Below are 115,343 nucleotides of genomic sequence, written 5' to 3' on the forward strand. Positions count from 1 at the left end.
TAACCTTAATCCTCTCTTTTGTTCTTTCTGATTAATGACTTAAAGTTATGTAATTATTAAAAATCAAACTTAAGACGCATATAAGCAATTCGGGAGTTGTCGCTTAATTAAAGGTTAAGGTATATTTGGAAGTCGCCGAATTTTAACAAATCCGACTTTTGATACAAACAAAAAATAAAAAGCGGACTTTGTGAAAATCGGCTCGTGCTCAACCTAATGGCTACAGCCATTCTCCCTCGCACTGTTCGTATTCAAGAACTTAGCAAATATTTAGAAAAAAAATAATGAGGATAATTACAATTCTGACTTTAACCATTTTTTGTGTTGGTCAAATCATTTCGCAAAATACTGATGCGGAATTATTTTTTAATGACGGAAACTCGATTGAAGGTTACGGAGAATTATACAAAGCTGATAAAATCAAATTTCGCATTTCTCGCGATGTTGAACCTGACGTTTGGACAGATTTAATGGTAAAAAAAATAATTTTTTATGGTTTCTAAATGAGTGCGGAATTTGAATATGTGAATTTAAAACCAAATGAACCAGCAACACTTTTGGAAGTGCTCGTGAATGAAAAAACAAAATTATACTCTGATGTAACTACATTTTCTTTTTACTCTAATAATGGAATGAATAATGGTTTTCCAACTGGTGTATCAAAACAACAATTTTCTACAACTAAAATATATGTTCAAAAATCAACTGATGAATTTCCAATAGCATTGACGGGAAATTTTAGAAGAAAAGCAAAAGCATATTTTTCTGATTGTGAAATTTTGGTAAAGAAAATAAGTAGCGGAGAGTTTCGTAAGTCAACTGCAAAAGATATGGTTTATTACTATAATGATTACTGTGGAGAATAAACATTTGCTAACAAGGGATATAACTCATAAATTCCCGCAGAAAAAACAATACGCCACCAATCCAACATCCAAAATTTAATTAACAAAACTTTCAAATTTCACTTTCCCGTATCACAGAAATATTTTCTACCTTAGGTTTACTAAAAAATATTAAAATGAAAGGAATCGTCATAGGTATCGTTGTAGCAATTATTTTCTTTGTTGTATTGTTTTACGTCTTTAAATTTGTATTGGTGACCTCACTGATTATTTCGGCAGCGGTGATTATCATTCCCATTTTATATCTTACATTCAAAGCAAAAAGCGATTAAACCCATTCAGTAATATTTGTATCTCCATCTAAGTAGAACATCGCTTACTTTTATTGAATTCTTAAATTATTGGTATTTAATAAATTGTAGTTATTCTCGTGTTTTTTTCTTCAGAAATTTAACTGGTATATTATTTCATTTTTCTCCCCAAAAATATCCCTTGCATACATCCCATAGTAAATGCATCTTTGCAACTTGATGATAATTTAAAATTTCTCGCGTTTGCGGGCAGTTGACATGGCAAAAGTTGTAGTAATTACAGGAGGTTCTTCGGGAATTGGGAAGGCGATAGGAGAGTATCTTTCCACAAAAGGATATACTGTTTATGGCACGAGCCGAAATCCGCAGCGCTTTGATGCTACATTTCCATTTAAATTAGTAGCGCTCGATGTAACAGATTCAGAAAGCATTAAAAATTGCATTTCAGAAGTGATTGCCGCCGAAGGAAAAATTGACGTCTTGGTCAATAATGCAGGCGTGGGAATTACGGGCCCCATGGAAGAAACCCCAACACCCGAAATTAAAAAAGCTTTCAGCACCAATCTTTTTGGCCCAATCGAAATGATAAACGCCGCGCTCCCGCACATGCGCAAACAGGGGAGTGGCCACATCATTAATATTACTTCGATTGCCGGATATATGGGATTGCCCTATCGCGGTGTTTATAGCGCAACAAAAGGTGCACTGGAATTAATTACAGAGGCTTATAGAATGGAGGTGCAACAGTTTGGCATACAAATGACAAATATCGCTCCCGGTGATTTTGCAACCAATATTGCCGCCGGAAGATATCATGCCCCAGTGCTAGATAATTCGCCTTATAAGCAAGCTTATGGCGATACGCTAAAAATGATGGACGAGCATGTTGACGGAGGTAATGACCCTAAAGAAATGGCAAAAGTAGTATTGTCAATTATCCAAACACCAAAACCAAAAGTACACTATAGAGTAGGGGCCGCAATGCAAAAACTTTCTATCGGACTCAAAAAAGTATTGCCTTCAAGAATGTATGAGAAAATGTTAATGAAGCACTATAAATTGTAATACTAAATTCTTTCACTTCTATTTTCAATTTGATGCCATTGATAACTTGTTGTCACTTTATAAAAGTGTCACAAATTTCTTCCTTATTTTTATCCTGAAATTTTAATCAAACAAAACCTATGAAATTTTTTATTGATACTGCAAACCTCGACCAAATTAAAGAAGCACAAGCGCTAGGCGTACTTGACGGAGTGACTACAAATCCTTCCTTAATGGCAAAAGAAGGCATTACTGGTCACGACAATATTTTAAAGCATTATGTAAAGATTTGCAATATTGTTGACGGCGATGTTTCGGCAGAGGTGATTTCAACAGATTTAAAGGGGATGATTAAGGAGGGCGAAGCACTTGCTGAGTTGCATCCTCAAATCGTAGTGAAAGTCCCAATGATAAAAGAGGGAATCAAAGCAATAAAATATTTTAGCGATAATGGAATTCGTACGAATTGTACGTTGGTATTTTCGGCAGGACAGGCATTGCTTGCTGCAAAAGCTGGTGCAACGTATGTTTCACCATTTATAGGGCGACTGGATGATATTTCAACAGACGGACTTGGGCTTATTGCTGAAATTAGACTTATTTATGACAATTATGCTTTTGAAACACAAATTTTAGCGGCATCAGTTCGTCACACAATGCACGTTCTTGAATGTGCAAAATTAGGAGCAGATGTAATGACAGGACCACTATCTTCTATTGAAGGGTTGCTGAAACATCCATTAACAGATATTGGACTTGCTAAATTTTTAGAAGATTATAAAAAAGGAAACTAGACAGAAAGTTGTTTGTTTCAATGGTTACTGAAACAAGATAAATTTAATGTAATATATTTCCGAAGAGAAAAAAAGAAGAAGGGTTTTCAAATATTTGAAGGCCCTTTTTTAATTGATATAACCTAGCAGTTTTGTTTCAAACCTTTGATTAAAAATATTTGAATAGGTATCTATGATTGCACTATTGGTATCAAGGATAATTACCTTGTTTACTGAATTGATCAACAATTCATTTTCAGATTTTGTGTCATTCTCAAATTGAAATTCTCGCTCTGTATTGAAGCCAGATGCAAGTACCGTTTTTTGCCATTTTTTGAAATGATCATCAATATTTATACCTAGGTAATCATATTCAGGAAATTTATCTTTAAGCTCTGCTATTCGTGCATGGATTTCTCTAAAATGACCAATAGAATTGCCAGACCAAAAGAAGACGACAGTCTTTCTCTCAAGTAAATCTGCCAGCATAACAGATTCATTTCTCACGTTCACAAGTAAAATTTCAGGAATTATTTTTCCCTTCCCCATTCGTGAAGTGATTTCGGCATATTTTTGAATTTCTTTTTGATGCCGTTCAATAGTGTCAAGATTATTGAATAATGCAATCAAATCGGCATCTTTACTGTTATCATGAGTGTCTATTAAATACCTACGTAAGTTAGAGCGTAATAGCGTGTTTTTTAAATTTTGATTATCGATTAGACTGTCGATAAGTTTTAGCTTATATTTTTGTTGTTTGAAATCTGCATCGGCTGTACCGTCGTTAATTTTGTTCATTGTCAGATTTTCAAAATGTCTATTTAAAAATCTATTGTAGGCATAATGATTTTGCAGGGCTGAATCGTTATAAGCTATTTTATTTCTGAAATCATAAAAACTCGCGGGAATTTCATTTGGATACCCTTCTCGATTGTCTGAAAACTTTGCACCTATATAGCGCTCTTTTTGAGAATAGCTGTTGTAGTCGATAGTACCTTTTGCAATTTTTATAAAATCTTCGCTCAAAGAAATATTCTTACCAAGTTCGTCAAGAGATTTCATTTGGCGCTTTGAAATAGAATCTATTTTCGCGTTATACTTTTTAGGCGATAATCTGTAAAAGCTTGGTAACTTTTCTGCTACTGCTTCATTTTTAAGAAAGAGACCTGCTAAAAAATTATTTTTTTCCGCACCTCTTCCAGAAAAAGCTAAAGACTCGTCAAAGTCAACGGTATTTACTCTAAACAATAAACTATCTCCTTTTTCCAAATAGAAAAATTGAATTTCCCCATGTCTAAATGTATAAAGTCCAGTTTCTAAAGATTCACAAGAAAAACTGAAAGATCCATTATCATCTAATTTTATGGTATCGTTTTTAGAATCGAAGTGGCTCAAAACAACATAATTGGAAACAGGATTAATTATCTGGCCTCCTAAATAGGTCATATCCTTTTTCTTACCATTGTTTTGACAAGATAAAAAAGGCAATAATAAAAGTGCGACCAGTAATTTTTTAATCAAAGAATGGGGGTTTTATAAAGACAAATATAAACCTCTCTCGGTAAGCCTTTTGTTAATGCCACGTTAAAATGATTTTAAGACTTTTAAAGTTTTAAAGATGTGCCTTTATTGACTACTTTTGCGCAACATTTTAAACAAGAAATTATTTTATGCTTTCAGTTTCAAATTTATCAGTACAATTTGGTAAACGTATCCTTTTTGACGAGGTAAATACGCAATTTGTTTCAGGCAATTGTTATGGTATTATTGGTGCCAATGGTGCCGGTAAATCTACTTTTTTGAAAATCATTTCAGGCAAGCAAGACCCAACTTCGGGGAGTGTTCATTTAGAGCATGGTAAACGCATGTCTGTCCTTGAGCAAAATCACAATGCGTATGATGACTATCCAGTTTTAGAAACTGTAGTAAGAGGAAATAAAGAATTGTTTGAAATCAAAGCTCAAATTGATGCGCTTTATGCAGATTACACAGACGAAAATGCTGAAAAAATAGGCGAGCTTCAAGTAATTTTTGAAGAGATGAATGGCTGGAATGCAGATAGTGACGCAGCTGCATTATTGTCAAATTTAGGTATAGATGAGAGCTTGCATTACATGATGATGAGTGATGTTGACGGAAAACAGAAAGTACGTATTCTTCTTGCACAGGCGCTTTTTGGAAATCCAGATGTGTTAATAATGGATGAGCCAACAAACGACCTGGATTACGAAACCATAGGTTGGTTGGAAAACTTCTTGGCAAATTATGATGCTTGTGTGATTGTAGTATCGCACGATAGACACTTTTTGGATGCGGTTTGTACACACATAAGTGATATTGACTTCGGAAAAATTAATCACTTTAGCGGGAATTACACATTTTGGTACGAGAGTAGCCAATTAGCTTCTCGTCAAAGAGCACAACAGAACAAAAAAGCAGAAGAAAAAAAGAAAGAGTTAGAAGAATTTATCCGAAGATTTTCTGCAAACGTTGCAAAATCAAAGCAGGCAACGAGTAGAAAGAAGATGATTGAAAAACTTGATGTAAGTAGCATTAAACCGTCAAGCCGAAGATACCCAGCAATTATTTTTGAAAGAGAACGCGAAGCTGGTGACCAAATTTTAAATATTGAAAACCTCTCTGCATCTTTAGAAGATGATGTTTTATTCAAAAATGTAAATATTAACCTCGCAAAAGGAGATAAGGTGGTTGTCTATTCAAGAGATTCAAGAGCAACGACAGCATTTTATCAAATAATTTCAGGAAATGAAAAGGCTGATGAAGGCGAATATAATTGGGGCGTAACAACAAACCAGAGTTATTTGCCATTGGACAACCACCACTTTTTTGAAAGTGAAGATACACTTGTAGATTGGTTGCGCCAATGGGCAAAAACTGAAGAGGAAAGAGAGGAAGTACACATTCGTGGTTTCCTTGGAAAAATGATTTTTAGTGGGGAAGAGGCATTGAAAAAATGTAGCGTGCTTTCAGGTGGAGAAAAAGTGCGTTGTATGCTTAGCAGAATGATGATGATGCGTGCCAATGTGTTAATGCTTGACGAGCCTACAAATCACTTAGACTTAGAATCTATTACAGCGTTCAACAACTCTCTAAAAAACTTTAAAGGGACGGTTATGTTTACAACCCATGACCACGAGTTTGCCCAAACAGTTGGTAACAGAGTGATTGAGCTAACACCTAACGGAGTTATTGATAGATATATGACGTTTGACGATTATATGAACGACCCAAAAATCAAAGAACAGCGCGATAAAATGTATGCTGTAACCGCATAATATAAGAAGCAACACAAGAAAGCCGCTTAATCAATTTGATTAGCGGCTTTTTTTTTAAATTTCAGCAATTAATTCTCGCCGACTTCTTTTAAATACGCATCAATAATTTTTTTTGATTTTGATAGTTCTTCTTGCCTTATAAACAATCTTACTTGATTTGGAATACCTGCGGCAAACCCACCGGTTATGCCACTTTGATGGTCGTCCTTTACTATTGGCGATATACCAAGTTCATTTAATCTTGCAATTAAACCTTGACCAATCATTGCTGGGTCGGTAAATATTCTAACTGTTTCTTTTTCAGATTCCATTTTTGGATTTTTTAAGCATTATAATATTTGCTGTTCCAGATAGCTCCGTTAAAGTTTTTTCCTTTGGCAAAACCGTAAAAAAGCACGATACCAGCCACTCCTTTAAACATAAACAGGAACATTAAAACGTATTCTTGATTTATATTTCCTCTGGAAAATAAACCCATGGGCACGAGCATTGTGAGTACAATACTGAGGCATAAAATAGCTACAATAAGATTTTCAAAACTCTTGTAAGGCCACATGAGTAATTTTCTAAAAGGATGTAAATCTCTACCCCATTTATGAATCAAATAAAAATAATCATTTCCCATAGGAGCTAGTAAAAGCGGGTCATCTGCATTTTCAAGTTTCATTAATTTTGCGGGTGCGACAATCTTAAAGCCTTTTAAAGTGGTGTCATGTTCTTTTTCTAAACCCCTTATTTTTGAAATTGCTTCATCGGGGAAAGGACCTTTAAAATATCTTGAATCTAAAAACCGCAATCTGTAATCCACACAAAGTTTTTTAATGTCATCAATGTGATAGATGTTTTCTGAAAAGAGCAAATCAAAATCAAACTGGTTTTCATTTGAAATAGATTTATTTTCTAACCTATCCCTTATCAAATTTCTTTCAAGTTCATTCTTGTTGAATATAGCTTCAACTTCATTTAAAATAGAAGATTCGCCAATTCTTTTTGCCCTTGTCTTCTCTAATTGTGTTTTAATATTGGTTCGTGAAATCATTGCAAATTATTTTTATCTAAATTTACGAGCAACGCAATTAAAAAACAAGACGATTAGATATTTTAACGCTTTTAATCAACTATTTAATAAAACCTAACGTTATGGTACATAGTTTGTACCTTTGCTTTTAACAAGTTTAATTTCTGAAATTTTAAAAATATGAAACATATAGTATTTGCATTATTGGTCGTAACCTCGTTTTCAATGACAGCTCAGAAGTACAAAAACAAAGTAGCAAATAACGTTACAAAAGATTATAATGGAGCTACATTTTCAGGCGCAAACACACTTGCCGAAAATCTAGCCGAAAGCACGTCGTTTATGTATGTAAGCCAAATTTTAGCGAACGAAACATTGGCAAAAGAGCTCGCTCAAGTTGAAATGGTAACCGTTTTCGTAATGACAGACAAAGTGTTCAACGATATGGAAAAAGAACAGCGAGAAGCCTTTATGGCAAATACAGAGACATTGAAAAATATGTTTAAATCTCATAGCGTTCCGGGAAGGCTAGATGCTACTTCCGTTAAAAAAGCAATTCAAACAAATAATGGTTCGGCAAGTTTCTTGACACTACAAAATACAAAGCTTACGGCAACGATGAAAGGAGACACAATTATCTTAAAAGATTCCGAAGGAAATCAAGCAACACTCATTGACACAAATTTTTACCATAAAAATGGTTTCTTTCATATTATAGATGGAATGGCGTTTTCAGCAGTTGTAGAGTAATATAATAAAGTAGAGAAACGAATTTAAAAATCCCCAAAACAACTAATGTTTTGGGGATTTTTAAATTTTAAGCTACCAACTACCAACTACCAACTACCGAAGGCTCGCCCCATAATAACTTTCAAATCGCTGTTGCAATTTGCCCATGATTTTATCGATTTGTTTGTCGGTCAATGTTTTGTTTTCGTCTTGTAACGTAAAACTCAATGCATACGATTTCTTTCCCTTCGGAAGATTTTTGCCTGTGTAAACATCAAAAAGATGTACCTCTTTGAGTAATCCGCGCTCCGTTTGAAAAGCGGTATTTTTTAACTCTGAAAATGAAACGTTCTCGTCCAGTAACAAAGAGAAATCCTTTTTTACTTTCGGGAATTTAGAAATGGGTTGAACCGTAAAGTTTTTAATAGAAATTTTAGAAAGAATGTTGTTCCATTGAAAATCTGCGTAGATTACTTCAGCGTCAATACCAAAATATTTTGTGACTTTTTTTGAGATCACTCCAAATTCAACCAGCGCTTTCTTCTTTTTCGATATCAAGATACCTTCAGAAAATAATGAGTTTTTCAATTCTTTTTCAGTAGTTTCTGTAATTCCCAATCGCTCAAGAAGCGCCATTGCCACTCCTTTTCCGAAGAAAAAGTCACTTTTTTTCGGTGGGTTTTCATTCCAGCTATCTTCAGTTATATTGCCAGAAATCAATAATGACAAATGACTCAATTCTTCTCTTTTTCCACTATAATTGTGGTAAGTTTTTCCAAACTCAAAAAGCTTGATGTTTGTTGTTTTTCGGTTTAAATTATAAGCGAGAGATTCGAGACCGCCAAATAACATAGACTGTCGCAAAACCGATAATTCTTGGCTCAAAGGATTGAGCATCGCTACATTGTTCTCGCTGTTCAAACTAGGGCTCAGCTCCAAATACTTGGGGGAGGTAAGCGAGTTGTTGAGCATCTCGTTAAAACCTATTCCCGTCAAAAGTGCTGCTGCCTTATTTTGAATTTTATAGTCTTGAACGCCCTGTGTAGTTGCTATGGAAGCGTTTAGCTTTTGTGTTGTCTTAATATTGTTATAGCCATAAATACGGAGAACTTCTTCAATTACATCGGCCTCTCTCGTAACATCGTTGCGATACGCGGGAATAGTCATTCCAATGCCCGTTTCGGTCACATTATTCACTTTAATCTCGAGTGAACTTAGGATTCTCTTTATGGTTTCTTTTGAAATTTCTTCCCCAATCAATCTATTGGCTTTACCATAATTCAAGAATACTTGGTGGTCTTCAATCTTTTTTGGATAAATATCGACCAAATCGCTACTTATTTTTCCGCCTGCAATTTCACAGATCATGATTGCCGCACGTTTTAAAGCATATTCTGTAATGTTTGGATCAATTCCTCTTTCAAAACGAAAAGAAGCATCTGTATTTAAACCATGTCTTTTTGCAGTTTTGCGAATACTCACAGGATTAAAATAGGCGCTTTCCAAGAAAATGCTCGAAGTATTATTTTTAACACCGCTATCCATCCCACCAAAAACTCCTGCGATACACATGGGGCCAGTTTCGTTACAGATCATTAAATCCTCTTCGTGCAAAGTGCGCTCAACACCATCCAATGTTGTAAATTTTGTGCCAGCCGGAAGCGTTTTCACCGAAACTATATTTCCATCAATCTTTGCCCCGTCAAAAGCGTGCAAAGGTTGTCCAAGCTCGTGCAACACATAATTTGTAATATCAACAATGTTATTGATGGGCGCGAGTCCAATAGATTTCAATCTATTTTTTAGCCATGCGGGCGACTCTTGTACGACTACTTCTGAAATATTAACACCGCAATATCGTGGAGCAAGTTCAGTGTTTTCTACTTTAATTTCAACTTTTCTAGTACGCTCCACAACCCTAAAATTTGAGGTGGATGGCGTTATCAATTCCATTGAAATATCTTTTTGCATCAATCCTGCTCTCAAATCTCGTGCAACACCCCAATGACTCATAGCATCAGCACGGTTGGGAGTCAGTCCTATTTCAAAAACCAAATCATTTTCAACCTTTAATATTTCCGAAGCCAGTGTTCCAGGAATACAATTTTTATCTAATACCATGATTCCTCCATGGTCTTTTCCTAGTCCTAGTTCATCTTCGGCGCAAATCATTCCTTCGCTTACTTCGCCTCTAATTTTTCCTTTATTTATCTGCCAAGGTTTTCCCTCAGCTTCGTACAAAGTAGTTCCCACGGTTGCTACGGGTACTTTTTGACCAGCGGCAACATTGGGCGCGCCACAAACAATCTGTACTATGTTACCGTCACCAATGTCAACTTTGGTCACTTTTAAACGGTCTGCATTGGTGTGTTGTTCGCATGAAAGTACATGTCCAACAACAATGCCTTTTAGTCCACCTTTAACCGATGAGAAATGTTCTATTCCTTCAATTTCGAGTCCGAGGTCTGTTAGGAGTTCGCCGGTCTTTTCGGCATCCCAGTCTATTTTGATAAATTGTTTTAGCCAGTTGTATGAGATCTTCATTATAAAGTTTTCTTAAAGAACGGCAAAGATAACATTTACAACATTTAATGTAAGTACTTTTATCACTTTCGGTTTAAAGATTTTAAAACATCCTATATGAAAAACGTTTTATTGCTACTTACCGTGTTAATGATTTTTGCATGCCAAAAGGCAGAGCAGAAATTCCCAAAAGATGGAACTTGGAGGGCTGCATTAACACTTGATGAGGGGAGAGAGATTCCATTTAACCTTGAGTGGGAAAAAGGTTCAAAAATTAGTATTCAAAATGCCGAAGAGCGAATCGATGTTGATAATATTACGTTTTTTGGCGATAGCGTTTATATCGAGCATCCTGTCTTTGAAGGAATTTTTAAAGGGATTTATTCAACAGATACGATTACGGGAAACTTTATTAGTCCAAGTCTGGATAGGGTTGTGCCTTTTTATATGTACGCTGGAAAAGCAAAAAGATTTAAAATCAAAGGAGCACCTACGGTAATAATTACGGGTGCTTGGGAAACGGTTTTTAGTCCTGATAATCCAACTGATAGATACATTGCAAAGGGTATTTTTGAACAAACGGGTAATAAGGTTCAAGGAACTTTTAGAACAACCACAGGTGACTATCGCTATCTTGATGGAATGATTGAGGGAGACTCTTTAAAACTTTCTACTTTTGACGGAGCGCATGCATTTTTGTTTGAAGCAAAGGTGAGTGATAGCACAATGAATGGTATTTTTTATAGCGGCAACCATTGGAAAGAACCTTTTACGGCAAAGCTTAATAATGAATACCAATTGCCCAATTCAGATTCTCTAACTTATTTAAAAGAAGGATTTGATAAAATTGAATTCACTTTTAAAGATACCAGCGGAAAAGAGGTTTCATTGGTAGATGATAGATTTAAAGATAAAGTGGTACTTGTTCAAATCATGGGAACGTGGTGCCCCAATTGTCTTGACGAAACAAAATACTTTACCGAATATTATAATGATAATAAAAGCGAGAATCTAGAAATGGTAGCATTAGCTTTCGAGTACGCAAAAACCGAAGAAAGTGCTATGAAGTCTATTACCAAGTTTAAGGAGTCTGTTGGTGTTCCCTATCCCATTTTACTGGCACAATATGGAACGAGCAGCAAGCAAAAAGCAAATGAAAAATTACCCATGCTCAATCATATTTTAAGTTATCCTACAACTATATTCATCGATAAAAAAGGCGAGGTTCGTAGAATTCACACAGGCTTTAATGGACCCGCTACAGGTGATGAGTATACTAAGTTTACTGAGGATTTTGAAGAGTTTGTTAGTGGTTTGGTAAAGGAGTAATTACGTTTTTTCTACCACCCAAATATCCTGAGGCACCCAACTTTTAGTATCTGATTTTAAAACAATATGTTCTGCAATTTTAGCATTGTTGAAGAGTTTTTTAGCAAAAGGGGTAGGGTGGAAAGCGGAAAAAGTTCTATGCCCTTCTTTTACTTTGCCTCGAACTACAATATCTCCACGACTATATATTTTTAGTTCATTTTCTGTGAGTTTCTCTTTAAAATTATCACCTTGGAGAGAAATAAACATAAAACCACCAGGTTTTAAAACACGGTGCAGTTCTTTGTACCATTCGTAGTGCATTTTTTCTGAAAGGTGCGTAAATATGGACAGACCGTAAATAATGTCAAATGTATTGTCATCGTAAATTAAGGATGCCTCAAGTGTGTTATTGTTAAAATGTATTCCTTCTAAATTATTTTTACACCAATATATGGATTTTGAATTGTAATCGGTTCCATAGAATTTACAATCATTGCCAATAACCTCGGGAAGGTGACGTATAACTCTCCCTGGACCACAACCCCAATCTAAAATTTTAAGGTTCTTTAATTCAATGTACTTTTCAAAATGTGCTTTAAGTAGTTCGGCAGTTTTTTTACCACTAGCATAATAGCTTTCATAATCCATTTTAAAAGATTCGTATATTAAATAATCTGGAGGAAGTACAACTTCTGGATGGTTTTCCTTAAAAGCGTCATTCTTTTTTTTCATTCGGCGCTTCTCTAATTCAAATCGAATTTTATCACTAGTATAAATTAGATTTATACTTCTCAACAAACTAGAAATTTGAGACTTTTTAATCATTGATAATGCATTAGCTATTTCAGCAAATATAATTTTTAAGTGCTTATATAACGATATTATCTTTGATAAATCATGAAATATAATTCCAAATATTCTTATACTTCACTAATTGCGCATAGCTGTTTTTAATAGACTCGTTTTCTGGTTTTAAAAAATTGGGGTCTTCTCTCAATAGTTTTTGGGCATAACTTCGTGCAATTTTTAAAATTTCGGTGTCTTTGATGATATCTGCGATTTTTAAGTTAAGTACGCCACTTTGTTGTGTTCCCATAATATCGCCCGGGCCACGGAGTTTTAAATCTACTTCGGCAATTTCAAAGCCGTCACTGGTGCTGGTCATTGTTTTGATTCTCGTTTTTGCATCTTCACTCAATTTATGGCTCGTCATCAAAATACAATAACTCTGCTCTGCACCGCGACCTACGCGCCCGCGCAATTGGTGCAATTGTGAAAGACCAAAACGTTCCGCACTCTCAATGACCATTACTGATGCATTTGGCACATTAACCCCAACTTCAATAACGGTTGTCGCAACCATTATTTGGGTTTCACCTTTTATAAAACGGTTCATTTCAAACTCCTTGTCGGCTGCTTTCATTTGTCCATGCACAATGGATATCTGATATTTTGGCTGCTGAAATTCCCTAGAAATACTTTCATAGCCATCCATTAAATCCTTGTAATCTAAAGCCTCACTTTCTTGTATTAATGGATACACAATATATACCTGTCTTCCCAAAGAAATTTCATCTCTAATAAACCCAAAAACCTTCAACCTATTGGCATCAAACCGATGCACTGTTTTTATGTCTTTTCTTCCGGGTGGAAGTTCGTCAATAACGCTAATGTCAAGGTCGCCATAAACGCTCATTGCAAGAGTTCGAGGAATAGGTGTTGCGGTCATCACTAATATGTGTGGCGGGTACTCGTTTTTATGCCACAATTTACTTCTTTGTGCTACGCCAAAACGATGTTGCTCATCAATAATAGCGAGCCCTAAATTTTTAAATTTCACTTTGTCTTCGAGCAACGCATGTGTACCTACAAGGATGTTTAATTCGCCATTTTCAAGAGATTCGTGTATCACTCGTCTTTCTGAAGTTTTACTTGAACCAGTTAGTATTGAAATACTGATATTCAATTTATTACACAACTCTTTTAATCCGTTGTAGTGCTGGACTGACAAAATTTCAGTAGGCGCCATTAAACAGGCTTGAAAACCGTTGTCAAGTGCCATTAACATTGATAAGAAGGCAACAATGGTCTTTCCGCTTCCCACATCCCCTTGGAGTAGGCGATTCATTTGTGCATTACTCCCCAAATCAAACCGAATTTCTTTAACAACTCGCTTCTGCGCATCGGTCAATTCAAAGGGTAATTGTTCGCTGTAAAAGGTGTTGAAATAGTTTCCGATTTCAGTAAAGGGATAGCCTTTTATTTTGTTTTTGTGAATGAGGTTTTTTAGTAATAATTGGAGTTGGATATAGAACAACTCTTCAAACTTTAATCGGTATTGTGCTCTCGCTAATTTTTCCTGACTTTCGGGAAAATGTATGTTACGAATGGCTTCTCCTTTTGGGAGTAATTTCAGCTCATTTAAAATGGGTTTTGAAAGTGTCTCTTTTTGATTGGTTTTAATTTCAGAAAAGAGCGTTGCCAACAAACCTAAAATTACTCTATTTGTTATGTTGCTATTGGCCAATTTTTCGGTGGACGGGTAAACGGGTTGCATGGTTGCTTTGAGCCCTTTTTCGTATTCCGAAAGTAATTCCATTTCGGGGTGTGGCATGGAATAACTGTGGTTGAAATGATTTGCTTTTCCGAAGACAACATATGGCACATTCAACTTTAAATTTTCTTTAATCCATTTGTGACCTCTAAACCAGACCAATTCCATCGAGCCGGTTTCATCCCTAAACGTGGCAACCAACCGTTTCCCTCTTTTTTGCTCCACGGTTTTAATGTGGGTTATTTTCCCAATGATTTGAATATCTGCACTCGTGGGCTGAATTTGCGCAATTTTATAGAATTGCGTGCGGTCAATATACCGGTTGGGAAATAAATGGATGAGGTCTTGAAATGTATGAATTCCAAGCTCTGTCTTTAGCAATGACGCCCTGTTGGGGCCAACGCCTTTGAGATACTCGATGGGGGTTTGCAAAAAATTGGAATTCATAAAACGAAAATAATGAATTCAGAATTTAGAATTCAGGAATGAGAATTATTATCTTTCGGTTTTATTTAAATCTTTCACTTTTGTATAAATATTTGTTCCTTTTAATTCCTTTTTTCTGTATTTCTCAACAAATTGACGTTGTTGATTTCAAGAAAATCTCGGCAACCATAATTCCCAATGCTTCGGAAATGTCTGTTAGTGGAGATGTGTTTGTTTCATTCACCATTTTGAAGGACACAGATAGAGTTTATTTGGATGCTATTGGCATGGAGCGTCCAGACGCAAAAGATGGTAACACCGAAATTTATTACACCGAAGATAAAATTGTATTCCACAATAATTTTGAATCGGGCTACACCTACGAAGTACATTTTCAATATGAAGCAAAACCGAAAAAAGCACTCTATTTCACGGGTGACCAAATTTGGACGCAAGGACAAGGAAAGAACACTTCACATTGGTTACCGAGTATTGATGACATGAATGATAAGATTGAGTTTGATTTAAAATACATCACTCCCTCACCAATTACTGTAATTGGTAACGGTGCTGCAGTAGATTTGAAATCTGACGAAGATAGAGCAAAATATGATTACAATTTGTTTAACTACGACATGAAAAATCCCATGTCGAGCTATCTCGTGGCTTTTATAATGGGCGATTTTGATAAAACAACACAGGTTTCAGCAAGCGGAATTCCTATAGAAATGTATTACAAGCCCGAAGATTCTGCAATTGTAAATACCACATATAAACACACAAAAGAAATTTTCGACTTTCTAGAAAATGAAATCGGAGTTCCCTATCCATGGCAGAATTACAAACAAGTTCCCGTGCGTGATTTTCTATATGCGGGAATGGAAAACACAAGCTGCACCATTTTTTCTGAATCGTTTGTCGTGGACGAAATTGGCTTTAATGACAGAGATTACACGAGTGTCAATGCACATGAAATGGCACATCAATGGTTTGGAAATTTAGTCACCGAAACTTCGGGGACACACCATTGGTTACAGGAAGGTTTTGCCACGTATTACGCTTTGCTAGCCGAACGTAAAATTTATGGCGATGATTACTACTATTGGAAATTACTGCAATCTGCAAACAACTTAAAAGAAGTGAGCGACCAGGGGAAAGGGCAATCCCTTTTAGACCCAAAAGCATCTTCGCTTACATTTTATGAAAAAGGCTCGTGGGCATTGCACGGGTTGCGGGAGCGAATTGGGGATGAAGCTTTTAAAAGCACCATCAAACAATACCTCGAGGAATACGCATTCAAAAATGTGGAAACAGAAGATTTTTTAAACATGGTAAAACGCAATACGACCGTGACGATTGATGCTTGGGAGAAGGACTGGTTGCAACAAACTGCCTTTCAAGCCAACCAAGCGTATCAATCCTTGTTGGAGTCAGAATTCATTAAACAGTATTTTGAGCTTTCGTCATTGCGCGCGGTTGATATAGCCGAAAAGAAAATACCATTGACCACTGCGTTGACTTTTAACAACGAGTATTTGGGGCAAGAAGCGGTTTTTCAATTAACGGCCGAACCTGTTGAAAAGGTACTGCCATATTTGAAGAAGGCTTTTGAAAGTGACAATTTGATGACACGGCAAGCGATTGCCATTTCGTATGAAGGTGCAATTCCAGAGGTTCTAAAATCAGATTTTGAATCGCTGCTCGATGATAAAAGCTACATAACGATTGAAGCAGCATTGCTTTTGTTGCGAAATGCATTTCCCAATGAGATGCCGAAATACTTGGACAAAACCAAACATGTTATTGGGTTTCAAGATAAAAACGTTCGGCAAATTTGGTTAGTCCTCGCATTGTTGACCGAAGGCTATCAAAAACAGGACGCAGCAAATTTCGGAAGTGAGTTGAATGGATACACATCAAATAAATACTCATTTGAAATACGAGAAAAGGCGTTTGAATATGTAAATTATTTAGAAATCTTTGATAACGAATCTTTAGCGGCATTAGTAAATGCTAGCACTCACCATTACTGGCGCTTTAGAGACAGCGCTCGCACGTTACTCACCGAAGTTTTAAAAGAGGAAAAATACCGGTCTAAAATTAAAAAGTTATATCTAGAATTTTCAGAAGCAGAAAAGGAATATTTAACTCGCGTGGGTTTTAAGGTTTCTGAAAAGTAACAAGGAATTAAAATTTCCGAAGCATATTTAAGTAATCAAAAATCCCTTTTAAATAAAGTTTAAAAGGGATTTTGAATTGTAGTTAAAGCGTTTAAAACAGCTCTGAAATTTCTGCTTTTAAAAATGCCAATGCTTTTTGTGATGGCGAAACTCCTGCCATGGCGTTGTTTAACAATGTTTCTCTTAGTTTGTCTGCGGAGTCTGTCTTTTCATTCATCGAAGTTTGTCTCACAGTTTGTATGGTTGCATTTTTTGCCGTACGAATAATGTTCCAAGCCTCTGCCGAAACATAAATTTGTTGCGTTAAGTTATGCTCGTATTCTTGCTCAATACCATTTACTAAGTCGTTTTCATAATTTTCAACACTCGTATTTCGTGGTTTGATTCTAACAACAGATTTGTTTAAATCCATTCGTTCTAAAAACAAGGTAATGCGCTCGTATGCCTGTAATCGTAGCGGTAATAATTTTCCTTGCGCCTCTTTATGCAATAAAAATCTTCGACGCCCTTCTTCATTTTCTGTATGCTTTTTAAAGAATAAATAAGCTACAGCGCCAACGATGAGGGCAGTAAGGATTAAAGCGAAATAGGGGAATAATTGTTCGAGTTGTTCCATAGATGTTTTGGTAAAGATTTTGGAGTGTATCAATTTAGAAAATAACGGTAAATAGTTTCGAGTATTGTTTGTTAATAGCGCACTTCTTCATTTTTAATGGCTTTTTTCATAACCTGCTTTTCCTCTTTTACTTTATAACCACCTCCTAGATGTTCGCAACTTTGTAGCGTTTTTGTATCGTCAAATTGAACTTTCACTTTATTGTATTTAAATACTTGAGAGAGGTCGTTTATCATATTTTTATCACCTGTAGCCATTTCAACATCGTCCATGGTAAATTGACAAGGGTGCTCATAACCTGCAGCGTGGGTCATCTCTAATAATTCTTTTCTGAAATTTTTAAAATAATAATGCGCTCTTACCGATTTAACATCCACATTGATACCCATTTGTTTCCATTTGTTCTGAGTGGCAACACCACTTGGGCATTCGTTAGTGTGGCAAAGTTTGGCTTGAATACAGCCAATGGATAACATAGCCTCACGAGCTACATTGATACAGTCAACGCCCATAGCGAATGCCATTACAGCTTTTGCCGGGAATCCTAATTTACCACTACCTATAAAAACAATTTTATCTGAAAGGTTATGCTTTTTAAAGATTTGATAAATAGCACTAAAACCATAAATCCAAGGCAGTGCAACATGGTCTGCAAAACTGGGTGGTGCTGCACCGGTTCCTCCTTCACCACCGTCCACGGTAATAAAGTCTGGACCTTTTCCGGTTTCAGCCATTTTTGAAGCTAGTTTTTCCCAATCGTCTAATTTACCAATGGCAGCTTTGATGCCTACGGGTAAACCAGTACTTTCTGCAATACTTTCAACAAAATCTATTAGCCCATCTGTTCCTTTAAATGCAGAGTGTGATGGAGGAGATAGTACATCTTTACCTACTTCTACGTGTCTAATATCTGCAATTTCTTGAGTTATTTTTTTTCCTGGAAGTACGCCTCCCTTTCCTGGTTTTGCTCCTTGTGATAATTTTACTTCAATGGCGCGTACTTGGGGATTATCTTCCGTAAGTTTTTTAATTTTTTCAAGTGAAAAGTTACCTTCATTATCTCTCACTCCAAAGTAGCCTGTACCAAAATGAAAAATGACATCCCCCCCCTTTTTATGATACGGAGACAAACCACCTTCGCCTGTATTGTGATACGCATGCGATAATTTACAGCCTATGTTCAATGACTCAACCGCTCGGGCCGAAAGCGAACCAAAACTCATCGCAGATACATTAATGACCGATGCAGGTCTAAAAGGTCTGCGTCTTCCGTGAGCGATTCCCATTACTTTTGCACAGGCTAAGAAATACGGGTCTTTTGCATTGGGATGTTTATCTTCTACTTTGAAAGGCATCATTGCGTTCTTGACAAAAATATAGTTAGGTTCATAAATATCTCTATCGGTACCAAAGCCTTCGTAATTGTTTTCATTTTTTGCAGAGGCATAAATCCAACCTCTCTCAATACGATTAAAGGGTAATTCCTCTCTGTTGTTAGCGACTATGTATTGCCGCAACTCAGGCCCTATACTTTCCAACATATACCTAAAGTGCCCTACCACTGGAAAATTATGTAGAATGGTGTGTTTTTTCTGAAATATATCATACAATGCAACAACGATTACAATAGCAATAATCCAACCCCACCAAGGGATATTTCCAATAAAATTTAAAATCTCGTTCATGTTTCTGTTTGCTTATTTATCTTTTACTAAATTCTATTTTTCATTTAAAAAATCAATTGCCAATTGTGATAGAGCTTTAACACCAAGTAGCATTCCCGCATCGTCAATTTGAAAATCTGCCGTGTGGTGAGGATACGGATTTGTATTCCCCGGCGTCATTCCGCCAAGGAAAAAATACACTCCCGGAATTTGCTCTTGAAAATAGCTAAAATCCTCGCCTCCGGTAATCGCTTTCATATCTTTCACATTTTCTGCTCCGGCAACTTCTTTTAAAGTTTCGATTGCTTTTACTGTGAGCGCTGGGTCATTGTAGGTTACAATAGTATTGTTTTGCCATTCAATAGTAGCTTTTCCGCCGTATGCTTTTGCGATGTCGGCTGCCATTTCGGTCATGCGTTTGATGATCAGGTCTCGCATCTCTGGGTCGAGTGTGCGCACCGTACCAATCAATTCGGCACTTTCGGGGATGACATTAAAACGTGTTCCGCTCGTAATTTTTCCAACAGTAATAACCGCAGGAGCATTGATTAAATTGGATTCTCGGGAAATAATGGTTTGAAAACCATCAATAATTTTTGCCGAAATCAAAATAGGATCCACACCACTCCAAGGAGCCGAACCGTGCGAACCTTTACCTTCAACATTGACCACAAAACGTTCCACAGCTGCCATGATTCCTTCGGGTTTCAGCTTGATGGTGCCTACGGGAGTTCCGCTATTAATGTGCAATCCGTAAATTGCGTCAACATCTGGATTTTTAAGAACGCCTTCTTTTACCATTAATTTTGCACCGCCTTCTTCTCCCGGTGGTGGACCTTCTTCAGCAGGTTGGAATATGAATTTTATAGTACCATTAATTTTGTCTTTGTGTTTGCTCATTACTTCGGCAACGCCCATTAATATTGCAATGTGAGTGTCGTGACCGCAGGCGTGCATTACGCCGGTTTCGGTGCCGAGGAAGGTTTCTCTTACGTTACTTTTAAATGATAAATCGTTTCTTTCAGTAACGGGTAATCCATCGATATCTGCTCTAAGGGCAACGACTTTACCGGGTTTGTTACCTTTCAGCAATCCCACTACGCCCGTTTTTGCAATGCCTGTTTGGACTTCCATTCCCAGGGATTTTAAATGCTCTTCGATTTTCTTTGCGGTTTTGAATTCGCGGTTGGAGAGTTCTGGATTTTCGTGAAAATAGTGCCGCCAATCTATGACTTGCGATTCTATATTTTCAATGTCTTTTAAAATGGATTTGTCTAGTTGGGCATTAGCGGTAAAGACTATCAATGCAACTAATAAGAAAGTATATATTTTTTTCATAGTTTCAATTTAACTCATTTTGGATATTATTAAGCATTACTTCGGAAATATAACGCATTGTAAATTAGAGAAATGAATGAATAATTTTGCTGGATTGTCTCCGTTTTAATACAAAACATAAGTTCAATCAAGGCTAAAGATATTCAAATATTATCATTTCAGAAGTGAAAAAAGTTTGTTTATAATTTCTGAAAATAGCTTCGGAAATTTTAATCGAATTTGAGTATTTTCGAAGTAGTAAAAATCTGCTATATTTCGAAACTCCTTTAAATTTCCGAAGTATTAAAAATCAAACATTTGCAAGAATATTTAGACCAACTCAATGAGGCACAATTAGCGCCTACAATTCAAAAGGACGGTGCTATGATTGTCATAGCTGGCGCGGGCTCGGGCAAAACCAGAGTGCTCACGTATCGCATTGCTTTTTTAATGTCCAAGGGCGTCGACCCGTTTAGCATTCTCGCACTTACGTTTACGAACAAAGCGGCACGCGAAATGAAAAAACGTATTGTCGAAATCGTAGGAGCAAGTGAGGCGAAAAATCTTTGGATGGGGACCTTCCACAGTATTTTTGCGAAGATTTTACGTTTTGAAGGACACCAATTGGGATACCCTTCAAACTTCACTATTTATGATACGCAGGATTCGCAAAGTGTGATTCGCGCGGTGATAAAAGAAATGAATCTTGATAAAGACGTGTACAAATACAAACAGGTGTATTCGCGTATTTCGAGTTATAAAAATAGTTTGATTACGGTAAAGGCGTATTTCAATAATCCCGAATTAATGGAAGCAGATGCTATGGCAAAAATGCCGCGTTTGGGAGAAATCTATAAAAGCTATTGCGACAAATGCTTTAAGGCAGGAGCGATGGATTTTGATGATTTATTGCTGAAAACAAACGAACTTTTAACGCGATTTCCAGCAACACTTGCTAAGTACCAAAACAGGTTTAGGTACATCCTCGTGGATGAGTACCAAGATACAAATCACAGTCAATATTTGATTGTAAAAGCGTTGAGTGACAAGTTTCAAAATATATGTGTGGTTGGTGATGACGCCCAGAGTATATATGCTTTTAGAGGCGCGAATATTAACAACATTCTCAATTTTCAAAAGGACTACGACGATGTAAAAACCTATCGTCTAGAACAGAATTACCGCTCTACAAAAAACATTGTAAACGCTGCAAACAGCATTATTGAAAAAAACAAAACAAGATTGGATAAAGTAGTCTGGACTGCGAATGATGAAGGCGCGCCTATCATGATCAATCGCACGATGACGGATGGTGACGAAGGCCGATTTGTAGCGAGCAATATTTTTGAAACGCAAATGAACGAGCAGCGCAAAAATGGCGACTTTGCTATTTTGTACCGCACCAACGCGCAATCAAGGGCGATGGAAGATGCGCTTCGGAAACGTGACATCCCTTATAGAATCTATGGCGGATTGAGTTTCTACCAACGGAAAGAAATAAAGGATGTGCTTTCATATTTACGATTGATTTTAAATCCGAAAGACGAAGAAGCACTCAAACGTGTTATCAATTATCCCGCTCGTGGAATAGGCCAAACAACAATTGAACGGTTGACCGTCGCGGCAAATCATTACAAACGCTCTATGTTTGAAGTGATGAAAGTGCTGGATAAACTTGAGTTAAACATCAATAGCGGAACAAAGAATAAACTAAAGAACTTTGTTACGATGATTGAGAGTTTTCAAGTGGTCAATCAAACTATGAATGCGTTTGAAATCGCTGAACACGTTGCCAAAAAAACAGGCTTGTTGACCGAACTTAAAAAAGACGGAACGCCTGAAGGTATTGCTCGTATTGAAAACATCGAGGAATTATTAAACGGTATGCGCGATTTTACCGAAGAACAAAAAGAACTCGCCGACGCAACGGGAAGCCTCGCCGAATTTATGGAAGATGTAGCGCTTGCAACAGACCTTGATAATGATAAAGGAGATGATGACAGGGTTGCTTTGATGACGGTACATTTGGCAAAAGGATTAGAATTTCCATACGTGTATATTGTAGGAATGGAGGAGGAGTTATTCCCAAGTGGAATGAGCATGAACACCAGAGCCGAACTAGAAGAAGAACGCCGGCTGTTTTATGTGGCATTAACGCGAGCAGAAAAGCAAGCCTATTTAACGTACACACAATCAAGATATCGTTGGGGTAAATTAATCGATGCAGAACCCAGTCGTTTTATTGATGAAATTTCAGAAGAATACAAACAATATTTAACACCCATTACCGAACATCGCTACAAGCCACTTTTAGATGCCGATATTTTTGATGAGGTGGATAAAAGTAAATTGCGATTGAGTAAACCCGTTACTGGAAAGGCTCCTTCGGGACCGTCGCAAGATCAATTGCGTAAATTGCGAAGATTAAAACCTGTAACGAGTAATGCCGATAAAAACTTTGATCCTGCTGCCGCAAATTTAAAAGAGGGAACGTTTGTAGAACATGTGCGTTTTGGTAAAGGCCGTATCAATAAAATTGAAGGCGTAGGCGCAGACACAAAAGCTGAAATCAATTTTGAAAACGGCGGACTCAAAAAATTACTACTTCGTTTTGCGAAACTGAATGTTTTGGATTAGCGTTTATTGAATGGCTAAATGAGCATGAATAAAAGCCGTTAATTTTGCTTCAACATCTTCAAATTGAGTGGGATTCCAATTACCGTGACCGCCATCATAAACGGTATATTGATGTGTAATTTCATTTGTTTCCAAAGCTGTATTTAGCGTTTCACCGTTAGTGAGAGGTACCAATTCATCTTGATTTCCGTAGAACATTATTGTAGGACTCGTATTCGCACTTACTTGCAAGGCTGGACTCAATGCTACAGCAAAATCAGTATTTGGGGGGTATTGAGATTCGTCCACAAAAATCCCGAGAGCCAAGTTGAAATTAGGGTCATTTGCATAAAATGGGTCTGTAAAGTCACAAGGTCCCACGATGTCCGCCACAAATTTAACTTGGTCATCGGTGTCATAAACAGAGTCATATTGCAATGAAATATGTGCTCCGGCGCTCAAACCAATCAAGCCGAATTCTGGTAAAATCTGTAACGTTTCTCTTTCATTTGTCAATTTATTAATCACGGCATCAACATCTAAAAATTGATTAGGGAATGCTGGAGTTGAAGGAATCACGGCAAGGCGATAATTCATGTTTACGATGGCGTGATTGGGGTTATTCTGTTGGATGAGAGAGATAAATTCATTAATATCTGCTTTATCACCTTCAACCCAACCTCCTCCGTGTACAAGGATAATTACTTTGGTTTTATCGATGGATCTATTGGCGGGAAGGTACACGTCGTAGACTTGTTGGCCATCATTTCCGTAGGAAACATTTTGCTGAATAGAAGCTTCAAGTGGACCAGTTTCTTCAACGATTTGAGGAGTTTCATCGTCGTTACAACTTATAAATGTTGTGAGAATAAATAAAGGCAGAAAATATAAAATGCTTTTCATTGTCAAAGTTTTTAGGATAACGTAAAAAAACAGATTTTATGTTAATGATTTGCAATAGTGTTGGGTGGCATTAAAAGTATATTTATTTTAGTAGTGCGGAGTGTTAAGATTTTTAATGACTTCGGAAATTTTAAAAAGATTACAAAATGATAAAAGAAGGCACAAAGGTAACTTGGAAATGGGGTAATGGCACTGCCAGCGGAAAAGTAAAAAGTACCTTTACAAAAACGGTAACAAGAACAATAGACGGCACCGAAGTAACCCGAAATGGTGAAGAAGGAAATAAAGCATTATACATTGAAGTGGAAGATGGCAACAACGTCTTAAAGTTGGAATCTGAAGTGGAACGTGCTTAACCAATTAATACTATCAATTATGGCAGAACTCATTAAAATATATGAAGATAACCCTAATCCTAAAGAGATAAAAAGGGTAGTGAAGGTACTTCGCAATGGCGGATTGATAATCTATCCTAGTGATACAGTCTATGCTTTGGGATGCGATATCACTAACAAAAGCGCAATGGAAAAGATTGCGCGGATAAAGGGGGTTAAATTGGAAAAAGCCAATTTTGCATTCGTCTGTGAAGATTTGAGCAATCTAAGTGATTATGTAAAGCAAATTGATGGGGCAACTTTTAAGTTGTTAAAACGAGCATTGCCAGGGCCCTATACGTTTATACTAGAAGCAAATAATAATTTACCATCTACTTTTAAGAAAAAGAAAGAAGTAGGAATCCGAGTGCCAGATCATAATACCGTCCGTGCTATATTGAGCGAGTTGGGTAATCCTATCCTCACAACATCTATCAAAGATGAGGATGAAGTACTCGAATACACAACAGACCCCGAATTAATTTTTGAAAAATGGGAAAAGATTGTCGATATAGTTATCGATGGCGGTTATGGGGGTAATATTGCTTCTACAGTAATCGACTTGACAAGTGGAGAGCCGGTACTTATTAGAGAGGGTAAAGGTAGTTTGGAGGTATAATTATATTGTTTTTCTGAAATTTCAATCAAAGAAAATTTCCGTAGTCAAATCATTGGTTACGATTTCAGACTTGTATTTATTATCCAAAACTCCATATGTGCTAATAAAAGTGAGATGTACAGCTTTTTTAGTATTTGTAACGGTTTTCAATCCCTGCAATTTTGTACGTAGTTTTTTTGCATAATCTATATTGATGGTAAATTCATCTGCGTAGAATTTCATTTCGCAAATATTGATAATATCATCTTTTCTGTCTATCAAAAGGTCAATTTGAAATCCTTTTCCGAAGCGATCATCCTTTACGTGCAAAAAGCTATTCACATTAGTTTCGACTGCTGAAATTCCCAAGGCATTTTTAATATTTTCCACATGTTTCATGCATAGAGATTCAAAGGCATAACCCACCCAAATTTTATATGCTTGACTTTCACTAATTCGCATCCAGCTATTTTGCCCACTCACACTTTTGCCGTCCATAAATTTTAAATAGAACAGCGAATATTCATCTGTTAATCTAAATAGTGTTTGCTTCTTTTTATTTTCTAATGGCTCATAAGTAGTAATAAAACCAGAGCTTTCCAATTCTTTTAAAACTTTTGAGAACCAACCGCCGTCAGTCATGTTTGTAGCACTTAAAATTTCTTGTCTGTCAAGACCTTTTGCTTTGCTGGCGAGTGCTTTTATAATTTGAATGTGCTTGCTGGAATTATCAAAAAGTGCCGCATACAGTTGGTCAAACTCATTACGAAGTACGCCATCTTTTGAAAAGCACAATTCTTGAATATTCTGTGCTGTGCTTTTTCCTTTTTCCACATTGTTGAGGTAATGAGGAATCCCGCCAATGGCGAGATAAAGTTGTATAATTTGATAATCTGTTAGTGTTATTTTCTTCGCCGTTAAAAACTGTTTTGTTTCTTGAAGTGTAAATGGCATTAGTGTAATGAGCTTGGTAATTCTATTGTGTAAACCTCCTTTGGCGTTGACTACATTATCGAGCATCCACGATGCGGCAGAACCGCAGACAACCACTACAATATTTTGTTGCGACGCCCAATTATTCCACCAATGTGCGAGCGCCTCTGTAAATCCCGAACGTCTTGTGGCTATCCACGGTAACTCATCAAAAAAGACAACGGGTTTCTTTTTAAATTTTGAATTTTTTATCGCCTGACTCAAAGAATGAAATGCTGCCAACCAACCGTCAGGCTTTTGTAATGGTGGTTCGGTTTCAAAATATTGATTCATTTGAAACGTGAAATTTAAAAGTTGGGTGTTGAGGTCGGCATCTTTAATTCCGGTCATCTCAAAAATCTTCGCATCCTTATAAATTTCCCTAATTAAAAAAGTTTTCCCCACACGTCTTCTGCCAATCATTGCTAAAAAATGTGCCTCATTATCTTTCAATAATGCTTGCATATTGCGGGTTTCGGGAATTCTACCAATTATCTTCATTGTTCTTATATCTCGCGGAATAGGGTAAATATAATAACTTTCCGCGAATTATAAATTTATATCTCGCGGAAAGTGTATTTTAAAAATAGATTCCGCAGCATATAAAAGATTAATTATAGAAGAATGTGCAAAATATTACTCAAACTTATTTACTCCCGAAGCCAGCTTTGCTTTTTTGACTTTTATCTTTTTCAATATCCAGTCAGGGTATTCGCTAGGGTCTTCAGCGTTATAGGTATGCAATTTTTGTTCTGGATTGGGGAGTAGGAGTTCGTTCTGTTTTTTACCTAAAATCAATCCCGCAGTCTGGACGCCACTATAACTAGCGCCAGCTACGCCATGTGCGGCGATACTTGCTCCACAGAGGTATAAATTTTCTATCTCACTTTTTGGTTTAAAAGCAAATGGCCCGATGTGCTTGAGTGTTTTTTCAGTTCCGTAAACGCTACCTTTTGTTGAATTTACATAATATTCATTGGTAATGGGTGTGCCCAGATCTTTATGAACAATATGTTCACGCACATTCGGGATTGCCTTTTCCAAAGTTTTTATCATTTTCTCGGTGATGCGCGCTTTAAAATCTAAATATTCGTCAGAACGGTCGAGGTCCTCATTTTCATACTTTTTAAACGACTCATAATTTATAAATGTAATCGCTTCAATCGTGTGGTAACGCCCATCAAAACTAGGTGGATCCTTTAACGTTGTGCAGCTAATAAACATGCCGGTAAACGTTTCATCGCTCAAAATATCTGCCTCTTGATTTCTTCGGAAATTTGCATTCATGTCACCTTCTTCAAGCATCCAAATATTTCCAGAATCTAAACCTGCAGCGCGAACATCCATATCAACCGTTAAAAAAAGCATTAATGATGTACAGGAATATTTCGCTTTGCCTAATTTTTTAGTAAGCTTTTTACTCAAATTTTCTTTACCTATCAATTGATTATACGTAATCCCAGGATCGGCATTAGAGATAATATTTTTTGCAAATAGTTGAGTTCCGTCTTCAAGTTCTACTCCTGTAGCGTGTTTTTGTTTATCTCCTTTAATAAGAATTCGTTTTACGCCTGTGCTTGTTTTTACAGTACTTCCATAACCTTTTATAGCTTTTGTCATTGCTTTGATAATAGCGCCACCGCCACCCATGGGGTAGTAGCCGCCTTTCAAATAATGATTCATTAAAGCTGCGTGTAGTACAAAACTAGCGCGGTCAGGTTCTACACCATGATCTCCATATTGAATATTCAAAAAATCTTTGAGCAAAGGGTCTTTAATGTGCCAGTCGATTACACGTTGTAATGTAAATAGCCCGTATTTCCCCATGTCTTTGGTTCGAAATGGAATTGTAACTTTATCCCAAAAAGTCTTTACTTCAGGAATTAGGCTCAATTGATAGCTTACTCTTTTTACTAAATCTAAGTATTTTTTAATCCCTTTTTTCTCGTGAGGAAAGCGTTCTTGTAATCGCTCGATAAGTTCTTCATGCGTTGACGGATAATCAAAACGCTCATCACCAATCCAGCAATGTTCGTAAGCATTTGGATTCATTTGGAAAAATGTGAGTTCACCGCCAATGCCCAATCCCTCGTATAATTCACTGGTGGAATTTCCTTCTCCTTCATTTCCGCAGAGACCTACATAATGCACCCCTGGAGTAAAACGGTGACCATTGAGATAAAAACTATGGCACCATCCACCTGGTACATCGTGTTGTTCTAAAACCAAAACTTTTTGCCCCTCTCTAGCTAAGCAAATCGCTGCTGCAAGTCCCCCAGCGCCCGAACCTATAATGATAGTATCGTATTTTTCGGTTTTGAAATCGTCTTTCATTCAGCAGTGTTTTAGTCAGTTGTCTTATTATATGAGGATTATCAAAGTTACTTTTATTTTATTGAAAAAAAAGTTTCAATTATTTCAAATTTCCGAAGTGGGAAATAAAAAAATCCCATCAACCAAGGCTGATGGGATTTTTACTATTATTTAAAAATGATTATTCTTCTGAAAGATTTTTCATTTCATCTTCAATCATTTCATAGAATTGGTCGATTTTAGGTAAAATTAAAATCTTAGTTCTACGGTTTGTTGAACGATTTTCTGGAGTAGTGTTAGGCACTAATGGAATGTATTCACTACGTCCTGCTGCGATTAACTGCGAAGGTTTAACACCTAAAGTTTGTAGTTCGCGTACAATTGCTGTAGCGCGTTTTACACTTAAATCCCAGTTGTCTAGAAGTGTACCGTTACCGCTATAAGGCACGTTGTCTGTATGACCTTCTACCATTGCTTCAAAATTAGGTTTACCGTTGATTACTTTAGCAACTTTACCTAAAATTTCGCTAGCACGAGCAGAGATTTGATAGCTTCCGCTTTTGAAAAGTACTTTATCGCTTAAAGATATAAATACAACGCTCTTTTCAACATTGATTTCAATATCCTCATCATTCATACCAACTTCTTTCTTCAAGCTAGTTACAAGCGCTAAAGTCATACTATCTTTTTTAGTAAGTGCATCTTGTAAACGTGAAATTTTAAGGTCTTTTTCTTTTAAACTTTCTAAAGACTTTTCAAGATTTTTAGCTCCTTGAGTAGTCAAAGCAGTCATGTCACCAGACGTCTGGATTAAATCTTGATTTGTTTTACGAAGTTCGGCAAGACGCTCTTCAAGAGATTTTACTCTAGCATTTGCAGCAGCTCTATCACTCTCGCAAGAGTTTAATTTTACAGTCGCAGTATTTAATAGATCTTGCGTGCTTTTTTGTTTTGCCTCAAGCTCCTTATATTTTTTTGAAGATACACACGATCCTAATACGAGTGTGCTACAAAGCATTAATAACATTATTTTTTTCATAAGTCGTAGTTGTTTGATTTGTTAAAATTCGATACCAAATGTATACAAAGGACGACAGATATGATGAAGTTTAACAAAAGATTAGAAATTTATTTTAACATTTTAAATTTCTTTCTGTTTTTAAGGTAGTATTGACCTACAATATGTTTGTTATTAGGATATTGCATTTTTGATTTCCATTTTTTTCGCTTCGGAAGAAATGCTGAAATGTGACTATAAAATGAAATATGAGCTTTGAAAATAGCACTAAAATGAGCCAATTTTCCCTCAAGTAAAAATTTGATTGCCGCGATACCATCCAACACCATTCTACTCAATAAAATACGATACACTTTTGCGCCTTCCACATTTTTGAACAACACTAATAAAGAATTCCTGAAATTATAAAAAGTCTTTTTAGGATTGCTCGAAGAAAGCGTTGCACCCCCCAAATGAAACACTGTGGAATTCCCGAAAAATTTGATAACTCCTCCTTGACTTTGCAAACGCCAGCAAAGATCAATTTCTTCTTGATGCGCAAACAAGTCTTCGTCAAAACCTTCAGCTTTAATGAAAGCTTCTCTTTTTATAAACAAACACGCGCCGGTTGCCCAAAATATTTTAGTGGTGTCGTTGTATTGACCCTCATCTTTTTCGACGGTTTCAAAAATACGCCCACGACAATAGGGATAGCCCAAATTGTCAATAAATCCACCAGCCGCGCCGGCATATTCAAAATACGCTTTGTTTTTGTAATCTAATATTTTAGGTTGCGCCGCAACTAGAATTTCATCATTTTCAAATGCCGAAATTATAGGTGATAACCAATTCGCTGTCACTTCAACATCACTATTTAGAAGTACAAAAATATCTTCGGTTAAGGTTGCGAGTGCATCATTATAGCCTTTTGCATATCCACCATTTTCATGGTTTCTAATAATTTGTACGCTAGGGAACATTTCCGAAGTAAACGCAATACTAGTATCCGTCGAGGCATTATCTGCTACATAAATTGTGGCTTCTTTTGAAAAACGAATCACCGACGGCAAAAACTGTTCGAGGAGCTTTTGCCCATTCCAATTCAATATGACGACGGCGGTTTTCACAGTTGCAAAGTACTAAGATTGATTGGAATTATAGGGCGGCAATGCTTCCAAAAACGAGTAGCGCTCATTTTCAAAATCCATATTGCAATAGTAATGTTCCAGCCCGTTTGTGACCATTAAATATTGCGCTTTCAAAACATGATTATACCGAGCAATCTGGTCAAAAGTTTCTTGAGAGATTTTAATTTTTGGAGCCTTACATTCCACGATTAAATGAATACTCCCATCGCTGTTGAAGATAACAATATCGTAGCGTTTGGTGGTGTCGTGCAATTTAATTTGCTTCTCAACATTGATTAGGGATAATGGATAATTTAATTCATTAATGAGAAAATGCACACAATGTTGACGTACCCATTCTTCAGGCGTAAGCACCATGAATTTTTTTCGGACCGAATCAAAAATCAAGGTTTTCGCTTCTTGCTTTTTAAACCGAAATGAATACTGTTTAAAGTGTAATTGTTGCATTGACGTAAAAGTAGGGAAAATCGAGAATTCATTAATTGTTTTTGATATTTGTCTTGTGTTCTTTTTCTGAAATTTGCAAAAAGATACACCTTTAAGTTTTGAAGCTATCCTCGATTATTTTAATATTTTTACAACTTCATATTTCCGAAGTCACTTCAACCCGTTTTAAATTTTATGTCACTCCAAATTGCAAAAGAAATAGTCACTAACATTAAAAATGGTGATATTAAGCCCATTTATTTTTTGATGGGGGAAGAGGCTTATTATATAGATGCAATTAGTGATTATATTGAAAAAACTGTCCTTTCTGAAGAAGAAAAAGGCTTCAATCAAATGGTTTTGTATGGAAGAGATGTCACCATCGATGATATTGTGGGAAATGCAAAACGTTATCCAATGATGGCGGAACTTCAAGTGGTCATTGTCAAAGAAGCACAAGATTTATCACGCACGATTGAAAATTTGGTGAGTTATGTTGAAAATCCACAGCCTACCACTGTACTGGTGCTTTGCTACAAATATAAAAAGCTGGATGCCCGAAAGAAACTGTCAAAAGCTGTGAAAAAATCGGGTGTATTATTTGAAAGTAAAAAACTATACGATAATCAGATTCCAGATTGGATAAAGCGAACTTTAGCGAGTAAGGGATACACGATTTCTCCAAAAGCAGCCCAAATGCTCACAGAGTTTTTAGGAACAGATTTGGGGAAAATAAATAACGAACTCGAAAAACTTCAACTCATATTAAAACCAGGTGAGCAAATTACCCCTCAAGTAATTGAAGAGAATATAGGGATAAGTAAAGATTTCAATAATTTTGAATTGCAAAATGCAATAGGGGAGCGCGATATCAAAAAAGCATTTTCTATCATTCAATATTTTGCTCAAAATCCAAAAAACAATCCCATTGTAATGACTGTTTCATTACTATATGGATTTTTTGTAAAGGTTTTAAAATATCATTCTTTAACTAATAAAGCGAGTGCTGCTAAGGAGTTGGGTGTAAATCCATACTTTTTAAAAGACTACGAAAAAGCAGCACGAAATTATCCTATGAAAAAAGTGAGTGGTATTATCGCAACTATTAGAGAAGTTGATATGAAAAGTAAAGGCGTGGGCGCCGCAAATATGTCGCAAGGCGATTTGCTGAAAGAATTGCTTGTTAAGATTTTTGAGTAGCAATAGAAATAAACTGTAATAGAATAGAATGGAAAATATTAAAATTTACATCGATTATATTGCTAAAATAACCGAAGCAATTGGAGTTCTTACCATTTTTTTAGGGTCTATCTATTCAATAATAAAGTTTGCTATTTTCCTCAAAAGTAAAAACCCCGTCACTTATATTGAGCTTCGCCAAGCTGTAGGAAAATCGATTCTTTTAGGATTGGAAATATTAATAGCAGCTGATATTATGGCAACGGTCGTTACTGAGCCAACTTTAAAATCTGTAGCTATTTTAGGCTTGATAGTTATTATTAGAACCTTTTTAAGTTTATCACTGCAGGTAGAACTTGAAGGAAAATTTCCTTGGCAAAGAAAAAATGAAATCGGAGAATAGCTAAACATAAAATGTCCTCTTGGTATTGATTTTATGAATCAAAGCAAGAGGACATTTTTTCTATTAAATCTACTTCTTGTCTACACTGTGTCTTCCTGGTCCTAAAAGTGCGATAGAAACAAACGCAAATAAATACAATAATGCTTTTTCTTTTGTGGCAAGGGCATCAGCGCCATGTACTATAAACGCTGCCACTCCCATCGCAATAATTACTGGAATGGATGCAATTCTAGTTCTATATCCAATAATGACTAACAGCGGGCAAATTACCTCTGCAATGACGATTAGAATAAAGGATGGCGTACTTCCAATGCCTATAGGGTCGCCAAATTCCATATTTCCTTGTACGAGTTTCATTAATTTGGGGATGCCGTGGGTAAGCATCATCGCGCTAAAAGAAAGTCTTAAAAATAGTAATCCAATGTGGTAGGTTGATGTCATGGGGAATTTTTTTTATAATTATATTGATTTTAGTTACTTCGGAAATTTCAGCTCTTGAAAATTTCTCCTATGTTTTAAAAGTAGGGAAACAAATCAAAAATATAATTATCATAACAATTAATTTACGTTTTCTTAAAATTTCCGAAGAAAATAGACCTCTTTTTCTTGAAATTCTTCACGATTCGATAAAGTTAAGGTAAACAAATCTACAGTACCTATTTATAGTTTTGTGCCTTAATCAAATTAAAAAAAATGAAGAGAATTACTTTGTTAGCATTCGTTCTTTTGGGTGCTATTTCACAAGCGCAAGTTACCACGGTAGCCGCAACAAGTTTTGAAGAACCGGCCGTAAATGCGGGCATGTATACAGATACTGGCGATGCATCGGTTTCACATCCATTGGTAAATAACACGAACGAACCACTAGTTAATTTTGTGGGCACAACCGAAATAGGTTTTAATGCCAACTATGTACCTTATGATACACCAGACGTGGGATTGACAGAAGGTGATTTTGTGGGTGTTACAGATTTTACTTCAAATGTAGGTGCATACACAGATGGTGCAAACGGCTATCAATTATCTGACACTGACGGAACAATGGTTCTTGAATTTGACGCAGTGGATTTTTCTGGTTTTATAAATACGACCGTAAAAATTGATTACCACATTAACGATACAGGATATGAAGGTGATGGTACAGTAAACGAAAGTGGAAGTGACCGAGTAAGAATATATGTGCGTGATTTGACAAACGCCACCGAAATCGATATCCTCAACACAACAGGAAGTGATATCAACGATTTAATGATTGAAAACTCTTGGATTACCGGATTGGCTGCCGTACCTGCTAATACAATGGCGCAACTGGTTGTCGAGGTGAGATTTAACTCGGCTGCTGAAACGTTAACAATAGACAATATTTTATTTGAAGGAGAAGCATCAGTTGTGCTCCCACAATTAGAAATTACCGAAATATTTTCAGGTCAAGAAGGAGCAGATTTAACTGCAGATTGGTTTGAAATCAAGAACATAGGAACTACTGCTTATGTTGCAGCAACCGATGGAGATTTATTTTATGATGATGAGTCTGCTGATCCAACAACAGCAGATGTTATCCAAGGAATAACTGAAATCCAACCGGGAGAAACTGCAATCGTTTTAGTAACAGGAGACACAGCAGAAATTACCACATTTACAAACGTTTGGAGCCAAGTGATAGACTTTACTGGAGTTCAAGTAGGAAATACAGACGGTGCAGGACTTGGCGGTGGTGGAGATACGGTTGTTTTGTGGATGGGAGACCCAACAGCTACAATGCCTATTGCAACAGGAACCTATCCAGATACAGCAGCAAACGATGGACAGTCGTACGATGTTGAATTAGCCGCTTTTAGTGTAGTAGGAAATGCAAATGGAGCGGTTCAGACCGTAGATTTTGGTGGAGACAACGGAGATGTGCCAAATATAGGTTCTCCGGGGAACGGTTTGCCGATTGCACAAACTCCACAATTGGAAATTACCGAGATATTTTCAGGACAAGCAGGAGCAGATTTAACTGCAGATTGGTTTGAAATCAAAAACACAGGAACTATTGCTTATGTTGCAGCAACCGATGGAGATTTATTTTATGATGATGAGTCTGCTGATCCAACAACAGCAGATGTTATCCAAGGAATAACCGAAATCCAACCGGGAGCAACAGCAATCGTTTTAGTAACAGCAGATACTGCGGACATTACTACATTTACAAATGTTTGGAGTCAAGTGATAGACTTAACAGGAGTTCAAGTAGGAAATACAGATGGAGCAGGACTTGGCGGTGGCGGAGATACCGTTGTTTTATGGTTGGGTGACCCGGCTACAACAATGCCTATTGCTACTAGGGCATATCCAGATACAACTGCAAATGATGGACAATCGTACGATGTTGAATTAGCTGCTTTTAGTGTGGTAGGAAATGCAAATGGAGCGGTTCAAACCGTGGATTTTGGTGGGGCAAACGGAGATGTGCCAAATATAGGTTCTCCGGGGAACGGTTTGCCAGCAACTGCTTCAGCAATTATTAATTTTGATCAATCATTTATTTCAGTTTCTGAAGATGCAACTCAAGCCACGGTAACCTTAACTATAACTGAAGCTCCAACAGCAAATGCAATTGTTGATGTAGCACTTGTTCCTGGCGGAACCGCTGTTTCAGGGACAGATTTTACATTCACAACAATACAATCAATTACATTTCCGGCAGGTAGTGCAGCAGATCAATCATTCACAATTCCATTAATAAATAACACAAATGATAATGCAGATGTGTTTTTTGTTTTAGGTTTAGGAAACGCAACAAATGCAACGACTGGAAATACAGATTTATTTTCAGTATATATTCTTGACGATGATACCATTGTTCCAGCTGGAGACAACACACCGCTTGACGCAAACTTTTTAACAAGCTACACAGTTGATGAAAACGGTATAGCAGAAATTGTTGCTTATGACCCAATCAATCAACAACTTTTTGTCGTGAATAATACAGTTATTAATATTTTGGACTTTAACGACCCATCAAACATTACAGAACTTGATATTGCTGATATTACACCAGTTGGAGCTTCAGCACAAAGTGTTGCTGTTAATGGTAATTTAGTCGCTATCGCAATTGCAAATAATGATGAAACAGGAAATGGGTTTGTAGCATTTAGCGATACTTTAGGTAATGAAACACCTGTTATTGTTGAAGTAGGAGTGTTGCCAGATATGTTGACTTTCACTCCAGACGGAACAAAATTACTGGTTGCAAACGAAGGACAGCCTAATGGCGATTATACCATCGACCCAGAAGGAACAATATCGATAATCGATGTTACGGGTGGTCTTAGCGCTATTGACCAAAGTGATGTAACTAGTATAAACTTCAACGCTTATGATGGTCAAGAAGCGACATTGAACGCTAACGGAATTAGAGTGTACGGCCCCAATGCAAATGCTTCACAGGATTTTGAGCCAGAGTATATTGCAATTTCAGATGACTCTGCAACAGCTTACGTATCGCTTCAAGAAAATAATGCCTATGCAATTATAGATATTGCAACGGCTACGGTGACAGATGTGAAAAGCTTTGGTTTAAAAGACCATTCGCTTCCGCAGAATTCATTGGATACAAGTGACGAAACCGATTTTATCTTCAACGCTTCATGGCCAATAAAAGGAATGTACATGCCAGATGCCATTGCATTTTATAGCGTGGGTGGTGTGGATTATATCGTAACAGCAAACGAAGGTGATGCTAGAGAATACAGCACGTTTGAAGAAGAAGTTAATATTTCAGATTTAAATTTAGACCCATCTGTTTTCAGTGCTACGGAAATTTTATCCCTCGACAGCAATTTAGGCGCAATAAACTTTACATCTGCATCTGGGGATAGTGATGGAGATGGTCTATACGAAGAGCTACATGTATTCGGTGGACGTTCATTTTCAATTTTTGAAGCTGCAACAGGTACATTGGTCTATGATAGCGGAAATGATTTTGAAGTTATAACAGCGGCAGACCCAGTAATTGGAGCAATCTTTAACGCAAGCAACTCAAACAATAACCCAAAAAACCGAAGCGACAATAAAGGTCCAGAGCCTGAAGGAGTTTTGGTAAAGGAAATTGATGGCGAATTTTATGCGTTCATATTATTGGAAAGAGTCGGTGGCGTTATGATTTACAATGTAACAAATCCAGCTGCACCTCAATATTTACAGTATATAAATAACAGAGAAGCAACTCCTGGTGGAGATGCAATGGGAGATTTAGGTCCAGAAGGTTTGGCCTATGTAAGTGCTGAAGAAAGTGCAACGGGAACAGCATATTTAGTGATTGCAAACGAAGTGAGCGCAACATTAAGCATCATCTCATTGGACAACGTTATTTTGGGAACAGAAGACTTTACAGTTACAAACAACGGATTTAAAATCTATCCAAACCCATCAAACGGAACTGTATTTTTCAACGTACCAGATACGTATTCGGTTTATGATATGTTGGGACGAGAAATTTTAGTCTTAGAAAATGCTGCATCTATGAACACAACAGCTATGAATGCTGGAACTTATATTGTAAAGAACAGTAATGGTGCTACCCAAAAGTTACTAGTGAAGTAATAGTATTTGAATTTTAGCCAATTTAGGAAGACCCGCATCGTCATTGTAAAATGATTGTGCGGGTTCTTTTTTCATTTAAAGGTTTATAGTTTCTTAAAACTCAAAAATGTACTTTTGCCAAAAAGATTCAAAATGACCAAATTGCGCGCTTGGATTTCAGCAGCTAGACTTCGCACATTACCGCTTTCCATTTCGGGAATTTTAGTGGCAGGTGCTGCGGCACTTTTGGTGGATTCTTTTTCTACTTCCGTATTTGTTTTGGCTTTGTTAACCACTTTGGGATTTCAAATTCTTTCAAACTTTGCAAACGATTATGGCGACGGCGTTAAAGGAACAGATAATGCAGATAGAGTAGGACCCATGCGTGCATTGCAAAGTGGTTTGATTTCTAGAAAAGAAATGAAACGAGGAATGATTATCACATCGATAATCACATTGTTCCTAGCGAGTATGCTCATTTTTAAAGCATTCGGCAATAAAAGCTTTTTACTTTCCTTTGTGTTTTTCAATCTTGGAATCGCAGCCATCATCGCCGCCATAAAATACACCGTTGGTAAAAGTGCGTATGGATATCGCGCCATGGGCGATGTATTTGTGTTTCTCTTTTTTGGATTGGTCGGAGTCATGGGTTGCTATTTTTTGTTTACCCAATCGTTGGGCAACTTTATAATACTACCAGCAATTTCAATAGGATTGATGAGTACAGCCGTTTTAAATCTCAATAACATGAGAGATAGGGAGGCAGATGCGCGCGTCAATAAAAATACATTGGCTGTGGTTTTGGGTGAAAATAGAGTTAAAACCTATCATACGCTTTTAGTCATTTTTGCCTTCGTAAGTGCAATTGCATATTTCGGTTTAAAGGCGAAGCAGCCGCTAGATTATATCCCGTTGATTGCTTTTATTCCTTTGTTCTTAAATGTGATTAAAGTGTACAAAACTAAATCGGCTATGTTATTGGACCCCGAACTCAAAAAAGTAGCATTGAGCACATTTCTATTCGCGCTCTTGTTCTTTTTGACAGCCTATTTATGAAATTTTTATGACTCACTTTTCTTTATAATCTGTATTTTCAAGTTTTATAATTTCTGAAATTAAACACACATGAAAATTACATTCTATGGGCAAAATAGTCTTGCCATTCAAATTAAAGACACACATATTATAGTAGATCCATTTATTACGGGCAACGATTTTTCAAAAGATAAAGTTGACATTATGGACCTCAAAGCCGATTATATTTTGTTGACCCACGCCCACCAAGACCATATTCTTGATGCCGAAGCAATCGCAAAAAATACGGGTGCAACAATCGTGAGTAATTATGAAATTTCAAACCATTATGAGGATAAAGGTTTTAAAGTTCACCCAATGAATCATGGCGGAAATTGGAATTTTAATTTCGGCTCTGTAAAATACGTCAACGCTATTCACACAAGCTCATTTCCAGATGGTAGTTACGGTGGGCAACCCGGCGGATTTATCATCACAGCGGGCGATAAAACAATCTACATTGCGGGAGACACCGCTTTGACGATGGACATGAAATTGATTCCGTTACAGTACAAGCTCGATTTGGCCATTTTACCTATTGGCGACAATTTTACCATGGGTATAGACGATGCGATTTTAGCAAGTGATTTTGTGGAATGTAACAATGTGCTTGGCGTTCATTATGATACATTTGGCTACATAAAAATAGACCACGACCAAGCCAAAAAGAAGTTTGAAAAAGCAGGCAAGAAGTTACATTTATTAGAAATTTCAGAAAGCATTACCATATAATTTGTTTTAGAGATGCATAATTTCGCATAGCGGAAACGTAACTTTCATTGTACATTTGTGTAAAACAAACTCCCTTTTGAAAGCATATTTTAAAAAACACGTTCTCCAATTTAAACGTCCCAGCGGAACTTCGCGTGGGGTTTTAAAAACAAAAGAAACCTATTTTTTAATACTTGAAAAGGAAGGGAAAATGGGCATAGGCGAGTGCGGACTTTTAAAAGGGCTGAGCATTGATGACCGTCCAGATTATGAGGATAAATTACAATGGGTTTGCGATTCAATTGATCTGGGAGCCGAAAAATTATACAATGAATGTATTGAATTTCCTTCCCTCCAAATAGGTATTGAAACAGCGTTTAAATCTTTATATTCCGAAGATCCTTTTCAAATTTTTCCTTCAGAGTTTTCCCGTGGAAATGAATCCATTGAAATAAATGGTCTCGTTTGGATGGGGGATAAACAATTCATGAAATCCCAAATTGCCGAAAAATTGGAGCAAGGCTTTGGTTGTGTAAAAATGAAAATCGGAGCCATCGATTTTGATACCGAAATAGAATTATTAAAATCCATCAGGAAAAACTTTGGGCCTAACGAAATTGAATTACGGGTAGATGCAAACGGTGCGTTTCATATTTCAGAAGCATTAGAAAAATTAAATAAACTTTCAGACTTACAGTTGCATAGCATTGAACAACCAATTAAGCAAGGGCAATGGGAAGAAATGGCACAATTGTGCGAAACGACACCCTTGCCAATCGCCTTGGACGAGGAGTTGATTGGTATCTTTTCCGAAGAAAAAAAATTACAATTACTGCAAACTATCAATCCGCAATACATCATTTTAAAACCTTCTTTTATTGGTGGTTTTAAGGGAACCGATTCGTGGATTTCAAAGGCTGAGCATTTGGGGATTGGCTGGTGGATAACCTCTGCACTGGAAAGTAATGTAGGTTTAAACGCAATTTCGCAATATACATTCACAAAAAATAGTACATTGCCACAAGGATTGGGCACGGGGAGTTTATATACAAATAATGTACCTTCGCCCTTGGAAGTAAACAACGGTAAAATAAAGTATAACCCAGCGCTAGCTTGGGATTTCAACGTTTAATTTATGGATTATATTCAACAAGTTTATAAAGGAAAAAATAGCCCTTGGATGTTTTGGCTCACCTTTATTCTCACTGCAGGATTGTTTATCGGAAATCTTATTTTCTTTTTATTTTTCGGTGATGGTATCGACATCGCAGAGGAACAGCGTAAATTGATGGAGTTAGTTCCTAGTAAAAATTTTTGGTTAGCAGTTAATTTATTGCCGTTTGTGTTTTTATTGGGGTTGTTATTTTTATTAGTGAGATATCTTCATGAGCGTAGTTTACTATCATTAACAACATCCCGTTCAAAAGTAGATTTCAAACGATTCTTCTTCGCATTTTTCTTAATTGTGATTATTACTATCGCATCCTTTGCATTGTCTTATTTTGCAGACCCATCGCAAGTAGTCTTACAATTTGACCCTATTAAATTTACTATTTTATTAGTAATTAGTTTACTCTTGTTTCCATTGCAAATAGGATTGGAAGAGTACCTTTTTAGAGGTTATATGATGCAACATGTGGGTGCTTTTGTAAAGAATAGATGGTTTCCTTTGATATTGACTTCAGTGCTTTTTGGAGTCTTCCACGGAGCAAATCCTGAGGTTGCTGAAATGGGCGGGATTGTTATGATTTTCTATATCGGCACTGGATTACTTTTGGGAATAATGACCTTAATGGACGAAGGGCTAGAGTTAGCATTGGGATTCCATTTTGGGAACAATTTGATGGCGGCGGTTTTGGTGACTTCCGAATGGAGCGCCCTGCAAACAGATGCGCTTTTCAAATATACAGGAGAAGATGTGGGAACATCTGTGCTAGAGATTATTCTTCCTGTATTTATTGTTTACCCAATTATTTTATTGATAATGTCGAAAAAATATAAATGGAAAAATTGGGGTGAGAAGCTCTGCGGAAAAGTAACTCCACCTATTATTGAGTCTCCGTCAAAACCACCATTTGATGATACATTGATTGAGCATAATTGAAACCAAACAATTAATCTACTCTAACCAACAAGAACAAAAAAAGCGTGCCAACCTCACAACTCCACCCAGCTTTTAAATTCAACGGTCTGCATTTTGACGATGTTGAAGATTTGCTTGCATTTGCACGCAGGTTGAAAGAAGATGGAGCAAAATATGAAAAACAGGTTGCAAAGTTTATTATAAAATGGTTCAACAATGAAAGTTTTATAAGGGTTAAAACGAGTGGCTCCACTGGAAAATCCAAAAAGATAAAACTTCAAAAATTGCACATGATAAATAGTGCAAAAGCCACAGGTATTTTCTTTAAAATAGGCGAAGGCAATACCGCAATTTTATGTTTGTCATCAAAATTTATTGCAGGAAAAATGATGCTCGTGAGAGCATTGACAATGGGCTGGGATTTGCACGTAGTGGCTCCGGAGAAGGATGCCATTACTCAGTACGACAACAATTACGATTTTGCCGCCATGGTACCTTACCAAGTGTATCACTCCATGAAATCACTAAATAAAGTAAAAAAACTAATCATTGGCGGAGGCGAAGTTTCAGCGGAGCTCGAGGAGTTGTTACAAGCAAAAGAAACACAGGCATTTGCAACATATGGAATGACCGAAACCATCACGCACGTTGCCGTACGAAGAATTAATGGAGCGGGCAGAACCCAAGAATACGCTGCGCTTCCCAATGTTAAATTTTCAATTGACGATAGAGGGTGCCTAGTTATAAATGCACCCACAATTTCTGAGGAGATAATCATCACTAATGATTTGGTTAAGTTATTGTCTCCCACTTCCTTTATTTGGTTGGGTCGCGTTGATAATATCATAAATACAGGCGGCATCAAAGTATTTCCAGAACAATTGGAGAGAAAATTGACTTCGGAAATAAAACTTCCTTTTATAATTTCTTCGGAAAAGGATTCTGAATTAGGGGAAAGAGTAATCTTAGTAGTTCAAACAGACGGAATAGATAAGACCCCCAATTATTCTGAAGCTTTTCAGAAATTATCACCTTACGAGCGACCCAAAAAAATGTACACACTCTCAAAATTCCCACTTACCGAAAACGGAAAAATAAGAAGGAGTGAAATCAAAAACATTATTGCTGGTTACAAAACTTTGAGATAAATTTTTGAGTCTTTTAAATTTTATAGTTTCAAACAACACAAACATCTTCCCAATAATTAATATTTCCGCAGTTAAACAGTACCTTTGTGTGTTAAATAAAAACCATTGCAATAAATACTATGATTAATTTAGGTGTCTATAATACATTAGAAATTTTAAGGGAAACAGAGCCGGGATTGTACCTTGGCGATGATGAGGAAAATGTGGTTTTGTTACCGCATAAGTATAAGCCAGAGCATTTTGAAATAGGAGATATGCTAGAGGTTTTCGTGTATCTTGATTATGAGGAGCGCCCCGTGGCTACTACGTTGACTCCGTATGTGACTTTGAATAATTTTGGATATTTACATTGTAGCGACGTAAACCAATACGGTGCTTTTATGGATTGGGGCGTTCAAAAACAACTCTTCGTACCCTTTAAAGAGCAAGCACGCCCAATGAAAGTGGGCAATTGGTACATCGTCTATCTCTATCTTGATGAGCAAACGGATAGACTTGTGGGTTCAAGCAAAACCAATAAATTTTTGAATAACGATAATGTAACTCTTGAGAAATTTGATGAAGTTAACATTCTTGTAACTCATTTGACAGACCTTGGTGCAAATGTTATCGTCAACGGAGTCCACAAAGGATTGATTTTTATCGATGAAATTTTTGAAGACATACGTACGGGCGATAGAATGAAAGCTTTTATCAAAAGAGTTCGCGATGATAAAAAAATAGATGTTGTTTTGCAAGCACCTGGATATCGTAGTATTGAGCCCAATGCAAACTTTATTCTAGAAGAGCTAAAAGCTGCAGGTGGTTTTTTACCACTACACGATAAAAGTGATCCTGATGCTATTAAAAATGAATTGGGGATGAGTAAAAAGAGTTTTAAAAAAGCAATCGGGACATTATACAAAGACAAACAAATTAACATCAAAGAAGATGGGATTTCATTGTTGGCCGATGAGTGATTGAGTTTTAAAAGTTCTAATTTCTTATGGGAGTGGTATCTTGAAAGAAATACGGATTGCGGTAATAACGAGGTTGATCGGACTGAAAAATATAGAAAGGACGTTGTTCTCTATACACACTATTACGCACAGTAGTTTGTCCGTCTGAAAATTCGAAACTACTGTTGCCGCCATTTCCGGTTATCGTAAAACCGAATTGTTTTTCCTGTAATTTTTTAAGCCGAAGTGATGGATCACTATAATTTACGGTAGAACCACCTAATGCAACAGTCATGTCTACGGGTTGCCAATAGTTTTCCGAACTAATTTTGTAAGCATCTAAAACACTATTAAAAGTTGGTGTTTTCTCTAAAGTCATTGTGCCTTTAGTCTCGGTATTTTGAGTTTTAGGAATGAATGTAACCTCTGGAACATCTGGTAGAGACTCTGCATCAATAGTAAAATAGCGGGTTTCAAAATCATTTTGAGACCATGCCATCAATGGAAATAATAAAAAAAGGAATAACTTTTTCATCAAAGCAAAGGTATCAAATTTTAAGCCAATTATTTACTGTCAATATTTTTTGTGAGATCCATCACATGCAGGCATTTTTTTAGACAGACCACAAACACAGTCATGAAATCCTTTTCCGTTTAAAATGCGTTGTTCGTATTTTTTAATTCTAGCGCTGCGTGTTTTTGATTGTTTTGCACTTTCAAAATATAATATATATCCTCTTTGGCGGCCAGGTGTTAAATTTTCGAAAGCAGTTTTTAAAAGAGGTTTTTCTTTGAAAACCAATTGTAATTCTTCTGGATATTGAATTTCTCTTTCCTTTTGTAAATTTACTTTGAGTCCTAACCTTTCTATTTCAATAGCTTCAAAAATATAATTTCTGAGCGTGTTTTTTAATGTATGAATCTTGTCAACGTTCGTAAACGAAATTATCTTAGCAGAACGAGAGTTGGGTCCCGCGGGTTTTAGAATACCTTTACTGTCCGTTAAAAGCACACCTTTTAGAAAACTAAGTATGCAGGATTCTTTTAATCTTCCAAGGATTATGATGTTTTTATCATTGAACGTATAGCAAGGATTTCTCCATTTAAAATCTTCGGTTAAACCACATTCAAGCATAATGCTTTGCAAGGCTTTTAACTCAGCTTGAAGTTTGTCGCTTTTTTCAATATAGCTGTCAACTTTTAAATTCATCACTTTGGCTTATAGCGCTAACTTTGTAGCAGTAGTTTTAGGCACCGCATCTTTGTGTAGCGTAATACTTATGGCTTTCAATTTCATATAGGATTCACTAAAATATACATATCCACCGTTCGCATTTCTTGACTCGTCAGTTCCCCAACTGTTTTTTACTTTGTAATATTTAGTTCCATTTTGGTCACGCAACAATCCTGTAATATGCATCAAATGGTCATCGGTTGTGGCAAAATTTTCAAATTCGTCTTGACGGTATTCTTGTGTCACATTTCGCTCTGGATAAATGCCTTGAAGAGCTGCGACGTTATTCGTTTCTTGAGCTGGAATAACAGCAACACCATCTTTTGAGGAGAACGTTTTTTCGCTTACATCACAGTCTAATTCTACAGTAAAACCTTTTGACAATGCGTTATCAATCGTGGCAATCATTTCATCGATTGGCACGTTGTACATGCCGCCGTAACTCCAGTTATCAGGTATATTTAAAATAAATGGACTGTAAAATGCCGCATGCGAAAAAGAAGTAATTGTCACGTAATCTATAGGCTCAATTTTCATCGCTTTTGCAAAACTTTGCGGCGTGTATTGTTTTCCTTCAAAGCTGAAATTTGACACATTTTCACCTAAGTAAATATCCAAAACTGCTTCGGTCGCAGGTCTCCACTTTTTGCTAAGTTTTCTACCAGGGTTGTCAACATACGTTTCTGCCATTGCTTGTAAAACAGCAACGAGTTCTGCGTGGTTGTGTGATGTTTCCGAAGCAGATAATCCTCTATACGCCTCCACGGGAACGAGTCCATAATTTGTAACGCTATTCATCACATCATGTGCAAGACCACCCTCGCTAAACTGAGATTTTCCTTGTCGCATTACAAAATTTTCTAGCTTTTTTGGATAGGTATTTCGTACGGTGTACATTTCAGAAAGGTCCACTTCCTTTCCCGTAAGTCTAATGATTTCAGACTCTAAGAAAGATGTACTCGAAAAACTCCAACACGTTCCTGTGCGTCCTTGACTGATAACCGGTGTGGTTTCAAGGTCGATAACGGTTTCAAATTTGTAAGCTTCTTGCGAAATACTCACTGCGGAAATGAGCAGTACTGAAAGTAATAAAAGTTGTTTCATAATTTTGATAGAATTTGTCTTGTTTTGTTGCAATCGAAATATTTATAAAATGTAATATTTCGGTTAGAAAACACCACGACTGCCGTAAGAGTGACCACGTGAATTATTATCTTTGAAGTAAAAATAACCATTATGTTGAAACCCGACTGGAAAACTGCGAAAGAATACGAAGACATCACCTACAAAAAATCTCATAATGTAGCGAGGATTGCATTTAATAGACCCGATGTGCGTAATGCTTTCAGACCTAAAACTACGGCTGAATTGCTTGATGCTCTGCACGATGCACAGGAGGACACGAGTATTGGAGTGGTTTTATTATCGGCCGAAGGCCCTTCAAGCAAAGATGGTGTGTACAGTTTTTGCAGTGGTGGTGACCAAAAGGCAAGAGGGCACCAAGGATATGTGGGCGATGATGGATATCACAGATTGAATATTCTGGATGCTCAGCGCATGATTCGGTTTATGCCAAAGGCGGTGATTTGCGTTGTGCCGGGTTGGGCTGTGGGTGGTGGACATTCGTTACACGTGGTTTGTGATATGACTTTGGCGAGTAAAGAACATGCTATTTTTAAGCAAACCGATGCAGATGTAACCAGTTTTGATGGAGGCTACGGAAGCGCGTATCTCGCAAAAATGGTGGGTCAAAAAAGAGCGCGTGAAATCTTTTTCCTCGGAAGAAATTACTCCGCACAAGAAGCATACGAAATGGGAATGGTTAATGCCGTTGTTCCTCACGAAGAACTAGAGCAGACGGCTTTTGATTGGGCACAAGAAGTTTTAGGGAAAAGCCCCACAAGTATTAAAATGCTGAAATTCGCCATGAATTTAACCGATGACGGAATGGTGGGACAACAAGTATTTGCTGGTGAAGCTACTCGTTTAGCCTACATGACCGATGAAGCAAAAGAAGGAAGGGATGCCTTTTTGGAAAAGAGAGCACCTAATTTTGATAAAAAGTGGTTGCCATAAAATAAATAATTGATATTCCTAAGAGTTTTATTCCATTAAAAAAAGCATGATTTCAGAATTACAATTTATTAGAGATTATATTGATGGGATTTCGCATATTTCAGATTCAGATTGGGAGAATTTCTCATCTCGCTTGGTTCGAAAAGAATACAAAAAGAAAACAATATTTTTGAAAGAGGGAGATGTAGAAAATAAGATTTCGTTTGTGATTGAAGGAGTTGTTAGATTATATATCCCAAATGAAATAAAGGAAAAAGAGGTTACGTTCGGTTTCTGTTTTAAAAATCAGTTTGTGAGTGCTTATGATTCATTTTTAACACAAAATGCGTCAAATTATGAATTAGAAACACTAGCAGATACGATACTTTTCAGTATCACTTATAAAGATCTTCAAGAAGTATACAAAACCACGACGATTGGTAATTTGATAGGTCGTCTAGCGGCGGAGCGTTTGTTTTATAATAAGTCGAGAAGGGAGCAATCTCTTTTAAACGAAACGCCAGAACAACGGTATTTAAATTTATTTAAAGAGCGTCCAGCATTGGTTTCAATCATTCCGTTGAAATATGTGAGTTCGTATATTGGAGTTACGCCACAAGGACTTAGCCGTATTAGAAAACGAATTACTTGATTTAGGTTCATTGTTTGGCTCTGTATTTGCTAATATCTTTGTAAAAAATTAGCAATGACAATTTTAATATTTATAGTAGTGTTGTGGTACGGAGGTTTGTTTTTCCAAACTTTTTTCTTACACAGGTATGCTGCCCACCAGACATTCACGATGTCAAAGGGTATAGAAAAGCTTACATTTATTCTTACGTGGTTTTTTCAAGGTTCTAATTATTTGAGTGCTTATGGATATGGAGTTATGCACAGAATGCACCATGCATATGCAGATACTGAAAAAGACCCACATTCGCCTAAATATGATGTGAATGTTTTCGCTATGATGTGGCGAACAAAGAATATCTATGCAGATATCAATCAGAAAAAGATTGAGGTTGATGAAAAATTTACAAAAAATGTTCCTCAGTGGGAGCGATTTGATGCCTTTGCAAGTTCTTGGGTTTCAAGGTTGTTATGGGCTTTGGCTTATTTTGGATTTTTCTTAGCATTTGCTACTGCTTGGTGGCAATGGTTATTTCTTCCAGTAGCATTATTTATGGCGCCCATTCACGGAGTAATCATCAATTGGTATGGTCACATTTATGGCTACGTAAATTTTAAATCTAAAGACACTTCAAAGAATTTATTTAAATTCGATTTTTTAATGATGGGCGAGGGGTATCACAATAACCATCATAAATTTGCAAGTAGAGCAAACTTTGGTGGTGTGCGTTGGCATGAGATTGATGTCACTTACCAAATTATGCGAGTATTGAATTATTTGGGTGTAATCAAAATCAAAAAATTACAACCGATTAACATAGAGAGATAGATATAAATTTTATAAGATATTTAAAACCGATAGGCATCCTATCGGTTTTTTGTTTCTAATTGAAAATATAAGTAATCCAATTATTCTAATTTTGAGATTAAACCATATCATCGTTTATTTGTCAAAATAAAAAAAACGCCATGAAAATTAATTTAGCATTTGTTCTTACACTGTTTTTTTATGTTTCATTTTATTCTCAAAACAGTAATATTTCAGAAGGAAATGTTTTTGAAGGAGAACCTTATATTGTCATCGATCCTGCGGATGAAAACCACATTATTATTGCTTGGATGGGCTGGGGAGGAATTTCAAATAGAGTTGTTATTAAAACAAAAACAAGTTTTGATGGTGGCTTAACATGGAGCGATACAAATCAATTAATGCACGCGGATAGTGGTTATAATTCAGCTGATTGTTCGATTGATTTCGATTCAGATGGAAATATTTATATATCATTTATTGATTCTGACGGTACAGGCACCGCCCAACTTGATGGAGGCATTTATCTTTGCAAGTCTACAGATGGTGGTCTTACATTTGAAGCTCCAATAGAAGTTTTGAATAATAATGCTGACCCAGAAAGATTACCAATTGATAGGCCATGGATAACCATAGACCGTTCAACCTCGAGTTCACAAGGAACTATATATATTACATCAATGAATGCAAGTAATGCGATGCCTGAGTATCATCCTTATGTTTCTGTATCGGTTGATGGTGGTGCTACTTTTGAGTTTAAAGAAATAGATGGTCCAGGTTGGCTTTCTGGAGAGGTAGCCCAGCCTATGCCAACACCAAGTATTTCATCTAACGGAATATTTAATGCTATCTATCCCTCGTTTTTGCAAAGCCAGAGTGTTTTGTCACAATATATAATAGCTAGTTCAGCAAATGGCGGAAATAATTTTACGTACAGTCAAGTTTTTCAGGGATTGCCACTAAGCTCTGAACCTTTGGCAAAGAAAGGTTATATTTTACGTACAAACCCGGCAAATCAAAATGACATGGTGTTTGTGTACTTATCAAGTACAAACGGTGATTTTGATGTAATGGCTCGACAAACTTTTGACGCGGGAGCTACCTGGACTTCAGAAATTAGAGTGAACGACGATCCCATTTCAAATGATCGAATGCAAGACTTGGTTTGGGCAGATTATGCTTCTAGTGGTGATTTAATCATTAGTTGGAGAGATAGACGCAATGCAGATGACTCGGGCTATGAAACCCAGAGCGAAATTTGGGCTGCTTATAAACCCCAAGGTTCAGCTAATTTTGAACAAAATTTTCAGATTACAGACCAGCTTGTTGTATATGATGATGTTCTTGCTGCTGCCGGAAATGATTTTATGAGTATTCAATTAGAGGGTGAAATAGTCCATACCGTGTGGGGAGACCCTAGAAATGGGACATTAAATATTTGGTACGCAAAACTACAAACCGATGGAACCATTCTGGGAATTCAAGAGATTGTAAAAGAAGAAATTCCTGAAATCATAATGTATCCTAATCCTGCAGAAGATTTTGTTTCGGTTGACTTCGGAAATCTTACTTACATTCAAATTTTTGATTCAAAAAGTACCATTATTTATGAGGCAGAAGTTTCCGAAGAAAGTAAAACTATGAAACTTGCGATTGATGAGCTAGCCACTGGAACTTATTTTTTAGTTTGCAAAACCATTTCTGGGTCAATAACTAAAAAATTGATTAAACAATAATTGATATTCTAGAGTAAATAAAAAAGGGAGCATATTTTAAGATATACTCCCTTTTAATTATAAAATTTTCTTAACTCAAAACCTGGAAATTTTCAACAGCCTCTTCAACCTTCGTTTCTCCTTTCAAAATTTCAAAAGATTGGTTTTTAGCAACCTCTGTATCCAATGATTTTACTAAGGTTCTAGCAACATCCCATCTAGGGATTTCGCCTTGTTCATTAAGCTTATGGCTTAATTTTATTTTTCCGATGCCCTCTTCGTTATTTAACGTTCCCGGTCTTACTATAGTAAAGGTCAATCCGCTAATATCAAGATATTGATCTGCATTTTGCTTTGCTTGTAAATATTCTTTTAACTCTCCTTGAGGATTATCTGCCCCCATTGAACTTAACATTACAAATTTTTTGATGTGCTCTTTTTTCGAAGCATCAATCAGTCTTTTTGCTCCTTCTTGGTCTACATCATGAACATTTTTTCCTCCTGAACCTGCGGCAAAAATAACGCGGTCAATTCCTTTGGTTGTATGAGAAACATCTTTTGTCAAATCTCCCATCACAGCACTAATATTATTTTTTTCGAATTCCTTTTTTTGAGATTCGTTACGTACCATTGCAACTGGTGTAAAATTTTGAGATTGGTTTAATAAATCAACTACTTTTCTTCCGGTGGTGCCTGTCGCACCTGCTACTAATATCTTTTCCATATTTCAATTTAAAAAATATTAGTAGCATTCTGCTTACTATTAACGGTCTTTAACTTTCAAAATGCGAATTTTTGTGAGGGTTTAACAGAATATAATTTACCATTGTTATTTATAAGCTTCATCATGCACATTTGCAACCGCTCTTCCGCTTGGATCGTTCATGTTTTTAAAGCTTTCGTCCCAGTCTAATGCAACTTGACTACTGCACGCCACACTTGGCACTGAAGGCACTGTTAGTGCTGCAGCATCACTTGGAAAATGCTCTTCAAAAATAGTACGATAATAAAATTCCTCTTTACTTTTAGGGGTTTGAATAGGGTAGCGGTATGCCGCGTTTTTTAATTGCTCGTCACTCACTTGATTGTTTACCATTTCTTTTAAAGTATCAATCCAACTATAACCTACACCATCACTAAATTGTTCTTTTTGCCTCCAAGCAACTTCTGGTGGGAGCATGTTTCCGAAGGCTTCCCGCAACACCCATTTTTCCATAGCCTGTTTATCTCTTGGGCTAGATTGTCCAGCGATAATCATTTTATCTTTTGGGTTAAGTCGCATGGCAACGTCCATAAATTCTTTATCTAGAAATGGGACACGACCTTCAATTCCCCAAGAAGCCAAAGATTTATTTGCACGCAGACAGTCATACATGTGCAGTTTGTCTAATTTGCGGACGTTTTCTTCATGAAATTCTTTTGCGTTTGGTGCTTTATGGAAATAAAGATATCCGCCAAAAATTTCATCTGCACCCTCACCGCTCAATACCATTTTGATTCCCATGGCTTTGATGGCACGTGCTAATAGGAACATAGGTGTCGAAGCTCTAATCGTAGTAATATCGTACGTTTCAACATGGTAAATAACTTCACGCAAAGCATCAATACCTTCTTGGATGGTGAAATGTATTTCGTGATGTACTGTATCTAAATATTCCGCCACTTTCTTTGCTGCCTTTAAATCTGGCGACCCTTCTAGCCCTATTGCAAAAGAATGCAAACGAGGATACCAAGCATTTTCGGTATCACCACTTTCAATACGTTTGTCCGCATATTTTTTAGCGAGCGCAGAGGTAATTGAAGAATCTAAACCGCCAGAGAGAAGCACACCGTAAGGCACATCACTCATAAGTTGTCTATGAACAGCGGCGTCAAGCGCGTCTCTTAATTCTGAAATATTTGTTTCATTATCCTTTACATTATCAAATTCCATCCAATCTCGCGTCCACCATCTTACTAATTTTCCATCTCGGCTATCCATAAAATGTCCAGGTGGGAATAATTCAATTTTTGTGCACACTCCTTCGAGAGCTTTCAATTCGCTAGCTACGTAAAAAGTACCATCTTTGTCCCAACCCATATATAATGGGATAATTCCCATGTGGTCACGGGCTATTAAATAAGAATTGTTTTCAACATCATAAAGCGCAAATCCAAAAATACCATTGAGCTCATCTAGAAATGAAGTTCCTTTTTCTTTGTACAATGCGAGGATTACTTCGCAATCACTTTTAGTTTGAAATTCGTAGTTGTCTTTAAACTGTTCTCTTAATTCAAGATGATTGTAGATTTCGCCATTGGCAGCCAATACAAGATTTTTATCTGCTGAAAACAATGGTTGTTTTCCAGAGGTAGGATCAATAATAGCAAGACGTTCATGAGCAAGAATGGCATTTTCATTATTGAAAATCCCACTCCAATCTGGTCCTCTATGCCTTAGGCATTTTGACATTTCCAATAATTGAGGGCGCAACTCCTCTGCAGATTTTTTAAGTTCGAAAGCGCATACAATTCCACACATACTTCTTTATTTTGATTGTTAGTTTCTATTTTAACTTTTATTATTCAATAAAAACCCAAAAAAAACCGCCAAGTTTAGAAAAAACTTGGCGGTTAAATATAAGGTGCAAGTTTTTGTTACGTCTTGGCGTTATTATTATTAAAATTTATAACTGATTGTAACATCTACTTGTAATTTTTTATAAACCAAAGATGATTGATTTATTTCTATTTACCAAATAAATTAATTTAAAAACTTTTTAGAGTCTCAAAAGTATGAGTTCTTCTGGTAGAGAATTTTCTGGAATTTCCATTCCGTTAATCGTAAAGTATGCATATCTCAATCTTGCATTGTCAAGCATATTTACTCTATAAATTGTTTGTTTTGGAGTTTGTAATTCGATGAGATACCCATACTGGATTTCAAATTTATTATAGAGGTTTCTCACTTTTATGATAACGGTTTCTGGAAGTAAATCTTCGCTTAAGTATTTCATATTAAATAGAAAAAGTCCGTCTTTACTATAGGTAGCACTTAATCCATCTTTTCCTCTTTCGCGATAATGCGCTGTATAGAGGTCTGGTGAAAATTCGTCTTCTCCAGAACTGCTCCAATTTTCAATATAGTTTTCTGGATACAATTTTTCTTGTTGGTCCACAACAATAGCTGGGACATTTGAAGTTGGAATATAAGAGTCTTCGAGCATTTGAGCATTGACAAAAGCGCAACAAAAGATGAGGTAGATAAAGAGTAATTTTGTTTTCATGGTATAAAATTTTTAATTAATATACCGAGAATTTGAATCACCACTCATCTGTTTAGGAGTATCTTAACTTTAAAAGTTTGTTAATATGTCCCTCTGATTAAGATATTGAATGAAAAAAATAACGATTCAGTATTTAAAAAAATTATCTCAACTTAGGGAAATCACTTGGGGTCGCCTCGTGCATTATTTCATATACTTTCTCAAATATATCTTCTGCGCTTGGTTTGCTAAAATAATCCCCATCGGTTCCATAAGCTGGTCTGTGGGCTTTTGCCGTTAAGGTTTGTGGTTTACTGTCTAAATGTTTATAACCGTTTTGATTGTCTAAAATTTCAGAAAGGATATAAGAACTCGCTCCTCCGGGAACATCTTCATCAATAACTAAAAGACGGTTTGTTTTGGCAACACTCTTTACCATGTCTTGATTTAAATCCAATGGTAATAAAGATTGCACGTCGATTACCTCTGCATCAATACCCACTTGTTGCAATTCCTTGGCCGCTTCTTCAACAATGCGGAGTGTACTTCCGTAGGAAACTAAAGTGATATCTTTTCCTTCTTTAATTGTTTCAACAACACCAATGGGGGTTCTAAACTCTCCCAAATTGGTTGGCATCTTTTCCTTTAAACGGTAACCATTAAGGCATTCAACAATTAAAGCCGGCTCATCGCTCGCCATTAATGTGTTGTAGAATCCGGCTGCTTTGGTCATGTTTCTGGGTACTAAAATATACATTCCGCGGAGTAAGTGTACGAGTCCACCCATTTGCGAACCACTGTGCCAAACTCCTTCTAATCTGTGCCCTCTAGTGCGCACAATCAGCGGTGCTTTTTGTTTTCCGTTTGTTCTATAACGAAGGGTTACAAGGTCATCACTCATAATTTGCAATGCGTATAAAATATAATCGAGATATTGAATTTCGGCAATAGGGCGGAGGCCTCTCATCGCCATCCCGATTCCTTGACCGAGAATGGTTGCTTCTCTAATCCCGGCATCACTCACTCTAAGTTCGCCATATTTTTCTTGCATGCCTTCCAGTCCTTGATTTACATCGCCAATTTCACCGGCATCTTCTCCAAAAATAAGCGCCTCAGGATATTTACTGAAAATAGCATCAAAGTTGTCACGTAAAATCAAACGTGCGTCAACATCTTCTGCTTTGTTATCGTATGTTGGTTTTACTTCGGAAATCGTCTTCGCATTTTCCTTTTGTTCGGAATACAAATGGGAAGAAAATTTGGGTTGTATCGTTTCAATATAATTATTTATCCAATCTTGAAGCTGTCTCTTTTCGGCGGAAGCCTCATTGGTAACATACCGCAATGCTTTCCTTGCCGAAGATGCAATCGTACGGCGCAAAGGCTCGTTATCGCTGGACAAATCGTTTTTAATCTTCTCGATAAAATTTTTGTTTGCTGACGTTTCAGCAAGATTGCCCAATAAAGTAACAGCTTCTTTTTGCTCTTGTTTTTGAGGTGTTAAAAAGGCTTCCCAAGCTGCTTTTTTACCTTCGCGAACTTGTTTTTTGATGTCCTTTTCAATCGCTGTTAATTCCTCTTCGGTTGCCATGTTGTTTTCCAACATCCACAAACGCATTTGGTTGTTACAGTCATATTCTGCTTCCCAAGCCAAGCGGTCTTTACTTTTGTATCGTTCATGCGAACCGCTCGTTGAATGTCCTTGCGGCTGCGTCAATTCGCGTACGTGAATGAGAACGGGCACGTGCTCTTCGCGGGCAATTTTTGAAGCTTTTTGATAGGCTTCAATCAATGCGGGATAGTCCCACCCATTAACCCGAATAATCTCATATCCCTTTCCAGCCTCGTCGCGTTGAAAACCTTTTAAAATTTCAGAAATATTTTCTTTCGTTGTTTGGTGTCTCGCATGTACCGAAATTCCATATTCATCGTCCCAAACATTAATAACCATAGGTACTTGAAGCACTCCAGCAGCATTTATGGTTTCCCAAAAAAGACCTTCACTAGTACTTGCATTTCCAATGGTTCCCCAAGCTACTTCATTTCCTTTTTCTGAAAAGTGACTCAAATTATCCAGCCCATCTACGTTTCTAAAAATCTTTGAAGCCTGTGCCAATCCTAATAGTCTAGGCATTTGCCCAGCAGTTGGAGAGATGTCTGCACTACTATTTTTTTGTTGTACGAGGTTTTTCCAGCTTCCATCTTCATTGAGTGAGTGCGTTGCGAAGTGACCTCCCATTTGGCGGCCTGCGCTCATGGGGTCTGCATCAATATCTGTATGCCCGTAAAGTCCCGCGAAAAATTGTTGGATGGTTAACTCACCAATCGCCATCATAAAAGTTTGGTCGCGGTAATACCCACTGCGCCAATCACCATTTTTAAAAGACTTTGCCCAAGCGAGCTGCGGTACTTCTTTTCCATCACCAAAAATTCCAAACTTTGCCTTCCCTGTGAGTACTTCACGTCGCCCCAATAAACTACATTCTCGACTTGTAACGGCTATTTTATAGTCGTTTAAAACCTCTGTTTTGAAGTCTTCAAAAGATAAGTCGCTGTTGGTCTGAGGGTTTGTTTGCATAGCACGTATTTATGTCAATGAATTACTCACAAAAGTAGCTAAAAACGCGATATGAAACAACGTTAAAATGTTGCAGTATTCTTAGAATAAAAGGATAAAATCTATGATTTTTTATTAATAGCAATCATTCTTAGCAAAAGGATACGGATTAATAAAATAAAAGGCGCTCCGTGTAATAATACATCAAACCAGTCTGTAGCTGTCATGCCCTCAGCACCTCCGGCAATCCATTTAAGCTTCCCCCATATATGTGGCTCTGGAAAAAAAGGCGCTAAGCCTAGTGTGAGGCAGAGTAGAATAATGATTTTTGGGTTGTTGAGCATATATGGCGCATTAGGTTTATTGATTAATGGTTTTATGTGAAAGGTTTTTCGATTAGATTTTATTAATACCACTCCCTCGTAAAAAGCCCCAACAAAGTTTTAGGACTCAGCGTTACGGTAAAACGTATTTTTTGATCGTAGTTGGGCAAGCCAGGTTCCCAACCTAAATTTGAGTAGAGTGGGAAGTAGAGTTCAAAATAATCTTGTACCAAGTTGATACGAATTCCAGAGTCAAAAACGGCCTTAGTGCCGCTCTGTGTGTTGTTTACCAAACCGGCATCACCATAGACTAAAATCCATCGCCAAATATTGGTGCTCGCATTGATGGTGGTTATCCAATTGTTTGAAAAGGCAGGCTCTAATTGCGATTTAAATCCACCTTCGGCCACGATTACTTGCTGGCTGAATATTCCTGTGTCTTCACTTCTTCCGTAGTAGGTGTAGTCAAAAAGATAATCTGTGGGGCGGTCCAATGAGAAACTAAAGAAATCCTCGCGTTCTCGGGTATCGTTAAATAAAAAGGCTCCCGCAAAAAGACGTACATTTAATTGACGGTTATTAACGAATAGTTTTCGGTAATCAAACGTAACAGATGCTTTTGAGAATTTTGACGAAATTTGATAATCCACAACACCTCTAAAATAATTGATCAAGTTGGGGTTGCTGTACACATATTGGGCGTTGAACACACTATAATTGGGTTCTTGGTCTGGGTCGTTTACATTTTCGTCCCTGTACACATTTACCGCCCGTAAATTGATGTATTGGTTTTCATTATCACGTAAATCCTCATTTCTGAAGGCAAAGGTCATGTAGGGTGTAAATCTGCGGTAAAAGAGGTCGTCATCGTACGAATAATAACTTCCGCTAAAACCATAGCGCATGGCATTGAGCCTGCCACTCTCAAACTGATTTGTATATTGAATGTTTCCGTTACCAATTAATTTTTTTGAGCGATATCCATATTGCGGTTCTAGCTTGTAATGAATGTTTTTTGGTAACAAAGTTTTATTGTACAATTTCATTCCGGTAGTAAAACCATCGTACAAATTGTACTCAAAAATGGGCATAAAAAACAACTGATTATAACGATGATCTTCTGCATCTTGAAACAATCTAAACTGTAAAGGCCTATTAAATAATCCCGAAACTTTTTTGGTGTTGTTACGTCTGTTAAATTCGGCTATTTCACCGTCACGGTTTAATTCTAAACTTCGAATTCCTTCGCTAGGGACTGTTATTGTTGCAATACTGTCAATGGGAGAAGTCCATCTTTTGAACAACACACTATCTTTATTTACGCCGTAAACGGAAACAGGCATCACTGTATTTCGTTTATTCAAAATGGTGACATCCAGTGAGTCCCCGCGTTTTTTTATACGTTTTATTTTGAAATCAATCGTGGCACGTTCATTTATATAATCGCCAAAAAACCACGAAATATCTTTGTCTGTATTTTGAGAAATAATAGTTCTAAAATCTGAAACCGTCGTTGGCTTTAATTTGTATGCATCGTAATAGGCCTTGACACTTTCACCTAAAGCATCATCGCTCAAAAAGTCTTTTAAATACTCAAGTCCTTTTCCTCCGTAATAATCATTCGCAATATTCTTGTTGAACTTTATCAAAGAATCTCTAGGCGTAGCAAGCGGTTGATGAATGTTATTACGCGCCATATTCATATACAACAACGGATATTGGTCATTAAATTCCAATTCCGAAACGTGCGACCATTTTATAATCCAAAAATCACTCAAAGACCCTAAAATCTTCATATTCGGATAATACGTATCTACATAATCCATCATCAAATAAATCTGAATAGCACCCGCCAGCCATGATTCATCACGCTTATTTAACAATAATGTATTTTCAATATACTCACGGCTCATGGTTTTAAACTGCGCAAGGTCGTATTCAAATCCGTCAGGAAACGGACTTAAAAAACTTGGGAGTTGGTTGAGTCCATACACTGGATTGTTGCGATTGTCTTCATCACTTACCACGATTTTATCAAAGGGATAATCGCCCAACTTTTCATCGAGATAACGGACCACGCGATCTACCATTAATGCTCTAATGGGTGGTGTTACTTTTCGTTGGTAAATATTTGTAACGACCTCAACCTCATCGGTCACAATAGATTCAAATAGGGGTTCTTTGTTGATAAAAACCTCGGCTTTGATTCTTTGACTGCTTTTCAGCGAAAATGTGCTAAATCCATTTAACGTTGTTTCATCAACCACATCTAAATTTGACGTAAACTGTAATCCCTGCGGAATCGTAAATGTGACATTAAAATTGGAAGGTAACGTATATAAGTCTTGTGTGTTTTTATTGCTGAACGCTTTCCATTCCCCATCAAAAACAGCTGGCGAAATATACCAATAACGCAGTTTGTAATTTCCGTCATTGTCAACACCAAAACGCGTAAACTTATCATCTGGAATTTTAACGGTATAGTCAAATTTAAAAATTTCCGAAGCTCCCGGAGCAATTGAAGCTGTTGGGATTACTTTTAAAATATCAACTGCGCTGCCATATTCCCAAACAAGATTTGAACCTCCTTTATTTGTCACTGAATTTATGGTCGTGCGACCTCTATCTTCATCATTCTCAAAATGAAATGGGAAATCATAATTTTCAGCAAACCTGATACCCAAAGGTGTTTTTTTATGGCTAAAACTATTTGCCCAATCATTGAAATAGATAGTATCCAGTTTTTGGGTGGAAGTATTTACAAATTCAATTTCTTGAGCGATTTTGATCGTATGATTCGTGGTGTCCAGCGTCGCGTCAATAGTAATGTTATGTTGCGACCACAGCGAAGTGGTTGCAACAAGAACGATACTGAGAATGTGATAGAAATGCTTCAAAAAGTCTTCAAAAATTTAAGGGTTTGGGTGGAAGACTGGTTGTTTGTTAGGTAATAAATGCCCTGCGGAAAGTGGGCTACGTTTATAACGGTGTTTGTTTGATTATTATTTGAAGTTTCGGCTACTTTTTGTCCCAATGCATTGTAAATACTGAATGTCAAATCGTTAGCTCCAAAGGTTTCAATTTCTAAAATTTCAGAAACTATCGTGCTTTTTAATCTGAAATTTGCTGCGATTTCATTGTCGTGCGTGCTTAAAATAACGATTTCTTTATTCGTTTCTAGCGACATTACTACGGGTAAATGGTCGCTCATATTGTACAAACTGCTGCGCAATTGTAAACTAAATTCACCATCACATTCAAAGGCATCAATGCGGTTGTTGTAGCAATTGGCGTTATTTCCATAGGATTTATAAGTGCCTTCTACGTAGCGCAAGGCTGGATTGGTTTGCATAGCTTGCGACATCATTATAAAGTCAAAACGGTCATCGAGTCCGCCACCTGCGCCTGCGCCAAACCCGCTTGAACTCAATCGTGTGCTTTGGGTGTGGATGGCTGCAAAATCTTCGTTGTTATTCCAAGAACCGAGTGTGTCAATAGGATCCAACATCACAACATTGTTTGTTGAATCTAAGATTTCAGTGTAGGCAGGTTCAGTTGACGTATAAATATTAAAATCGCCAGCGAACAATACAAAAGCATCTGGGTCGAGCGATTCTATATCTTCGGTAAACTCTTGCACCATTTCAAGTCGGAGTGCCTGGTTAGCGCTGCCTTGACTTGATTTTAAATGGGTTACATACGTGTATATAATCACAGGGTCTGTAGCGCCGTCTGCCGTGCTCAGTTTTAAATCATATCTATTGATATCACGCACGGTTGTACTAATGATAGCAGTGTTTTCTAACGTGAACATATTTTTACGATAGAATAATAGTTGCTGTAAATCTGCGTCGCCAGATTGATTTTCAAAATACGGTGCAGCTGCATAATCAATACCTTCGTCATTGAGCGAGCTGTTTAAAATCAAATCGGCACCTTCTTGACTTTGCAATTCACAAATCATAAAAATATCAGGATTGTATTCATTGAGAATGTCCTTTAAAATATCTTGACGATTTTGTGGTAACGCTTCGGGAAATTCTAGCAAGTTATAAAACATTGTTTTGATTTCGGTTTGCCCGAAACTTAACAATGTAAACAAACCGAATACCAGAGTAAAAATATATTTCAACATTAAATTGAGTCGTTGTGTAATTAAAAATTGGGACTGTGATTGTATTCTTCGTAAAAATCATTTAAAATTTCTAGAACCTCATCTTCAGTATCTACGATATGAACCAAATCAAGATCGCCCGGACTAATATTATTATTTTGCTCAAGGACAGTATTTTTAATCCATTCCATTAAACCTGTCCAAAAAGAACTTCCCACAAGTATGATTGGAAATTTGTCAATTTTGTGCGTTTGAATTAAAGTAAATGCTTCAAAAAATTCATCGAGTGTTCCCATTCCTCCGGGCATCACAACAAAACCTTGCGAGTATTTTACAAACATAACCTTACGAACAAAAAAGTAATCAAAATCTATACTTTTATCGCTGTCAATATACGGATTATCGTGCTGCTCAAAAGGCAACGTTATATTTAAACCTACCGATGTTCCTCCCGCAAGATGCGCCCCTTTGTTTCCAGCTTCCATAATTCCTGGACCACCGCCGGTAATAACGCCGTAACCACTTTCGGTAATACGTTTTGCTATGCTTTCGGCTAGTTTGTAATATTTATGGTCTGGTTTTGTGCGCGCAGAACCAAAAATAGAAACACAAGGTCCAATACGACTCATCTTTTCGTAACCGTTGACAAATTCACCCATGATTTTAAAAATCGCCCATGAGTCGTTTGTCTTCACTTGGTTCCAATTTTTTGGAGTTTGTTCGTGTCTCATACTTACTGTTTACTTGTTTTTTTCTGAAATTTTAAAGATTTCAGAAGTTAATTTTATCATCCGTCATCAAGCAATTATAGCCATTTCTTTTGCTAAAAATTGCGCGGTGTAGCTTTTCTTCACTTTGATAACTTCTTCGGGAGTTCCTTTTGCCATTACGGTCCCTCCATTTTTTCCACCTTCGGGGCCAATATCGATAATATAATCCACGGTTTTGATTACATCTAGATTATGTTCAATAATCAAAACGGTATTTCCTTTGTTTACTAATTTCTGAAGCACTATCATCAAAACTCTAATATCTTCAAAATGCAATCCGGTTGTAGGCTCGTCTAGAATATAAAAGGTATTTCCAGTGTCTCTTTTTGAGAGTTCTGTTGCCAATTTTATCCTTTGTGCCTCACCGCCCGAAAGTGTTGTGCTCTGCTGTCCGAGTGTAATATACCCTAAACCAACGTCTCTTATCGTCTTTAATTTCCTAAATATTTTAGGAATTTGTTCAAAAAAGTCGCAAGCGTCGTTGATGGTCATTTCCAGTACATCGTAAATGGATTTGCCTTTGTAGCGTATTTCCAACGTTTCTCTGTTAAATCGTTTTCCTTGGCAGGTCTCACATTCTACATAGACGTCTGGGAGGAAATTCATTTCAATAACACGCAAACCACCACCGCGACAAGTTTCGCAACGTCCCCCTTTTACGTTGAAACTAAATCGGCCCGGTTTATAACCTCTAATTAGTGCTTCAGGGACTTTGGCGAATAAACTCCGTATTTCTGAAAACACACCCGTGTACGTCGCAGGATTTGAACGTGGTGTTCTTCCAATGGGTGATTGATTGATGTCAATTACTTTGTCAATATGGTCAAGACCTTTTATCTTTTTGTAAGGCATCGGTTTTTTAACACCGTTGAAATAATATGCGTTTAAAATAGGGTAGAGGGTTTCATTGATCAACGTTGATTTTCCACTTCCCGAAACTCCTGTAACGCCAACCATAACGCCCAACGGGATTTTAATGGAAACATTCTTTAAATTATTTCCCGTGGCTCCCGTGAGTTCTAAAAAATTTCCATTGCCTTCGCGTCTTTTTTCTGGAATTTCTATTTGTTTTGAACCGTTTAAATAGGCAGCCGTAAGTGTGTTGTGATGTAAAATTTCTGAAGGTGTTCCCTCGCTCACAATTTCGCCACCAAATTTTCCTGCCGCAGGACCTATGTCTATCACATAGTCTGCACTTTCAATCATGTCTTTGTCGTGCTCAACAACAATAACTGAGTTGCCAATATCACGCAACGAAATCAACGAATTTATCAATTTTTGATTGTCGCGTTGGTGCAATCCAATACTCGGCTCGTCAAGTATATAAAGCACTCCCACAAGTTGAGAACCTATTTGTGTGGCAAGGCGAATACGTTGCGCCTCTCCACCCGAAAGTGATTTTGAACTTCTATCCAAAGCTAAATAAGTCAACCCAACATCGACCAAAAATTGCAAACGTGTGCGAACTTCTTTTACAATTTCGCCAGCTATTTTGAGTTGCGTTTCGCCTAAATCCTTTTCAATATTTTCAAACCAAGAGGCCAATTCCACAACATCCATGTGGGCGAGCTCGGCAATGTTTTTTCCGTTTACTTTAAAATAAAGTGACTCTTTGCGCAGGCGGCTTCCTCCACATTCTGGACATTTAATTTTGTCCATATATTCCTTCGCCCATCTTTTTAATGATGTAGTTTCGGCAGCATCGTAAGTATTTTGTAAAAAAGTGGCAACCCCTTCAAATTCTATTTTATAGTTTCGGGTGATGCCCAAAGTTTTTGATTCTACATCAAATTTATCATTTCCGCCGTGAAAAATAAGTTGTTGCGCTTCCTTTGGAATTTCAGCAAAAGCATCTGTTAATTTAAATTTATAGCGTTGAGCAATTAACTCTAATTGCTTGAAAATCCAATTATTTTTCTGAGGTCCGTGCGGTGCCAAAGCCCCATTTTTAATAGAAACAGAATCGTCCGGAACTACTTTGCTCAAATTAACTTCATGTAATTCGCCCAATCCTTTGCAGTTGGGGCACATCCCTTTTGGGGAGTTGAAAGAGAAATTATTTGGCTCCGGATTAGGGTACGAAATCCCGCTTTCTGGGCACATCAATGACCGACTAAAAAATCGTGCTTCGTTTGATTCATTATCGAGTACCATCAAAACATCATCACCTTGGTACATTGCGGTGGTAATGCTTTCGGACAAACGTTTTCCATCGTCACCATCTTTTGCGGGTGTTTCAGGAATTTTGAGGCGGTCAATAACGGTTTCAATATCGTGTGTTTTGTATCGGTCAATTTTCATTCCCTTTACAATATCCAGCACTTTGCCATCTACACGTACTTTTACAAACCCTTGTTTGCCTATTTGCTCAAAAAGCTCGCGGTAATGCCCTTTTCTCGAACGAACAATAGGAGCAAGAATGCTTATTTTTTTTCCAGCAAATTCCGTTAAAATGAGTTCTTTAATTTGGTCGTCACTATAACTCACCATTTTCTTACCTGTATTATAACTGTATGCATCACTGGCGCGGGCATATAAGAGACGGAGAAAATCGTAAATTTCGGTAATCGTTCCCACCGTAGAACGTGGGCTTTTGCTCGTCGTTTTTTGCTCAATGGCAATTACGGGCGAAAGTCCGTCAATTTTATCCACATCTGGGCGTTCCAAACTTCCTAAAAATTGTCTGGCATAGGCCGAAAAAGTTTCAATGTAACGACGTTGTCCCTCGGCATAAATGGTGTCAAAGGCAAGTGAGGATTTCCCACTTCCCGAAAGTCCTGTAATCACCACCAATTTCTCCCTTGGAATGGTAACATCAATGTTCTTTAAATTATGAACACGCGCCCCTAAAACCTCAATAACATCTTCATTTTTTGCCATAGTTTGCAAAGGTACTATTTATGGATTGATTTTTAAATGTCGCCGCTTGTTAAGAATAGGAGTTTTTGTGTTAAAAGTTAGAAGGCAAAGCCGAAATTTTATATCCATGAAACCTCACAAATGTATAACAGCTATTGGGTTGGAATTACTACTTGAAATTTGGTTTTTTTTTTAAGGCTCCGGAAATGAAATATATTTAAATTATAAATCCTCAGTTGAAAGAGCTTGTAGAAATTTGAAGTAATTAATATTTCAGAAAAAAACAAAAATTAATTTTTCCTTCCTCCTATGAAAATTCCATAAACACTTGTGCCGGCAAAGAATAATGCGCTAATTATAAATGCATAACAGATTGCCAACGCAAAAGGAGCAACGGACAATAAAAGAAGGAGCAACGGGGCAATAATGCCTGCTAGGAGAAACAAACCAAATAAAGCATAAAGTGACCCTATTTTGTTTGGCATTCCTTTGTTTGAGTTGCGCTGGGTTTCCAATTCAAATAATTGCGGGATGATTTGTTTGTTTATATACTCTCCCAATTTTGATAAAAACACTTCATTAAAGGAAGAATCTTCGAAAATTTGACTATCCATCTCATTGGCGAGCATCATGATTCTATCTTGTTGGCGCTCAAAAACAGCTTCTACATCTAGCGTTTCCTTATAATCGCCAAATTTATATCCAAAGTAATACCACAATCCACTACCACATTTATGTTCTATCCATTTTTCTAAAATCTCTTTTTTGTAATGTTTCTGAAATACTAAAACATTAGGAATTTTCTTTTGTTTTGGGTCTTGAAGTAGTAACGATTTTAATTCCAAGTAAAGCGTCTCAGTATCGTTAAATCCTTTTTTTTCTTGTAGATATTCAATGGCTAGTTTGGATTTCCCTTTGTAGAATTCTTTAACTTCAAAATACGTTAGTCCTTCAAACTCGACATCCATATAATCACTTACGCCTGGAAGCCATAATTTACTTTCAATTAAAATCTCGACAATAGCCTGGGCTTTATTCATTTTATTGACAAGACTTGTCAATAAATCATCCGTGCTAGTTTTGCCGCGATGTTTTGTGAAAACTGAGAATACAATGTAACTAAAGAGTATTGCGGCAACGATGATGCTCAATCCAATAAAAATAGTAGCCATCTCTTTTAACAGAACAATGAAATTGTTATCCGACTCAAATTTCAGCCAAAAAAGATAAATCAAACCAATACACAGAAACCCTGAAAATACCAAAGGTATCAGGGTATACGCTTTACTTTCAAAAGATGATTTTTTCATAAGCGAATTTGGGTGCCGCTATCTTTTGATATTTATAGATGAAATGAAAAACATTCACTCATTTATAAAATATTCATTATTTACAAATATGTAGTATTTTACTTACAGTTATAAGTTGATTGAACTAGTTTTAGTTGAAGTGTAGAGTTTTACAGATAAAAAGCAATAATTGTGCCTTTTTTAAAATCCGATAGCTGTGTCATCGCCTCGCTTATCGGCGCCACCTTCGTACGTTCCGTCGGGCAAGACCAAAATAGCGTCTACTTTTCCAATTACGGGAGCAGATTTTTCATCAATATTATAACCACGTTGTTCTACATCGGAAAGTGTTTTTTTATCAAAGCTATTTGGTTCAAATTGTACCACATCTGGAAACCATTGATGGTGAAATCTGGGCGCATTTACGGCATCTTGCATAGACATATCATATTCATACACATTTAAAATAGTTTGCATTACCGAAGTGATTATCGTAGAACCGCCGGGAGTTCCCAAGCTCATCCAGAATTTCCCATCACGCTCAACCAGCGTTGGGGTCATTGAACTGAGCATTCTTTTTTGAGGTTCAATAGCATTGGCAAGACCACCAATTAATCCAAACATATTCGGCTCTCCTGGCTTTGCGCTAAAGTCGTCCATTTCATTATTTAAAAAGAAGCCCAATTCTTTGACATATAATTTAGAACCAAACGCTGCATTTAACGTTGTCGTCACAGCAATCGCATTGCCAAATGGGTCCACAATAGAATAATGCGTCGTTTCCATACTTTCATAACTGGGTAACGAACCATGAGAAATATCGATAGACTCCGTTGCTTTTTCAAACGAAAAACCGTTCATTCTATTTTTAAGATATCCTTCGCTGATGAGCGAATCTATTGGGATTTCAATAAAATCTGGGTCACCTAAAAAATGACTTCGGTCTGCGTAAGCACGGCGTTCGGCTTCAACAATTACTTGTATGGCTTTGGTGCTGTTGTGCCCATATTCTGCAATAGGGTAGGGTTCGATGCTCTTTAAAATTTGTGCGAGACAAATCCCGCCACTCGAAGGAGGCGACATGGAAATCACCTTTAAATCTTTATAATTAAAAATCACAGGTTCCCGCCATTCCGCCTCATACGCATTGAGGTCGTCCATGTTTATAATAGCATCTCTCTCTTTCAAAAATTTAATTAGTTTTTTTCCTACTTCACCATGATAAAATGCTTTTCGGCCCTTTTCTGAAATTTCAGTCAAGGTTGCCGCGAGTGCTTCATTTTTAAAACGGTCTCGGGTGTTATACGTTTCGGTGTAAATGGAAGATTCTCCATTCACTTCTTTAAAGATAGGCGCGTAAAAGTTGAAACGTTTTGCTTGGTCTTCGGTTAAAATAAATCCATCTTTTGCAAGTTTGATGACGGGTGCTAAAATTTCCTCAATTGGTAGACTTCCAAATTTTGAATGCGCTTCAAAAATACCTGCAATAGTGCCAGGAATTCCCACGGCAAGACTTCCGGTTTTACTTTTTTCTGAAAAATAATTTCCATCATTATCGAGATACATATCGCGCGATGCTTTAATGGGCGCTTTTTCGCGATAATCCAGTGCTCCTATTTCGCCATATTGAGTGCGATATACCATAAAACCACCACCTCCCAAGTTGCCTGCATACGGATAACAAACGGCGAGTGCCATTTCTGTGGCGACCATGGCATCAAAGGCATTACCGCCTTTTTTCATGATATCGCTCCCTATTTTTGAAGCCTCTTCCCGGGCCGAAACCACCATGGCATTTTTAGCAATCAACCCAATTTGTGGAAGGGTTTCTTCAGGAATTTGTGCTGTTTCTTTTTGTTTACAATTTCCGAAGAAAATAGGAAAACATACCAAAAGGATAAAAAGGTTTTTAGGGGTCATAATTCCTTTAATTTATTCTTAGAAAAAATTCTCAATTCTTCAAAAAAAGAAGTGAATTCTGCTTCAAATTCGGCATAGAATTCTTCTAGTTCAATAACGGCAAAATTCATTTTAGATTTTCCTTTGGTGCGCACATTCATTCCGTCGAGTATTTTAGAAATTCCGGATACGGTGGCATAGCTCAACAACCAATTATCAGAAACCATATAAGGCATCATTTTTTGGATTCTTATAGGGAGTATTTCATAGTTTTTACGAAGCATTTTATAAAAATCCTGCACATATTCGTCGAGTGGTTGGTTACAATAAGTTGACCAGTTTTTAGCTAAAAAATGGTCGTATAAAATATCGACAATCACGCCGCTGTAATGACCGTATTTTTTGTGTAATCTTTTTGTGCTTTCACGTACTGTGGGATGGAGGTCCGTGTAGCTGTCGATACCTCTGTGGAGTAATATCCCCTTTTGGATTTGCTGCGGAAATTTGAGATATTTTTTTCCTTTGATGCCGTCAGCAATAAAGTTACCAATGGTGATACCTTCATCTTCGCCAGAGAGATAGATGTGTGCGAGAAAATTCATCTCTCAAAATTACGAAATAACATTGCAACATTTTTACCCCAAAAAAAGTATATTTGTGGTGTGTCTCATTTCGCTTTAGTCCATTGATTTTATAGGCTTTACCGAGTATTTTGAGCAATAAGAATGATAATAATTTTTTAAATTTAATAGTAAAATACACAATATTTAATGACATTAATAAAATCTATTTCAGGAATTAGAGGAACCATTGGAGGTGCACAAGGAGATAACTTAACACCCATTGATGCAGTAATGTACGCTGCTGCTTACGGGACTTGGGTAAAACAGCAACGAGACAAAAATGAATATAGAATTGTTGTTGGGCGCGATGCACGCATAAGTGGCTCCATGGTACAACAACTTGTTATGAATACGCTCGTGGGAATGGGCATCCATGTGATTGATTTGGATTTATCAACAACACCCACCGTTGAAATGGCGGTAATGATGGAGCACGCAGATGGAGGAATTATTTTGACCGCGAGCCACAACCCAAAACAATGGAATGCCCTCAAACTTTTAAATAATAAAGGAGAATTTTTAAACGCAGCTGCAGGTCAAGAAATTTTGGACATTGCAGAAGCAGCAAATATAACGTTTGCCGAAGTTGACGTTTTGGGGAAAATAACACGTAACGATGCGTACATCGATTTACATATAGACGAAATTTTGCAATTGGATTTGGTCAACAAAAAAGCCATCGAGAAAGCGAACTTTAAAGTGGTTGTCGATGGCGTAAATTCTACGGGAGGTATTGCGATTCCGCTATTATTGGAAGCATTGGGCGTACAACCTGTAAAGTTGTATTGTACTCCCAATGGTGAGTTTCCACACAACCCAGAGCCTTTAAAAGAACATTTGGGTGATCTTATGAAAATGGTCGTGGATGAGCGAGCCGATTTTGGAATCGTAGTAGATCCAGACGTTGACAGACTTGCTTTTGTGGATGAAAATGGGGAGATGTTTGGCGAGGAATATACGCTCGTAGCCGTGGCAGATTATGTGCTTCAAAATACAAAGGGAAATACGGTTTCAAACATGAGTTCGTCACGCGCTCTGAGAGATGTCACTGAAAAATTGGGTGGTAAATATACCGCAAGTGCTGTGGGAGAAGTAAACGTTGTGCAAACAATGAAGGACACGAAAGCAGTTATTGGCGGGGAAGGTAACGGTGGTATTATTTATCCAGAATTACACTACGGAAGAGATAGTCTAGTAGGAGTTGCTCTTTTCTTGAGTTATTTAGCCGAAATTAAAATTTCAGTAAGCAGCCTTCGAAAGCTATACACCTCATACTTTATGAGTAAAAAGAAAATTGAATTGACACCTTCAATTGATGTGGACGCTATTTTAAAAGGAATGGAAAAAAAATATGCGAACGAAGAAATCAACACCGTTGACGGAGTAAAAATAGATTTTGCTGATACTTGGGTGCATTTAAGAAAATCAAATACAGAGCCCATTATTCGTATTTACACAGAGGCGCAATCACAAGAAAAGGCAGATATATTGGCAGATAGAATCATTAAAGAAATCAAAGAAATAGCGGGATTGTAAACTTAAACTAAATTTACAATAACTGCGGAAATTGAACAACAACAATATATTATGGATGCCATAGAGACCAAAACAGCACTCGAAACTTTTTTTGAAAAATACCGAAACAACATCCTAGGTATTGATCAATCATTTGTTTCACCTTATGGGGAAAAGAAAATAATTTATACTGATTGGACTGCCAGCGGAAGATTATATCGTCCAATAGAGGAAAAAATGTTGCATCTTTTTGGGCCTTATGTAGCAAACACTCATACCGAAACAACCGTCAGCGGCACCACAATGACCCGTGCATACCATACTGCGAGGAAAATAATTAAGAAACACATAAATGCTAGTGAAAACGATGTGTTGATTACTACGGGGACTGGAATGACTGGTGTTGTGAATAAATTTCAACGCATCTTAGGATTGAAAGTTCCTGAGAGTATGAGAGCGTTTACCAATGTTCCAGATAATTTAAGACCTGTGGTTTTTGTTTCGCACATGGAACATCACAGTAATCAAACTTCGTGGCTAGAAACCATTGCAAAAGTAGAAGTTATCCCTTGCAATCAAGAAGGATTGTTTTGCATAAATGAGTTTAAAATATTGATGGACAAATATAAAGATCATCCTTATAAAATAGCGTCAATCACCAGTTGTTCAAATGTTACAGGAATAAAAACTCCCTATCACGAAGTTGCAAAAATAATGCACCAAAATAACGGACTGTGCTTTGTCGATTTTGCTTGCTCTGGCCCTTATATCCATATTGATATGCATCCAGAGAATGATGAAGACAGTTATCTGGATGCCGTCTTCTTATCGCCACATAAATTTTTAGGAGGACCGGGAACGAGTGGAGTGTTGGTCTTTAATAAAAAATTATATAAAAATTTGGTGCCCGACTGCCCAGGAGGAGGTACTGTTGCTTGGACTACGCCTTGGGGAACACACCAATATTTAGAAAATATTGAAGAACGCGAAGATGGAGGTACTCCAGGTTTTTTACAGGTAATTCGAACGTCATTGGCTATTAGGCTTAAAGAGGAAATGGGTGTCGAAAATATTTTAGCCCGGGAGGAAGAATTACTGGATGTTCTTTTTGAAAGATTAGGTGGAGTTGCTGGAATTTCAATTTTAGCGCCCCATGTCAAGAAAAGATTGGGTGTTTTTTCTTTTAATATTGATGGATTACACCATGATTTAACTGTAAAAATATTAAATGATAGATTCGGTATTCAGTCGCGAGGAGGTTGCAGTTGTGCAGGTACATATGGCCATTATCTTTTGGAAATAGACCAACAACGCTCTTCTGAAATTCTTGAATCTGTAAATAAAGGTATCTGCGATATGAAACCGGGTTGGGTTCGCGTTTCCATTCACCCTACAACAACTAACGAAGAATTGCATTTTGTTATTGACAGCATTCTTGCTTTGGTCGAAAACGTAAGCGAATGGAAAAAGGATTATAAATTTGATGGAAAAAAATACTCGCATCAAAACGAGACCAAAGAAAATTCAAGCGCGTTGTGTGAAGACTGGTTTGATTTTTAATTTCGTAATTTCCATCTTCGGTGCGACCATAAATAAAGATGTGGCATTTCTTTTATTTGAGCTTCTAAAAGGTCATAAAATTTCCTTGTAATTTTATAATCTTCAAATTTCGTTGCATCTTCAGCAATGGTTTTAAATGTAACGTTGTAATACCCCCTTTTTACCTTTTCAACTTGAAGGTATAATACGGCAAAGTCGAGTTTTTTAGCTAAATCTTCAGCACCCGTAAACATTGGCACATCAATATTCATAAAGGTGTCTCGGTGTTTGTAGTGGCCGTCCTTCGGGCTTTGGTCAGATAAAATATAAGTCAACGTATTGATATTTTTTTTCTTTTTACGGTATAGCATGGGCACGACCAATTTGTTCGAAACAATGATACCGCCAAAACGCTCCCTAATTTTTTTAACAACGGTATCCATTTGTTTGCTGCGTAATGGCTTGTAAACTGCGTGTGCTTGATGCTCCATCATACGATTTAGAATTCCGCTCCATTCCCAATTTGCGTAGTGTCCTGCCATTAAAAGAATGCTTTTATCGGCATCATAAAATGGTTTTAAATGTTCAATATTTGTGACGTTAAATCTTTTTCTGATTTCTTCTTCTGAAATGGTAATACTTTTAATAGTCTCGGCAATGATGTCACAAAAGTGTGCGAAGAATTTTTTTGAAAGGTAGTTAATTTCCGAAGTGCTTTTCTCCGGGAAAACTAATTTTAGATTATTTCTTACTACTTTTTTTCGGTAGCCGATAATGTGATAGATAAAGATGAAAAGAATATCACTTTTAAAATAGAGCCACCACATGGGTGCTAAGGAAGTTAGCCAAAAAAATGGATATAAAATGTAATAAACAAGCCTTTGCATAGCGCATTTTTCTACAAATCTACTTAATTTTAGAGCAACTAGATAAAGGACGTTTAAAGGTTTTTTTTCATTTATTTCAATTCGTTTTTATCTCATTAAAATTTCAGAATATGCCAAACATAGATATTGCTACACTTGTAATCATCGCCGCCAATGTGCTCATTTCCATGAAGGGATTTAATGATCAATATTTTTTTGACAAATACAAATTTAATATTGCTGCGATTAAAAAAGGAGAACAATTGAGGATGGCGACTTCTGGGTTTTTGCATGCCGATTTTAACCATTTGTTATTCAATATGCTTACGTTGTTTTTCTTTGCGCCTATAGTAGTTGTATATGTGGGTGCCGTAAAATTTGTAGCTATTTATTTAGCCAGTTTATTGTTGGGGAGTTTGCTTTCATTTTATTTTCATAAAGATGAACCTTATTATAGTGCCATTGGAGCAAGTGGTGCCGTGACAGGAATTTTGTATGCCGCCATTTTATTTGAGCCATCGATGAATTTGTATTTGTTCTTTGTTCCAATACCGATTCCTGCTTGGCTTTTTGGTGTGGCATATTTGTTGTATTCTATATACGGTATGAAAAGCAGGGCGGGGAATATAGGTCATGATGCACATTTTGGCGGAGCTATTGCCGGGTATGTGATGGCATTGGTTTTTATGCCTTCAGTAATTACTAATGATCTTTGGATTGTTTTGTTATTGGCAGTACCCATCGTTCTTCTCTTTGTACTCAACAAACTAGGTAAAATCTAAAAACAACAACTATGAAAATTTTCACATCTCTACTATTAATTCTAACGACCACATTAGTTATGGCACAACAAAACCAAAAACCCTCCGTCGATGTTACGGGCGAAGGCATTGTTTCAATAATTCCAGACCAAGTTACTATCAACGCTCGAGTGGAAATTACGGGCAAGGATGCAAAAACTGTAAAACAACAAAATGATGCAATCGTCAATGAGGTTTTTTCAATGTTGAAGAAATTGGGAATCGAAGACAAAAATATTCAAACAGATTATATACGATTGAGTAAAAATTATGAGTATAATTCTAAGACCTATAATTATGCGGCAAATCAAGCCATCTCAATAAAATTAATGAGCTTGGATAACTATGAGCGCGTAATGAATGGATTATTGCAAAGTGGCATAAACCGTATTGACGGCGTTAATTTTGCTTCTTCAAAACAAAACGACTTAGAGCAGGAAGCTCGTAAAAAAGCAGTGATGAATGCTAAAATGAAAGCCAATGATTATGCGGGAGTATTGCAACAAAGTGTGGGTAAGGCAATTCAAATTAGCGAGTTTCAACAAAATTCAAGTCCGCAACCTATGTATAAAGCGATGGCAATGGAGGGTGATATGGCTGGTGGACAACAAACCATCGCACCTGGAGAAATGGAAATTAAAGTTCGCGTGAATATAAGTTTTGAGCTGTTGTAAATAGCAGTTCTCTACAATAAAAAAACCATCTAAAAAAATTAGATGGTTTTTTTGTATTTTATATTCTTATAGTTGGATTAATCCAGCAAATAAGCTATTTTCTGTCCTAGTGCGGGACCTCTTAAATTTTTAGCGATAATCACACCATTTTCATCTAGCAGAAATGTTGCTGGAATAGAACGCACACTGTAATCTTTTGCAATTGGGTCTTGCCACGCCATTAAATTTGAAACGTGATACCAATCCATATTGTCGTCTGCAATGGCCTTTACCCAGCGTTCTTCTTGCCCAGCTTTGTCAAGTGAAACACTAATAATATTTAATCCTTTGTCATGATATTGCTCATACACTTTTACCACATTTGGATTTTCAGCACGGCAGGGTCTGCACCATGATGCCCAAAAATCTATGATAGTGTATTTCCCCATGGCGTCTTTTAAAGCTAACTCTTTTCCATCGGGAGTTTTTGCTGAAAATGCTGGTGCTGTCCCTCCAACGTCGCTATTTTTAATATTTGCTGCTACGGCTTTAATTTCCTTAGCCATATCTGTTGCGGCTATTTTAGGCGAAAAATTATCAATTAAATCTGCTGCTTCAATTGCGTTTATTGTTTTCTTGTTTAACATTTCAGAAACTAGCATAAGGGCAAATAAAGAATTAGGGTTTTCCTTCGCAAAATTGGACTGTAAATTATTTTGCTCATCTCTTAGGGCCAAACTTTCACGTTGCAATTTTGCAATCTGTTCATTGTCATTTGCAGATCTTGCAGCTTGATATTCTGTTTGAATTCTTTGTGTCTTTTTAGCAAAAGAAATCTGTTTGTTCTTAAAATTTTGATATGCCTCATTCTGCGCATTCCCAGTAACAATAGACGCTTGAATACTATCTTTATAAATGGTTGCTGTCAAATCTTCACTTTCAGGAAAGAACAAAACACTACTATTGTTAACCATTAAATAGTTTACTGTCGGTGTGTCGCTTTTTGCAAATTGCCCCGAAAATTTACCATCTTTAATAGTTAGTGTATCGAGAATCTTTGTTTGATTGTCTTCAATGGTATATACCATCACTGGAGTATCGTCGGCAATACCGGTAGCTGTTCCGCTCAACGTGTATGTGTCACTATTACCACCGCAGGAAATAAGTGTGATTGCTGAAATGATAAATAATAGGTATTTCATAATGTTCAATTTTGAACAAAAATATGATATTTTTTCTGAAATAATGTAAACATCAAATATTTGTTAATTGTATATAAATGGTATGGCAATCCCTTAATTTTATATATTTTTAATAGTTAAATGAATTGATAATGAAGATTGAAGAACAACAGTCGCCTATTAAGGTTGAAGTAAGTTTTAAGAAAGTTTTTGAGCAATATAAAGGCAGACTTTCTTCGGATAATATTCTCGTGAAACAACGAGCGGCATCAGTATTGGAAATCGCTGAAAAATACCTCGAACTTTCGGAGGGTATTTCAGATCTATCAAAATTGGGAGATTATAACGACCAAATAGATTTGGTTATGGAAGATATGTTCTCTTCCATTTTGGAAAATAACGAAATCAAGGTTGCTACCCTTCCTTACAATGATTTTATCTTTAAGTCTTCAGAACGATTTCAGAAAATAATAAAAGCGGCGGGACCGGGCTTCAAAGTTGAACTCAACAATTTTGAAGAAAATGAGTATTATATTTTGGGTTGCGTAATAATCATGAATGCCTATTATGGTTTTCATGCAGATTTCAGAAGACCTTTATATTTCCAAATTCCAGCGGCTAACGGAATTATTAAAAGTTACAGATTGCTCTACAATGCAGATTTTGTAGAAATCGTAAAAACAAAAAAAGCTCCAGAGTTCACTCAAAATGATTTTGAGGAATTGCTTGATAATTTTGATAAAATTTCACTTTGGAAAGAAAAATTCCCTGTGGAAAGTTACACTTTTAAAGGATTTGTGATTGCCAATATGTACGATGCCACGGCAGACGTCAACATTTCAGACTTTAAAGCTAGTTTGATAAATGACAAAGCAAAAAATGAAATGAATGAAGATAATTTCAAAAACATTTTTGCCTCTATATTTAATTGTCCAGATTTAAAGATAGGTTTTTCTGAATACAATCCCCAAGATAATACCCTTGAGCAGATTGTTCAAAATACAACCATGAGTAGCTTTATTCTCTGTGGGAAAAAGTCTTTGGTAAGTGAAGATGCGTTGTGCCAAGTGTCGTATTACAAACTCTTTAAACAGAATGAATTTTATACAATTTCAAGTGCATCTAAGTACAATGCACTATACCCAGATAACCCATTATATAGAAAATTATTAGATCAAGGATTGGAAAGTGCCATATTTGCTCCTGTTGTTGACGATGGCAAATTATTGGGTATTATGGAATTGGTTTCACCTACTAAAAATGCACTAAACTCTGTCAATGCAAACAAGTTGCGTGATATGATGCCATTTTTAGAAGAATATGTTATCCAAGCAAGAGAACGTATCGATAACGAATTAGAATTGATCATTCAAGAAGAGTGTACTTCCATTCACAAAAGTGTACATTGGAAATTTACGAAGGAAGCAAAACGCTATAAAAAGGCTATGATGATGGGCAACCATGCCACATTTAGAGAAGCCGTTTTTGAAGATGTATATCCTTTATTTGGACAAATTGATGTCAAGGGTTCTTCTGAAGCACGAAATACTGCCGTACGCAATGATTTAGAGTTACAGATGCGCCATGTTGAAAAGATTGTTAATCAAATTTACGCATTAGAAAAACTCCCCATTTATGAGCAGTTGGCTTTTAGGATTGATAGCTTTTTAGTAGAACTTCGCGATAATTTTCAAGTTGATAGTGAACGTTCTGTGCTGAAATTTCTGAAATCTGAAATAATTCCATTATTCAAACATCTTTCAAAGAAAAGCGAAAGTCTCAAAATGTTGATTGCCGAATACAACGAACTTTTAGAAAGCAATACAGGATTTGTGTACAACCATAGAAAAAACTATGACGAAACAGTAATGCAAATTAATAAACGAATGGCAACAGTCCTTGACCGCAATCAACGAGATGCACAACAAATGTATCCGCATTACTTTGAGCGTTTTAAAACCGATGGTGTAGAGCATAATATTTACATTGGCGAGTCGATAACCAAGGAGAACAGTTTCAATAAAATCTATCTTTACAACTTGCGTTTATGGCAATTGCAGGTAATGTGTGAGATGGAAAACAGCTATTATAAATTGAAAGAAACATTACCCGTTCAATTAGATGTTGCTTCAATGATTTTAGTGTTCAATACTCCATTGTCGTTACGTTTTAGAATGGATGAAAAACGTTTTGATGTAGATGGAACCTATAACGCTCGTTACGAAGTAATCAAAAAACGCGTTGATAAAGCAAATATTAAAGGAACCAATGAGCGTATTACGCAAGCAGGTAAAATTGCAATCATTTTTTCTCAAAAAGAGGATGAAAAAGAATATTTAAAATACATCCAATTTCTTCAAACCAAAAAGCAATTAGGTACCGAAGTTGAAATCTTGGAGTTAGAGGATTTACAAGGGGTTACAGGTTTAAAAGCAATTAGAGTTCCCATACTGTATTCCCGCGGAAAAGAGCAATCTAAAGAATATTATACCTACGACGACTTGATTGCAACATTGAGCTAATAGAGCTAATTAATTCAAAATTATAAACTTAAATTATTAACCTTTCATAAATCAACAATCAGCTTTCATTGGTTGTTGATTTTTATTTTATAACATTACTACATTATGGATATTAATTCAGCATTGATAACAATACTTTCAGTCCTAGGGATTTTCGCAGCAATTATTTTTATCATCAGGATTTTCGGGTTGAGAACGTTGGCTAAGATGTCAAGTTTTGATTTTGCATCAACAATTGCAGTGGGTTCTATACTTGCGTCAACAATTATTAATAAAGACCAAAGTATTATCAAGGGAGCACTCGCTTTAGCAAGTATTATTGGATTTCAAACATTATTTTCATTTTTAGTAAGGAAAAATGATTGGTTCAAGAAAATGTTTACAAACAAACCTCAACTGTTAATGAAGGATGGTGAAATATTTTATGAAAATTTAAAGAGTTGTAATGTGGGCGTAAGTGATTTGATGGCTAAACTTAGAGAAGCAAACGTTCATAAACTTGAAGAAGTTCAAGCAGTTGTTTTTGAAAGTACGGGTGATATTTCAGTTTTGCATAGCAGCGATATAAAGGATATTGACTCAATTTTACTTAGAGATGTCTCAGATAAGTAATTTAACATGCAAAAGTTAATTATGGTTGTACATAAAAACAAAACCTTATCATTTCTATAACTTATTAAGAACCCAAAAATAAATAGTTTTGTGTTTACTAATATAAGAAGCCCTAATTGAGTTCAGAAACACAAGAAAACAAACCAATTCCTAAAAAAAAGAAGCGGTACAAAGCACTGCGCATTTTTGCAAAAGTGATGCTCGGTATTCTTATTTTTCTTTTTCTACTGGTTTTGTTCATTCGCAGTGAATGGGGGCAAGGAATTATCGTTGATAAAGCCGTTAAATATGTGAGAGACAAAACCAATACAGAGGTCGCTATTGAAAAACTGTACATCACATTTGATGGCGATATTTTACTAAAAGGGTTATATCTCGAGGACAAAAAAGGCGACACGCTCATCTATGCAAAATCGCTGGAAGCAGACATCCCATTATGGCCCATTATTCAAGGAAGCGGTATTGGTGTCGAAGCTGTTGACATTGAAGAACTAAGAGCAAATATTATTCGCAAAGACACAATCGAAGGCTACAATTTCCAATTTTTGCAAGATGCATTTGCAACTTCCGAAACTACTCCAGCACCCTCAAATGAGAATACAGAGCCTCTAAATATTATCCTCGGAAATTTCAATCTCAAAACAATTGATGTTGTTTTTAACGATGCCGTACTTGGTATTGAAAGCCATTTTGTTTTTGATGAACTTTTACTCGAGATGGATGAAACCAATCTTGAAACAATGACTTTTAAGGCAAACGACATTGCTCTTAAAAATGCGAACATCAAATACTACCAATCTCCCGTGCCCATTGACCCAAATGCGGAGCCAGTTCCCATGCCCATTCTTGCCGTTGACAACCTCACGCTAGAAAACACGTATGTTGATTATAAATCGTACGGCGACAGGATTGCCGCAACACTTGATATTGGCGAAGCTTCGTTAGATATGCCATTGGCTAACCTTGTTGAAACTCGAATTGATATTTCAGAATTTAAATTGAAGAACTCAAGCATCATTATCAACACTGAAACTGTAAACAACGCAATTACCGATAAAACAAATGAAGTTGTTGAGAAAGCGAAACAGGATATCAAAGCGTTTGAATGGCCAGAAATCGCTTTCAATATTGATGAAATAGATTTAGAAAATAACACCATTCAATATTCGGTGGGAGATGCGAAACCAAAAGAGGGCGTTTTCAATCCAGACGCTATTTTACTCAACACATTCAATTTTAAAGGGAACAATATTTTTATTAAAAATAAAGAAGCCGCAGCTAATATTGATGAAGTCAATTTCATAGAATTTTCTGGTTTTAACTTGAAAAAACTGGGCGTTGCTATCAACGTCACAGATAGTCAATTGAGTATTAAAGATTTAGGTGTTGCTGTCAATAACAACAGTCTCAATGGGCGCGTATCCATGGAGTATCCCTCTTTATCACAATTAATTTCGGCGCCAGATAAGTCTAAAATTGATGTAAAAATTTCTGATTTTCAATTTGATTTGGCAGAGGTTTTTAAATTTCAGCCACAATTAAAAGAAAATCAATATTTGCAAATTCTAAGTGAAAAGAGGCTCTTCGGAAACGTAACTGCATCAGGATATCTTTCAAATGTTTCCATCCCTAATGCAAATTTCAACTGGGGAAAAGACACTAAAATCTCTGCCAACGGAAGTATTAGCAATCCGACAGACGTAGATAAAATGGAATTCAAATTTCCGAAGATAAAAGCAAATACGTCCAAAAATGATATTTTGAAATTTGTAAACGAGCAGGAATTGGGCGTTTCATTACCGCAGGATCTCGAACTTATTGCAGCCATAAATGGGTCACCAACAAACATGTTTGCAGATGCCACATTGACCACTACACAGGGCGTGGCAAAGGTTGAAGGAACTTTTAGAAACGACGGGCGCATCGCCTTTGATGGTACTGCCACGATTGATAATTATGCCATGGGAGCTTTGTTGCAAAATGAGCAATTGGGTGATTTAAGTTTGAATATCAAAGCAACCGGCGAAGGAAATACCATCAATGATTTGGATGCTAAAGTAGATGCAACGGTACGTTCATTTGCCTATAATGGTTATGAAATTAAAGACTTAAATCTCAATGGGAATTTCAAAGATGGAACGGGCTCAATAACATCAAAATATAAAGACACAAACATTAACGCAGACTTGGAAGCTGTGGTGGTTTTAGATTCTATTGCAACACAGGCAGATTTAAAACTAAACCTCATTGGTGCAGATTTACAAGCGCTTGGATTAATGCAAAGAGATGTGCGTACGGGACTCATTTTAACCGCTAGTTTTAACGGAAATATGGAGCGTTATGATGCGTCGGCATTGTTGGAAAACGGACGTGTGGTATACGATAACAAGACATACCTTATTGGCGATTTGAACGCTAAAGCTAGAGTGAGAAAGGATTCCACTGCATTTTCTGTAAAAAACAGAATTTTGGATTTTGAATTGGAATCCAACACAGACCCGGTCACGTTTTCAAATTCGCTGCAGGAACACATTTTTAGTTATTTTTATAGAGATGCCGTGCAAAAAGACACGCTTAAAAATCCTGTAAAATTAAAGGCGCGAGGAACCATAAGCGATGCTCCTTTGTTAAATGAAGTGTTTTTAGTGAATATCCAAGAGCTCGATACCATTAAAATCGCGATGGATTTTGATGAAAACCGCAGAAAATTAAATGCTGAAATCACTGCTCCGCTAATCAATTATGGCGGAAATAAAGTGGACAGTCTTGCCTTTAAAATGGATACCGATGAGGATAAATTTGCGTTTGATTTCGGTTTTAAAAATATTGAAGCTGGCCCTATTGATATTCAGCGCACTGTGATTCGAGGAAAGCAAATCAACAATGAATTGGATTTAGATTTTATCGCATTTCAAAAAGATTCCACATTAATAAAAATTAAGTCTGAAATTACCGGCAACAGAGACCGCTTACGTTTCCATATTAATCCAGATAGTTTAATTATTCAGAAAAAACCTTGGCAGACACCTGCGGGCAATGAGATAATTTTCAACAAAGTGGGTGAAATATATTCGTTGGATTTCAATGATTTTAATTTCAGCCGAAATCAGCAATCTGTTTCATTTAAAGATGATGTTCCATCCATCGCTAAAGAACACGTTGCAGTTAATTTTCAGAATTTTAAGCTTAGCGAATTTTTAAATTATTTAAATCCTGAAGAGAAGTTTGCAAAAGGAAAATTATCGGGAGATTTTATACTCGAGGAACCCTTTGGCGCAACAGGAATTGTCGCAGACCTCACCATAGAACAATTAAATTTGCTCGATGTTGACATGGGAACAATGACCGTAGATGCTAAATCATTGGGTGGCACGGCGTATGATTTTAAAGCTGCAATCAAAGGTGGAGAAGTGGATTTGGATTTGACGGGAGATTATAAAGCCACGCAAGACGATGCATTACTTAATCTCGACCTCGCATTAAATAGAGTAAACATGAAGGCTTTTGAAGGGTTTTCTTTAGGCGAAATTACAGATGCCAGTGGGATTTTGACTGGTAATTTTAATTTAGAAGGAACACTTGCTGAACCTAAATATGATGGAAAAATTACATTGAAAGATGCCGAAATGACCATTAAAAAATTGAATGCGCCTTTCAGTTTTGTCAATGAATCCATCGCTATAAACAATGAAGGATTGAAAATGGATTCTTTTACGATTAGGGATGCAAACAATAATACATTTGTTGTGGATGGAGGTATAGGAACCGAAAGTTTATTAAATCCGACTTTTGATTTAAGGGTAAAGGCTAATAAATTTCAATTGATAAATGCCACGGAAGATGACAATGATTTGGTTTATGGAAAAGCGACTGTAAATGCAGATATGACTGTAACAGGCGACCTGCAAATCCCTAAAATTGATGTAACTGCTTCCATTAATGAAAATACAGATGTAACGTATATTTTGCCTGCCACTGCCGCAAACATTGAGAGCAGAGAAGGCGTTGTCACCTTCGTAAATCGTGAAAATCCCGACGCCATTTTAACTCGAAATGAAGAGCAAACAGCCACCCTTTCAGGTTTTGATATCAAGGCGAATATAAAAGTGGGGAAAAATGCAAAGTTGAATATCATCATTGATGAAAATACGGGTGATAATTTTCAAGTGTATGGCCATGGTGATTTTGATTTCAGAATTAATCCCAACGGAAATATGACACTTTCGGGCATTTATACTGCTGCTGGAGGTCATTATGAAATGAGTCTTTATAACTTGGTCAACCGAAAATTTAAAATTGTATCGGGCAGTAAAGTAACATGGTCAGGAGATCCTTTTGACGCAAAATTAGATGTGAAGGCTTTGTATGAAGTAGAAGCTTCTGCATCGCCGTTGATGGCTTCGGTAACTTCAGGGTCAGACCCAAGTGTGCAACAACGTTTTAGACAGGTGTTGCCATTTCAAGTCTATTTAAATGTTGATGGTGAATTGACCGCGCCGGTGATTGATTTTAATCTGGATATGGAGGAAGATGAGCAAGGTGCCATTGGAGGACAAGTGTATGGAAGGGTACAACAACTCAATAGTCAAGAAGCAGAACTCAATAAACAAATATTCTCACTATTGGTGCTCAATAGGTTTTACCCTGAGCCAGGAAGTGATGGAAGTAGAGGGGGTGTCGCGAGTATAGCTAGAGATAACATTAACGATGCACTTGCGGACCAACTCAATGTGTTTAGTGATAAATTATTGGGAGATACGGGCGTGGAGTTAGATTTTGGATTGGATAGTTATACAGATTACCAAGGAACCTCTGCGCAGCAGAGAACTCAATTGGACATCGCCGCGCAAAAAAAATTATTCAATGACCGTTTAATAGTTCGTGTAGGAAGTGCTGTAGATATTGAAGGGAGTGGTTCTTCAGAGGAAACTTCACCATTGGTGGGCAACGTAAGTTTAGAATATTTATTAACTGAAAACGGGAGATACCTTTTAAAAGGTTTCCGAAGAAATGAATTCGAAAATGTTATCGACGGACAAACCATCGTGAGTGGTCTTGCGTTGATTTTTACACAAGAATTCAATCAATTTAGTGAATTGTGGGATGCGATGTTACGGTCTCAATCTGAAAAAGAAGAAGCGAAAAAGCAAAAAGAGAAGGAAAATGAGGTAGAAGAAAGTTTAAAAAAGGAATCGGGTGACAGAATTAAAGAAACGCCCGCACCAGAAAACAATAAAAAATCAAACAATAAGCATTGATACAATTTAAATCCATATCTAAGAGTGTACTTTTTACTTCGGTCTTTGTACTGTTGCAAGCATGTAGTGTTCAGAAATATATACCCGAGGACGAGTTGCTTTTTGATGGCTACGAGGTAACGGTTAACAATGAAAATGATTCTATTCCCATAGAAAATAAACCCCAATTAAAAGCTGCACTAGAAAATGTTTTGCTGCCGGAAGCAAATGGAAAACTTTTTGGAGGATACCCAGGGCTTTATTATTACTATAAAGTACAAGATTCTACACCGGGATTTTTCAATAGGTTTATGTATAAGCAATTTGGAGAAGAGCCTATTTACAAAAGCGATGTTGAGAAATATGAAATTGAAGAATTACTGCAAAACAGATTGAACAACCGCGGATTTTTCTATAGTCGCACGGCATCTCAATTTTTAGATGACGAAGAAAATAAAAAATCATCCGTGGAATATGCGGTTACCGTTAAGGAGCCTTATACAATGGAAACTTATCAAATAGACTCGCTTCCTTCTCCATTGTCTTCGGAAATTAAACAAATTGTAAGCACGAGCAAACTTGAAAAAGGAATGCGGTTTGATCTCTCAAATATGAAATTGGAAAGAGAGCGTATTGATAGTGACTTGAAGAAACGAGGATATTATAACTTCAATCCAGGATTTTTAATTTTTGAAGCAGATACCAATCAATATAAGAACAAACGTTTTGATTTGTTTTTAACGCTAAAAAAAGACGTGCCAAAAAAAGCGATAGTTCCCTATAAAGTAACTAAAGTAAATGTGTACACAAATTATGATTTAAAGCGAGATAGCTTGCAATTGGACACTGTTCAATTCAATAATAAAAACTATATAAGCGAAGATTTATTTTTTAAACCAAAACATCTCGACCCGTTTATAAAGATTGAAGCAAACTCCTTGTACGACCCTGTAGCTTCAAAGAATACTGCTAGAAGATTGTCCACAATTGGTTCGTATAAATTTGTAAATATTCAATATAAAGAAGTTGGAGAAGTTGGCGAAGATAGCATTGGTAAGCTAGAAGCCAGCATTTATTTATCTCCTTTGAACAAACGTGCTATTAGGGCAGAATTGCAAGCGGTTACAAAATCAAACAATTTTGCAGGGCCAGCTTTGGGACTTACTTATACCAACCGAAATCTCTTTAAAGGAGGAGAAATCCTCAATATTTCGGCTTCGGGTGGTTATGAAGTACAAGTTTCGGGTGGTGATCAGAGTGGATTGACGAGTATCAAATTGGGGTTGGGAACAGAATTGTTTTTTCCGAGGGTTATATTTCCGCTGAAAATAAACACAGATTTTTTTGAATACAACATCCCGAAAACCAAAACAGGCATTTCACTAGAATATTTAAGCCGAAGCCAATTATACACATTGCTTTCCGGGACGGCTACCTTTGGGTATGTTTGGGATGCCAATAGATATGTGACGCACCAGATCAATCCTATTTCGGTTAATTATACTAGACTTTCCAATACGACGGATCAATTCCAGATGATACTCGACCAAAACACTTTTTTACGACGTAGTTTTGAACAGCAATTTATTTCGGGATTGACGTATTCTTTTACTTACAACGGAATGGTGGATACGGGTAAGACAAACCAATTTTATTTAAATGCAACATTTGATACTGCAGGAAACACGATTTCTCTCTTCGGAAAAGAGAAAACTCCAGACGCACCGAAAACATTTCTAGGTACCGAGTATGCCCAATACGCAAAAGCCGATATGGATGTGCGGTATCATTTTAATTTTGGGAAAGACCAAAAAATAGCAACACGTCTTTTTGCTGGATATGGATACGCCTATGGAAATAGTACCGTATTGCCTTTCATAAAACAATACTATTCAGGAGGTCCCTATAGCGTACGTGCTTTTAATATTAGGTCTTTGGGTCCTGGAACTTTTGACGGAGACATTGATGGCAGCGACACTTTTTTTGACCAATCTGGTAATATACGATTGGAAGCAAATGCAGAATACCGCTTTCCTATTTTTGGCTATGTAAAAGGTGCCGTATTTGCAGACGCTGGTAATGTTTGGAATTCTGTTGACAATCCAGACATTCCCAACGATACTTTTTCGGGCGATTTTATAAATGAATTAGGAATGGGAGCAGGGTTTGGTGTTCGTGTGGATGTGCAAGGATTTGTAATCAGGCTGGATTTAGCAGCACCATTTCACGACCCATCACTTCCCGAAGGAGAACGTTTTGAATTTCAGTTGGATAAGCCGGTGTTGAATTTTGCTATTGGATATCCGTTTTAATAGGTAGTATTTCTTTTGATTAAAAACTACTTCAGAGTTGACAAAAAAGGAATGAGCTCATTAATGCAGAAATTAAAGAAATTATTAAAGGATAAATAGTCCAATTATATATGCGGATATAATTGGACTTTCCTTTTTCATCTTTTTCAAATCGGATAAGTTCTTTAAATTTTATAATTTCAGGTATTATCCAAATAAAAAAGAATGACATTTTAATTTTTCTATTCGCTAATTCAGTCCTCATTTCAAAATAATTTGCACCAAAGATTAATTTAAAAAACAAAAGTAATTAATAAGAAAATGCCAAAAATCACTCCCATTAATTCACTTCAATCGTGGGAACTTCTATGGGGTGTCCAGAAATGTAGAATGAAATACCAAAAGCAATAATGGATACAATAGTACCAATAACGAAAATGGTATAGGTAGTTCTTAAGATTCGGTATTTTCGGTCCAAAACTTTTCCGAGGAAATATAAATCTTTTGTCAATGAAGAATAGATGTAATCTCTATCTTTCAACAATTCTTCCATCGCCCATTGAAACTGTGAAAGTTCCATTTTATGGAAATTTCCGAAGAACGTTAAATTCACACTTTTATTCTCCACATCTTCTTTTGTAAACTCACCGCGAGTTACATTGGGTCGAGTAGCGATTACAGACAAAATCATCGTCGTCGCACTTGACAAAACAAATATGGCCGTAGGGATTACAAGGAAATCATTTGAATCCAACTTTGAAAGCAAATTTGATAACACCAACGAAATGATAATCGCATTCACCGAAAGTAAGATGTTTGCTTTTGTATCTGCAATGTCACTCAACTTTATGTGATTTCTAAGTGCCACGCGGTAAAAACTCTGGATGCCTCGCTCTGGGCTCGCATCTTTGTATTTGGCTTTGAGCTTGGCCTTCATTTCTTCTTTCTTGCGTGTTTTCTTTAGCTTTTTCTTGGATTTAATCAAGCTGGCAAGATTTTTTTCTTTTTGTGGTTGCCAGTTTTTCATGGCATATTCACTATAAAATTGGTGTTTTTTGACCAGCACTTTTATGTTCTCTTCGCGCCATTCAACGGGGGTATATTCCTTAATGTCTTGCGCTATGTATTCTTGCCTAAGAAACTCACTAGCTTCATCAAAATAATCTTTACCAAAATGACTAGAATCTGCATCCTTTATCATCTCTTCCATTTCATCCTTAGGGTCAACATCAAATTTAGTGGCGAGGATGCATTTTGTAACACCATCAATGATATCTTGTTCTACGTTTTGAGATTTTAAAAATCGGGTTGCAATTTTAACACCCACTTTTTCATGATTTTCTCGAGTCTCTGTATAGCCCGTGTCATGTAGTAATGCAGCCAACTTAAGTATGGTGGCATCTTTAACATTAATTTGTGAATCTTCGACAATTTGATTTATACTTTTATAAACTCGTTTTGAGTGTGTATAGTTGTGATAAACAAAAGTCTTAGGAAGCTTTTCTTTAAAAAGATTTAGTATAAAATCGTCAGTAGCAGCAATAATATCACTCATAAATTATAGGAATTAGTCAACCAAATTACTAAAAAAAATAGGGATGTTTTTTTTTACTTAAAAAATTAACAGCAAAATAACTTTTTTAGCATCTTGCATTACTCAATAAGCCTCGAAACTGTCTATGTTCAATAAAATATTTACGCTTTTTTTACTATCATATTTTGTGCTTTCTTGCGCAAGCTATGAACCGCAGTATAGAAATCAAGATACAGTTTCGGTTTACCCATCTTCAAAAGAAATTGAAAAAACTTTTTACCTCATTGGCGACGCAGGAAAATCACCTGACGGTAGCATGAGCGAAGGGCTTCAAGTAGTTAAAAATTATTTAAAAGCCAATCCTGCCAAGGGTGATTATGCCATTTTTCTAGGCGACAATATTTATCCAGACGGGATGCCACCAAAGGGAGCTGAAGACCGCAAGCATTCAGAATATCAACTTGATGCACAAGTGGAATCGCTCGGTAATTTTGACGGTACGATGTACTTTATTCCAGGTAATCACGATTGGTATGATGATGCACTCGTAGGTTTAAAAAGGGAAGAGGATTATTTAACCGAAATTTCAAACGGAAAGCGATTGTTGCAACCTGAAGATGGATGTCCCATTTCAAGTATAGAAGTTACCGAAAATATCCAATTGATAATGATAGACTCGCAGTGGTACCTTGAAGATTGGAATTTTTTACCAACAGTAAACGCCTTATGCGAAATTAAAACGAGAGATAAATTTTTTATTGAATTAGATAATGAAATTGAAAAGCATCAAAACAAAACCATCGTATTTGCAATGCACCACCCTATGTTTACCAATGGAACTCATGGTGGGTATTTTGCTTTAGAAAAACATTTATATCCCACACAACGCAATCTTCCATTACCCATTTTATCTTCACTGGTAACACAAATTAGAGCACAGGGCGGTGTTTCTATTCAAGATAGGTATAATGAACTTTACAATAATTTAATGGTAAGGTTGGGGGAGATTGGTAAAAAACACAAAAGGCTGGTGTTCACATCTGGACATGAGCATACATTACAACACATTGAAAAAGATGGATTGATTCAAATTGTAACAGGGAGTGCTGCAAAAGAGTCGGCAGCATCATTGGGTAAAGATGGACTTTTTAGTACGGGAGCCCAAGGATTTGCAGTGATGGATGTTTTTAAAAATGGTTCTTCCTGGGTGCGTTATTTTATAGCAGGTGAGAATAATGAACCTAAAATGGTCTATCAAAAAGAAATTATACCTCCCGTGAAAATGTATGATGTTAGTGCATTGAATAATACATTTCCGTCCGAGGTAAAAGTACCGGTCTACACTCAAGATAGTATAAGAGAAGCACTTTTTTTCAAAACTATTTACGGTAAAACTTATAAAGAAGCCTACGAAACCCCAGTTACAGCAAAGGTTGCTTTACTTGATACGTTGTACGGAGGTTTGACACCCATAAGAGAAACTGGAATGAAAGATTTCAAAGCGCTGCGACTTAAAGATAAAAATGGCAGAATCTATAGAATGCGCGCATTGGCAAAAAATTCTTTTAAATATTCACAACCCATAGTCCTTGACGATGCAGCTACTGAGTCCACTCAAAAAGACCAAGTTTCAGAAATCACGGTACCAGATAATTTTAATTCAGATTTCTATACTGCTGCACATCCTTACGCAACGTTGAGTATTCCAAAACTTGCCCAACCGCTTGATATTTTTTTCACGGTAAACGAATTATACTACATCCCAAAGCAGAACACGCTGGGACAATACAATGAAGATTTTGGAGGTCAACTTTATTATATTTCTATTGAACCTTCGGTTGAAAATGATGGAGAACAAATCTTTAGTTACCCTGTAGATATTGAAACAACAGACGATATCCTTATCAAATTACGAGATAATCCTTCAGTATTGATTGATGAGGAAAGTTATATTACTTCAAGGCTTTTTGATATGCTTATTGGTGATTGGGATCGTGAGCCAGACCATTGGCGTTGGGCTGAGTATTCAAAAAAAGGAGGTAATTTTTATGTTCCTATTCCTAGAGATAGAGATGATGCGTTTTCCAGTTTCGACGGAAATATATTAGACATTGCCCGATCTATTTTTAGCGGCAGCAGACAAACACATGTTTACAGGGATGATCTTAGGGATATACAATGGTTTAATGAAGAAGGTATAATTTTAGACAGGGCAATTTTGAAACGGTCGGGAGAAAAACAATGGGTTTTTGCAGCCAAGAATATTCAAGAAATATTGACCGATGAAATTATAGATGAAGCCTTTGCTGAAGTGCCGCAGGAAGTATCTGGTCAATCTCTTGAGGATATTAAAAATACCTTGAAAAATAGGAGAGATAATTTAGCCGAAATTGCAAAAACACACCACGCTTATGTGGCAAACCTTCAAACATTGACAGGAACAGATAACAGCGATTATTTCGAAATTACAAGAATGCCCGGAGGATTGACAAACATAAAGACATACGAATATAATGGTGGATTAAAAGCACTCGTAAGTGAAAAAACTTTTGACCATGCAATTACCAGAGAAGTTTGGGTGTATGGTTTGGATGGTGATGATACTTTTGAAGTAAAAGGCGAAGATAATGACCTGATCTATCTAAGGGTTATAGGAGGTCGCGGCACGGATTATTTTGATTTAAAAGATGGTCGAAGAGCCAAAGCGTATGATACTGAAGACCAAATTTCAGTCATTAAAGAAAACAATGGTGGCGAACTTATATTTACCAACCTTTACAACTTAAACACCTACGATTACCGCAAACAAATTGAACGTAATACACGTTATGCGCCCGCATTTGGGTACAATCCAGATGATGGACTTAGAGTTGGGTTGCAGTATGTATATACGGTAAATAGCTTTAAAAGAAATCCTTTTTCCAAACGCCATAGCATTACTGGAGGTTATTATTTTGATACAAATAGTTTTGATGTAGAGTACAATGGCGAATTTGCAAATTCAATAGGCGATAGTAATTTGAGCATTGGAGTACGGTTGACGAGTCCTAATTACACAGTTAATTATTTTGGCTACGGAAATGAAACCGCCGATCCGGAAGACGTCCTTGGGTTTGACTATAATCGTATAGAGTTGCAAAACAACACAGTGTTTTTAGGACTGATTAGAAACTCAAGTTTTGGTAGTGTATTTTCATTAAAAGCAAAATTTGATAGCTATCGCTTGCAACAAACAAATAATGATTTATATCAAGACAAAGGCGATGTTGCAATAGAGGACACAAATTATTTTGCAACACTCGAAGGAAAATATGATTACAAAAGTTTTGACAATCCGCTAAATCCATCCCGTGGAATGGTGTTTAATTTAACCGCAGGTTTGACAGAAAATCTAATGAGTACTGAACGTATATTTGGCTATTTAAAGTCAAGCGTTACGTTTTATAATGCGTTGACAAAGGACGAAAACCTTGTATTAAAAAGTAACGTAAAATCGCAATTTAACTTTGGGAATAAATTTGAATTTTACCAAGGGGTAAACGCAGGAGCCAATAATGGATTGCGAGGCTATCGTGAAGAACGTTTTACAGGCAAAAGTGCATTGGTCGCAGGAGGTGATTTGCGTTACAGTTTCAATGATTTTGAAATCGAACTATTCCCAATACAAATAGGCGTTTATTTAGGGGCTGATGTAGGCCGTGTTTGGACTCCATCTGAAAATTCTGAGCAATGGCACAATGATTACGGTGGAGGTCTTTGGATCAATGGCGCTGGTGGTTTTGGAACTACATTCAGTGCATTTCGGTCAAAAGAAGGAACTCGTCTTTCTTTTGGGCTTGGTTTCAATTTTTAAGATTTCCGATTGTCTTTTTATCTAATAAATCTCAGAGCCTTAAATCGTTATTACAAATCCCCAAACATAGCTTATCTAAATCAATATGAAATTTAAACTTCTCATTTCCATTTTATTAATATCTATTGTAACAAGTTGCACCGTAAAAAAAATGGTAGTTGCGGAGGAAATTTCAGACCCAATAGAAGAAAATCTATCTAAACCATCGCAGGTATTCTACATCGTTGGAAACGCATCTACGACTAAAGCAAAAGAAGTTCCCGTGTTGGATGCAATACAAGCGCATATTGAAAAAACAAAGCCAGAAAACCCTCAAATTATCTTTACAGGGGATAACATAAACGGAAGCAAAAAAGACACGCTCTTCGTAAAAAAACAATTGGATAGACATCTTGATCTTATCAATAAAACCAAAGCTACATCTTACATGATTCCTGGTAATTATGACTGGGATTTCAATAAGCAAAAAGGGTTGGAATTTGTTGAGGAATACTTAAATAAAAATGCCGAGCAAGAGGATATTTTAGTGCCAAAAAATGGCGAACCGTTAAAGAGTATTGAGATAAATGAAGACCTTGAAATGATTATTGTGGATAGCCAGTGGTATATTTTAAACTGGTACCTCTATCCCACGATGAACGACAAAAGTGAAATCAAATCTCGCGAAAAGTTACTTTCAGAAATCGAGGGAGAAATCAAGAAAAGTGCCAATAAAACCATCCTTTTCGTGATCCATCACCCCATATTTACAAACGGTTTGCACGGTGGTCGTTTTTCATTTAGGGACCATATTTTTCCATTGGGCGGTAGCATTCCATTACCTGGAATTGCATCACTCGTTGCACAAGTACGCTCGCAGGGTGGAATTTCAATTCAAGATAGATTCAATGCCAAATACCGCGAATTGATGGAAGAGTTGCAGATAATACTGGATAATCCGGAGTTGAGAGCGGTTGTGATTTCGGGGCACGAGGAAAACCTTCAATATATTGAACAAGGAAATATAAAGCAAGTAATTTCAGGCGCAGGGAGCGATACAAAACCAGTAAACATAAGTGATAACGGTTTGTTCTCTTATGGACAGCAAGGATTTTCCACCCTTGAAATTTCCGAAGATAAAAGCATGTTTGTAAGTTTCTTCGGAAATGATGCGAACGGAAATTATGAGCTATTGTTCAAAAAAGAAATCCTCCCGAAAATCGAACAACCAAATCTTGACAGCCTCCCAAATACCTTTCCAAAGGAGTATAAAGCCTCGGTCTATAAACCAGAAGAAACAGAGAAAACAGATTATTTTGAATCCTTTTGGGGCAAGCATTATCGCGAAATATACGGAACAGAAGTAATGGCAAAAACCGCTGTGCTCGATACATTATACGGCGGGTTAGAAGTGATGAGAAAAGGTGGGGGACACCAAACAAAGTCATTACGCCTTATGACTAAAGAAGGTAAAGAATATAATATGCGTGGGTTGAAAAAAAGTGCTGTTCAATTTTTAGAAACGACCACATTTCAAGGCATCGATGGCGAGGTGTATTTTGATAATACAATACCTGCTAATTTAATTTCAGACTTTTATACCGCAGCACATCCTTACGGCGCATTTGCAATCCCCAAACTTGCAAAAGCTGCAAAAGTATATTACACAACCCCGGAGTTATTTTATGTTCCCAAACAGAAATCTCTGGGAAAATTTAATGAAGAATTTGGTGATGCACTTTATATGATTGTGGAGCGCCCAACCGATGATTACCTTGGGAAGAAAAACTTTGGCTACCCAGACGATATTGAAAGTACAGATGATTTACTTGAAAAACTGCGTGAAGATGAGAGTTACACAGTCAATGAAACGGCATACATTAGAGCACGTATTTTTGATATGCTCATTGGTGATTGGGACAGGCATAGCGACCAGTGGCGGTGGGCAGAAGTAGAAGTGGGCAATGGCAAAAAAGAATTTTTACCCATCCCTAGGGACCGCGACCAAGTTTTTGCAAATTTTGACGGGCAATTTCTCGACGCATTGCGAGCTGTTATGGGTGCTGTAAATCAATTTGGCGTTTATGGCGAAGATATCGTAGATATTAAATGGTTCAATGAGGCAGGTTCAAAACTGGACCGTGCGCTCATAAAAAGAAGTGGAAAGGAAGTATGGCTGGAACAAGCAAAATTTATACAAAATGCAATTGATACATCAATTTTAGATGAAGCTTTTAGTGCACTGCCCCCTGAAACTCAAGGAACTTTAACAGAAGAGATAAAAGAAAATTTTTTACTTCGGAAAGCGAACTTGGTCACTATAGTTGAAAGATATTATGCACAGTTTTTAAAATTCCAAATGTTAACGGGAACAGATAAGGATGACCTTTTTGAAATTGAAAGAAAGAGGGATGGGGTGACTAAAATTTCGGCATATAGAATTAAAGATGGAGAAAAAGGAGAAGTGCTTTTTGAACGTGAATTTTCATCTGAAAGTACAAATGAAATTTGGTTATATGGTTTGGACGATACAGATGTTTTTAAAGCGAGTGGAGAAGGAGACCATTTGATACCTCTTCATATAATTGGAGGTCAGGATAACGATACATTCGACTTCGAAAATGGAAAGAATATTCATGTGTACGACCATCGCGCAAAGAAAAATACTTATGAAGAGAAAAATGGCGCTCACGTGCGACGTACAAAATTTTATGACGCGAATATTTATGACTATAAAAGATATCCAACAAGCAGTGGAGGAATAGGATTGGCAGCAAATTATAATCCCGACGACGGAACGTTGATTACCGCCGAGTACAGCAAAGAAAAAAACGATTTTTTATTAAATCCTTATTCCAGTAAATTTTATCTAAAAGCTGAATATGCTTCGTTGACACAAGGATTGGATATACGTGCGGCAAAATATTTTGCTTCTATATTTTCAGATTTTAATTTGGTTATTGATGGGAGATTTACATCAAAGAATTATACTGAGAATTTCTTTGGCTTCGGAAATGAAACTGAAAATTTTGACGAGTCACTAGGCATTGATTTTAATAGAGTTAATTTGAGTAGATACAAAGGTGGTGCTGGCGTAGAGCGTCAATCGCAGTATGGGAGTTATTTTCAAATAAAATTTGATTTTGATTCCGTTGAACTTGTTGAAAATGGTAACAATTTTTTCAAACAATCAATACCCAATGGTTTAGGCGAGCGCTCGTATTTTGCTATTCCTTCGATGACTTATATTTATAAGAATTTTGACAATACAAACTTCCCAAGTAAAGGAATGGAATTTAAACTTCACGGTGGAGGGATTGATGATTTGACAGATGATGTGTTAACTGGCTTTGTTGAAGGTCACATTTCATTTTATAACTCATTGTTAAGTAATAACAAGTTGATTTTAAATACAAAAATACAATCAAAATACGTTTTTGGTGACCGTCCACAATTTTACCAAAGTGCTCAACTAGGTGCAGAAAACGGTCTTAGAGGATATAGAAATCAGCGATTTGCAGGTGATGGAAGTATTGCGGGAAGCGCAGATTTTATCTATAATTTTGAAAGAATTAAAACGTTCTTTTTTCCATTAACATTGAGTGCTTACGCGGGCTACGATATTGGGAAAGTGTGGGTTGAAAATCAATCTTCGGGCACGTGGCACGATGATTATGGTGGAGGTTTTGTTTTAAAGTGGACCGAAGCCATAAAAGCAAAAGCTCAATACTTTCAAGGAGATGAAGGAGGTCGTTTGGAATTTGGTTTTGCTTTTAGATATTGATAATGGCTAATAGTTCTTATTCAAAAAAAATCTCCAACGCCTCTGTAACGAATTGGAGATTTTTTTAAATTTTACCAGCTACCAGCTACCAGCTACCAGCTATTTAAGTCCTTCACTAATATCTACTAAATAGAGATTCCCACCCGCTGGACCGTTTCTTTCGTCGGCGATGTAGATGTGGGTCTCGTCTTTAAAGGTCACGCTTTCTTTCTGTGATGTATGACCGAGTTTTATTTCATTGACATTTCCGCTGAAAAAATTGTCGCCGTTATACTTACTTAGCACCCACAGTTTATTGTAACTCAAAAGCACAATAGCACCCGTTTTGTGATTAATTGTTGCCGAAGTAACTTGGCAATCATCGTCATCCTTACAGGTTTTATAACTATCAATTAACTCGGCTGTGTAGTCGCCGGGGATTGCCGGTAATTTGTAGATTTTTGTAGTTCCATCGAAGTCTTTGCTGCGATTTCTGGTAAACAGATAGAGGTTCCCATTTTTGTAGAAAAATGATTCAATGTCAAAATTACGGTCTTTCTTTTTTGGTGGGAAATCGGTTTGGTCACTAAGTCTAAAAGTAATTTTTTGAGTGGCTGTATCTTGGGTGGCAAGGTTTGCGATATCATTAATTTTATAAATAGTCAAATCCTTGCGTTTGCTAGAATTGTTTCCAAAATCGCCTATGTAAAGATTTCCTTTTTCATCACTTGCAAGATCTTCCCAATCCACATTTTCGGCTTGGTTGATAATATATTGCTCGCTCACTTTTTTCTCCGCCACATTGTACGAAATCACTGTTGGGTCGCTACCGCTATCGCTTATGAGCCATAAAGATTCGTTTCCCGGGATTATTTCAATTCCGCTAATTTCAGTCAACGAATTAGGGAGCGAGGCGAGTATTTCCATCTTTCCAAAATCATGCTGACCGCAGCTGTACAAAGATATTACGAATAAAAAAAGTGTAATGTTTTTCATATTTCTGAAATATAAAGAAAACATTCAAACTAAGTTGAAAATTGAACTTAGTTTGAATGTTTGCAAATTGTAAATGTTTAAAAAGTAAACTTTATGCTTCGGGATGTGTGTCTTTTCCGCTCATTGACCACGCGTCGAGCATCCAACTTATTTTTTCAAGTTCTCCTATGTACGCGCCAATCATATCGATCGTTCCTTCATCTTTAGCATCATCTGCAGCACTAATAACTTCGCGCATTTGATTTAAGAGTTTTCCATGGTCTTCAAGGAGGATTTTAACCATTTCGGTATCTTTTGTTTCTGAAGGGCTTTCTGAAAGGTTTGAATTTTTCAAGTAATCTGAAAAGTTACTAACGGGTTGAAAGCGTAGTGTTAAAATTCGCTCTGCAATCTCATCAACTTTCAATTTTGCATCTTCGTACATTTCTTCAAATTTTATATGCAAATCGAAAAAATTCTTTCCCGTAACGTTCCAATGAAAATTACGAAGTTTTTGATAATACAAATGATAATCTGCAAGCAAGATATTTAATTCTTGAGCTGTTTTGGTAATTTTATTTTTATCTAAATTTAAGTAATTCATGATTTTGTTGTTTTAACCAAAGTTACAACCCAATGCAGCAATTACCAATTTTGCAGGCTAGTTTAATTTTTTTTTAACCTAAATTGTTATGAATGTCCTAAAGTAAAGTTGTAAATATTGTATGATGTTACTCAGACTAATATAAGGTGCATCTATGTAATCTTGTATATTTGTGATTAATTTACAAACTGCATGCAAACATTTCTAGAAACTGCAATTAAAGCAGCCATTGATGGTGGAAAAGCTATCCTTAAAATTTATGCAACAGATTTTGAAGTGATTTCAAAAGATGATGCTTCTCCATTGACACAGGCTGATAAAAATGCCAATGATGTTATCAATCAATATTTAGTTGAAACAAAAATTCCTATTATTAGTGAGGAAAATAAGCAATTGGATTATGCAGAGCGCAAAAACTGGAGTCGTTGCTGGATTGTAGATCCGCTGGATGGTACAAAGGAATTTGTAAAACGAAATGGGGAATTTACCGTAAATATTGCGCTCGTTGAAAATGGCAATCCTATACTCGGGGTTATTTATGTGCCAGTGTCAAAAGAATTATATTATACTTCGGCAGATACAAAAAAGGCCATGAAAGTCACGTTGCTTTCAGAAGAAGAGGATAGCATTGACCAAATTTTAAAGGACTCTGTGATGATTAATCCTTCGGAAATTTCAGAAGATAAAAACTCCGTTGTTAAGATTGTAGGCAGTAGATCGCATTTGAATGATGAGACAATAAAGTTCATTTCAGAAATAGAAAAAGACAAAAAGATAGAGATAGTGAGTAAAGGAAGTTCTTTGAAATTCTGTTTGGTTGCTGAAGGATCGGCTCATATTTATCCTCGTTACGCTCCTACAATGGAGTGGGACACTGCCGCAGGACAAGCCATATGTCAAGCTGTTGGTGTGCGGGTAATCCATAGTGAAACAAATGAGCCACTTACATATAATAAAGAGAATTTATTAAATCCGTACTTTTTAGTAAAAAAATAAGTGGGTGATGTATCACATAAAAGGCATATAGCCAAGGCAATAACTTGGCGATTTGTAGGCACTATTGACACTATTGTTCTCTCTTGGATTATTACGGGTAATCCATTAACTGGATTAAAGATTGGGTTTGCCGAAGTCATTACAAAAATGATTTTGTATTACCTGCACGAGCGCGTTTGGTTTAAAATTAATCTTTCAAAAAATGCAAAGGTTTTGGAAAGCCGGAAACGGCATCTAGCAAAAACATTTACGTGGCGTGCAGTGGGTACTTTTGATACGGTTTTATTATCATTTTTAATTACTGCAAATCCAATAACCGGTTTAAAAATAGGAGTAGCTGAAATGATTACTAAAATGATTTTATATTATTTCCACGAACGTTTTTGGTATCGCTTAGATTACGGTTTAATAAAAAGACAATAAGACAAGTAAAGATGAAAAATATTATTTCTCATTCATTCAACATTTCCGCAGAAAAACGTGCTAAATTAAAAATGCATAAACCTCTTTTGCTTTGGTTTACGGGACTTTCTGGTTCTGGAAAATCTACTATTGCTAATGCCGTTGAACAGGCATTGTTTGAAAAAGGAATACATACCTATGCGCTTGACGGCGATAATTTGCGACAGGGATTGAACAAAAATCTTTCATTTTCACCCGATGATAGAACCGAAAATATTCGTAGAATTGCGGAGGTCGCTGCTTTAATGTTAGATGCTGGCCTTGTGGTTACAGCCTCTTTTGTTTCTCCTTATAAAAAGGATAGAGCAAATGTTGCATCTATTGTTGGGGATGATAATTTTATCGAAATTTTTATAAATACCCCAATCGAAGAATGCGAACGCAGAGATGTAAAGGGTTTATACGCAAAAGCACGCGCTGGAGAAATTAAGGATTTTACAGGTATTGATGCGCATTATGAAATCCCGGACCAACCCATAATTGAAATAGACACAACAAAAAAATCGATAAGTGAATCTGTTGCTTTAATTTTAGAGCAAATTGATTCACGTTTATCCTTATAAAAATGAGCAAGTATTATTTAAATTATTTAGACGAATTAGAGAGCGAAGCAATTTACATTCTTAGAGAAGTATGGGCGCAGTTTGAAAATCCTGTAATCCTATTTTCTGGTGGAAAGGATTCAATTTTAGTAACTCATTTAGCTAGGAAAGCTTTTTTTCCTTCTAAAATTCCATTTGCTTTAATGCACGTTGATACGGGGCATAATTTTCCTGAGACGATTCAATTTAGGGATGACTTGGTAAAAGAATTTGATGTTCAATTATTAGTAGGTTCAGTTCAAGAAGCTATTGATAATGGACGGGTTGCCGAAGAGAAAGGAAAGAATGCAACTAGAAATTCATTACAAATTACAACCTTGCTGGATGCCATTGAAACAAATAGAGTGGATTGTGCGATAGGTGGAGGAAGGCGTGATGAGGAAAAAGCGCGAGCGAAGGAACGTTTTTTTTCACATAGAGATGATTTTGGTCAATGGGACCCTAAAAATCAACGTCCAGAGTTATGGAATATCTTGAATGGTAAGCATTTTGAAGGAGAACATTTTAGAGCATTCCCAATAAGTAATTGGACTGAAATGGATGTGTGGAACTATATTTTAAGAGAAAATATTTCTATCCCATCATTATATCTAGCGCATCAGCGAGATGTTGTTTGGCGAAGTAATAGTTGGATTCCGGTTTCAGAATTTCTGAAATTAGAAAAAGGTGAAAAAGTAGAAAATAAAAAAGTACGTTTTAGAACTTTGGGTGATATTACGATTACTGGCGGACTTGAAAGCGATGCTGATACATTAGAAAAAATTGTTGCTGAAGTTTCGGCAATGAAGCAAACTGAGCGTGGAAATAGGACGGATGATAAACGAAGTGAAAGTGCAATGGAGGATAGAAAACGACAAGGTTATTTTTAGATAACGGCATTCATTGAATTATTAAAATTTCAGAAGGAAAAATGGAAATCGATAAGAATCAATTACTAAGATTTACCACTGCGGGAAGTGTGGACGATGGGAAAAGTACACTCATTGGGCGTTTACTCTACGATAGCAAAGCAATCTTTGAGGACCAATTAGAAGCTGTTACTGCAACAAGTAAACGAAAGGGACATGAAGGTGTTGACCTAGCTTTATTTACCGATGGTCTTAGAGACGAGCGGGAGCAAGGAATTACCATTGACGTTGCCTACAGATATTTTACGACACCAAAACGCAAATTTATCATTGCAGACACGCCAGGACACATTCAATACACCCGTAATATGGTAACCGGTGCGTCGACAGCAAACGCTGCTTTGATTTTGATTGATGCGCGACATGGTGTGATTGAGCAGACAAAGCGCCACGCGTTTATAGCATCATTGCTTCAAATTCCTCATGTTATTGTTTGTGTGAACAAGATGGATTTAGTTGATTATTCTGAAAATGTTTACAATGAAATCGTATCGCAGTTTGAAGAATTTTCATCGAAACTTTATGTTAAAGATATTCGGTTTTTACCTATGAGTGCCTTGGATGGTGATAATGTAGTAAACCGAAGTACCAATATGAATTGGTATCAAGGAGCCCCTTTATTGCATACATTAGAAACGTTACATATAAGTAGTGATTTAAATAAAATTGATGCTCGTTTTCCTGTGCAAACAGTTTTACGTCCACAGCGAGAAGGATATATCGATTATCGAGGATATGCTGGTCGTATTGCCAGCGGAATCTTTAGACCCGGGGATGAGATTGTAGTAATGCCATCTGGCTTTAGTTCAAAAGTAAAATCGATTGATACCGAAAAAGGAGCTTTAGAAGAGGCATTTGCTCCCATGAGTGTTTCGATTACATTGGAAGACGATATTGACGTGAGCAGGGGAGATATGATTGTAAAAATTAATAATCAAGCTAAGGCAGTTCAAGAATTTGATGCTATGATTTGTTGGTTTAATAATACAGCTGCAAGACCAAGAGCAAAATATACCATAGTTCATACTTCCAATGAACAAAAAGCAATGATTAAAAATGTAGTATATAAAATTGACATTAATACCTATTCAAGAATTGAGGATAATGATAATCTTGAAATGAACGATATATCACGGATAACCATTAAAACTACGCGACCCATTATGGCTGACGAATACAGAGATAATAGAGTTACTGGAAGTTTTATTTTAATTGACAATACAACACACGAGACTGTAGCTGCTGGAATGATAATTTAATATGGAACGTAGCTTTGATATGCGTCTTAATGATAGATGAAACACTCATACAAGGATTAATGATTACTAGTATCTTTGTTATTATAAGAAAAAAAAATACAATTAAAATTAAAATTTAATAGGTGCAAAATCAAAGACCAAACAAAACAATATTAATTACTGGTGGAGCTGGATTTATAGGTTCTCATGTAGTTGATTTTTTTGTAAATAAGTATCCCAACTATACAATAGTTAATCTGGACGCCTTAACATACGCTGGTAATTTAGAAAACTTAAAAGCTGTTGAAAATAAGGATAACTATACTTTTATAAAAGGTGATATTACTGATGAGAAATTAGTTAATGAAATCTTTTCAAAATATAATTTTGAAGGAGTTATTCACCTTGCCGCAGAAAGCCATGTGGATAGATCTATTAATGATCCATTAGCATTTGTAAAAACAAATATTTTAGGAACGATGGTTTTACTCCAGGCTTTTAAAGCTTTATGGCAGGACAACTGGGAAGGAAAACGTTTTTATCATATAAGTACAGATGAGGTTTATGGAAGTCTTGGAGAAACAGGGCTTTTTACTGAGACAACACCATACAATCCTAATTCGCCCTATTCTGCTTCAAAAGCAAGTTCAGACCATTTTGTAAGAGCTTATGGAGAAACGTATGGATTGCCCTATGTAATCTCAAATTGCTCTAACAATTATGGACCTTTTCATTTTCCTGAAAAATTAATTCCACTCTTTATAAATAATATCATTGAAAAGAGACCTTTACCTGTTTACGGTGACGGAAATTATACGCGAGACTGGTTATACGTTATAGATCACGCTAGAGCTATAGATTTAGTATTTCACGAAGGGAAAAATGCTGAAACCTATAATATTGGTGGTTTCAATGAATGGAAGAATATCGATTTGGTCAAAGTACTTTGCGACAAAATGGATGAAAAATTGAACAGAAAAAAGGGAGAGAGCCAGGAACTGATTACCTATGTGAAAGATAGACCTGGGCATGACTTAAGATATGCCATTGACGCATCAAAAATTAATAAAGAATTAGGCTGGAAACCAAGCGTTACTTTTGAAGAGGGGCTATCTGAAACAATAGATTGGTATTTAAATAACGAAGAATGGCTGTCAAATGTAACCTCAGGAGCTTATAAAAAGTATTATAAAGAGCAATACCTTTAAAATTATTTTTATGACTATTAAAGAGACAGAAATTAAAGACTGTTTTATTATCAAACCAAATGTGTTTGAAGATGAAAGAGGCTATTTTATGGAAAGCTTTAATGCTTCTGTTTTTTCTAAAAAAACGGGTATTGAAACAACTTTCTTACAGGATAACCAATCATTTTCAAGCTATGGAGTTATTCGTGGTCTGCATGCACAGGAAGGAGAATTTGCTCAAGCTAAGCTGGTACGTGTGCTTCAAGGAGAAGTTCTTGATGTAGTAATTGATGCCAGAAAAGATTCGACTTCGTACGGTAAAAAGGTGGAGATTAAGCTTAATGCAGATAACAAAACACAACTCTTTGTACCTAGAGGATGTCTGCATGGTTTTGCTGTTTTGAGTCAAACAGCTACATTTTTTTACAAATGTGATAATTATTATGATAGGGCTTCGGAAATAGGGGTAAAATTTGATGATCCCTTTCTTGATATAGATTGGCAGATTTCAGAAAATAATCAAATCATATCAGAAAAAGATATGAAGTTACCACTTTTCAAAAGTTTATAAAATGAAAAAGGTGTTGATTTTTGGTGGTAACGGTCAATTGGGACAAGCTTTAAAAAAAGTGGTTTCAAACAACATCGTTGATGTGTTTGAATTTTATTTTTTTGGAAGTAAAGAGGCGGATGTTGGTAATCTAAATTCGTTAGAAATACAATTTTTAAAATTTCAACCCGAATATATTATAAATTGTGCCGCCTATACCGCTGTGGATGATGCAGAAGACAACGAGGTATTAGCAACAAAAATAAATGTGGAAGGAGCATTTAATTTGGCATTACTCTCTAAAAAGTATGGAAGTTGCTTGATTCTTATTTCAACAGATTTCGTTTTTGACGGAACCATTTCAAAGCCATTAAAAGAAACTGACCCCACCAACCCTTTGGGAATCTACGGAAAAACAAAGTTGTTGGGAGAACAGGCTATTGAAAATAGTGGATGTTCGTATATCATTGTTCGTACGAGTTGGTTGTACAGCGAATTTCAGCAAAACTTTTTAAAATCTATGTTACATTTAGCAACGACCAGAGATTCATTAAATGTTGTGGCAGACCAAGTAGGAACCCCAACCTATGCTGTGGATTTAGCGGTTTGTTTGATAGAAATAGTATTACAAGAAACAAAAGGAAACCATATATTTCACTATAGTAATGAAGGGGTAGCATCATGGTATGATTTTGCTTGGGAGATTTTTAATCTTTCAGAAAAAGAAATCAAGCTTTCACCAATACCCACATCTGGCTATCCAACTAAAGCTTCACGACCGAGCTATTCTGTATTGGACAAAACTAAAATTAAAGAGCAGCTTTCAATACCCATTCCGCACTGGAAAGAGAGTTTAAAGCAATGCTTACAAAATTTAAATAACTAATTAATTGATGAAAGGAATTATACTCGCTGGAGGTTCTGGCACAAGATTACATCCATTAACACAAGTGGTTTCAAAACAATTGTTGCCTATTTATGATAAGCCAATGATTTATTATCCGCTTTCTGTTTTAATGTTAGCGGGTATTACTGAAATTTTAATAGTTTCTACACCACAAGATTTGCCTAATTTTGAAAGACTTTTTGGAGATGGTTCTCATTTGGGACTTGCAATTGCATACAAAGTACAACCTTCACCAGATGGTTTGGCACAGGCATTTATTTTAGGGAAGGAGTTTATTGGTGATGACCCGGTATGTTTAGTACTTGGTGATAATATTTTTTATGGTGCCGGCTTACAGCGTATGTTACAAGCATCAGTAAAAACAGTGGAAGAAGAGAACAAAGCAGTTGTTTTTGGGTATTATGTAGAAGATCCAGAACGATATGGTGTGGCTTCTTTTGATGAACACGGAAATGTGCTGGACATTGAAGAAAAGCCTAAAAATCCAAAAAGTAACTATGCCGTTGTTGGGTTATATTTTTATCCAAACAGCGTTGTTCAAGTCGCAAGCGAAGTAGAACCATCACACAGAGGTGAATTAGAAATAACGAGCGTGAATGCAGCGTACTTAGAGCAGCAATCTTTAAAAATGCAATTAATGAGCCGTGGTTTTGCTTGGTTAGATACAGGAACCCACGAAGCTTTGACCGAAGCAACCGAATTTGTAAAAGCCATCGAAAAACGTACCAGTTTAAAAATTGCTTGTATTGAAGAAATTGCATATTACATGAAATACATTGACAAAAAACAATTGAAGGCATTGGCAAAACCCTTAGGTAAAAGTAGTTATGGTGAGTATTTGATGCGGTTGTAATAGTGCCTTCTTATTTTAGCTCAAAACTAGAATTGATTGATTATGAAAAAGTCATTTGTAAAATTGTTTTTTTACTCTCTGAGCTTCCTGTTGCAAAAGAAGCCTATTTTGGAATGAGCATCGAGTTTATAGAATAACGGGGTGTTTTATATTTATATTAAAGAGATACAAAACTGCTGTTACTGTTGTAATCGTTTGAAAAAGATAATCAGATTATCACAAACAAATTTAATTGAAAGTAATGATTAAAAATATAGAAGATTATTTCTTAGCTTGTAAAGATGGAAATTTGGATGTTGTCAAAGAGTATATTAATATTTATCCTGCAAACATTGAAGTTAAAACTAAGGAAGGTTGGACTGGACTCGTCATTTCCTCCTTCAACCATCACTTTGAAATTGTAAAATTTTTAGTTGAAAATGGCGCCAATGTTAATGCTGTTAATTCTAAAGGTACAACTGTATTTATGTATGCTAAAACCCCTATCTTAAATAAAAGTATAGAAACAATAATGCTTTCATATTTGTTAGAATCTGGAGCTTTAATAAACCAATTAGATATTTTTAAAAAATCTGTATTAGACTACGTACTTGAAAATAACGATGAAAAATTAGCCACTTGGCTTATAAAAAATGGGGCTTTAACCGGTTCCCATATTATTAAACTTGAAAATTAAAAATTTTATGATAGCAGTAATAACTTATGACACTCCGCACCGTAAAACGCAGGATTTAGTTGCTAAATTTCTATTAAACGGATATTCTGAAATACGCTTAGTTGTAATTCCTTGGGTAGAACGAAAAAATTTTAGGCCAATTTTCATGCATAGACCTAGCTCAAGAGTTGATATCTCTATTGAACAATTGTCGAAAAATTTAAAAATAGAATATGTAAGAGTTGATATTAACGAACTTAATAAACATTTTAAAAAAGAAATTTATGAACATATTGTAATTGGAGGTGCTGGGATTTTACCTTCCGAATTAGCTAAAAATCATAAAATAATTAATGCTCATCCTGGCTACTTGCCTAACATGAAAGGCCTTGATGCTTTCAAGTGGGCAATTTATAATAAACAGCCTATTGGTGTCACCACTCATTACATTTCAGATAAAGCAGATGAAGGCTTATTAATCTATAGGAGTATAGTAGACATTAAATTTGAGGATTCTTTTCATAATGTAGCCTACAGGGTATATGAATTAGAAATAGATATGCTAGTCGACGCAATCAAACTAATTGATGAAGACATAGCAACTTTTGAATCATTGAACGATGACACTTTTGAAGCTAATATGAGAATGCCTCATCATTACGAAATTATAATGATGGAAAAATTTGAAGAATTGAGAAAAAAAGCGCCATCGCATCGGCCTAAATAATTTTTTTGATGATGTGATAAAAAACAAAATGTAATATTAAAAATTTTCAGCAACCATCATCAACAATAAATTCAATAAATTTGCCGATATTTTTTATTTTAATATTATTTATAATTTTTTACCAATCATTTATTTATGAAAAACTTTGCTTTAATAGGGGCCTCAGGTTACATTGCGCCTAGACACATGCAGGCTATTAAGGAAACCAATAATAACTTAATAGCAGCACTTGATAAATTTGATAGTGTAGGTATTATAGATAGTTATTTTCCAAATGCCTCTTTTTTTACTGAATTTGAGCGATTTGATCGCGAAATTTCTAAATTGAAATATGAAAGGGGAACACAATTAGACTATGTAAGCATATGTACCCCTAATTATTTGCATGATTCTCATATTCGTTTTGCACTCCGTCAGGGAGCTGATGCTATTTGTGAAAAACCATTGGTACTTAATCCATGGAGTGTTGATTCTTTAATGAATATTGAAGCAGAAACAGGAAAGAAAATTTATAATATTCTTCAACTAAGAGTGCATGAAAGTATAATCGCACTTAAGAAAAAAATTGATGAAGGACCAAAGGATAAAGTGTATGATGTTGACCTTACCTATTTAACTTCTCGTGGTAGTTGGTATTATACCTCGTGGAAAGGACAGGAAGATAAATCTGGTGGTATCGCTACAAATATTGGAGTTCATTTTTATGATATGTTATCTTGGATATTCGGTGGTGTTAAAGAAAATATAACACACGTATACTCACACGATAGAGCATCTGGATATTTAGAGTTAGACCGTGCCCGTGTACGCTGGTTTTTGTCTATTAATGATGAAGTATTACCAAAAGAAGTAGTAGAAAAAGAACAACGTACCTTTCGTTCTATTACCGTTGATGGAGAAGAACTTGAATTTAGTGGAGGGTTTACCGACTTGCATACTACTAGCTACAAAGAAATTTTAAAGGGAAATGGCTACGGTATTGAGGATGCTCGACAAGCTATTGATATCGTTTATAAAATAAGAAATTCGACACCTGTTGGCTTAAAAGGGGATTATCATCCTTTCGCTAAAAAGCCATTGTCTGTTCATCCATTTAATAAAAAATAGTTATGAAAATAGTTACTGTAATCGGAGCGAGACCTCAATTTATTAAATCGGCCGCAGTAAGTAAGGCGATTATAGATTATAATAAAGAAAAGGAAGAAGATGTCATTGAAGAAATTATAGTGCATACAGGCCAGCATTATGACGCAAATATGAGCGATGTGTTTTTCGAGCAAATGCATATTCCGAAACCTAAATATCAACTTGATATTAATGGTTTATCTCATGGAGCAATGACGGGTCAAATGCTTGAGGCAGTCGAAAAAGTTTTATTGGAAGAAAAACCAGATTGGGTACTAGTACATGGAGATACAAACTCAACATTAGCTGGAGCGCTCGCAGCAAAGAAACTACACATAAAAGTAGCGCATGTGGAAGCGGGTCTTCGTTCATTTAATGATAAAATGCCCGAAGAAACTAATAGGATTTTGACAGATAGAATGAGTAGTATTCTTTTTGTACCTACCGATTCGGCTATTGAAAATCTAAAAAATGAAGGATACGATGCAATTGGTTCGTCCATTATTAAAAATGGCGACGTAATGTATGATGCAAGCTTAGAGTTTACCCCTTTCGCTCAAAAACCCAGTCAAGATATTCCAAAAAACTTTATTCTTTGTACTGTTCATAGAGCAGAAAACACAGATGATGAGAAAAGATTAAGAGGAATATTTGATGCATTGAACGAAATTGCAGAAGATACAGCCATTGTATTACCATTACATCCTAGAACAAAAAGCTACATTGAAAAATATTCAATTAAACTTTCAAAAAATATACATGCCATTAATCCCGTTGGTTATTTAGAAATGCTCTATTTACTTGACAATTGTAATATGGTGATTACTGATAGTGGTGGATTACAAAAAGAAGCCTTCTTTTTTAATAACTTATGCTTAACGTTACGGGATGATACAGAATGGGTTGAATTAGTGCATCATGGTTTTAACACATTAGTAGGGGCAGACAGGAAAACTATTGTGTCAGCATTTAAAAATGCACAGTCAGAGAATAAAGATTTTTCAATGAACTTATACGGTGAGGGTGATGCCAGTAATATCATTGTAAATGCACTCGTTAATTATATGCAATAATTTTGTTACAGAAAATAAATGTTTTTATTGCAAAAATAGGACTTGGAGGAAGTAAGAAATCGTTACACCTTGCTGTATCTCAAAGTTTTGTAGCGTTACTTTTTATTCTTATTGATTTTATTTTTTCTAAACAGCTATCCGTTGCTCAGTTTGGGGTTTTTAAAGAATTGTTCTTTGTTTTAAATTTAGGAATTCCTTTATTAGCCTTTGGATTGCCAGAGGGTTTTAAATACTTTATTGCGAAGGAAGATAATTTAGCTTCCTATTTTAAAAGTTTAACAGGTTTGTTATTTTCTTTAGGCTTACTTGTGCTATTTATATTATTCATTTTAAATGCGTTACATTTTTTCCAGTTAATAGATATTGGATATTTCTATGTGTATTCTTTACTGTTTCCATTACCTTTATTAGCTTTTTTACTTAATAAAGTACTTCGTTATTCATATATAAACTTAGACCAAGCTGAGCGCTTGACTAAATTATCTATTTATGGTAGTTTAGCGAGTGTAGCTATTATTTTTGGAGCTAGCGCTTTATTAAATATAAATCAAAATCTAATAGCTGTTGTAGCAATAGCGCTGCATTTTTCGGTATTTTTCTTTCCAGCTTTGTTTTATTTACTAGGTATTAAGGCTTTGTCATTTTCGTTAAGTTTTAATAAAACAGATGCTAAGAAATTTTTCCAATATGGCTTTCCCTTATATCTAGCTACGTTTGCAGGTATTTTAAGTGTTTACTTAGATAAGTCAATAGTTTCAATAATGGAGGACGAAGCAACCTTTGCTATTTTTGCCGTCGGTGCCATTGAAATACCCATTTTTGCAATGTTGAGTGCTGCTTTTTCGCAACAAATTTTTCCAAGTATGGTCCGCTATATAGAAAATGATGATGAAACTGCTGCGCAGCGACTTTGGATGCAAACAACTAAGAAAGTCTCCTTATTGACATACCCTGTGATACTTATATGTATGTTTTTTGCTAAGGATATTATTTTCTTCATTTATAGTGATGCTTATCAAGAATCTATTTTTCTTTTTAAAACCTATCTACTCATTGCTTTATTTAGAAACAATAGCTATGGAATTTTATTGACAGCGAAAGGAGAAACTCAAATAATAACAAAAATTGCACTTGCAATGTTATTGCTAAATGGTATTGCATCCATTACATTGTTTTATTTTTATGGATTAGAAGGCATTGTTTATGGCTCTTTAGTTTCTACATTCTTTTTTACAACCACAGTACTTTTAAAAGAAAATTTAATGGCAAACTATATTAAAGAGGTATTTTTGTCACCAATTATATTTATTTTAACCGTCATCATTTTGTTTATTTATTTTTTTAATTGATAAACATTTTCTTGCTTGTAATTTCAAAGAGTTTTGATTAAAAAAAATGTTTTAATTGTTTCATACACGTATCCGCCCTCAAATGCGCCCGCTGCTCAAAGGCCTTACGCCATTGCCAAGTTTTTAGACAAACAAAAATTTAATGTTACAGTCTTAACTTGTGGCAACGCAGACAGTTCAATGGGATTTGATGCCTCATTTAATCCAGAACTACCGGACGTTACATTGATAAAAGTAGCCACATTATTCGGGAATAAAACCGCAGATTTAAGAAAGCATAAAACAGTTGCTGCAAATGCGAGTTTAAAAACCAAAATCAAATCAAAAATATTTAATTTAGGTACTTCCATGTTAGTGCCAGACAAGGCAATTTTTTGGCTGCCCAATGTAAAGCGATTTTTAAAATTCAATAATAGCATCATAACGGATACAGATATTGTTTTTACAACGTCTCCTATGTTTACAAATCATTTAATTGGGAGATATATTAATAGGAGAAATAAAGATATAATATGGGCCGCAGATTTCCGCGATTTTCACTTTCTAGAAAACATTTCATATTTAAAAGGAATTAAAAGATATCTTAATAAACGTTTAGAAGAAAATATTTTACGCAACGCGACTATAGTATTGTTTATATCAAATGCTATGAAAGATATTTATGCAACTCATTATCAGGATTTAAATCCTAAAATGAAAGTGCTTTATAATGGTTTTGATTTAGAAGATTTTAAGGATTTAAATATTTCACCGGTCAAGAATAACAAACTTACTATTTTTTATGCAGGCAGTTTTTATGGTGGAGTACGTTCACCTGTACCGCTTTTTAACTTGCTTGACACCGTTTTTCTAAGAGGAATACTCGAAGTAAAAGATGTTGAAGTGGTTATAGCGGGTACACTTGAGGAAACACTTGAAGAAGAGTTAAGGGGATACACATCATATAAATGTCTTAACTTTATTGGACGAGTACCAAGAAGCGAAGTACTATCGCGATTAACCACATCAACATTGTTATGGTTAATCGTGGGCGAGAAAGTCACTCATTACACAGGAGTACCTATTAAGTTTTATGAGTATATGGCAGCTAGAAGGCCAGTCATTAATTTTGCACCGCATAAATCTGAGCCTACAAAAATTATCTCAGAAAACAATTTAGGATGGAGCATTGATGTCGCAGTAAACAACATAGAGGATCAAGTCGCTATTTTTTCTGAAATCGCAAATGCCTTTAAAAGTGGAAAACTTGATAGAAGTTTATCCCCAGAGCTTTTAGATAAATATAGTCGAAAGCATCAAACTAATATTTTTGAAACTATTATTGATGTATGAAAAAGATTTTTATCTTCATATTCGTATTTCTATCTTTTATCACTCAAACTATTGCAGAGCCAGGCACACACCCTATTTTTTCTAGATTAACTATCTCTGATTTTTTTGGAGCACTTGCATTGTTGTTTGGAATAAAAACATTGATTCAAGGCTTTACAAGTTCGTCCTCTTTTACAAAGGTTTATCAAATAGGATTAATGTTGATAGTTGCAATTTTTTTGCCAATAGTTTTCTCATTAGATATTCAATCTACATTAATAGAAAGTTTAATACTACTATTCTTACTATTGCTCTCATTATTAATATTTCAACATTATAAAGATAGGTTTCTAAATCAGCTAATTCCGTTAATTATGTATACTGTAATTGCGGCGGCTGTTTTGGGGTTCTATGACCTTGGGGCAAGTGTTGTTGGCTTACCTCGCTTATTTCCGGCAAGAACAGATGGGGAAGCACTTTCTGGTTTTAGAAATGCAGGACAAGCAGGGGCTTATTTTTTAGTAATGCTTACTATTTTAATACCCTTAAAATATTCTACTCTTTCAAAATCATTGTCACCAATTAATAAAAAGGTGTTGAATATTTCTTTATTACTATCATTAATTTTTATTTTTTTAACAGGAAAGATTGCTGCTTATGTGGGGTTACTTTTTGGAGTTTTATTTTTTCTCATTTACAAGAGAAATTTTAAAACTATTTTCACTGCTATAATTTCTGTTTTGTTACTTTCCGTGCTATGGGTAAACCTTGAAACCTTAATGCCCGACACTTATAATAGGGTTTCAGGTAAATACGAATCAAGAATAGAGGGGAATATTAATGGTTCAAATGATAATGACTTTATTGAAAAAAACTTTGGAGCTGCATTTCAAGCTTTTGAAGACAGACCTTTGACGGGTACAGGAATGGGGGCATTTTATGGTAACTATGCAAGACACGAAGTACACAGTACATATTTAAAAATGTTAGGGGAAACGGGACTTTTAGGAAGTTTTGGGTATTTATTATTTATACTTGCTTTTTTGAGTTTGTTTAGAATGAAAAAATTTAAGAAAATAAATCCATATTCAGATTACTTGGCTACCATGGTGCCATTTTTATTAGGTTGTTTTGTTAGTTGGGCTTACACCTATCACCTTAGGAAAAGAGAGTTTTGGATTTTACTTAGTTTAGTGGTTATTGTTAATTATTGTGCTAAACAATATCAAAAAACTTTATATCAAAGAAAAAATGCTATTGAATAATGTTAGATAAAATATACGAATACAGCCCACATTTTTTAAAAAGCTTCATGCTTAATGTTAAGGCATATCTAAATTCAAATACTCGTTATACTCAAAATTTTGAGAGATATTTAGAAAAGTATATCCAATTATGGAAATCACCAGTATTGGATATCAAAAAATTTCAGAAAGAAGAACTTATATCTTTACTATTAGATTGTAAGTCAAACGTTCCCTTGTATAAGGAAAGATTTATAGAAGCAAAAATTTCAGATATAGATATTACTAGTGATCCATATAATGTTTTAAAAAAAATGCCTTTTTTATCTAAAAAAGATAGAAAACAAAAGGTAGAACTTTTAATTAATCAAAATCCAAATAGACCTCTTAAAGTAATTGACTATACAAGTGGAACATCAGGTACTCCAACAAAAAACTATCTTGATAGTGAATCAATCGAAAAGGGATTTGCATTATGGTCTCGTTTTCACCATACCATTGGCATTACTAGAAAGGAGCGAACAGTTCGCTTTTCAGGTAAACTTATTGTAAAACCTCATAATAAAAACCCGCCATTTTGGGTTCACAATAGAATAGATAATCAACTTTTTATGTCTAGTTATCATCTAACTGAAAAGAACATTGATGTGTATATTCAGAAATTAAATAAATTCAAGCCAACATTCATTGATGGCTATCCCTCTGCAATCTATATTATTGCTAAGCAAATAAATAAGAAGAAACAAATACTGTTATTTACTCCTAAAGCCATAGCTACAACGGCTGAAACATTATATGATTATCAAAGGGTAGAAATAGAAAAAGCCTTTGGGAGCAAGGTTTTTAATCAATATGCTTCTAGTGAGGGTAGCCCATTTATAACAGAGTGTATTAATGGAAATTTACACATTAATGAAGATAGTGGAGTTTTTGAGTTTTTAACACCTAAAGATATTTTGGCAGGTCCTGGTGAAATAGGAAGAATGGTTGTTACAAGTTTTAGAAATAGTAAAACTCCATTGATTCGTTATGATATTGAAGATACTGTATTATTGCCAGAAATAGGTAAAGTTTGCAATTGTGGTTGTAATATGCCAATGGTTGAAAAAATTATTGGTAGGGAAGATGATTTGTTGTGGACAGAGGAAAAGGGATATGTGGGGAGAATGGATACGGCATATAAAGGACTAGAAGGTATTTTATTAAGCCAAATTATACAAGAAGACCCCGTGCATTTTATTGTGAATAATGTAGTTGACGATGAGTTTACAATAGCGATGGAAGAGAAATTTATTAAAAACTTGAAAGATAGATTAGGAAAAGATATCATCTTAAACATGCGAAAAGTAAAAGATATTCCTCTTGGAGCAAGTGGAAAATTTAATGCTGTAAAGCGTAATTTTGAAGTAAAAAAATAAGTTTCATAGAATTTAGCGCTTTTTATACAGTAATTTTACACCCACAATAAAGACTATGTTGAATTGGAAACCACAAAATAAAAAAGCGGCAATTTGCTTTACTATTGATGATATTCATCCTGCAAAAAGCAGTGATGCTTATGAGGCGGGAGGCGACTTAGAAAAAGGAGCTTTAGGTTTAGTAATGGAGTTACTTAACAGGCACCCTAAATTAAAGGTAACATTGTTTACTACGGCAAACTGGAGAGAGATTTCTGGCACTCCAACTCGAAAATTATTGGCCTCTATTCCGTTTTTAAGAGATAAATTTTATCTCGCAAAGCGATGGCCAATAGATAAGATGAACCTTGAAAATCATCCAGAATTTGTAACCTTCTTGAATACAATGGAACGTGCTGAGATTGCTTATCACGGCTTGTATCATGTTCATAAAGGAATGAAAATTCCAGTAGAATTTCAAAATCAGACCAAGGAAGAATTCCAAGAAATTGTAACCGAGATGGTTCGCATTTTTGACAGTGCTGGCGTGAATGTGGTGAAAGGGATTTGTCCTCCGGGATGGAATGCACCTCCCCAATTATTAGAAGTTTTAAAAGAACAAAATTTTAACTTTGTTGCCTCAGCTCGGGATATCTTTACACCTATTACATCTGATGCCACTAATGCTATGAGCGGTCTTATGGATGTACCACTACTTTATCCTAGTAAGGTTGCTAATGGAGGGATAACACACATACCTTCAAATTTTCAAGCAACCTCAAGAATAGAACGCGCACGTGCTATTTTAGACAATGGAGGCTTGTTATCCATAAAAGCGCACATGGTTAAAACTGCTTTTGGTATCGTTGCTCTTGATGGTGTAGATGATATATACATAAATTATTTAGATGCATTGCTCACCGTTATAGAAAATGAATATGGAGATGACATTTGGTGGACATCTATGGGAGAAATTTCAAATCATATAGCACAATACAACTAATGGAATATATAGTACACAATCCTGAAAATTATAAAGAAAATTACATGGCACACCTTAATGAGTGTTTTGGTGTGTGGGGTGGTAATAAAGAATATCATTGGGTTTTTGAACAAAATAGAGGTCCTTTTCCAAGTGATTTAATGGTAATCCATCATAAAGAACTTGGTGTATTAGCAGGTTCTGGAATAACGTATCGCAACTTATTTAATCAAAAAACTAAGAAGGGTACGTCTATGGGAATCATGACAGGGTCATGGACCTTACCAGCAGCAAGGAGACGCGGTTGTTTTAGTAAGATAATACAAGAGTCACGTGCTATTTGCGCATCGCGAAATATTGATACTCTAACAGCATTTGTAACAGAAACGAATGCCAGTGCCGGAAGATTAGCTTCCGCAGGTTCACTTTTAGTGCCAAGTTATCATTTGTTTTCTCCTGTTAAAGTATATCAAGGAGATGTACATAAGGCTGTGTTGTGCAGTACTTCTGAAGTACTTGAAAAAGAAATTTTTGAAGCCTTTTTAAAAACCGAAATTGATGCTTTCAAGTTTGAGTATAATTTTGACGGATTTGTCGGGCAATATATTCATAGGATTAAAGAAACCACAATACTTAAAATAGGATACAACTTCGCCATTTTAGAAGCTGGTACAAATGAGATGAAAGTATTATTAATGACTTATAAAAGTATAGAAGAAGCTACTACAGTATTAAAAAGCTTAACTAACTATTGTCTAGAAATGCTCGATAAAAAATCGTTTTTATACAGCACTCAAAAATCGTTTTTTGATATTGCAGCAGGATTAGGGTTTACATCATTACCAGGATTTTTTACAGTGCTCGACGTCACTGAAACATCAGTTAATAATGCTGATATATTTGAGAACCTACATATACAAATGGGGGATAAAATGTAATATGAAACATCATTTAATACGTATTACGACGGTACCTATATCCTTAGAAAAATTAATCGAAGGGCAACTCAATTTCATGCAGGATTATTTTGAAGTTACAGCATTAGCTTCTGAAAAAGAATCGTTAGAAAAACTGGGTAAACAATTAAACGTCCGTACACATTTTGTGGAGATGACGCGCAAGATTACCCCGTTAAAAGATTTAAAATCTGTTTACACCTTGTACAAATTCTTTAAAAAAGAAAAACCTACAATAGTACATACACATACCCCAAAGGCTGGCGTAGCTGGTATGCTGGCGGCAAGACTAGCGGGTGTACCTATTAGGCTGCACACAGTTGCTGGTTTACCATTGTTAGAAACAACAGGAGTAAAAAGAAAAATTCTTGAGTTAGTAGAGGTACTTACTTTTGCATCAGCTACCAAGGTGTATCCTAACTCTATTCGCATAGCGGAAATATTAATTAAAAATAAGTACGTTTCGGCTAAAAAAGTTCACGTTATAAAAAATGGTAGCTCAAATGGTATTGATACATCGTTTTTTGACCCCAGTTTAATTTCCGAAGTAGAAAAAAGCAACTTACGGGCTACATTAGAAATCCCTCAAGATGCTTTTGTCTTTGTCTTTGTGGGTAGGCTGGTAGGAGACAAGGGTATTAATGAATTGATAGAGGCACATGTTACGTTAAATAACCCAAAAGTATATTTGTTATTAGTGGGGCCATTAGAAACAGAATTAGACCCATTATCTAAAAACTCCATTACACATATAGAGAATAATAAAACAATTGTATCGGTAGGATATCAAAATGATGTGCGTCCCTATTTTGCAATAAGTAATGCTCTCGCTTTCCCTAGTTACAGAGAAGGATTCCCCAATGTAGTCATGCAAGCAGGAGCAATGGGATTACCTGCAATTGTGACAAACATTAACGGGTGTAACGAAATTATTGAAGAGAGTATCAATGGTATCATCATTCCAGTTAAAGATGTTAAAATGCTACACGATGCAATGCAAAGGATGGTAATTGATATTATATTTAGGGAACGATTAAAAGAAAATAGTCGTAATTCTATTGTAAAAAGGTATCAGCGCAAGGCAATGTGGGAGGCTATTTTAAAGGAATATAACAAACAGCTATCCCTCATGGGTTTTAAAGGTGTTACTACGATAGAATAAAGTTATTTTATTGATTACTTTTGTCTCATAAATTTTAATGCAATCATAGTAGGCAATGTATATAAACTTTATTAAGCCGTTTTTTGACGTTTTAGCTTCGGCAATTTTTTTAGTAATAATTTCTCCTGTACTATTAATAATTACCTTACTGCTGTACATTGCGAATGATGGCAAGCCTTTTTTCTTTCAGAAGAGACCTGGAAAGAATGAACGCATTTTTAATATCATTAAGTTTAAAACTATGAATGATAAAAAAGATGCAACTGGGGCGTTATTACCAGATGCATTGCGATTAACAAAAGTAGGTGGATTTATTCGCAAGACATCTTTAGATGAACTTCCTCAATTTATTAATGTGGTAAAAGGAGATATGAGTATTGTAGGACCGAGACCTTTGTTGCCGGAATATTTAGAAATTTATAAAGGAGAACAGAAAAAAAGGCATGATGTAAAACCAGGTATTACTGGATGGACACAAGTTAACGGCAGGAATGATAATAGTTGGGAACGCAAGCTTGAACTTGATATTTATTATGTGTATAATCAAAGTTTTTGGTT

General features: G+C 36.1%; 92 protein-coding genes (1 of these 92 running past the window's edge). 56 read left to right on the forward strand and 36 right to left on the reverse strand.

What is annotated here, in order from left to right; all coding sequences use genetic code 11:
• Positions 1 to 284: 284 nt before the first annotated feature.
• The 5 genes from ACSHW7_RS05155 to fsa all read left to right on the forward strand — a co-directional run bounded on the left by ACSHW7_RS05155 (position 285) and on the right by fsa (position 2,994).
• Entirely contained in the window at positions 285 to 503 is a 219-nt protein-coding gene (locus tag ACSHW7_RS05155; protein WP_435678266.1) for a hypothetical protein, read from the forward strand.
• Positions 504 to 524: 21 nt separating this feature from the next.
• Positions 525 to 866: a hypothetical protein gene (locus ACSHW7_RS05160; protein WP_435678267.1), complete on the forward strand. Its 342-nt coding sequence runs from the start codon at positions 525 to 527 to the stop codon at positions 864 to 866.
• A gap of 155 nt (positions 867 to 1,021) precedes the next feature.
• Positions 1,022 to 1,177 carry a hypothetical protein gene (locus tag ACSHW7_RS05165; protein ID WP_435678268.1) on the forward strand — a complete coding sequence of 52 codons (156 nt, stop codon included), beginning with the start codon at positions 1,022 to 1,024 and terminating at the stop codon, positions 1,175 to 1,177.
• A 237-nt stretch (positions 1,178 to 1,414) separates the two neighbouring features.
• Positions 1,415 to 2,221 carry an SDR family oxidoreductase gene (locus tag ACSHW7_RS05170; RefSeq protein WP_435678269.1) on the forward strand — a complete coding sequence of 269 codons (807 nt, stop codon included), beginning with the start codon at positions 1,415 to 1,417 and terminating at the stop codon, positions 2,219 to 2,221.
• A 119-nt stretch (positions 2,222 to 2,340) separates the two neighbouring features.
• Positions 2,341 to 2,994, forward strand: a complete 654-nt coding sequence (gene fsa / locus ACSHW7_RS05175) for a fructose-6-phosphate aldolase (RefSeq protein WP_435678270.1) — start codon at positions 2,341 to 2,343, stop codon at positions 2,992 to 2,994.
• A 108-nt stretch (positions 2,995 to 3,102) separates the two neighbouring features.
• Here fsa and ACSHW7_RS05180 read toward each other — a convergent pair whose 3' ends face one another.
• Positions 3,103 to 4,494 (reverse strand): TlpA family protein disulfide reductase, encoded by a 1,392-nt coding sequence (locus tag ACSHW7_RS05180; RefSeq protein WP_435678271.1) that lies wholly within the window; start codon positions 4,492 to 4,494, stop codon positions 3,103 to 3,105.
• A 149-nt stretch (positions 4,495 to 4,643) separates the two neighbouring features.
• Between ACSHW7_RS05180 and ACSHW7_RS05185 the strand changes: the two genes are divergently transcribed.
• Positions 4,644 to 6,269: an ABC-F family ATP-binding cassette domain-containing protein gene (locus ACSHW7_RS05185; RefSeq protein WP_435678272.1), complete on the forward strand. Its 1,626-nt coding sequence runs from the start codon at positions 4,644 to 4,646 to the stop codon at positions 6,267 to 6,269.
• Positions 6,270 to 6,337: 68 nt separating this feature from the next.
• On the opposite strand, the gene ACSHW7_RS05190 is transcribed toward ACSHW7_RS05185, so the two are convergent.
• Both ACSHW7_RS05190 and ACSHW7_RS05195 read right to left on the reverse strand, forming a co-directional pair.
• Positions 6,338 to 6,580, reverse strand: coding sequence for a hypothetical protein (locus ACSHW7_RS05190; RefSeq protein WP_435678273.1), 243 nt, complete (start codon positions 6,578 to 6,580; stop codon positions 6,338 to 6,340).
• 11 nt (positions 6,581 to 6,591) lie between these two features.
• Positions 6,592 to 7,308, reverse strand: coding sequence for a hypothetical protein (locus ACSHW7_RS05195; protein ID WP_435678274.1), 717 nt, complete (start codon positions 7,306 to 7,308; stop codon positions 6,592 to 6,594).
• A 159-nt stretch (positions 7,309 to 7,467) separates the two neighbouring features.
• Between ACSHW7_RS05195 and ACSHW7_RS05200 the strand changes: the two genes are divergently transcribed.
• The gene (locus ACSHW7_RS05200) at positions 7,468 to 8,037 is read left to right on the forward strand and encodes a fasciclin domain-containing protein (RefSeq protein ID WP_435678275.1); all 570 of its coding nucleotides are present in this window, start codon (positions 7,468 to 7,470) and stop codon (positions 8,035 to 8,037) included.
• 93 nt (positions 8,038 to 8,130) lie between these two features.
• Here ACSHW7_RS05200 and pheT read toward each other — a convergent pair whose 3' ends face one another.
• Positions 8,131 to 10,560 carry a phenylalanine--tRNA ligase subunit beta gene (gene pheT / locus ACSHW7_RS05205; RefSeq protein ID WP_435678276.1) on the reverse strand — a complete coding sequence of 810 codons (2,430 nt, stop codon included), beginning with the start codon at positions 10,558 to 10,560 and terminating at the stop codon, positions 8,131 to 8,133.
• 96 nt (positions 10,561 to 10,656) lie between these two features.
• Between pheT and ACSHW7_RS05210 the strand changes: the two genes are divergently transcribed.
• The gene (locus tag ACSHW7_RS05210; protein ID WP_435678277.1) at positions 10,657 to 11,868 is read left to right on the forward strand and encodes a peroxiredoxin family protein; all 1,212 of its coding nucleotides are present in this window, start codon (positions 10,657 to 10,659) and stop codon (positions 11,866 to 11,868) included.
• Here the strand turns inward: ACSHW7_RS05210 and ACSHW7_RS05215 are convergent, their stop codons facing one another.
• Both ACSHW7_RS05215 and recG read right to left on the reverse strand, forming a co-directional pair.
• Positions 11,869 to 12,582, reverse strand: coding sequence for a methyltransferase domain-containing protein (locus tag ACSHW7_RS05215; RefSeq protein WP_435678278.1), 714 nt, complete (start codon positions 12,580 to 12,582; stop codon positions 11,869 to 11,871).
• A gap of 163 nt (positions 12,583 to 12,745) precedes the next feature.
• Positions 12,746 to 14,851, reverse strand: coding sequence for an ATP-dependent DNA helicase RecG (gene recG / locus ACSHW7_RS05220; RefSeq protein WP_435678279.1), 2,106 nt, complete (start codon positions 14,849 to 14,851; stop codon positions 12,746 to 12,748).
• 38 nt (positions 14,852 to 14,889) lie between these two features.
• On the opposite strand from recG, the gene ACSHW7_RS05225 reads away from it, so the two are divergent.
• On the forward strand, positions 14,890 to 17,010 hold the full coding sequence (locus ACSHW7_RS05225) for a M1 family metallopeptidase (RefSeq protein ID WP_435678280.1): 2,121 nt from the start codon (positions 14,890 to 14,892) through the stop codon (positions 17,008 to 17,010).
• 91 nt (positions 17,011 to 17,101) lie between these two features.
• On the opposite strand, the gene ACSHW7_RS05230 is transcribed toward ACSHW7_RS05225, so the two are convergent.
• From ACSHW7_RS05230 to ACSHW7_RS05240, 3 genes are all read right to left on the reverse strand, one after another.
• Complete coding sequence (locus ACSHW7_RS05230) at positions 17,102 to 17,626, reverse strand: hypothetical protein (protein WP_435678281.1); 525 nt, start codon at positions 17,624 to 17,626, stop codon at positions 17,102 to 17,104.
• Positions 17,627 to 17,697: 71 nt separating this feature from the next.
• Positions 17,698 to 19,311: an FMN-binding glutamate synthase family protein gene (locus tag ACSHW7_RS05235; protein WP_435678282.1), complete on the reverse strand. Its 1,614-nt coding sequence runs from the start codon at positions 19,309 to 19,311 to the stop codon at positions 17,698 to 17,700.
• Positions 19,312 to 19,344: 33 nt separating this feature from the next.
• Complete coding sequence (locus tag ACSHW7_RS05240; protein ID WP_435678283.1) at positions 19,345 to 20,628, reverse strand: amidohydrolase; 1,284 nt, start codon at positions 20,626 to 20,628, stop codon at positions 19,345 to 19,347.
• Between the two features lie 297 nt (positions 20,629 to 20,925).
• On the opposite strand from ACSHW7_RS05240, the gene ACSHW7_RS05245 reads away from it, so the two are divergent.
• Positions 20,926 to 23,244, forward strand: a complete 2,319-nt coding sequence (locus ACSHW7_RS05245; protein WP_435678284.1) for an ATP-dependent helicase — start codon at positions 20,926 to 20,928, stop codon at positions 23,242 to 23,244.
• A 3-nt stretch (positions 23,245 to 23,247) separates the two neighbouring features.
• Here ACSHW7_RS05245 and ACSHW7_RS05250 read toward each other — a convergent pair whose 3' ends face one another.
• Positions 23,248 to 24,126 (reverse strand): alpha/beta hydrolase fold domain-containing protein, encoded by an 879-nt coding sequence (locus ACSHW7_RS05250; protein WP_435678285.1) that lies wholly within the window; start codon positions 24,124 to 24,126, stop codon positions 23,248 to 23,250.
• Between the two features lie 146 nt (positions 24,127 to 24,272).
• Between ACSHW7_RS05250 and ACSHW7_RS05255 the strand changes: the two genes are divergently transcribed.
• Entirely contained in the window at positions 24,273 to 24,482 is a 210-nt protein-coding gene (locus ACSHW7_RS05255; RefSeq protein ID WP_435678286.1) for a DUF2945 domain-containing protein, read from the forward strand.
• 19 nt (positions 24,483 to 24,501) lie between these two features.
• On the forward strand, positions 24,502 to 25,119 hold the full coding sequence (locus tag ACSHW7_RS05260; RefSeq protein WP_435678287.1) for an L-threonylcarbamoyladenylate synthase: 618 nt from the start codon (positions 24,502 to 24,504) through the stop codon (positions 25,117 to 25,119).
• A gap of 21 nt (positions 25,120 to 25,140) precedes the next feature.
• Here ACSHW7_RS05260 and ACSHW7_RS05265 read toward each other — a convergent pair whose 3' ends face one another.
• From ACSHW7_RS05265 to ACSHW7_RS05285, 5 genes are all read right to left on the reverse strand, one after another.
• Positions 25,141 to 26,571, reverse strand: coding sequence for an AAA family ATPase (locus tag ACSHW7_RS05265; RefSeq protein ID WP_435678288.1), 1,431 nt, complete (start codon positions 26,569 to 26,571; stop codon positions 25,141 to 25,143).
• 135 nt (positions 26,572 to 26,706) lie between these two features.
• Entirely contained in the window at positions 26,707 to 28,404 is a 1,698-nt protein-coding gene (locus tag ACSHW7_RS05270; RefSeq protein ID WP_435678289.1) for a phytoene desaturase family protein, read from the reverse strand.
• A gap of 160 nt (positions 28,405 to 28,564) precedes the next feature.
• On the reverse strand, positions 28,565 to 29,422 hold the full coding sequence (locus ACSHW7_RS05275) for an OmpA family protein (protein WP_435678290.1): 858 nt from the start codon (positions 29,420 to 29,422) through the stop codon (positions 28,565 to 28,567).
• An 89-nt stretch (positions 29,423 to 29,511) separates the two neighbouring features.
• Positions 29,512 to 30,507 carry a glycosyltransferase family 2 protein gene (locus tag ACSHW7_RS05280; RefSeq protein WP_435678291.1) on the reverse strand — a complete coding sequence of 332 codons (996 nt, stop codon included), beginning with the start codon at positions 30,505 to 30,507 and terminating at the stop codon, positions 29,512 to 29,514.
• A 12-nt stretch (positions 30,508 to 30,519) separates the two neighbouring features.
• On the reverse strand, positions 30,520 to 30,975 hold the full coding sequence (locus ACSHW7_RS05285) for a type I restriction enzyme HsdR N-terminal domain-containing protein (RefSeq protein WP_435678292.1): 456 nt from the start codon (positions 30,973 to 30,975) through the stop codon (positions 30,520 to 30,522).
• 174 nt (positions 30,976 to 31,149) lie between these two features.
• On the opposite strand from ACSHW7_RS05285, the gene holA reads away from it, so the two are divergent.
• Both holA and ACSHW7_RS05295 read left to right on the forward strand, forming a co-directional pair.
• On the forward strand, positions 31,150 to 32,154 hold the full coding sequence (gene holA / locus ACSHW7_RS05290; protein WP_435678293.1) for a DNA polymerase III subunit delta: 1,005 nt from the start codon (positions 31,150 to 31,152) through the stop codon (positions 32,152 to 32,154).
• Between the two features lie 28 nt (positions 32,155 to 32,182).
• Positions 32,183 to 32,536 (forward strand): DUF1622 domain-containing protein, encoded by a 354-nt coding sequence (locus tag ACSHW7_RS05295; RefSeq protein ID WP_435678294.1) that lies wholly within the window; start codon positions 32,183 to 32,185, stop codon positions 32,534 to 32,536.
• 69 nt (positions 32,537 to 32,605) lie between these two features.
• Here the strand turns inward: ACSHW7_RS05295 and ACSHW7_RS05300 are convergent, their stop codons facing one another.
• Positions 32,606 to 32,977, reverse strand: a complete 372-nt coding sequence (locus ACSHW7_RS05300; protein WP_435678295.1) for a DoxX family protein — start codon at positions 32,975 to 32,977, stop codon at positions 32,606 to 32,608.
• Between the two features lie 252 nt (positions 32,978 to 33,229).
• Between ACSHW7_RS05300 and ACSHW7_RS05305 the strand changes: the two genes are divergently transcribed.
• The 7 genes from ACSHW7_RS05305 to ACSHW7_RS05335 all read left to right on the forward strand — a co-directional run bounded on the left by ACSHW7_RS05305 (position 33,230) and on the right by ACSHW7_RS05335 (position 43,077).
• Positions 33,230 to 37,123, forward strand: a complete 3,894-nt coding sequence (locus ACSHW7_RS05305; protein WP_435678296.1) for a choice-of-anchor I family protein — start codon at positions 33,230 to 33,232, stop codon at positions 37,121 to 37,123.
• A gap of 132 nt (positions 37,124 to 37,255) precedes the next feature.
• Positions 37,256 to 38,158 (forward strand): 1,4-dihydroxy-2-naphthoate octaprenyltransferase, encoded by a 903-nt coding sequence (gene menA, locus ACSHW7_RS05310; protein WP_435678297.1) that lies wholly within the window; start codon positions 37,256 to 37,258, stop codon positions 38,156 to 38,158.
• Between the two features lie 69 nt (positions 38,159 to 38,227).
• The gene (locus ACSHW7_RS05315) at positions 38,228 to 38,908 is read left to right on the forward strand and encodes a metal-dependent hydrolase (RefSeq protein ID WP_435678298.1); all 681 of its coding nucleotides are present in this window, start codon (positions 38,228 to 38,230) and stop codon (positions 38,906 to 38,908) included.
• A 76-nt stretch (positions 38,909 to 38,984) separates the two neighbouring features.
• Positions 38,985 to 40,019, forward strand: coding sequence for an o-succinylbenzoate synthase (locus tag ACSHW7_RS05320; protein ID WP_435678299.1), 1,035 nt, complete (start codon positions 38,985 to 38,987; stop codon positions 40,017 to 40,019).
• 3 nt (positions 40,020 to 40,022) lie between these two features.
• Positions 40,023 to 40,991 (forward strand): lysostaphin resistance A-like protein, encoded by a 969-nt coding sequence (locus ACSHW7_RS05325; protein WP_435678300.1) that lies wholly within the window; start codon positions 40,023 to 40,025, stop codon positions 40,989 to 40,991.
• 44 nt (positions 40,992 to 41,035) lie between these two features.
• Positions 41,036 to 42,118 (forward strand): AMP-binding protein, encoded by a 1,083-nt coding sequence (locus tag ACSHW7_RS05330; RefSeq protein WP_435678301.1) that lies wholly within the window; start codon positions 41,036 to 41,038, stop codon positions 42,116 to 42,118.
• Between the two features lie 119 nt (positions 42,119 to 42,237).
• Positions 42,238 to 43,077, forward strand: a complete 840-nt coding sequence (locus ACSHW7_RS05335) for a CvfB family protein (RefSeq protein ID WP_435678302.1) — start codon at positions 42,238 to 42,240, stop codon at positions 43,075 to 43,077.
• 16 nt (positions 43,078 to 43,093) lie between these two features.
• Here the strand turns inward: ACSHW7_RS05335 and ACSHW7_RS05340 are convergent, their stop codons facing one another.
• From ACSHW7_RS05340 to ACSHW7_RS05350, 3 genes are read right to left on the reverse strand one after another with little or no spacing between them, the layout of a single operon-like run.
• A complete protein-coding gene (locus ACSHW7_RS05340) occupies positions 43,094 to 43,591 on the reverse strand; it encodes a hypothetical protein (RefSeq protein ID WP_435678303.1) in 498 nt (165 codons plus the stop codon).
• Between the two features lie 39 nt (positions 43,592 to 43,630).
• Positions 43,631 to 44,266: a YdeI/OmpD-associated family protein gene (locus ACSHW7_RS05345; RefSeq protein ID WP_435678304.1), complete on the reverse strand. Its 636-nt coding sequence runs from the start codon at positions 44,264 to 44,266 to the stop codon at positions 43,631 to 43,633.
• Positions 44,267 to 44,275: 9 nt separating this feature from the next.
• On the reverse strand, positions 44,276 to 45,394 hold the full coding sequence (locus tag ACSHW7_RS05350) for a C1 family peptidase (protein WP_435678305.1): 1,119 nt from the start codon (positions 45,392 to 45,394) through the stop codon (positions 44,276 to 44,278).
• Between the two features lie 132 nt (positions 45,395 to 45,526).
• Between ACSHW7_RS05350 and ACSHW7_RS05355 the strand changes: the two genes are divergently transcribed.
• The 4 genes from ACSHW7_RS05355 (at position 45,527) to ACSHW7_RS05370 (ending at position 49,519) form a co-directional block, all read left to right on the forward strand.
• Positions 45,527 to 46,366, forward strand: a complete 840-nt coding sequence (locus ACSHW7_RS05355) for a 1,4-dihydroxy-2-naphthoyl-CoA synthase (RefSeq protein WP_435678306.1) — start codon at positions 45,527 to 45,529, stop codon at positions 46,364 to 46,366.
• Between the two features lie 46 nt (positions 46,367 to 46,412).
• Entirely contained in the window at positions 46,413 to 46,997 is a 585-nt protein-coding gene (locus ACSHW7_RS05360) for a Crp/Fnr family transcriptional regulator (RefSeq protein WP_435678307.1), read from the forward strand.
• Between the two features lie 54 nt (positions 46,998 to 47,051).
• The gene (locus ACSHW7_RS05365) at positions 47,052 to 47,804 is read left to right on the forward strand and encodes an acyl-CoA desaturase (protein ID WP_435678308.1); all 753 of its coding nucleotides are present in this window, start codon (positions 47,052 to 47,054) and stop codon (positions 47,802 to 47,804) included.
• Between the two features lie 140 nt (positions 47,805 to 47,944).
• Positions 47,945 to 49,519 carry a T9SS type A sorting domain-containing protein gene (locus tag ACSHW7_RS05370; protein WP_435678309.1) on the forward strand — a complete coding sequence of 525 codons (1,575 nt, stop codon included), beginning with the start codon at positions 47,945 to 47,947 and terminating at the stop codon, positions 49,517 to 49,519.
• Between the two features lie 70 nt (positions 49,520 to 49,589).
• On the opposite strand, the gene ACSHW7_RS05375 is transcribed toward ACSHW7_RS05370, so the two are convergent.
• From ACSHW7_RS05375 to ACSHW7_RS05430, 12 genes are all read right to left on the reverse strand, one after another.
• Positions 49,590 to 50,222, reverse strand: coding sequence for an SDR family oxidoreductase (locus ACSHW7_RS05375; protein WP_435678310.1), 633 nt, complete (start codon positions 50,220 to 50,222; stop codon positions 49,590 to 49,592).
• Between the two features lie 105 nt (positions 50,223 to 50,327).
• Positions 50,328 to 52,019 (reverse strand): asparagine synthase B, encoded by a 1,692-nt coding sequence (gene asnB / locus ACSHW7_RS05380; protein ID WP_435678311.1) that lies wholly within the window; start codon positions 52,017 to 52,019, stop codon positions 50,328 to 50,330.
• A 238-nt stretch (positions 52,020 to 52,257) separates the two neighbouring features.
• Entirely contained in the window at positions 52,258 to 52,764 is a 507-nt protein-coding gene (locus tag ACSHW7_RS05385) for a hypothetical protein (RefSeq protein ID WP_435678312.1), read from the reverse strand.
• A 142-nt stretch (positions 52,765 to 52,906) separates the two neighbouring features.
• A complete protein-coding gene (locus tag ACSHW7_RS05390; protein WP_435678313.1) occupies positions 52,907 to 55,321 on the reverse strand; it encodes an alpha-ketoacid dehydrogenase subunit alpha/beta in 2,415 nt (804 codons plus the stop codon).
• A gap of 101 nt (positions 55,322 to 55,422) precedes the next feature.
• Positions 55,423 to 55,644, reverse strand: coding sequence for a hypothetical protein (locus ACSHW7_RS05395; RefSeq protein WP_435678314.1), 222 nt, complete (start codon positions 55,642 to 55,644; stop codon positions 55,423 to 55,425).
• A gap of 62 nt (positions 55,645 to 55,706) precedes the next feature.
• Positions 55,707 to 58,520, reverse strand: a complete 2,814-nt coding sequence (locus ACSHW7_RS05400; RefSeq protein ID WP_435678315.1) for a metalloprotease — start codon at positions 58,518 to 58,520, stop codon at positions 55,707 to 55,709.
• Positions 58,517 to 59,683, reverse strand: coding sequence for a T9SS type A sorting domain-containing protein (locus ACSHW7_RS05405; RefSeq protein ID WP_435678316.1), 1,167 nt, complete (start codon positions 59,681 to 59,683; stop codon positions 58,517 to 58,519). The genes ACSHW7_RS05400 and ACSHW7_RS05405 overlap by 4 nt, the downstream gene beginning before the upstream one ends.
• A 95-nt stretch (positions 59,684 to 59,778) precedes the next feature.
• Complete coding sequence (locus ACSHW7_RS05410) at positions 59,779 to 60,468, reverse strand: TIGR00730 family Rossman fold protein (RefSeq protein ID WP_435678317.1); 690 nt, start codon at positions 60,466 to 60,468, stop codon at positions 59,779 to 59,781.
• 66 nt (positions 60,469 to 60,534) lie between these two features.
• Positions 60,535 to 63,387 (reverse strand): excinuclease ABC subunit UvrA, encoded by a 2,853-nt coding sequence (gene uvrA / locus ACSHW7_RS05415; RefSeq protein WP_435678318.1) that lies wholly within the window; start codon positions 63,385 to 63,387, stop codon positions 60,535 to 60,537.
• A gap of 269 nt (positions 63,388 to 63,656) precedes the next feature.
• The gene (locus ACSHW7_RS05420) at positions 63,657 to 64,538 is read right to left on the reverse strand and encodes a hypothetical protein (RefSeq protein ID WP_435678319.1); all 882 of its coding nucleotides are present in this window, start codon (positions 64,536 to 64,538) and stop codon (positions 63,657 to 63,659) included.
• Positions 64,539 to 64,856: 318 nt separating this feature from the next.
• Entirely contained in the window at positions 64,857 to 66,575 is a 1,719-nt protein-coding gene (gene ggt / locus ACSHW7_RS05425) for a gamma-glutamyltransferase (protein WP_435678320.1), read from the reverse strand.
• Positions 66,572 to 67,156: an ACP phosphodiesterase gene (locus tag ACSHW7_RS05430; protein ID WP_435678321.1), complete on the reverse strand. Its 585-nt coding sequence runs from the start codon at positions 67,154 to 67,156 to the stop codon at positions 66,572 to 66,574. Before ACSHW7_RS05430 ends, ggt begins: the two co-directional genes overlap by 4 nt.
• A 168-nt stretch (positions 67,157 to 67,324) precedes the next feature.
• On the opposite strand from ACSHW7_RS05430, the gene glmM reads away from it, so the two are divergent.
• Together glmM and ACSHW7_RS05440 are read left to right on the forward strand one after the other, a co-directional pair.
• Positions 67,325 to 68,713, forward strand: a complete 1,389-nt coding sequence (gene glmM / locus ACSHW7_RS05435) for a phosphoglucosamine mutase (RefSeq protein ID WP_435678322.1) — start codon at positions 67,325 to 67,327, stop codon at positions 68,711 to 68,713.
• A gap of 51 nt (positions 68,714 to 68,764) precedes the next feature.
• Positions 68,765 to 70,252, forward strand: a complete 1,488-nt coding sequence (locus tag ACSHW7_RS05440) for an aminotransferase class V-fold PLP-dependent enzyme (protein ID WP_435678323.1) — start codon at positions 68,765 to 68,767, stop codon at positions 70,250 to 70,252.
• Here the strand turns inward: ACSHW7_RS05440 and ACSHW7_RS05445 are convergent.
• Positions 70,249 to 71,118 carry a lysophospholipid acyltransferase family protein gene (locus tag ACSHW7_RS05445; RefSeq protein WP_435678324.1) on the reverse strand — a complete coding sequence of 290 codons (870 nt, stop codon included), beginning with the start codon at positions 71,116 to 71,118 and terminating at the stop codon, positions 70,249 to 70,251. The genes ACSHW7_RS05440 and ACSHW7_RS05445 overlap by 4 nt on opposite strands.
• Before the next feature lie 110 nt (positions 71,119 to 71,228).
• Between ACSHW7_RS05445 and ACSHW7_RS05450 the strand changes: the two genes are divergently transcribed.
• Positions 71,229 to 71,879: a rhomboid family intramembrane serine protease gene (locus ACSHW7_RS05450; protein ID WP_435678325.1), complete on the forward strand. Its 651-nt coding sequence runs from the start codon at positions 71,229 to 71,231 to the stop codon at positions 71,877 to 71,879.
• An 11-nt stretch (positions 71,880 to 71,890) separates the two neighbouring features.
• On the forward strand, positions 71,891 to 72,571 hold the full coding sequence (locus ACSHW7_RS05455; protein WP_435678326.1) for an SIMPL domain-containing protein: 681 nt from the start codon (positions 71,891 to 71,893) through the stop codon (positions 72,569 to 72,571).
• A 77-nt stretch (positions 72,572 to 72,648) separates the two neighbouring features.
• On the opposite strand, the gene ACSHW7_RS05460 is transcribed toward ACSHW7_RS05455, so the two are convergent.
• Positions 72,649 to 73,752 carry a redoxin domain-containing protein gene (locus ACSHW7_RS05460; protein WP_435678327.1) on the reverse strand — a complete coding sequence of 368 codons (1,104 nt, stop codon included), beginning with the start codon at positions 73,750 to 73,752 and terminating at the stop codon, positions 72,649 to 72,651.
• Between the two features lie 131 nt (positions 73,753 to 73,883).
• Between ACSHW7_RS05460 and ACSHW7_RS05465 the strand changes: the two genes are divergently transcribed.
• The 4 genes from ACSHW7_RS05465 (at position 73,884) to ACSHW7_RS05480 (ending at position 84,414) form a co-directional block, all read left to right on the forward strand.
• Positions 73,884 to 76,253, forward strand: coding sequence for a GAF domain-containing protein (locus ACSHW7_RS05465; RefSeq protein WP_435678328.1), 2,370 nt, complete (start codon positions 73,884 to 73,886; stop codon positions 76,251 to 76,253).
• 105 nt (positions 76,254 to 76,358) lie between these two features.
• Entirely contained in the window at positions 76,359 to 76,865 is a 507-nt protein-coding gene (locus ACSHW7_RS05470; RefSeq protein WP_435678329.1) for a DUF421 domain-containing protein, read from the forward strand.
• Positions 76,866 to 76,981: 116 nt separating this feature from the next.
• A complete protein-coding gene (locus ACSHW7_RS05475; RefSeq protein WP_435678330.1) occupies positions 76,982 to 82,123 on the forward strand; it encodes a translocation/assembly module TamB domain-containing protein in 5,142 nt (1,713 codons plus the stop codon).
• Entirely contained in the window at positions 82,123 to 84,414 is a 2,292-nt protein-coding gene (locus ACSHW7_RS05480) for a BamA/TamA family outer membrane protein (protein WP_435678704.1), read from the forward strand. Before ACSHW7_RS05475 ends, ACSHW7_RS05480 begins: the two co-directional genes overlap by 1 nt.
• A gap of 319 nt (positions 84,415 to 84,733) precedes the next feature.
• Here ACSHW7_RS05480 and ACSHW7_RS05485 read toward each other — a convergent pair whose 3' ends face one another.
• Positions 84,734 to 85,948 carry a Pycsar system effector family protein gene (locus ACSHW7_RS05485; RefSeq protein ID WP_435678331.1) on the reverse strand — a complete coding sequence of 405 codons (1,215 nt, stop codon included), beginning with the start codon at positions 85,946 to 85,948 and terminating at the stop codon, positions 84,734 to 84,736.
• A gap of 124 nt (positions 85,949 to 86,072) precedes the next feature.
• Between ACSHW7_RS05485 and ACSHW7_RS05490 the strand changes: the two genes are divergently transcribed.
• Together ACSHW7_RS05490 and ACSHW7_RS05495 are read left to right on the forward strand one after the other, a co-directional pair.
• On the forward strand, positions 86,073 to 89,780 hold the full coding sequence (locus tag ACSHW7_RS05490; protein ID WP_435678332.1) for a metallophosphoesterase: 3,708 nt from the start codon (positions 86,073 to 86,075) through the stop codon (positions 89,778 to 89,780).
• Between the two features lie 85 nt (positions 89,781 to 89,865).
• Positions 89,866 to 93,543: a metallophosphoesterase gene (locus ACSHW7_RS05495; protein WP_435678333.1), complete on the forward strand. Its 3,678-nt coding sequence runs from the start codon at positions 89,866 to 89,868 to the stop codon at positions 93,541 to 93,543.
• Positions 93,544 to 93,642: 99 nt separating this feature from the next.
• On the opposite strand, the gene ACSHW7_RS05500 is transcribed toward ACSHW7_RS05495, so the two are convergent.
• Positions 93,643 to 94,518: a hypothetical protein gene (locus ACSHW7_RS05500; protein WP_435678334.1), complete on the reverse strand. Its 876-nt coding sequence runs from the start codon at positions 94,516 to 94,518 to the stop codon at positions 93,643 to 93,645.
• A gap of 91 nt (positions 94,519 to 94,609) precedes the next feature.
• Positions 94,610 to 95,101 carry a Dps family protein gene (locus ACSHW7_RS05505; protein WP_435678335.1) on the reverse strand — a complete coding sequence of 164 codons (492 nt, stop codon included), beginning with the start codon at positions 95,099 to 95,101 and terminating at the stop codon, positions 94,610 to 94,612.
• A 192-nt stretch (positions 95,102 to 95,293) separates the two neighbouring features.
• Between ACSHW7_RS05505 and cysQ the strand changes: the two genes are divergently transcribed.
• From cysQ to ACSHW7_RS05610, 21 genes are all read left to right on the forward strand, one after another.
• The gene (gene cysQ, locus ACSHW7_RS05510) at positions 95,294 to 96,097 is read left to right on the forward strand and encodes a 3'(2'),5'-bisphosphate nucleotidase CysQ (RefSeq protein ID WP_435678336.1); all 804 of its coding nucleotides are present in this window, start codon (positions 95,294 to 95,296) and stop codon (positions 96,095 to 96,097) included.
• The gene (locus ACSHW7_RS05515; protein ID WP_435678337.1) at positions 96,098 to 96,520 is read left to right on the forward strand and encodes a DUF2061 domain-containing protein; all 423 of its coding nucleotides are present in this window, start codon (positions 96,098 to 96,100) and stop codon (positions 96,518 to 96,520) included.
• A gap of 11 nt (positions 96,521 to 96,531) precedes the next feature.
• Positions 96,532 to 97,122 carry an adenylyl-sulfate kinase gene (cysC, locus tag ACSHW7_RS05520; RefSeq protein ID WP_435678338.1) on the forward strand — a complete coding sequence of 197 codons (591 nt, stop codon included), beginning with the start codon at positions 96,532 to 96,534 and terminating at the stop codon, positions 97,120 to 97,122.
• A 2-nt stretch (positions 97,123 to 97,124) separates the two neighbouring features.
• Positions 97,125 to 98,030 carry a sulfate adenylyltransferase subunit CysD gene (cysD, locus tag ACSHW7_RS05525; RefSeq protein ID WP_435678339.1) on the forward strand — a complete coding sequence of 302 codons (906 nt, stop codon included), beginning with the start codon at positions 97,125 to 97,127 and terminating at the stop codon, positions 98,028 to 98,030.
• 41 nt (positions 98,031 to 98,071) lie between these two features.
• Complete coding sequence (locus ACSHW7_RS05530; protein ID WP_435678340.1) at positions 98,072 to 99,328, forward strand: sulfate adenylyltransferase subunit 1; 1,257 nt, start codon at positions 98,072 to 98,074, stop codon at positions 99,326 to 99,328.
• Positions 99,329 to 99,450: 122 nt separating this feature from the next.
• Complete coding sequence (rfbB, locus tag ACSHW7_RS05535; protein WP_435678341.1) at positions 99,451 to 100,515, forward strand: dTDP-glucose 4,6-dehydratase; 1,065 nt, start codon at positions 99,451 to 99,453, stop codon at positions 100,513 to 100,515.
• 10 nt (positions 100,516 to 100,525) lie between these two features.
• Positions 100,526 to 101,065 carry a dTDP-4-dehydrorhamnose 3,5-epimerase gene (gene rfbC, locus ACSHW7_RS05540; RefSeq protein WP_435678342.1) on the forward strand — a complete coding sequence of 180 codons (540 nt, stop codon included), beginning with the start codon at positions 100,526 to 100,528 and terminating at the stop codon, positions 101,063 to 101,065.
• 1 nt (position 101,066) lies between these two features.
• Positions 101,067 to 101,930: a dTDP-4-dehydrorhamnose reductase gene (gene rfbD / locus ACSHW7_RS05545; RefSeq protein ID WP_435678343.1), complete on the forward strand. Its 864-nt coding sequence runs from the start codon at positions 101,067 to 101,069 to the stop codon at positions 101,928 to 101,930.
• Between the two features lie 7 nt (positions 101,931 to 101,937).
• Positions 101,938 to 102,804: a glucose-1-phosphate thymidylyltransferase RfbA gene (gene rfbA, locus ACSHW7_RS05550; protein WP_435678344.1), complete on the forward strand. Its 867-nt coding sequence runs from the start codon at positions 101,938 to 101,940 to the stop codon at positions 102,802 to 102,804.
• Between the two features lie 241 nt (positions 102,805 to 103,045).
• On the forward strand, positions 103,046 to 103,480 hold the full coding sequence (locus ACSHW7_RS05555; RefSeq protein ID WP_435678345.1) for an ankyrin repeat domain-containing protein: 435 nt from the start codon (positions 103,046 to 103,048) through the stop codon (positions 103,478 to 103,480).
• Between the two features lie 7 nt (positions 103,481 to 103,487).
• Positions 103,488 to 104,186, forward strand: a complete 699-nt coding sequence (locus tag ACSHW7_RS05560) for a formyltransferase family protein (protein WP_435678346.1) — start codon at positions 103,488 to 103,490, stop codon at positions 104,184 to 104,186.
• A gap of 135 nt (positions 104,187 to 104,321) precedes the next feature.
• Positions 104,322 to 105,293, forward strand: a complete 972-nt coding sequence (locus ACSHW7_RS05565) for a Gfo/Idh/MocA family oxidoreductase (RefSeq protein ID WP_435678347.1) — start codon at positions 104,322 to 104,324, stop codon at positions 105,291 to 105,293.
• A gap of 2 nt (positions 105,294 to 105,295) precedes the next feature.
• Entirely contained in the window at positions 105,296 to 106,384 is a 1,089-nt protein-coding gene (gene wecB / locus ACSHW7_RS05570; protein WP_435678348.1) for a non-hydrolyzing UDP-N-acetylglucosamine 2-epimerase, read from the forward strand.
• Positions 106,385 to 106,386: 2 nt separating this feature from the next.
• Positions 106,387 to 107,733 carry a lipopolysaccharide biosynthesis protein gene (locus ACSHW7_RS05575; RefSeq protein WP_435678349.1) on the forward strand — a complete coding sequence of 449 codons (1,347 nt, stop codon included), beginning with the start codon at positions 106,387 to 106,389 and terminating at the stop codon, positions 107,731 to 107,733.
• Between the two features lie 33 nt (positions 107,734 to 107,766).
• The gene (locus ACSHW7_RS05580) at positions 107,767 to 109,065 is read left to right on the forward strand and encodes a glycosyltransferase (RefSeq protein WP_435678350.1); all 1,299 of its coding nucleotides are present in this window, start codon (positions 107,767 to 107,769) and stop codon (positions 109,063 to 109,065) included.
• Complete coding sequence (locus ACSHW7_RS05585) at positions 109,062 to 110,309, forward strand: O-antigen ligase family protein (protein ID WP_435678351.1); 1,248 nt, start codon at positions 109,062 to 109,064, stop codon at positions 110,307 to 110,309. The genes ACSHW7_RS05580 and ACSHW7_RS05585 overlap by 4 nt, the downstream gene beginning before the upstream one ends.
• Positions 110,309 to 111,706: a phenylacetate--CoA ligase family protein gene (locus ACSHW7_RS05590; RefSeq protein ID WP_435678352.1), complete on the forward strand. Its 1,398-nt coding sequence runs from the start codon at positions 110,309 to 110,311 to the stop codon at positions 111,704 to 111,706. Before ACSHW7_RS05585 ends, ACSHW7_RS05590 begins: the two co-directional genes overlap by 1 nt.
• A gap of 55 nt (positions 111,707 to 111,761) precedes the next feature.
• A complete protein-coding gene (locus ACSHW7_RS05595) occupies positions 111,762 to 112,688 on the forward strand; it encodes a DUF2334 domain-containing protein (protein ID WP_435678353.1) in 927 nt (308 codons plus the stop codon).
• A complete protein-coding gene (locus tag ACSHW7_RS05600) occupies positions 112,688 to 113,605 on the forward strand; it encodes a hypothetical protein (protein WP_435678354.1) in 918 nt (305 codons plus the stop codon). Before ACSHW7_RS05595 ends, ACSHW7_RS05600 begins: the two co-directional genes overlap by 1 nt.
• Before the next feature lies 1 nt (position 113,606).
• Positions 113,607 to 114,785 carry a glycosyltransferase family 4 protein gene (locus ACSHW7_RS05605; protein ID WP_435678355.1) on the forward strand — a complete coding sequence of 393 codons (1,179 nt, stop codon included), beginning with the start codon at positions 113,607 to 113,609 and terminating at the stop codon, positions 114,783 to 114,785.
• A 55-nt stretch (positions 114,786 to 114,840) separates the two neighbouring features.
• Positions 114,841 to 115,343, forward strand: partial view of a sugar transferase gene (locus ACSHW7_RS05610; protein ID WP_435678356.1) — the 5' portion only. 103 nt of this gene lie beyond the right edge of the window; only the first 503 of its 606 coding nucleotides appear in the window; it begins with the start codon at positions 114,841 to 114,843; the stop codon falls past the right edge of the window.

It is taken from the genome of Patiriisocius sp. (genome assembly GCF_051252435.1).
Classification (GTDB): Bacteria; Bacteroidota; Bacteroidia; order Flavobacteriales; family Flavobacteriaceae; genus Patiriisocius.

Excerpts from the sequence above, each read along its gene's own strand:
- ACSHW7_RS05155 (WP_435678266.1), top strand. The coding sequence starts at position 285 with ATGAGGATAATTACAATTCTGACTTTAACCATTTTTTGTGTTGGTCAA.
- ACSHW7_RS05165 (WP_435678268.1), top strand. The coding sequence starts at position 1,022 with ATGAAAGGAATCGTCATAGGTATCGTTGTAGCAATTATTTTCTTTGTT.
- ACSHW7_RS05170 (WP_435678269.1), top strand. The coding sequence starts at position 1,415 with ATGGCAAAAGTTGTAGTAATTACAGGAGGTTCTTCGGGAATTGGGAAG.
- fsa (WP_435678270.1), top strand. The coding sequence starts at position 2,341 with ATGAAATTTTTTATTGATACTGCAAACCTCGACCAAATTAAAGAAGCA.
- ACSHW7_RS05185 (WP_435678272.1), top strand. The coding sequence starts at position 4,644 with ATGCTTTCAGTTTCAAATTTATCAGTACAATTTGGTAAACGTATCCTT.
- ACSHW7_RS05190 (WP_435678273.1), bottom strand. The coding sequence starts at position 6,580 with ATGGAATCTGAAAAAGAAACAGTTAGAATATTTACCGACCCAGCAATG.
- ACSHW7_RS05195 (WP_435678274.1), bottom strand. The coding sequence starts at position 7,308 with ATGATTTCACGAACCAATATTAAAACACAATTAGAGAAGACAAGGGCA.
- ACSHW7_RS05200 (WP_435678275.1), top strand. The coding sequence starts at position 7,468 with ATGAAACATATAGTATTTGCATTATTGGTCGTAACCTCGTTTTCAATG.
- pheT (WP_435678276.1), bottom strand. The coding sequence starts at position 10,560 with ATGAAGATCTCATACAACTGGCTAAAACAATTTATCAAAATAGACTGG.
- ACSHW7_RS05210 (WP_435678277.1), top strand. The coding sequence starts at position 10,657 with ATGAAAAACGTTTTATTGCTACTTACCGTGTTAATGATTTTTGCATGC.
- ACSHW7_RS05215 (WP_435678278.1), bottom strand. The coding sequence starts at position 12,582 with ATGAAAAAAAAGAATGACGCTTTTAAGGAAAACCATCCAGAAGTTGTA.
- recG (WP_435678279.1), bottom strand. The coding sequence starts at position 14,851 with ATGAATTCCAATTTTTTGCAAACCCCCATCGAGTATCTCAAAGGCGTT.
- ACSHW7_RS05225 (WP_435678280.1), top strand. The coding sequence starts at position 14,890 with ATGAGAATTATTATCTTTCGGTTTTATTTAAATCTTTCACTTTTGTAT.
- ACSHW7_RS05230 (WP_435678281.1), bottom strand. The coding sequence starts at position 17,626 with ATGGAACAACTCGAACAATTATTCCCCTATTTCGCTTTAATCCTTACT.
- ACSHW7_RS05235 (WP_435678282.1), bottom strand. The coding sequence starts at position 19,311 with ATGAACGAGATTTTAAATTTTATTGGAAATATCCCTTGGTGGGGTTGG.
- ACSHW7_RS05240 (WP_435678283.1), bottom strand. The coding sequence starts at position 20,628 with ATGAAAAAAATATATACTTTCTTATTAGTTGCATTGATAGTCTTTACC.
- ACSHW7_RS05250 (WP_435678285.1), bottom strand. The coding sequence starts at position 24,126 with ATGAAAAGCATTTTATATTTTCTGCCTTTATTTATTCTCACAACATTT.
- ACSHW7_RS05255 (WP_435678286.1), top strand. The coding sequence starts at position 24,273 with ATGATAAAAGAAGGCACAAAGGTAACTTGGAAATGGGGTAATGGCACT.
- ACSHW7_RS05260 (WP_435678287.1), top strand. The coding sequence starts at position 24,502 with ATGGCAGAACTCATTAAAATATATGAAGATAACCCTAATCCTAAAGAG.
- ACSHW7_RS05265 (WP_435678288.1), bottom strand. The coding sequence starts at position 26,571 with ATGAAGATAATTGGTAGAATTCCCGAAACCCGCAATATGCAAGCATTA.
- ACSHW7_RS05270 (WP_435678289.1), bottom strand. The coding sequence starts at position 28,404 with ATGAAAGACGATTTCAAAACCGAAAAATACGATACTATCATTATAGGT.
- ACSHW7_RS05275 (WP_435678290.1), bottom strand. The coding sequence starts at position 29,422 with ATGAAAAAAATAATGTTATTAATGCTTTGTAGCACACTCGTATTAGGA.
- ACSHW7_RS05285 (WP_435678292.1), bottom strand. The coding sequence starts at position 30,975 with ATGCAACAATTACACTTTAAACAGTATTCATTTCGGTTTAAAAAGCAA.
- holA (WP_435678293.1), top strand. The coding sequence starts at position 31,150 with ATGTCACTCCAAATTGCAAAAGAAATAGTCACTAACATTAAAAATGGT.
- ACSHW7_RS05295 (WP_435678294.1), top strand. The coding sequence starts at position 32,183 with ATGGAAAATATTAAAATTTACATCGATTATATTGCTAAAATAACCGAA.
- ACSHW7_RS05300 (WP_435678295.1), bottom strand. The coding sequence starts at position 32,977 with ATGACATCAACCTACCACATTGGATTACTATTTTTAAGACTTTCTTTT.
- ACSHW7_RS05305 (WP_435678296.1), top strand. The coding sequence starts at position 33,230 with ATGAAGAGAATTACTTTGTTAGCATTCGTTCTTTTGGGTGCTATTTCA.
- menA (WP_435678297.1), top strand. The coding sequence starts at position 37,256 with ATGACCAAATTGCGCGCTTGGATTTCAGCAGCTAGACTTCGCACATTA.
- ACSHW7_RS05315 (WP_435678298.1), top strand. The coding sequence starts at position 38,228 with ATGAAAATTACATTCTATGGGCAAAATAGTCTTGCCATTCAAATTAAA.
- ACSHW7_RS05325 (WP_435678300.1), top strand. The coding sequence starts at position 40,023 with ATGGATTATATTCAACAAGTTTATAAAGGAAAAAATAGCCCTTGGATG.
- ACSHW7_RS05335 (WP_435678302.1), top strand. The coding sequence starts at position 42,238 with ATGATTAATTTAGGTGTCTATAATACATTAGAAATTTTAAGGGAAACA.
- ACSHW7_RS05340 (WP_435678303.1), bottom strand. The coding sequence starts at position 43,591 with ATGAAAAAGTTATTCCTTTTTTTATTATTTCCATTGATGGCATGGTCT.
- ACSHW7_RS05345 (WP_435678304.1), bottom strand. The coding sequence starts at position 44,266 with ATGAATTTAAAAGTTGACAGCTATATTGAAAAAAGCGACAAACTTCAA.
- ACSHW7_RS05350 (WP_435678305.1), bottom strand. The coding sequence starts at position 45,394 with ATGAAACAACTTTTATTACTTTCAGTACTGCTCATTTCCGCAGTGAGT.
- ACSHW7_RS05355 (WP_435678306.1), top strand. The coding sequence starts at position 45,527 with ATGTTGAAACCCGACTGGAAAACTGCGAAAGAATACGAAGACATCACC.
- ACSHW7_RS05360 (WP_435678307.1), top strand. The coding sequence starts at position 46,413 with ATGATTTCAGAATTACAATTTATTAGAGATTATATTGATGGGATTTCG.
- ACSHW7_RS05365 (WP_435678308.1), top strand. The coding sequence starts at position 47,052 with ATGACAATTTTAATATTTATAGTAGTGTTGTGGTACGGAGGTTTGTTT.
- ACSHW7_RS05370 (WP_435678309.1), top strand. The coding sequence starts at position 47,945 with ATGAAAATTAATTTAGCATTTGTTCTTACACTGTTTTTTTATGTTTCA.
- ACSHW7_RS05375 (WP_435678310.1), bottom strand. The coding sequence starts at position 50,222 with ATGGAAAAGATATTAGTAGCAGGTGCGACAGGCACCACCGGAAGAAAA.
- asnB (WP_435678311.1), bottom strand. The coding sequence starts at position 52,019 with ATGTGTGGAATTGTATGCGCTTTCGAACTTAAAAAATCTGCAGAGGAG.
- ACSHW7_RS05385 (WP_435678312.1), bottom strand. The coding sequence starts at position 52,764 with ATGAAAACAAAATTACTCTTTATCTACCTCATCTTTTGTTGCGCTTTT.
- ACSHW7_RS05390 (WP_435678313.1), bottom strand. The coding sequence starts at position 55,321 with ATGCAAACAAACCCTCAGACCAACAGCGACTTATCTTTTGAAGACTTC.
- ACSHW7_RS05395 (WP_435678314.1), bottom strand. The coding sequence starts at position 55,644 with ATGCTCAACAACCCAAAAATCATTATTCTACTCTGCCTCACACTAGGC.
- ACSHW7_RS05405 (WP_435678316.1), bottom strand. The coding sequence starts at position 59,683 with ATGTTTTATAACTTGCTAGAATTTCCCGAAGCGTTACCACAAAATCGT.
- ACSHW7_RS05410 (WP_435678317.1), bottom strand. The coding sequence starts at position 60,468 with ATGAGACACGAACAAACTCCAAAAAATTGGAACCAAGTGAAGACAAAC.
- uvrA (WP_435678318.1), bottom strand. The coding sequence starts at position 63,387 with ATGGCAAAAAATGAAGATGTTATTGAGGTTTTAGGGGCGCGTGTTCAT.
- ACSHW7_RS05420 (WP_435678319.1), bottom strand. The coding sequence starts at position 64,538 with ATGGCTACTATTTTTATTGGATTGAGCATCATCGTTGCCGCAATACTC.
- ggt (WP_435678320.1), bottom strand. The coding sequence starts at position 66,575 with ATGACCCCTAAAAACCTTTTTATCCTTTTGGTATGTTTTCCTATTTTC.
- ACSHW7_RS05430 (WP_435678321.1), bottom strand. The coding sequence starts at position 67,156 with ATGAATTTTCTCGCACACATCTATCTCTCTGGCGAAGATGAAGGTATC.
- glmM (WP_435678322.1), top strand. The coding sequence starts at position 67,325 with ATGACATTAATAAAATCTATTTCAGGAATTAGAGGAACCATTGGAGGT.
- ACSHW7_RS05440 (WP_435678323.1), top strand. The coding sequence starts at position 68,765 with ATGGATGCCATAGAGACCAAAACAGCACTCGAAACTTTTTTTGAAAAA.
- ACSHW7_RS05445 (WP_435678324.1), bottom strand. The coding sequence starts at position 71,118 with ATGCAAAGGCTTGTTTATTACATTTTATATCCATTTTTTTGGCTAACT.
- ACSHW7_RS05450 (WP_435678325.1), top strand. The coding sequence starts at position 71,229 with ATGCCAAACATAGATATTGCTACACTTGTAATCATCGCCGCCAATGTG.
- ACSHW7_RS05455 (WP_435678326.1), top strand. The coding sequence starts at position 71,891 with ATGAAAATTTTCACATCTCTACTATTAATTCTAACGACCACATTAGTT.
- ACSHW7_RS05460 (WP_435678327.1), bottom strand. The coding sequence starts at position 73,752 with ATGAAATACCTATTATTTATCATTTCAGCAATCACACTTATTTCCTGC.
- ACSHW7_RS05465 (WP_435678328.1), top strand. The coding sequence starts at position 73,884 with ATGAAGATTGAAGAACAACAGTCGCCTATTAAGGTTGAAGTAAGTTTT.
- ACSHW7_RS05470 (WP_435678329.1), top strand. The coding sequence starts at position 76,359 with ATGGATATTAATTCAGCATTGATAACAATACTTTCAGTCCTAGGGATT.
- ACSHW7_RS05485 (WP_435678331.1), bottom strand. The coding sequence starts at position 85,948 with ATGAGTGATATTATTGCTGCTACTGACGATTTTATACTAAATCTTTTT.
- ACSHW7_RS05490 (WP_435678332.1), top strand. The coding sequence starts at position 86,073 with ATGTTCAATAAAATATTTACGCTTTTTTTACTATCATATTTTGTGCTT.
- ACSHW7_RS05495 (WP_435678333.1), top strand. The coding sequence starts at position 89,866 with ATGAAATTTAAACTTCTCATTTCCATTTTATTAATATCTATTGTAACA.
- ACSHW7_RS05500 (WP_435678334.1), bottom strand. The coding sequence starts at position 94,518 with ATGAAAAACATTACACTTTTTTTATTCGTAATATCTTTGTACAGCTGC.
- ACSHW7_RS05505 (WP_435678335.1), bottom strand. The coding sequence starts at position 95,101 with ATGAATTACTTAAATTTAGATAAAAATAAAATTACCAAAACAGCTCAA.
- cysQ (WP_435678336.1), top strand. The coding sequence starts at position 95,294 with ATGCAAACATTTCTAGAAACTGCAATTAAAGCAGCCATTGATGGTGGA.
- cysC (WP_435678338.1), top strand. The coding sequence starts at position 96,532 with ATGAAAAATATTATTTCTCATTCATTCAACATTTCCGCAGAAAAACGT.
- cysD (WP_435678339.1), top strand. The coding sequence starts at position 97,125 with ATGAGCAAGTATTATTTAAATTATTTAGACGAATTAGAGAGCGAAGCA.
- ACSHW7_RS05530 (WP_435678340.1), top strand. The coding sequence starts at position 98,072 with ATGGAAATCGATAAGAATCAATTACTAAGATTTACCACTGCGGGAAGT.
- rfbC (WP_435678342.1), top strand. The coding sequence starts at position 100,526 with ATGACTATTAAAGAGACAGAAATTAAAGACTGTTTTATTATCAAACCA.
- rfbD (WP_435678343.1), top strand. The coding sequence starts at position 101,067 with ATGAAAAAGGTGTTGATTTTTGGTGGTAACGGTCAATTGGGACAAGCT.
- rfbA (WP_435678344.1), top strand. The coding sequence starts at position 101,938 with ATGAAAGGAATTATACTCGCTGGAGGTTCTGGCACAAGATTACATCCA.
- ACSHW7_RS05555 (WP_435678345.1), top strand. The coding sequence starts at position 103,046 with ATGATTAAAAATATAGAAGATTATTTCTTAGCTTGTAAAGATGGAAAT.
- ACSHW7_RS05560 (WP_435678346.1), top strand. The coding sequence starts at position 103,488 with ATGATAGCAGTAATAACTTATGACACTCCGCACCGTAAAACGCAGGAT.
- ACSHW7_RS05565 (WP_435678347.1), top strand. The coding sequence starts at position 104,322 with ATGAAAAACTTTGCTTTAATAGGGGCCTCAGGTTACATTGCGCCTAGA.
- wecB (WP_435678348.1), top strand. The coding sequence starts at position 105,296 with ATGAAAATAGTTACTGTAATCGGAGCGAGACCTCAATTTATTAAATCG.
- ACSHW7_RS05585 (WP_435678351.1), top strand. The coding sequence starts at position 109,062 with ATGAAAAAGATTTTTATCTTCATATTCGTATTTCTATCTTTTATCACT.
- ACSHW7_RS05590 (WP_435678352.1), top strand. The coding sequence starts at position 110,309 with ATGTTAGATAAAATATACGAATACAGCCCACATTTTTTAAAAAGCTTC.
- ACSHW7_RS05595 (WP_435678353.1), top strand. The coding sequence starts at position 111,762 with ATGTTGAATTGGAAACCACAAAATAAAAAAGCGGCAATTTGCTTTACT.
- ACSHW7_RS05600 (WP_435678354.1), top strand. The coding sequence starts at position 112,688 with ATGGAATATATAGTACACAATCCTGAAAATTATAAAGAAAATTACATG.
- ACSHW7_RS05605 (WP_435678355.1), top strand. The coding sequence starts at position 113,607 with ATGAAACATCATTTAATACGTATTACGACGGTACCTATATCCTTAGAA.